The sequence below is a fragment of the Cellulomonas wangleii genome (assembly GCF_018388445.1).
GTDB classification, from domain to species: Bacteria; Actinomycetota; Actinomycetes; order Actinomycetales; family Cellulomonadaceae; genus Cellulomonas; species Cellulomonas wangleii.
The window spans coordinates 3,886,655-3,998,248 of sequence record NZ_CP074405.1 but is presented as its reverse complement, the minus strand read 5'-3'; the positions used below and the strand labels follow the sequence as shown (position 1 = coordinate 3,998,248).

The following is a 111,594-nucleotide window of genomic DNA, read 5'->3' as shown; positions in this document are numbered from 1 at the left end:
GAGGGCTCGAGGAGGGCATCGAGACGGTGCTGCGGGCGCGGGACCTCCTGCGCACGGAGCTCGACCGTCTGGGTCTCGACTCGTCGGGGACGTGGACGCTGGACGGGCCGGTGGCCTGGGCCCGCGGTGAGCTTCCCGGGGTGCTCCGCCGCCTGGCGCTCGCGCAGGCCCTCGAGGGGCAGGAGGCGTCCTGGCCGGCCGGGACCGTCATGCTCGACGAGGCGCTGGTCTCGACCACCGATCCCGAGCACGCGCAGAACGTGGCCCACCGGGTGGCTCATGCCCTGCGCGAGGTGGACGGGCCGCTCGACGAGGACCTCATCGACCTCCTGGAGTCGTACCGCGACGACCCGTACTTCGCCTCCGCGCTGGCCAGGAGCCTGACCGTGGGCGAGCTCGCCGAGGCCGTGAAGCAGCTGTCGTACGCACGCACCGGCACGTCCCAGGACGACGCCTGGTACGCGCGGACCGTGGTCGCGCTCGCGCGCACGATGGGCACCGCGACGCGCGCCACCGGCGACCTGGCGCTGCCGTCGGGCTACGCGCAGCAGTGGGTACGGCAGATCACCTCCGAGGTGAACCGAGCCGTGTACCCCGACGCGGTGGCGGCGCCGGACCACGCGAACGCCCTGGCGCTGCTGGTCACGTCCGGCCGGTGGGACTCCGACTTCCTCGTGGAGGTCACCGGTGCGGTGATCGACGACGAGCGGACACGGCCGGACGTGGAGGACATGTGGTTGTCACGCGGCAACCCGCTGTCGAACCCGACCGACGGCCCCGGGGTGTACGACGCTGTCGGGCGCAAGGTGCGTGACCCGCTGTCCACGCTGCTGGCGGGCCTGGCGAAGGATCCCGGTGCGGCGCAGCGGGTGTTCGTGACCGGCGAGCAGGAGATGGTGCAGCTGGGCGACGGGAAGCTCCGTGTCTCCTCGCGGCTGAAGCACCTCGTCGAGAACCGCACCTGGGAGTTCGACCGTGTCCCCGGGCGCGCGTTCTCCCAGGTGCTGGAGGCAGCGACCATGACGCTGCGCGACCGGGAGAGCACCGGCCGCACGTCCGCCCATCTGACGACGCAGACGATCGCGCTCATCGGCGCGCACACCGGGCACGACGCCCGCGGCGAGGTCTTCCTCTGGCCGGCTGAACCGGGATGGCAGCTGCCGGAGAGCCTGCGCCCGACGGTCGCCACGATGCTGGCGACCTACGGCATGGACCTGTACGAGGCCGTCGCCGTGGAGGGCAGCGACCTGTCCGACGGTGCCGTCCTGGACCGCCGCGCGATGAACGACGGGACGTCCGACCTGCTCTACGGTCCGGGCCAGGCGTACGGGGCGGTGTTCGACCAGGACCTGCTGGCGCCTGTGCTGAAGACGCTCGGCGAGGACCGGGCACACGTCGACGTGGTGATGGCGGGGCTGGCCGTCGCGTCGAACCTGCGCCTGACGACCGCCCTGGACCAGACGTTGGCGATCCACCCCGAAGCCCCCGTCGACCTGATCACCGGCCGACGGGACATCCCCCGGATCTCCAACACCCTGCTGAGGTCGTCCGAAGCGCTGTCGTGGACGGTCCAGCAGGGCTACGCGGGCGCGCAGGACGACAAGGAGCTGCGCGAGGCGCGCCAGGCGGCGTTCGCCGACGCCCTCGGCCTCGCCTCAAGCCTTCCGATGATCCCGGACGTCAGCGACAACAAGAACGTGCAGTGGCTGTTCGACAAGGCGGTGGGCGAGGCGATCAGCGGAGCCGGGACGATCGACGCCTCCGAGCAGGTGAAGACGTACCAGGTGCTCGACAAGGAGGTTCCGCGAACCGCCGTCGAGAGCGTCCTGAACGCGTTGCTGCAGTCGGGCTACCTTGAGGAGCCAGCGTTCGCCGCGGCCAACGTGGATGCGAAAGCCCCGCTCTACACGGAACCACCGGACACCGCCAAGGTTGTCGGCGCAGACCCACCCCGCTTCGACACGTCGTCGGAGGACTACGGGGCGTGGGTCGCGAACCTTTCCAATGGGGCGTTGCTGCAGAACACGGTGATCGACCCCTACGGGTCGGCGTGGGGGAACATCACGTGACCAGTCACCAGCGGGCCGTCGTGGTCGCTGTCGCAGGGGCGCTCGCCCTGGCCGGGTGCACCGGGGGGCCGAGCCCCACGGACACCGCCTCACCCGGGCCCGTCTCGTCGGCCGCTGCCGCTGATGAGCCGGTGGTGTGCGGGGTCGCCGTCGGCGACGTCGAGCTCGCCACAGGCCTCTCGGTGGGACGGTCCGACGACCAGATCGTCGTCCGTGACGGCGCAGGCACCGGAAGGTGCGAGGCGTTCAGCGACGACGCTGACGGCGAGCTCGTGGTCGTGGAGATGTACGAGCTGGACGACGTCGAGGCGCAGCAGGTACGTGCAGCGATCGACGGCGACGAGCCGTCCGCGGTGCGGGTGCCGGACATACGGTTCGACCCCGACGTGGCCGACGGCGCCGCCTGGGGCGTCACCGCGACCCCCAACCAGAACCTCAAGCAGGCGCCCCACTCACGCGTCTTCTGGGGCGACACGATGATCTACGTCTACCTCACCCAGACCGCGTCATGGCGTGCAGGGGCGGACGACCTGCTGGCCATGACGTTCCAGGTGGCGCAGTCGTACGGGCTGGAGCGACCCGACCCGCTGGACTGACGCGGTGGCCCGGGGGCGGACCTACAACCGTCGTCGACGCCAGCGCGCCCTGGGCAGGCTCACCCCGGCCGAGTTCGAGCTCGTCTTCACCGCCCAGAACGCCTCTTGCGGCATGATCACCACTCACCTGGTGTCAACCGATCCTGCAGCAGACCCCTCCGGGGTTGGACCCTCCGGTCCTCGACACGACGTCCGAGTCGTACACGGCGTGGATCACCGTCCTTGCGACGGGGGCGCTGGTCGCGACCGGTACGGGTGGAACGACGTCTGCTCTGAGCGCGTGACTGCTCGCCTACCCCCCTCTGACGTGAAGGACGCGCGCTGTGAGCATCGATGATGAAAAGATCGTGGCGGACGAGACCGGCATCGACGGCCTGCTCGTGATCCGGATGAAGCAGGCAGGGGATGCGCGCGGGACGGTTCGCGAGTTCTTCCGGACCTCCATCTGGCAACAGGACGAGCTCCGGTCCCTGGTCGACGGTCCCTGGCTTCAGATCAACGTGACGGAGACCCGCCGAGGGGCGGTCCGCGGTCTGCACGCCGAGGCGATGAACAAGCTCGTCGGGGTCGTCTCGGGGCAGGCGATGGGGATCTACCTCGATACCCGTGAGGGGTCGCCGACGTACGGCGCGGTGCACACGTGCACCTTGGAGAAGGGCACACAGGTCTTCGTGCCGCGCGGTGTCGGCAACGGCTTCCAGTCGTTGTCCGACGAGACCCAGTACCTCTACTGCTTCGACGACGAGTGGCGGCCCGGGATGCCGGGCACGGCCTACACCCCGCTGAGCCCCGACCTGCGCATCGAGTGGACGATCCCCGTGGATCCGGACGACCCGGCGCAGATCTCGACGAAGGACCGCGACGCCCCGGTGTGGACCGCGCCGGAGCGCTGAGGACCGGCGCTCGTGTGGCGTGGCCCGGCGTGACCCGCCCCCGGCCACTCGATGCCGGCCGAGCATCGTGCGTCGGCGAACCGTGCACGCGGGTTCGGACGCGGGGCGCGTCAGTCCTGTACCGGCATCGTGACGCACGGGGTGACCGGTCCGGTCGTGACTCCCACGTCGACCCGCACGCGAAACCCGCTCGTCGCGCTGCTGCCGTCGTCGTGGTGGGCGCTGCTGTCGTGCCCGATCCGGGCGCACACGCCCGAGAGGTCGGGCGCCGCGTTCAGCCCGAGGAGGGCGAGGAACTCGTCGTCACGATGCCGACCTCCACGAGCGCCGCTCGAAGTCGAGGGACGTCCACGAAGCGGTGCGTGACGATCCCGAGGTCGGCCGCTGCGGTGAGGTTCCTGGGCGTGTCGTCGATGAAGAACACCTCGTTGGCGTCGACCCCCAGGGCCCCGAGAACGTGGTGGAAGACGGCAGGATCTGGCTTGGCACGGCCGATCTCGGCGGAGTTGAAGACCGTGCCGAAGGCGGGAGGGAGATCGAGCGCACGCAGCTCGGCGGGGATCGTGTTGGTGCCGTTGGTCAGGATCGCCGTCGTCAGGCCGAGCGACCGGAGCTCGGTCGCCAGCTGCACCACCTCGTCGTCGATGTGCGACGGGGCGGTGGCCCACGCGCCAGCTGCGACGTGGTTCTCGACGTGGTCGCCGATGCGTCTCACCCACTGTGCTCGGGTGATGCGGCCGGTGGTGACGTCGGTGAGGTGGGGTTCCGAGAACGCGAACGCGGCGATGGATCCCGGCGCGAGGAAGTGGGATGCCTCGATCTCGGCCACGGCATGCTCGTCGAAGTGCCGGATGACCCCGTCCAGATCGAACAGGACGACCTTGATCATGTGACAACCGTGTGGCCCATGCGAACAGTCTCCCCGGGGCCTCGCAGATGAGTCGTCGTTCCGGCGACGAGGTCCTGGCCGGGCGGCCTGCCGTGACGTCCAGGGTTCTGCGGACCGGGGGCCGACTCGTCCGATCACCCGTCCCGGCTCGCCTGCTGCTCGAGCAGTCGCGCCGCGTCGCGCCGGTACATCGCGGCGTGGTCGTGCAGGTCGGGCCGGTCGGCGGCGCGCGCGTGCTCGTCGGTCCAGTCCGCCAGGTCGTGCAGCCGGGTGACCATGGTCGTCAGGACGTCCTCGACCCGAGGAGCGGCGTCCTGCCCGTAGCTCGACAGCAGGTGCGCGAGGCGGTCCAGCGGGGTGGCGTCGTCCGGTGCCCGCATGTCCTCGCACCAGCCGCACAGCCGGTACGCGAGGTACGCGAGGTCCCACGCCCGAGGGCCGGGCGAGGCCATGTCGACGTCGATCAGCCCGATCAGGTCCGTCCCGTCGAAGACCATGTTGTACGGCGCGACGTCGTTCAGGCACACCACCTCGACGGGGTGGTGCGTCGGGGAACGCCAGACGCGGTCGCTGAGGTCGAACCCGACGGTCGCGTCGTGGACGGTGCGCAGCATCGCTCCGGCCTGCGCGCGGGTCTGCGCTGACCACAGCCAGTCCGGGACGGGCCATCCGACGACCTCGCCGGGCATCCAGCTGAGGATCTCCCGACCGTCGTCGTCGAGGCCGAGCGGCGCCGGTACGCACGTGACGCCACGCTCCCGCACCCACGCGAGCAGTGCGTGCACGGCCGGCGTCCACGGGCCGGCCGTCCGCCGGACGGTGTCACCGACACGCACCACGGTGTTGACGTTGCCGCCGTCCAGCTCCTGCGCTGCGACGTCGCGCTGCTCCTCGAGGCCCATGACGCGATCGTCCCATTGCCGGGCGGGGACGTGCGAGTGAGACGGTTCGGGGATGGCGCCACGACCTGTGCACGATGAGCTGCTGCTCGGCGGTCGTTGGCTGCCCCTGACCAGGTCGATCATCTTCGTCGATCAGGAGGCCGAGGAGTTCGTCGAGACCTGGATGGCGTGGCGCGGGGCCGTCATCATGCGGGACACGGGATGCGTCCCGGTCGTGTCGCGGATCGGCGGGACGCTCGAGGACGCGCTGGCGGCGATGCTGCCGCTCGCGACGGCGGTGCCGAGCAAGTGCCTCGTCATGCCGACGGCCAACGGGTGGTCCGCGTTCGTCGAGAACGACTGGATGGGCACTGAGGTGCAGCTGACGCCCTGGGCGCTGGCTGCGAACGGCCTGCGCACCGTCGCCGTGAGCGAGGCCCCTCACACCTACAGCGCTCGGACCGACCGCGGGTGGTGGGGTGAGCGGAAGGTGACCGCCTACGTCCCCTCGCTCGAGCACCCGGACGAGCCCGACGGGGGGACCGTCGGCGTCCGGACGACCGAGTCCGGGCGGTGGGAGGTCGCGGTGCCCCCCACCCCGCTGCCGTTCCCCGACCCCACGGACCACACCGCGCGGCGCATCCGTGACCGGTTCACTCATGGGCACCTCCTCGAGGTCGCCGAGTGGTTCGGCCTGCGCCCGACGGACCCGGGCTTCTACACGCCGGGCGGCGAGGCATTCCTCATCGAGCGGACCGACCCGCGTGACCCGTCCTGGCACGAGCTCACGCTCGAGCAGGCGTACGGGATCGACCGCCCGGTCTTCCCGTGAGACGACGCCCGGGCGCGGCGTGCCTCACGCAGCGCCTCAGACCTCGTCGCGCCACGTGTGCTGCGGGTTGTACGCCAGCAGGCGACGGGCCTTGTCGATGGACAGGAGCGTCTCGCGGCCCTCGATCGGGCGGCTGACGGGGACGTCCGGGAAGTACTCGGCGACCAGCTCGGCCGACGGCCGCTCCAGCACCGTGTCGGGCGACGCGATGATGAACGCCTCGAATCCACGCAGGTCGCTCTCGAGCGCGAGCCGGACCGCGAGGGCGCCGTCGCGGGCGTCGATGTAGCCCCACAGGTTCCAGATCCGGCTGCGCGGATCGGCCGCGAAGCCCGGGAACGCGGCGTAGTCGCCCGGCTCCATCACGTTGGAGAACCGCAGGCCGATCAGCTTGAGGTCCGGGTCCCACCGCGTGAAGTGCCGGGCCATCTCCTCCTCGACCGCCTTGCCGAGCGAGTAGGTGCTCTCCGGGCGGACGGCGTACTCCTCGTCGACCGGGACGTACGGCGGGGGAGTGTCGAAGGGCAGGCCGAGGACGGTCTCGCTGGAGGCCCAGACGACGTTCTTGATGCCTGCGCGGCGGGCGGCGCTGAAGACGTGGTGGGTGGCGACGACGTTGTTCTCGAACGTCGCACCGCTCGGGCGCAGGCCCGGCGCGGGGATGGCCGCGAGGTGGACCACCGCGTCCACACCGTCGTACCGGTCGTCGATGCCGGTGAACGCCTCGGTCACCTGGCCGAGATCGGTGAGGTCGACCCGGCTGAAGAGCGCACTCTGGCCCTCCGGCGGGAGAGCGGTGTCGACGTTCACCACGTCGTACCCGTGTGTCGCCAGGTGCTCGACGACAGCACGCCCGAGCTTCCCGCTCCCGCCGGTCACGACGACGCGGCTCATGCGTCGGGCCGGGCGTGCGACGGCGGCAGCGACGGCTCCGGGGCCGGCGACAGAGTGGGGGCGTGCGGCGTCATGCCGACATCTGATCACGGCCGGGCAGGGGACGTCCGGTCCCACGCGGACCGGTCGGGGCTGGCGAGATGTGCCGTATGGCGCTAATTTGGTATCTCACGAAATACGGAGGAAGCCATGGCGGACGGCGTGTTCGCTGCGTTGTCGCACCCCACGCGGCGCGCGGTGCTGCGTGAGCTGGCCCGACGGGACTGGATGCTCGCCGGCGAGCTCGCCGACGTGCTCGACGTCCCCGGACCGACGCTGTCCGGGCACCTGCGCATCCTGCGCGAGGCGGACCTCGTGCTCGCCGAGCGCCGCGGGACCACGATCCGGTACAGCGCGAACGCGTCCGTCGTCGAGTCCGCGTTCGCCGCCTTCCTCCAGTCGCTCGGCGTCGGCCGCGCGGCACCACCCACCGAGTGAGCAGGGGGACCACATGCATCACGAGACGACCACGGCCGGCGCCCCGGACCGCACCTTCCCGACCCGAGGAGTCACCGTCGCGGCGGTGGGCCTGGTGGCCATGGCGGGCCTGTCGGCGTACGTCTGGGGCCGGCTGCCCTGGGTCCTGACGCTCGAGGGTGGCGGGCAGGACGGTGCCGACGCCCACGTCCCGAAGCTCGTGCTGGTCGCGCTGCTGCCGCTGGTGCTGCTCGGCATCGGCGGAGTCCTGCTGCTCGCCCAGCGTGCCCGCGCGCGCGTCGCCAAGGCGGCCTCCATCCCGCTGTGGCGCACCGCAGAGACGGACCGTCGCTCGGTCGACACCGCACTGTCCATCCTCACGCCCGTCGTCGTCGCCCTGCACGTGTTCTTCCTGAGCCTCGCGAGCGGCGACGAGCGCACGGGTCGTGTGGTCGTGGCGGCGGTCCTCGCGCTGGTCGCGATCGTGATCGGCAACGCCCTGCCCAAGGTGCCCGTGCCGGACGCCGCGGCGTCGCGCGCGATGCTCCTCGACGAGCGCCCGACGCTCGACCGTCTGCTCATGGCCGCGCGTCGCGGGCAGCGCCGCGCCGGGGCCGTCGTCGTCGTGCTCGGCCTGCTCGCGCTCGTGCTCGCGTTCGTCGACCCGACGGTGTCCCTGGGCGTCTCGGTGCTCGCCGTCGTGGCCATGGGGGTCGTCACCGGCGTCGTCGTGCTGCGCACCGCGATCCGCTCGACCCGCGCCTGACACAGCGGCCAGGCACGAGGCTCGTGGCGGACCCCGGCACCCCTCACCGCGTGAGCACCGCGCGCACCCGCTCCGTGTCCGTGACCGTCCACCCGTCGGGCGGCACCACGCCCACCCACCCGTCGAGGACCAGCCCGTCGTAGTTGTGCCCGTACCCGTCGGGCACCGACTTCGCGTTGAGCAGGTCGAACGTCAGCTGCCAGAACGTCACCACCGGGAACCACCGCATCGCCGGGCGGTCGGTGCCGGCGGGTTGCTCACGCAGTCGGTCGGGGGCCGACAGCAGCACGTCGGGGCTCCACCACACGACCGGGTCGTCGGCGTGCTGCAGGTACAGCGCCCGCGGCGGCTCCCACCGCGTCGTCGGCGTGGTGATCTGCGCGGCGTCGCCGGCGAAGCGGACGAACAGGCCGCTCGCGTAGACGGGCGCCACGGCGGGCGTCCCGGGATCCCGCCGCTCGACCAGGGCGTGCCAGACGGGGTTCGCGTCCGGGGGGCCCGCCCACAGCACCCCGTCGGTGCGCTCGCGGATGTCCGCCAGGGAGGCGTACGCCGTCTCGCTGCCGTACGAGCCGAGGCTCTCGCCGTAGGCGAGCAGCAGCGGGCGCTCGTCCGCGGGCATCCCGGCGAGGTGCTCCTCGACGGCCGCGGTCAGGGCACGCGACTCCTGGCCGGCCCGGGAGCGGTCGACGAGGAAGGACAGCCAGCTCGGCAGGTACGAGTACTGGGTGGCGACCGCCGCGGTGTCCCCGGCGTACATCAGCTCGAGCGGCGCGACCGCGGCCTCGTTGACCCACCCGCTCCCGGTCGTCGTCACCAGCAGCAGGACCTGCCGCTCGAACGCGCCGGTGCGCTCGAGCTCCTCGACCGCCAGCGCGGCGCGCTCACCAGCGGTGCCGGCGTTCTCGATGCCGACGTAGACGCGGACGGGCGTCGCCGGTGCGGCGTCCGGCACGGCAGTCTGCAGGTCGTCGGTGCTCGGGCCACCGGCGACGAAGCGGCGCCCCTCGCGGCCGAGGGACTCCCAGGCCACGAGCGATCCCGCCGCGCCGGAGCGCTCGGCCGCCGACGGGCGTTCCACACCCGGGTGGTCATCGGCGTTGCGTGCGGCGAACGCGGCGTCCGCCGCGCCGAGCACGCGGTGCAGCAGCACGTCGTTGACGAGCACGACCCCGCCGAGGACGAGCACGGTCGCCACCACGGACGCCACCGCGTGGGGCCAGTGCAGCCGCCGCTCCAGGAGTGCGTCGACGCGGCGGCTCACCCACCACACCCCGCGCGCCGCCAGGACGAGCACGACGGCGATGAGCACGAGGAGCGGCCCGGCCCGCAGCCAGTCGAGGGTCGAGGGCGGCGGCATGCCGACGGCCGCCGTCATCGCCCTCTGCCAACCGGCACCCACGACGAGCATGGCGACCACGGCGGCGGCGCAGAGCGCGACGACGGCCGGCAGCTGCCGGGACGCGAGTGCCGTCGGGACCCGTCCGCGCGTCGTGGCCACGAGCCGGCGCCATGCGGGCACGAGCCGCAGGACCCGGGCGAGCGCTACGCCGACCCCGTACCCCAGCGCGCCGGAGATCCCCGACACGAGCCCCTGGTAGAGCCAGTCGCGCGGCAGCAGGGACGGCGTCATCGCGACCACGGCGAAGAGCGTCCCCATCGCGAGCCCCGCCGGGTGCGGCGGTCGGGGACGTCGCCGGGGGCGCCGCGACGGGTCCGTGCCGGCCTGGTGCGGGCCGCCTGTCGGGGAGGCCCGTGGCGCCGCCGGGACGGACCGGGACGGGGGAGTGGTCACGCCCGGACGCTGCGCCATGCGCGCCTCCCCCGGGGCGGTGACGTCACGTCCCGGACGGGGCCGCGCACGCCGTCACCCGAGCATCGCACCGGCCCGGACGGCCCGCCAGCAGCGCGTCGGCCGCCGTCGGCCGTGCGGGGCTCCCGTCAGCCGTGCTCGGCGGTGTACAGGCGCGCGTTCGTCAACGCCTCGTCGAGTGCTGCGCGCATCGCGGTGAGCTCCCCCGTGGCCACCGGACGCAGGGCGCTCGAGGGCGGACGAGTCCGACGCTGCGCACCACTTCACCGTGCGCCGCGCGTGGCACGCGTCCTGCGGCCCACGAGCCCGAGCGCACCGAGCGCGAGCAGCACGCCGAGCATTCCGAGCGCGAGCGCTCGCAGCGTCAGCGCCCACGGCCAGGACGGGCCCTCGAGCGACAGTCCGTCGACGGGGTACTCGAGGACCTTCGCCGTCCACCGTGCGGTGGCCACGTCGGTCGTCCGTGCCAGGTCCTGCAGCACGGCGTCGTACGCGAAGCCGGGCCGCTCGTGGGGGTGCACGGCGTCGATCCCCGGGACGGTGCGGTGCTCGGTCGTGCCCGGGACGACGAGCCGGTCGAGCCCGGCCACCGACGCGGTGCGCGGCACGAACGTCAGCCCGTGACGCGACGTCACCCGCCCGTCGCCCACGGCGACCGTGTCCGCGGCCAGCGACTGCGCGTACGTGTCGAACACCGAGGCGACCTCGACCTCGCCGACCCCGTCGGCGAGCTGGACGCCGATGCGCGGACGGTCCCAGCCGAAGCCGGTGCGGAACGCGACGACGGCGTCGGACGGTGCGAGCCGCGCCCGCGCCATCCGCGGCGGGCCGCTCGACGCCTCGTACGGCCAGCCGATCGCCCGTGCGGCCCGCACCGCGGCGTCCGCTCCCACCAGCCGCTGCACGACGTGCAGGGTGCCGTCGATCCCCGACAGGACGCCGGCCGTGCTGATGACCGCACCGTCGTCCACGTACCGGGTCCCGGCGACCCAGTCGACGCCGGGGTAGGTGCCGGCCCACTCGTCGAGGCGCAGCCAGTGCGCCGTGGCGCGGTGGCCGTCGAGCAGTCCGGCCGAGGCGACCACGGCGGCTCCGTTGCAGACGCTGAGGATGACCGAGCCCCCGTCCGCCTGGGTGGTGAGCCATGCCGTGACGGGCTTCGTCGTAGGGCGGCCGACGTCGGGCATCGCGGGCACGACCACGAGGTCCGCCGGACCACCCAGGAGGTTCTCGAGCCCGGCGAACGTGAGGTCCGGGACGAGGTCGAGCCCGCCGGTGAGGGGCACCGGGTGGCTCGCGGGCGCCACGGTGTAGACGTTGAACGCACCCGTGCCGGCGAGGATCTCGTACGGGGCCAGGACGTCGGACGCGACGGCGCCCGCGTCCCCGACCACGACGGCCACGGTCGGTCTGGTCGGGTCGTACGCGACCGGCGCCGGGGTCGGGGACACGGCGTCGGTCCGCGGGGCGTTGAGGCCGGTGACGGCGTGGACGACCGTCGGGGCGCCGAGCGCCACCGGGAGCGCCAGCGCGGCGAGCACGAGCAGGACGACCTTGAGGAACGCGCGCACCGGGCTCACCACCCGTACTCGTGACGGCGCCGCAGCATCACGGCGAGCATCGCGGCCAGCATCAGCACGTGCCCGGCCGTCATCAGCTGCATGGCGGTCACGGCCCCGGCCAGGCTGAACGGCAGCAGCAGCAGGAGAGGCAGGTACATCGCGGCGGCCATCTCGGCGACGGAGGCCGCCCCGTGCCCCCGGACCCGCATCCACACCGCCATGCCGATCGACATGTTCGTCGCCATCACCAGCGTCTGCGCGGTGGTGCTCTCGCGCAGGCCCGGCCAGGCGAACGACCAGACGGGTTCCAGCAGGACCATGCCCGCCACCATCGCGGCCACCATCTCCACCGCGTGCCGCGTGAACCGCCGCGCCGGGTGGCGGGCGATGCCGTGCTCTTCGTGGTTCATCTCGACTCCTCGTGGATCCGACGTGCGGACACACGACAGCCTCGGCCGACCGCACGGCCGCGTCAGGTGCCGATCGTCATGCCGCGGGTCACCCTCCGGGAGTGACCCCGGCGACCGGCGACGGTCAGAGGATGCCGAGGTCCCGGGCCCGCAGGGCCGCCTGCGTGCGGTCGCGCACCTCGAGCTTGGACAGCACGCTGCTGACGAGGTTCTTCACGGTCCCCTCGGCGAGGTACAGCGCGCCGGCGATCTCACGGTTGCTGCGCCCGTCGGCCAGCAGCCGCACCAGCGCGACCTCCCGCTCGGAGAGCGGGTGCGTCGACGGCTCCGCGTCCGCGGGGATCCGCACCACCCGCGCGACGACCTGCGCCACCACCGACGGCTGCAGCACGGTCTCCCCGCGAGCGGCTGCGACGAGCGCCTCGACGAGACGTGCCGCGCTCACGTCCTTGAGGAGGTAGCCGACCGCACCGGCCCGCAGCGCGGCGAGGACGTCCTCGTCGTCGTCGAACGTCGTCAGCGCGATCACCCGCACGTCGGGCTGCTCGGTGCGCAGCCGGGCCGTAGCGGCGATGCCGTCGAGCACCGGCATCCGCAGGTCCATGAGGACCACGTCGGGTCGCGCCGCGGCGCTCGCGCGGACGGCCTCCTCGCCGTCCGCCGCCTCACCGACGACCTGGATCCCCGGCTGCACCTCCAGCAGGGTCGTGAGCGCCTCACGGAAGAGGGCCTGGTCGTCGGCCAGCAGCACGCGGATCGTCACCCGGGCACCTCGACGACGAGGGTCGTGACGCCGTCGGTCGGGGTCGAGCCCAGGGACAGGCGCCCCCCGACGTTGGCCATGCGCTCGCGGAGCCCAGCGAGCCCGAAACCGTCGGCCGGCTCCTCCGCGAGGCCCCGTCCGTCGTCGCGCACCTCGAGCCGGACGTGGTCGTCGTCGCGGAAGTCGAGCACGACCGCGGTGCGCGTGGCGGCCGCGTGCTTCCTGACGTTCGTCAGACCCTCCTGGGCCGCGCGGAAGAGGGACTCGTCCACGTCGGCGCGCAGCGGACGGGCCGTGCCCCGGACGTCCAGCTCGGTCAGGACGCCGGCCTCCGTCGCCTCGGCGGCGAGCGTCCGCAAGGCGTCCGCGAGGACGGGACGGTGCTCGCGCAGCGCCGCCACCGACCGCCGGACCTCGGCGAGGGCACGCCCCGACTGGTCCTGCGCCTGCGCCAGCATGGCGTCGAGGCGGTCGGGGTCTGCGGTGGGGATGACGGCGCGCGCCGCTTCGAGCAGCATGCGCACGACCGTCAGGTGGTGGCCGACACCGTCGTGGATGTCGCGCGCCAGGCGGTTGCGTTCCTGGGTGGTGGCCAGCTGCTCGGCCTGCGCGGCGTACCCGCGCAACCGCTCGTGCGCGGCCGCCAGCTCGACCCTGGCCCGCTGCTCCCGCACCAGCAGCTCGGTCACGACCACCGTGAACGTGCTGACCGCCAGGGTGCTCAGGGCCTCGCCGAGCACGCGCGGCCACTGCATGCCGAGGTGGACGAGCGGGACGACGACGGCCACGCCGATCGCCGCCGGCAGCGGCAGCAGCAGGACCGACTGCGCGACCAGGACCACCAGGAGCAGCACGGCGCCCACCGCGGCACCGGACAGGGAGAAGACCGCGAAGCCGAGCACCAGCTGCACGCCGACGTACCCGGCCGCCCACCCGACAGGACGCCCCTCGACGAAGCGGAATCCCACGATCGCGAGCGCGGAGTACGCGAGACCCACCAGCAGCGTGGGCGCGAGCTCCGCGGAGCTCGCGGACCCGAGCGGCAGCGTCAGGTAGGCGACCACGGTGAGAACGGCGAGCGCCCGGTTCACCCGATTCACTGTGCAGGAGGAGGTGTCGCCGGTCAATGACGCGACGCTGGGTGTCAGGCGGGTCCGGTCAGACGGCGACCCGCGCCACCAGCGCCGTGAGCGTGGCCTCGGCCTCGGGCGTGAGCCTGCTGACCGCGAACGACGTCGGCCAGGCACCGGCGTCGTCGTCGAGGTCCGCCTCGGTGGTGAACCCGAACGTCGAGTACCGCTCCTTGTCGACGTCGCCGCTGCGGAAGAAGCACACGACCTTGCCGTTGCGCGCGTAGGCCGGCTGCCCGTACCAGAGCTTGGGTGCCAGGTCGGGGGCCGTCGTCGTGACGATCGCGTGGATGCGCTCGGCGACGGGGCGGTCCGCGTCGCTCATGTCCTGGATCTTGGCGAGGACGTCGAGCTCGTCGGCGGCCTTCTTGTTGCCGCGCCCGCGGGTCTTCTCCTTCCTCAGCTCCGCCGCCCGCTCCTTGATGGCGGCGCGCTCCTGCGCGGTGAAGCCCTCGGCCGTGCCGTCGGTGGTGGTCATGTCGTCCCGCTCCCGTCCTCGTCCGGTTCGTGGTGCTTCCACCGTAGGGACGACGGGGTGCGGGCACTTCTCGATTACTGACCGGATCGCGTGGTGGCGTTGTGATCCGGGGGCGCGACCAGGTGCTCCGCGGAGGACTGCACGTGGTCCGCTGCGTCGTCCTCGGTCGGCAGCGCCCAGGGGTCCCCGGCGAACGGGCGTCCGGCAGCCCGTCGAACCGGCCGTGTCGTCGTCGATCTCCGGGGAGCTGACCGCGTCAGGACGGTTCCGGCGGCCTGCTGACCCGGACCTCGTCGAGGCTCACCGTGGTGCCGGTACGCAGCGTGCCGTGCACCTCGGCGATCGCGTCGACGTGGGCGACGAGCTCGCGCACCTGCTCCTCGGGGGCCGGCGAGACGACCGAGACGCGGTACGACACGTCCCGCGCACGCGCACCGGGAGCGTCGAACCACCCGACAACCTCGACGTCCACCGCGACCACGGGCAGGGACCGGGCGGCGGCCTCGCGGTAGACGTCGTTGGTGGCGCACGTCGCGAGGGCCAGGAAGAGCAGCTCGCCGCCGCTGACGGCCGAGCCCGGCGCGCTGCTGCGCGCGGGGAGGTCGAGCGCCCGGCCCTGTCCACCGGCGGTGACGGTGACCTGGTGGGTGCCGGGCGTGCTGCGGATCGAGGCGGTGTACTCCACGTCGTCCGCCCTCCTGCGTCGTGGACCGGTCCGGTCCGTCGAGTCTCGTGCGTGCGCTGCCGCCCGTCCAGAGCCGCCCGCCGACCCGTACGGACAAACCCGTGGACGTGCGTCGTCGACCGGTGCCACGGTCGACGCGTGGCAGACGAGCAGCAGATCTGGGACGCCGACACCGCACAGCGCTACGACACCCCCGGCACCGGCATGTTCGCGCCCGACGTGCTCGGGCCGACGGTCGACAGGCTCGTCGCGCTCGCGGACGGCGGTGCCGCGCTCGAGCTGGCGATCGGCACCGGCCGGGTCGCCGTGCCGCTGGCCGGGCGAGGGGTGCCCGTGACGGGCATCGAGCTGTCGCAGCCGATGGTCGACGTGCTCCGCACGAAGGTCGACGAGGCGACGATCCCGGTGGTGATGGGCGACATGACGACGGTCCGGGCGCCGGGCCGGTTCTCGCTCGTCTACCTCGTGTTCAACACCATCTCCAACCTGCTCACGCAGGCCGAGCAGGTCGAGTGCTTCCGCAACGCCGCACGCCACCTGGCACCCGGTGGGCGGTTCGTCATCGAGCTGTGGGTGCCGCAGCTGCGGGTGCTCCCGCCCGGCGTGGGGGCGACGGTGTGGCACGAGGAGCCCGGGTACCTGGGTATCGACACGTACGACGTGCTCGAGCAGCGTCTGGTGTCCCACCACGTCCGGTTCGGTGAGGGCAGCGACGCGCAGCTGTTCCGCAGCCCTCACCGGTACGTGTGGCCCGCGGAGCTCGACCTCATGGGTCAGCTCGCCGGGTTCGGGCTGGAGAGCCGGCACGCGGACTGGAGCGGAGCCGCGTTCACCGCCGGGTCCACGTCGCACGTGTCGGTGTACCGGCTCCTCGACGAGGAGCGCACGCCGTCGCGCACCGGTCCGCTGCCCTGACGGGCACGTCGGGGTGCGGGCGTGACGCGCAGATCCGTGCGACGGCGCGGGGGAGGGCCCGTGGCACGCTCGGGGCGGTCGCCCGCCCGGTACCGTCGGCCGGTGGTCCACGACGAGGTCCCGCTGCCGCCCGTGCCCGAGCCGCCACCGTTCGAGCGCGGCGCACCCGTCGTGCTGCGCAGCGTGCGGGACATGGGCCGTCCGCACGGGGTCGCCGTCGGCTTCGCCGTCGCCGGCACGGTCGTGCTCGACGACGACGACGTCGTGGTCGTGTCGACCCGACCCGGCTCGGGGGTGCGCGTGCGCGCGGGCGTCGGTGCCGGGCCGAACAGCCGGACCGTGCTGCCTGCGGCGTGGGACGGCACGTACGACGAGCGCGTCTGGCAGGGGCACACGGTCGTGCGCGTGCACCGGCGCGGTGACCGGTGGTCCGTGTGGCGGTGGCACGACGGCGAACGCTGGACGCCCCACTGGTACGGCAACCTCGAGTCGCCGTGGCGCCGCTCCCCGGTCGGCTTCGACACGCAGGACTGGGCTCTGGACGTGGTCGCCGCAGGCAGCCCGCTCCGCGGCCCGTGGGCAGTGGGCCTCAAGGACGAGGACGAGCTCGCGTGGATGGTCGACCAGGGGTACGTCACCGACCTGCAGGCCCGGCACGTCCGCGGGGTCGGCGCCCGGCTGCTGCAGCACGCGCGGGACGCGGCTGGCCGTTCGACGCCGACTGGGACGCGTGGCTGCCCGACCCGCGGTGGGCGGCCGTTGCCGTGCCGGAGGGGTGGGAGCGTCTGGTCCGCGACGACTAGATCACCGGTGCCGCACGCTCCCACCTCCAGGGGGTCAGACGGTCGCCAGCGACGACCAGACCTCGTTGGGGCTGTTGGTGCAGGCACCCCAGGTGAGCGTGGTGGTGCGGAAGTCCTCGATGCAGCCGATCCCCCAGTCGAGCTGGTGGATGCGGCCGTCGCTCGTCTGTCCCCAGCGCACCAGCAGGCCGCTGTCGCAGGCGGTGACGAAGATCCCGGAGGTGCTGCCGGTGGCCAGGCACCTGCCGTCCGGGGTGCGGATCGTCTGGTCTGACGCCGAGTAGACCCAGCGCTGGGTGGCGGAGCCGTTGCACCTCGTGGTGAACGCCGCCACCGGACGCTCGGGGTGCTCCCGGCGGTCGACGCACAGTCCGGTGTCCTTGTTGCGCAGCTCACCGCCGGGAGCCGCGGCCTGCGCCGGCTGTGCCGCGCCGAGCAGGCTCAGGGCCAGCAGGGCGGATGCCGCCAGGGTCGAGATGATCTTCCGCGCCATCGTCGGGCTCCTTCTCGCGAGCTGAGTTCGGACGGTCGCGCCGGCGCCTGACGACGTCGGCGGTGACGTCGATCTCTGGAGGTAGTGGAACTTTGCACTACCCAGTGTGCTCGTCGAGACTCAGGGCCCTTTGAGAATCGGCCCCGGCCCCGCCGGTCAGTCAGGCGATCTCCCGCCGATCCGGCGGCGGCTGCGCAGGAGCATGCTCGGGGCCTCACGCCCCCGTCTCGACGTCGAGGACGTCACCCGGAACCCCTCAGAGCCAGCCGTTGCGGCGGAACAACCGGTGGAGCCCGACGCACACCGCAGCGATGACCCCCAGCACGAGGAAGTACCCGTACCGCCACCGCAGCTCGGGGATGAACTCGAAGTTCATGCCGTACACACCGGCGATCGCCGTGGGGACCAGGGCGATGGCCGCCCACGCGGAGATCTTGCGCATGTCGCCGTTCTGGCGCAGCGCGACCTCGCTCTGCGCCACCGTCACGCGGGCGGTGTTGGCCTGCAGCACGTCGCCGAGCTGGCGCTCGACCGCCTCCACCGCGTCCGCGGCCCGCAGCAGGTGGTCCTGCACGTCGCGGAAGTAGGGGGCGGACGTCGGCGGCACGTGGGGGACGTCGCCGTCGACGAGCCGCTGCAGCGGACGGCCGAGCGGCAGCACCGCCCGGCGCACCTCCGCCGCCTCCTGCTTGAGCTTGTAGATGCGCTCCGCGTGGTTGACCTGCCCCGGCCCGAACACGCGCGCCTCGATGTCGTCCACGTCCACGTCGATCTCGCCCAGCGCCGACTCGTAGCCGTCGACGACGAGGTCCGCCGCCCGGTAGAGCACGCCGGCCGGCCCGAATCCGGCCGCGGGGCCCTCGCCGCGGTCCAGCTCCTCGCGCACGCGCCGCAGCACGTCACCCTGCCCGTGCCGCACGGTGACGACGAAGTGCTGACCGAGGAACAGCGCGATCTCCCCGACGTCCACGACCTCGTCATGATCGACGTAGCGCACGGGCTTGAGCACGACGAACACCACGTCGCCGTACACCTCGAGCTTCGGGCGCTGGTGGGCCTTGACCGCGTCCTCGACCGCGAGCGCCGGCAGCCCGAACTCGCCCGCCACCGCCGCGACGTCCGCGACCGTCGGCCCCTCGAGCCCCAGCCAGACGAAGCCGCCGCTCTCGCGCGCCACGTCGCCGGCGCGCCCCAGCGGCAGGCGGCCCGGTGCGCGCCGGCCGTCGACGTAGAGCCCGCAGTCGACGACGACGCGGTCCGCGTCCACCATGCCTTCGGCGTTGTCCGCACCACCGTCCACGTCCACGTGCGGCTCCTCTCGTCGCCGTGACCGTACCTGCAGGGCAGGGTCTGCGGGCGGACGTCGCGCCGTCGAGCACGTCGTCAGGTACGGACCTCGTGCCGCACCGGCCGTAGGGCGCCGGGCGCGTCGACCGCGTCGGGGAACTCGCACGTGAACGTGCCGCGGTAGCCGAACAGGAACCCCAGCAGCCGGTTGCGGACCTCGAGGTCGACGTGGAACTGCTGCTCGTCGTCGTCGAACCACTCGTGGAGGCGGGCCTCACCGCTGAGCAGCATCGGGAAGCGGAAGCCGACCGGCCCTTCGTAGAACCGTTGCCCGTGGGTCGTCAGGTGCAGCGACCCGTCGTCGAGGACACGCAGGTCGAGGTCGACGGCGAGGTGCTGGTGCGTCCCGAGGTAGTCGATGACCCGGCCCTCGTGCAGGACCATCGTGGCGTCGAACCGCCGGGTGCGGCCGCGCACGCGGTACTCCCGCACGAACGTGACGGTCTCCCTGCCGAAGGGGTCGCGGTACGGGAAGTTGGAGATGGTGAACGGCACGTCGTGCCCGACGTCGGGGACCAGGATGTTGCGCACGGCCCCGAGCTGCAGGAACGGCAGCGTCCACCACGGCCCGCGCCGGATCTCCTGCATGACGCCGCGGCCCACGCACGCGTACCCCGCGTCGAGGCCGACGCCGAACCGCCGCTGCAGCATCGGGTGCAGGCGCGCGAAGTCCGCGCCGAGGGCCTGGGCGAACACGGACGTCACGGTGCCTCCAGCTGGTCGAGCGTCGTGGGGGCGTCGTCCATGACGGACGGGCCCGGAGGGGTGGGGGCGCCGGTCGGCGCCGTCCTGCTCGGCGCAACCCGGTCGGTGGGCCCCCGGCGGGGCGCTCGCAGGCAGCGACCCGCGCGCGGACGGTCCGGGCGCCACACCGCCAGCACGGACCACAGCGGCCAGCGCTCGGGCTCGACGCCGTCCTCGGCCCACAGGCGCAGCCGGTCGAAGCTCCAGGCGGTCAGCCACCCGACGAGCGGTCGCACGACGAGGCGGTCCAGCGCCCTGCCCCACCCGGGCTCGTAGTCGTAACCGGTCACGAAGGTCACGCCGTCGGCGGTCGGGACGTAGCGCCAGTAGCCCCGCCCGTCGCCCAGCGGCGAGAGACGGTCCGGGGTGGTGAACCGCAGCGCGGACGTGCGCGTGCCGTCGGGGCGGTGCCGCTCGCCCAGGCTCGTACCCGTCCCCGCGAGCGTGTGGAAGGGCACGCGCAGCTCGTAGCGGAACCGGTAGCCGCCGGTCGCCAGGGCCTCGACCGGGGTGATGCGGCTGAACCGCCCGTCCCACCGCGGGTGCTGCTGCGTGTCCTGCGTGAGCTCCCACACCCGGTCGAGGCTCGCGCGGATGTGCGTCTCGACGTAGATCGGGGTGGGCACGCTCCCACTATGTCCCGACACGTCCGGCGGGACAATCCCGACGTCCGAGGCGTGGCGGCGGGGCGAACCCGGCGGCCTGCGGCCCACAGCCTCACGCCCGGGGGAAGGTCACCCCCGTGAGCTCCTCCGACACCGTCCACAGGCGCTCCTGGACCGCCTCGTCGTGGGACTCCGGGCTGGAGGCGACGAACGTCGGGTGGCCGCTGATCTGCCGCCGCCCGTCCGGGCCGTAGTACTGGCCGCCTTCGACGTGCGGGTCGGTGGCGGCGCGCAGGGTGGGCAGCGCGCCCGTCGCGGCGTCCTGGAGGAAGGGACCGGCGATGCGGTCGACGAGCAGCCGCATCGCCACGGGGGCGCTGCGCAGCAGCTCGGTCCGGGACACCCCGGGGTGGGCCGCGACCGCCACGGTGGTGCCGTGCGGCGCGAGCCGGCGCTGCAGGGCGTACGTGAACATGAGGTTGGCGAGCTTCGACTGCCCGTAGGCGCCGACGCGGCTGTACGACCGCTCCCACTGCAGGTCGTCGAAGTGGATGGCGGCGCGCAGGCGGTGGGCGGTGCTGGCGACCGTCACGACGCGCGAGCCGGGGGTGGGCAGCAGCCGGTCGAGCAGCAGGCCGGTGAGCGCGAAGTGCCCGAGGTGGTTGGTGCCCAGCTGCAGCTCGAAGCCGTCGGCGGTGGTCTGCCGCGGGGTGTACATGACGCCGGCGTTGTTGATCAGCAGGTCGAGGCGCGGGTGCGCGGCGCGCAGGTCGGCCGCGGCCGAGCGGACCGAGGCGAGTGACGTGAGGTCGAGCGCCTGGACGCTGACGTCGCCCGTCATGCGGGCGGCCGCCTGCTTGCCCTTCTCGACGTCCCGGACGGCCAGGACGACCGTCGCCCCGCGCTGCGCGAGCACGCGGGCCGTCTCGTAGCCCAGGCCGGAGGTGGCGCCGGTCACGACGGCCACGCGGCCGCTCTGGTCGGGGACGTGCTCGTCGGTCCAGCGCTCGTTCATGGGAGGCTCCTCAATGTACCGCCGGTCTCTTACGGTGAACGTAAGGGACCGTTGGTCTGCTAGTCAAGAGACCGGTGGTCCGCAAGCTAGGCTCGGACCGTGACGTTCCAGCGTGCGCGAAGCGAGGAGCAGCGGCAGGTCCGGCGCCGCGCGATCCTCGAGACCGCCGCGGCGATGCTCGACGAGATGCCCGTGGCGGACGTGAGCCTGAACGAGCTCAGCCGGCGCGTGGGCCTGGCCAAGTCCAACGTCCTGCGGTACTTCGACTCCCGCGAGGCGGTCCTGCTCGAGCTCCTGGACGACTTCCTGGCGGACTGGCTGCGCGACCTGGAGCAGGAGCTCGCCGCGGGCATCGACGCCGACGCGGCACCGCAGGACCGCGCGCGACGGCTCGCCGAGGTCATCAGCGCGTCGCTGGCGGCACGGCCCGTGCTGTGCGACCTCTTCGGCGCCCAGGGCGGCGTACTCGAGCACAACGTCTCGGTGGAGGTGGTGACACGGCACAAGCGCACGTCGCTCGCGCTGCTCGACACCATGGCCGGGATCGTCCGGCGCCACCTGCCCGAGATCGGTGACGCCCGCCTGTTCAGCCTCACGTGCCTCGTCATGGCGGGCGCCGTGTCGTCGTACGTCCCGCCGCCGGCGAGCGTCCTCGCCGCCTACGCCGCCGACCCGGCCCTCGCCGTGCTCCACCTCGACCTGCGCGAGGCGCTCGAGGTGGCCCTCACCTCCGCGCTCCTGGGCGTGCTGCCGCGCGACTGACCCGGCCGGTAGTCTCCGCGAGCCGCCCGGTGCGGCGGCACGACGTCGTGGCGGAGGAGACCGTGGAGTTCACCGAGTACGACACGCGCCTGGCGGCCTACGCGGTCGTCAGCGACGGCGAGCACATCCTGCTCACCTGGTTCAACGGGTCCACGCCGAGCTGGACCCTGCCCGGCGGCGGAGTCGAGTTCCACGAGTCCGTCGAGGAGGCGGTGGTGCGCGAGGAGACGGGCTACGAGGTCGAGCTCGACGCACCGTTGACGACCCACTCGTTCACCCGACCGGCCGACGACGGCCGACGTCCGTTCAAGTCCGTGCGCGTGCTGTTCGGCGCCCGGGTGGTGGGCGGCGAGCTCGGGACGACCGAGGTCGGGGGGACGACCGACTTCGCCGCGTGGGTGCCGCTCGACGAGGTCCCGCTGGACGCTCCCACGCCCGAGATCGTGCGCCTCGCCGTCGAGCACGTGCGGTCCGAGCGAGGGGCCTGAGCGACGGGCTGACGGGCTCAGCCGGCCGGTCGCGACGGGCTCGGGACGACCCGGAGGTCGGCATCGGTCCTGCGGGGCGGTGTCGTGCCGCCCGGCGTGGCCTTCCAGACGAGGGCGGCGGCCACCGCCAGCGGTACCGCCAGGGCCGCGTCCGACCACGGGCTCGTGTCGTGCGAGCTGTACCCGACGGTGATCGGCCCCAGGGAGAGCTGCGGCAGCGGTGTGGACGCGACGAGGGCGGCTGTGAGGGCGCCCCTCCATCGCGTGTGACGCTCGCCGGGCCAAGGTTCGTCCACGAGATCGATCAGGGACCACACGCCGAGTCCGCCGGGCAGGACGAGTGCCCACACGAACGTCGCCGCGTTCACAGCGTCCCCCGGCTGCGCCCGCCCGGCCTCGCCGGAGGTCCAGGCGTAGGCGCCGATGACCGCGAACACCGCCGCGCCGAGCACCGCCGCCGGGACCTGGAGCCAGAGCGGGCGCCGGACCAGGAGGAACGGCAGCACGGCGGCGGCCCCCGCCAGGAGCAGGAACGCGACCCCCGCGTACTGGGCGGCCTGGCCGACCGGGGTCCACGGCTCGTAGGCGACGAGGTAGTCGAACACGTGGTCCTGGAGTCGCAGGCAGGTGTCCGAGTCGAACAGCCCGGGCCCGCAGGCCGGCCACCACCGCTGTGCCGCGGCGGCGACGAACATCGCAGCGGCGGACAGCAGCAGGACCGAGGCCAGCGCCCTCCGGATCACAAGGGGCATATGGGAAGTGAACCGCACTCGGCCGACGTCGACCAGAGGGGACGTCAGCCGGCACATCCCGCGACGGAGGCCGCCGGTCACGTGGACCGACGGCCGCCATTCTCACTCGGCGACTGGTTCTCCGGGTCGTGCGGTTCTCGGTACCGGGTCGGGTCCAGGACGGCCGTGGGACGCTCGGCCCTCATCGCCGCAACGACCAACGCCAACGCCATCACCAGCAGGACGGTGTTCTGGGCGTAGCCCCCTGACGGCCGTGGGTCGGTCGACGCGACCGACTGGAAACCGACCAGCGCCCGCGCCACGACCGCCGCCCCCGCGACGGCCGCAGCATGCCGCGGACCCCACGACGCGGACCGCGACCACCGCGTCACGACGAGTCCGGCGACGAGCACGATCGCGGCCCCGAGCGCCACGCCGAGCCACGTCGACGGGATGGCCTGGTAGCCGGCAGCCGCGACGAGGACGAGGCCGAGCACCGCTGCCGGCCGCGGCACTCGTCCCTCGGTGGGAGCCGGCAGGCGGCGACGACCGAACGTGAACGCGACGGCCACGAGCGTGGCCGCGAGAGCGAGCGCGGCGGCGATCTGTGCAGCCGAGGCCTGGTCGCTGCCCGCGCCGCGGATGTCGGACCAGACGAGCACCGACGCGAGCGCCCACAGCACTCCGAGGACGACCAGCCCGACGCGGCCCAGCCAGGGCTGCCGTCCGGGCCGACGGTCGAGCGCCTCGACGAGCGCGACCGGCGCGCTGATGCTCCAGATGACGTGCCCGAGCAGGAAGTTCAGGGCGAACGCACCACTGACCCCGAGCGGTGGGATCAACGTCCGCGCCGCCACCTCCCCCCACCACGCGTAGCCGGGGTAGTGCTGCGCGAACAGCGACTGATCGACCACGCCCGCCTGCACGACGCCGAACGCCCCGGCCATCGCGAGGATGCCCGTCCAGTGCATCCCGGTGCGTGCCGCGAGCTCGCGGATCAGGACGGCGGGCGCGCCGTACAACGGTCCGATGATGACCAGTCCACCGATGAGCGCGGCAGGCTGACCCGTCACCTCCGGGTCGTAGGCCGTCAGGTACTCCGCGCAGACGGGCGCGACGAGGAAGAGCAGCAGCGCGAGCAGGCGGAGCCGCGTGCGCGACGGCCGGAGGGCCCCCGTCCCGGTGGACACCACTGCATGCTCGCAGGCCCACCGACGCCTGTACACGACCCGGGTGCAGCCCTCCCGCCCGACGGTTCGAGGTCTTCCGGGGCCGCTACGTCCGCGACGTCAGGACGTGGCCAGGTCCGCCTGGATCATGCGGATGACGGTCGCGAGGACGCCGGACGCCAGCAGCCCTGACCCGAGCGGTCCCGCCGTGTCCTCACCGAGCAGGGGAAGACGCCGCAGCGCCGCCCGGGTGTCCGCGCTCATGCGGTGCACCTGTTCGCGGACCTCCTCGTCGAGCGCGTCCGGGTGATCCGGGAGCGCGAGGCCGGCAGCCTTCGCGGCGTAGGCCGCGGCCCCCAGGGCATGCGCACCCATGTGGGCCACCCCCGAGGCCTGCGCCGCCGCCCGGGCCGCGGCGACGGCCGCGGGCGAGCTGACGGCGTTCGCGGCGCGGCCGGCGACGAAGCGCCGGCGGATCTCGTCGGCGGCGCGCAGCTCGCCGCGGCTGAACGCCCGGGCGCGTGCGATCGCGTCGCGCGGGCGGTCGTCGTCCGGCGCCTCCGCCTCGAAGAGCGGCAGGACGCGCTCCGCGCAGTCCGCCGCCCACCCGGCGACCGTGCGCCGGTCCGCCTCGCTCAGTGCCTGGGGAGAGACCACGTCCCGACACTAGACACCCTCGACGCGGCACGGCGACGGCCGCCGGTCACGTGGACCGACGGCCGCCGTCGACTCCGGGGAGCGCCCCGGGCCGTCCACTCAGGAGCAGGCTGCCCCGTTGACGGTGAACCCGGTGGGTGCGGCGTTGGTGCCGCTGTACGAGCCGTTGAACCCGATGCTCGTCGACCCGCCCGCGGCGAGCGACCCGTTCCAGGCGGCGTTGGTCGCGGTGACCGTCACCCCCGTCTGGCTCCACGTCGCGCTCCAGCCCTGGGTGACCTTCTGGTCGCCCGGGAACGTGAAGCCGAGCTGCCACGACGACCACGCGGTCGAGCCCGTGTTGGTCACCGTGACCGCGGCCGTGAAGCCCGAGCCCCACGAGCTGGCCGTGTAGGTGACCGTGCAGGCTGCAGTGGTCGGCGGCGGCGTCGGCGTCGGGCTGATGCGGGGCGACGTGTCGACCGTGACCGGTGCGGAGACACCGGAGAGCTGACCGGCGGAGTCCCGGGCGCGCACGACGAACGTGTACACGCCGTCCGCCGCGAGCCCGTCGATGGTGACGGACGGGGTGGTCGACGTGGCGACGACCGTCTGTGCGGCACCCTCGACCTGGAGCACGTCGTACCCGGCGACGCGGACGTCGTCGGTCGACGCGGCCCACACGAGCGTCATCCCGGTCGCCGTCACGTTGAACGCGGCGGGCGTGCCCGGCGTCGACGGCGGGGCGTCCACGGGGGTCCCGCCGCCCGTGGTGCGGACGGTCAGGGGTGCCGACGTCGACGCCAGACCGGCGCCGTTGCGGGCGCGGACCGTGAACGTGTACGCCGTGTCGGCCGTCAGCCCGGAGACCGTCGCGCTCGTGGTGGTCGACGTCGCGACGACCGCCCCGGCGGCGTCGAGCACGTCGTAGCCCGCGACCCCGCTCTCCGCGTCGGTCGACGCGGCCCACGTCAGCGTCACCGACGTGTCCGCGACGGCGCTCGCGACCGGGGTGCCGGGGGTGCTGGGTGCGGTGGTGTCGGCGGGCGTCACCTCACCCGCCTGCTCGGCCGCCCACGCGGTGAGCCACGCGAGCGCCGAGTTCCAGTTGATCGCCACCTCGTTGACCGAATACGCCTCGATGTCGTCGACGAAGCACTCCTGCGCGGCGCAGCCGGCGAGCTCGGCAGCGGCGACCGGGTCCTGCAGCTCGCTGTTGGGGCCGCCGGAGAACGACCCGGGCGGGGCGATCGGCAGGGACGCGTCGTTCTGGTTCGCCCAGAACCGGTGGTGCACGTTGCGCACGGCCTTCTCGCCGTAGCCCGCGACGTACGACTGGTTGAGCGGGTTGCGGCCCTGGAAGTAGTCGAGCGCGCCGTACACGGCGGTCCGGTACTTCGCCTGGCCCGTGAAGTCGTACGCCAGCGCGAGCGCGTTCGCGTTGTTCGCGACCTGACCGTTCGAGCCCCAGTAGTAGACGCTCCCGGCGTTGTTCGGGGCCGGGTACGCCTGGTTCGCCAGGCGCGAGAGCGCGGCGTCCGCGAACGACACGATCGCGGAGCGCGTCGCGGCGACGTCCGCCGCGGGCAGGCCGGTCGGCACCAGGGCGAGCGTCGTGTCACCCAGGCCGCCCGTCCAGCCCCAGTCGTAGCCGCGCTGCGCGAAGCTCGCACCCTTGGAGAACGACGAGCCGGTGACGTCGGACCGGTAGCTCGACTCGCCCGTCGTCGCGTACAGCTCGGCGGCCGCCCAGTAGAACTCGTCGGTCACGGACGTGTCCCCGTAGGCGCCGCCGCCGGTGCCGTCGGTGGCCGACGCGATCCGGTTGGGGTTCGCCTTCGCCGCCGCGTACGCGGTGCGTGCGGCGCTGAGCGCCTTCGCGGCGAACGTCGCGTCGTACGGCTCCCACAGGCGCGCGGCCTGGGCGGCGACGGCCGCCATGTTGAGGGTCGCGGCCGTGCTGACCGGCGCGAGGATGCGCCGCTGGGCGTCCTGCGACGGGATCGTCGGGATCCCCGTCCAGTTCTCGTCGTGCATCTTGTGGTGCACCATGCCGGCGTCGGTGCGGCCGGTCGGCACCTGCATCCGCAGCAGGAAGTCGACCTCCCACCGCGCCTCGTCGAGGACGTCCGGCACGCCGTTGGAGCGCTCCGGGATCGCGAGGGTGCCGTCGCCGAGGGCCGCGCGGTCCGCACCCTCGACGTGCAGCGTCCGCTCGTACGCGTTCTGCAGCTGCCACGTCGCGATGCCGCCGTTGACGACGTACTTGCCCTGGTCACCCGCGTCGTACCACCCGCCGCGCACGTCCAGGCTGTACCCGCACGACTGCCGGCACGGCACGCTGGTGTCGCCCTGGTTGGGTGCGACACCCAGGTGGCCGGCCGCGCGCGCGTACGTGCTGCCGACGTACTGGGCCTCGATCGCGATGCCCGAGCGCTGGTGGTAGAAGAACGCGAGCGCGTCGTACCGCAGCTTCTTCAGGGGGTCGGCGGAGATGTCGAACGGCAGGCTGCTCGAGCCGCCCGCGGACAGGACGTACCCCGTGCCCGGGGTGTCGTACGACGAGAAGTCGATGAGGTGCGTGCGGTCGCCGGACAGGGCGTCGGCACCCTTGACCGTCGACGTCCCCTCGGCCACCGTGCGGCCTGCGGCGTCCCGCAGCGTCCAGGCGACCGGCGCCGTCGACGCGCTCACGAGCGTCGCGACCTTGGCGACGCCGGGCACGTACGCGACCTGGTTGACCTTGACCGGCGTGCCCGGGTCGGGGGCGGCCACGGCCGCGGGCGCGGTGCCGCCCACGACGGTCAGGGCGGCGACGACGGCGACGGTGCGCGCGGCGGTGGCCGCGAGACCGGAGAGCCGGCCACCGCGTCGGGCGCGCTCGCGGGTGATCGGTGGCATGGCAGTCCTCGGGGTGGGGGCCGGCGATGTGCGGGCGGCGCCCGGCCGCGCGGCCCCGACGCTGGGGCACGGTGCAGGAGCGCTTCCGTCACGGTAGGTCGGCCGGCCTGCGGGTCCGAGGGTCGCGTCGTCGCGGAATCGATTAGGTGCGGCCCGGTGGGCTCAGGAGGACGGGGTGCCGCTCGGGGTGATCGGGAGCTGGTGCCCGGCGTGGAGCATCTTGCCGGCCATGGCCTTGGCCTCGTAGGCGTCCACACCCCACAGTGCACCGAGGGTCACGCCGTCCTCGTGCGTGTAGCCCGCGTCCCAGTAGGCCATCGACTCCAGCATCGCGATGGTCGCGGGGTCCGTCATGTCGAGGGACGAGCCGGGCGCGATCGGGACAGGCTCCCCGTCGAGCAGCAGCTGCCCGGCCCGGCCCTTCGCCTCCATCAGGCTGACGTTCCACAGCTCGGCGAGGGCGCCCGCGTCCTCCATGTGGTACCCCGCGCCCCAGAACGCGTCGGACCGCTCCTGGGTGTACTCCTCGGCCCCCGGGAAGTAGTCCTCGAGGACAGGGGCCGCCGGGACCTTCACCTCCAGGTCTGCGTCGACCGCCGGCGCGAGCGGTGCGGCGTCATCGGCCGCCACGTCCGCGGCCGGTCGGGCGATGCTCGCGACCGCGTAGGCGACCCCGGCCGTCGCGACCGTGACGGTGAACGCGACGACCCCGATCGCAGCGGTGCGACGTGGGGAGCCCGTGGTGCTCGTGCGCGGCGTCATCGGTCCTCCGAGGGCTCGTGGTGGCGACGACTCCGACCCGTGACCGGACCGGGAGTGCCACGACGCTGTCCGGTGACGCCGACGCCGGTGCCGGGTGCGGCCGGACGAGCGCTCGCCACCCTAGACCGCGGGAGGCGCGCACGGGGAGGAATGGGGCGCGGAGGGATCACGCCGAGGGGTGCGGGGCGTCTGCCTGCACCCCCAGGCGCTCGACGATCTGCGGCCAGTCCCACAGCGACAGGCAGAACGGGTGCCCCGCCGGGTCGGCGTAGACCAGGCAGTGGTCGGCGTTGGGCTGGGTGTCGAAGCGGGTCGCGCCGGCCGCGAGCACCCGGGCCTCGGTGGCGGCGAGGTCCTCGACGTGGAAGTCCAGGTGGATGTGCATCGGGGTGTCGCCCTCGGGCCAGGTGGGTGGGCGCAGGTCCGCGACCTGCTGGAACTCGATGTCCCCGCCGGGGCCCGAGACCCGGGCCCACTCGGCCCGGCCCTGGACCCGGCCTCCGGTGATCTCCGCGTAGAAGCGGGCCAGCGCGAGGGCGTCGGGGGCGTTCAGCGTGACGGCGCTCAGGCGGATCGCGTCGGACGTCATGACACGCCCATGGCCTGGTACGTCGGCGCCAGCTCCGCCCACCGGCGTTCCCACCGGGGCGCGGGCCGGGTGGCGGACCACCCCTCGGGGTGGGCTGACGCGTCGAGGGCGAGTGCGCGTCCGAGGTCCTCGAGGTGGGTCTGCCAGCCGGCGCCGTGGGCGTGCAGGTTCCCCAGCGGCAGCCCGCGCTCCTCGACGACGAGGCGCGTGCGGTCGCCCTCGGCGGTCAGCCACGCCTCGAGCCGGCCGTCGGCGCCGCCGTCGGGGGAGGAGGTGCTCAGGAGCAGGTGGTGGGGCGCGTCGCAGAGCTCGACGCGTGCCATGCCGGCCCAGGAGCTGGTGAACGTCACCCGGAGGACGCCGCCGGGCTGCAGGTTGCCGGAGACCTGCGCCATCCACCGGGCGAGCCGCTCGGGCACCGTGCACGCCTGCCACAGGTCGTCGATGTCGGTGTCGTAGACGTCCTCGACGCGGATCGCCCCGGTCGTGGCGTCGATCGCGCGCATGATCGCGGTCCTGGTCATGTCCTGGCCTTCCCTCGGCGGATCTCGGTGTGCAGCGCGTCGAGCCGGTTGGTCCACAGCGCGCGGTAGTCGTCGAGCCAGTCGTCGACCTCGATCAACGCCTCCGGCCGCAGCCGGTAGATCCGGCGCTGCGCCTCCTGCCGTGCCTCGACCAGCCCGGCGTCCCGCAGCACCCGCAGGTGACGTGACACGCCGGGCCGGGCGATGGGCAGCGCCTCGGCGAGCTCGCCCGCGGTGGCGTCGTGGTCGCGCAGGATCTCGAGCACGGTGCGTCGGCTCGGGTCGGCGAGTGCGTGCAGGACGGCATCCACAGGACGAGCGTACCCGTATGGGTACGTAACACAATAGGTACGGACGAGACGGACCGGCGGCACTCGGGAACCCGGCCCACCCGGGGCGGGCCGGCTACGCGTGACGGGGACGGGTCATGAGCGGCGAGCGCAGGTGCAGCGCCAGGTCCGGTGTCGTCAGGGGTGGGGTGCTCCACGTCGCGACGGCGGTGCCGGAGCCCGCGTCGACGACCAGGCGGACCCGGTGCGGGGTGGTGACGACGACCAGGTCGGCGACGAAGGTGTCGCCCTGCCAGGCTCCCGACGCGACGACGGGCCGGCCGAGCGGCGTGCTCTCCCGCCACGCGGCGTGCCCGACCGCGACCTCGATCGAGGGTCCGAGCCGCACGACCCAGCCGTCGCCGGTCGGGTGGACGACCACGGAGGTCCCGTCGGCCAGCGGGGAGTCGGCGTCCGGCGCGACGACGCGGGCCGTCACCGCGCGCCCCGCGGGCGCCGACCCCGGCACCGTCGGCAGCGACAGCCGCCGCATCCGGTCGGCGAGCGCCTCGTCGTCGCGCGCGCTCGTCGGACCGTCCAGGCCGGGCAGCAGGTGCTCCCAGATCGCGTCCAGCACGTCCTGCGGCTCGGTGGCCCCGGTCACGGCCACGACGAGGTCGTGCGACGGGACGACGACGCACCGCTGGCCGTACGCCCCGTGCGCCCGGTACCCGTGACGGGACATCCAGAACTGGTAGCCGTACCCGCACCAGGCGTCGGCGCCCTCCACCGACCCCTCGACGTGCGCGGTCGGGACGTGCTGCCGCGTGGCCAGCTCCACCCACTCCCGGGGGACGAGCTGCTGGTCACCCCACCGGCCGCCGCGCAGCAGCAGCTCGCCGAACGCGGCGAGCGCCTCGGTGGTCAGGTGCAGACCGTGGAACCCGAAGGCGGCCCCGCTGCCGACGCGGTCCCACTCGGCGTGCTCGATGCCCATCGGGCGGAACAGGCGCTCGTCGAGCAGCTCGGGCAGGCCGCGCCCGGTCACGCGCTCGACCATCCGCGCGAGGACGAACGTCGTGGCGTTGTCGTAGACGTGGCGCGTCCCCTCGGGCGCGGCGAACGGCACGCGCAGGAACCCCTTCACCAGGTCGCCGGGCTCCAGGCCCCACGCGTCCTCGAGGGTGTCCGTGGCGTGCCCGGTCGTCATCGAGAGCAGGTGGTGCACCGTCAGGCGGCGGCCCTGGTCGGGGACGTCGTGCGGCACGTGGTCGGGCAGGACGTCCACCACCCGGTCGTCCAGCGCAAGCAGGCCGTCGGCGACCGCGAGCCCGACCGCGACCGACGTGAAGGACTTGGTGGCCGAGTAGAGCAGGTGCGGCCGGTCCGCGGAGTAGGGCGCCCACCACCCCTCGGCGACGACGTGGCCGTGGCGCACCACCATGAGGGAGTGGCACTCGACGTCGCGCGCCTCGAGGTCGTCGAACATCGCCGCGACGGCGCGGGAGTCGACCCCGGTCGCGGCGGGCGTCGACCGGGGCAGGAGTGCGCGTCGGGACGGCATCGGGGCACAGTAGCGAGGCGTCCTGCCGCGCCTCGACCAGGCCGGGCTCGCGCAGGGTGTCGGCGCCGCCGCGCGTCGCGGCGCCCCCGGTGCCACCCTGGACCGACAACCAGGTCCACCAGGGGGATCCCGTGCCTGACGTGCTGCTCGGCCTGCTCGTCGGCCTGCCCGTGCTGGGGATCTCCTGGTACCTCCGCGGTGCCACGACCCGGGACCTGCTGCTGCGCAGCGGGCAGCGGGAGGACGGGTCCTGGGAGCCCGGCCGCGCACCGTCGGACATGACGCCCCTCGGGAAGGTGGCCCTCGGGGCCGGCATGGCCGGGGTCGTCGCCTGCGTCGTGCTGCGGGTGACGGGGTCCGACGACGGCCGGCTGTGGGTCGCGGCCCTGGCGGTCGTGCTCGTCTCCGTCGTGACGGTCACCGTGAGCGAGCGGCGCCGGGTCCGGCGCCAAGCGCTTGACGTGGAGGGGGGTCCGGGGCGGGCCGAGCGACCGGGGGCCGACTGACCGACGCCCCTCCGGCGCCCGTGGGTCCGCCGCCGGACGTGGCGGTCGCCGCGGGCTCGCGTATCCTGGGACCAGATCAGGGGCAGTCTTCCGTGTGTGGGGTGGGGCGCGCGGGTACTCGACGCACCCTGGAGCACCCACCTTGACGTCCCAGCTCGCGCCCACGCGCGCGGAGTCCCTCACGCGCGCGCCCGCCGCCCGCACCTCGCTGCCCGCCGCCGGCGGCCTGCCCTTCCTCGTGACCGCCCTCGTCGGGCGGATCCCCTCGTCGATGATCCAGCTGGGTCTGCTGATGTTCGTGGCCTCCTCCGGTCTCGGCGTCGGGCTCGGCGGTGCGACGGTCGCGGCCCTCGGCATCGGCACGGCCGTCGGTGCCCCGCTCGTCGGGCGCAGCGTCGACCGGTGGGGGCCGCTCCCTGTCGTCGCGGTCGCGACGGCGGTGCAGGTGGCCGGCCTGCTGGCGGTGCTCGCCGTCACCTCGCGGGACGTCGGCACGTGGGCGCTGCTGCTGTGCGCGGCGGTGGTCGGTGCTGCGAACCCGCAGGTCGGGTCCATCGCGCGCTCGCGGTGGTCGCACCTGGCGCGGCGCGACGGACGCCTCGACCTCGTCCGCCGCGCGCTGGGGTACGAGGTGGCCGCCGACGAGCTCGGGTTCGTCATCGGGCCCGTGGCCGCCGGCCTGCTCGTGGCGCTGCTGGGGCCGGTGCCCGCGCTGTGGGTCCTGGTCGGGTTCGCCGTCGTGGGGCAGGGTGCCTTCGCGGCGTACCTGTGGACCGACCGGGCCATCTGGCCCCGCCGCACCGCACCGGTCGCGGGTACCGAGCACGACGGCGCGCGGCTCGACCTGCGTCCGCTCGTCGCGCCGATGCTCGCCGCCCTGGCGGTCGGCGCCGCGTTCGGCTCGACGCAGACCGGGCTCACGGCCGTGAACGCCGCGCGCGGCACCGAGGAGCTGACCGGTGTGGTCTACGCCTGCGCCGGGATCGGCAGCGCGATCGCGAGCCTGTTCCTCTCGCGGCTGGTCGGTCGCGGGAGCCTCGCGGCGCGGGTGGCCGTCGGTGGTGTCGCGGTGCTGGTCGGTGCCGTGGGCCTGGCCACGCTCCCTGGCGCGTGGGGTGCGGCGGCGTGCGCGCTCGTCCTCGGCGTCGGCGCGGGGACGTTGCTGGTCAGCGGCTACGCGCGTGCCGAGCGCGTCGCGCCGCCGCGGCTGGTCGCGTCGACGATGTCGCTGCTGGCCACGGCGCTCGTGCTGGGACTCTCCGCGGGGGCGGCGGCGAGCGGTGCGCTCGCGGGGTCCCTGGCGCACGCCTTCTGGCCGGCGGCCGTGGCGGGCCTGCTCGGCATCTGCGCCGCGGCAGGGCTGCGCACGGGCGGTCGGTGACCGTTCCCGACGCGCACTGACCACGACCGCGCCGTCACGCGACCCTTGACAGCCCCCGCGTCACGGCGGCTAGGTTCGGGCACGTTCTCGATGGAGAACGTTTGCCACACCGAGCCCCGGCGCAACGACGCGCCGCGGGAGTGCCTGGAGGGGATCCCATGTCGGATGCGCGACCGGACGGCGGCACGATCGGAGGGGTGGCCGCGTCACGGGCCTCCCGCGCCGCGAGGGGCCCGGCCCGGCCCGTCCTCGCCGGCGCCCTCGCGGGACTGCTCGCGCTCGCGGCGCTGGGCCCGGCCCAGCCGGCGGTCGCGGCCGCCGAGCCGACCCTGCCCCCGGCGGGCCGGACCTTCGAGCACTACCCGCCGATGAAGGACGTCTACGCGGACCACTTCTCGTTCGGCATCTTCGGCGCCGGTGAGATCGAGGGCCTGCTGTACAACTACGCCTCCTACACCCCGGGCAACGAGATGAAGCCCGAGAGCACGCAGCGCGACAAGGGCGTGTTCACGTACGACGCGGCCGAGGCGGCGTTCGCCCGCTACACGTCGCGCAACCCCGACCTCGACCTCTACGGCCACACCCTGGCGTGGCACTCCCAGACGCCCACGTGGATGTGGGACGCGCCGCCGGCCCGGTTCGACCAGCCGGGCACGTTCGACCGCACGGTGGCGCTGGACAACCTGAACACCCACATCGAGAACGTCCTCGGGCACTTCGGCAGCCGGCTGGTCGCGATCGACGTGGTCAACGAGGCCGTCGGCACCGCGGACCCCGCCGACTGGCGCGCCTCGCTGGCCAAGGGCGAGGGCTGGTACCAGGCGCTGGGCGCCGACTGGGTGGAGCTCGCGTTCGTCAAGGCGGCCGAGGTCGTCGACGCCCACGGCTGGGACGTGAAGCTCACGTACAACGACTTCGGCCTGGACTCCCCGGCGAAGGCGCGCGTGGTCTTCGAGATGGTCAAGGAGATCAACGAGCGCCACGCGGGGACCCGTCCGGGCGGCAAGCCGCTCATCGAGGTCATCGGCATGCAGGGGCACTACAACCTGGCGACCGACGTGGCGGCCGTCGAGCAGAACATCGAGCTGTTCGCGACGCTGGGGAACGTCGAGGTCCACGTCACGGAGATGGACATCGCCCTGCCGCCGGGCGAGCTGACGCCCGAGAACGAGAACAACCAGGGCATGAAGTACGCCGAGCTGTTCCAGGTGTACCGGGACCACGCCGCCGGCCCGGGCAACACGACGGACAACCCGAAGGTCGTCGCCGCCGTGAAGCTGGCGGGCGTCCGTGACGTGCGCACCGGCTGGAAGGGCGGCGAGTTCGCCATGCCCTACGACTACGACGGCAACGCCAAGCTCGCGCTGCTCGGCATCCTGTACCCGGACGAGTTCCTGGCGACCCACGACTACATCGACACGTCCGGCGGCGAGGAGCCGGCACCCGTGCCCGGCGTGCACGTGTTCGACACGTCGGCCGGCGACTCGTGGAGCGGCGCGAACATCGTTCTGGGCGACGACGCCTCTGCGTGGCCCTGGTCCACCACCGACGACGGCGAGGTGGCCTTCCGTCCCGAGCCCGGCGCCACGTACCGCATCGCCGTGAACTACACGGCCAAGGGCACCACGGCGATCCGCGTGCGGTGGCTGAAGGACAACAGCAACGGCGGCTACACGACGGCCGACGGCGCGCTGGTCAACGCCCACCCGTACGCGGCCGACCAGGTCGCCACGCAGCTGCCCGCGTACTTCAACAGCGGCATGGTCAACATGGGCAGCTACACGCTGGTCAGCGAGATCACCCTCGACGGGTCGCAGCCGGCCGACGGCCTGATCGGCAACATCGGCGTCCGTGGCGGCGGGGGCGGGAACGCCTTCTCGATCAACACGATCACCGTCGAGGAGGTCACCGACGCCGGCGACGAGCTGCTGGTGAGCTGGCCGCAGGGGATCGCCGAGCCCGAGCCCGAGCCGTCCGTGCCGCCCGCGACGACGCTGTCCTACCAGGGCACCAACTGGGTCACCGTGACGCTCGACGCCCAGGTCACGGCACCCGCCACCCTCGCCCGCACCGAGTACCGGGTCGACGGCGGTGCGTGGACCGCCTACGACGGTCCGTTCCGGCTCAAGCGCGCCGACCGGCAGACGCTCGGCTACCGCAGCGTGGACTCGACGGGCGCGGTCGAGGAGGAGCGGTGCGTGACCTTCGGACCCGGTGGTGGGCGGGTCGACGTCGTCGTCGCGCCGGACGAGGTCTGCGGCACCTGATCCGCGACGGGTGCGGGCGGTGCGGCCGGGTCAGCGACCCAGCCGCTCCGCCTGCCACTCGTGGATGCCCGTGACCCACTCCCATCCCTCCGGCGCGGACGGCCCGGTGCGGGGGTGTCGGGGTCCCCGCCGTCCCGCAGGGCGTGCACGTCGGCCCGGTCGAGGGCACCGCCACCGCCCGCCCACCGGCGTACGGCGCGCCCGCCGCGCTCACGACGGGGTGCCGACCACCGACGTCCCGGTCCTCGTGACCGTGTAGGTGACCTGGGCGCCGCTCCAGAAGTGGAACGTCAGCGTCACGGTGCCGTCGTGGACCTCGGCGAAGAACTCCGGGGTCAGCAGGATCGTCCCGGTCGCGGGGTCGGGCCGGAAGGAGCTCCAGAACTCCTTGTACGACGTCCACGACGGCGGCCCGGCGTTGGAGCCGTCGGCGTAGCGGGCCTCCATGGTGGCCAGCCGGTCCCCGCGGAGCTCCGCCGGGATCGCGAACGACGCGGTCGTGCCCGTCGCGGCGGCCAGGACCGGGGTGTCGGCGGTGACGACGTGGATCTCCCACGGCACGCCCTGGGAGAAGCGCACCTCGAGCGTCGCCGCGACGCCGTACCGCCGCTCGCCGGCCAGGCGGGTCAGCGCGGGGGCCGACAGGGTGAGGCGCTCGCCGTCGAGCGTGTAGTCGGTGCCGCGCACCAGCTCGGTGCCGTCGTGCCAGAGCCCCTGGAACGTCGTCCCGTTCGGGTTGAGGGTGAGCGACCTCGCGGTGACCGGGCCGCCGCCCGGCAGGTACAGCTCGTCCGACGACGCCGTCCCGGACCGCTGCGTCCAGCTCGCGCGCATCATGGCGTGCACGCCCTCGTCACGCCAGGTCAGCGCGTTGCGGTCGAGGAACTGCCCGGCGTCCCACACCATCGTCGTCAGCCCGCGGGTCCGGGCGTGGTGCCCGACGGCCTCCAGGTACTTGAGGAACTCGCCGCGCTCGATGATCCCGGGGCGTGTGTGGTCCCACGCCAGCAGGGCCCACTCGCCGATCACGACCGGGACCCCGCGCTCGACGAACGTGTCGGTCACCCGGTCGAACGAGCTGACCAGGTCCTGCTCGACCTCGGTGCTGTAGCGGGTGCCGCCGGCGATGTTCACGCTGAACGGCCACCACCCGTAGAAGTGCACGGTCGCGGCGAGGTTCGGGTCGTCGAGCCGGTCGATCGTGGCGGCCAGCGCGTCGAGCCGGGGCTGCTCGCTGCTCGTGTGGAGGGTCGGCAGCACCAGCAGCCGGGTGGCGTTGCCGCCACCGGTCGCCCGCACCCGCTCGACGAAGTCGGTGTTGAGCTCCTGGACGAGGACGTCGCCCTGCTCGTCCGTGACGCCGGCGAACTGGGGCTCGTTGAGGCTCTCGAGGGCGAGCCGCGAGGAGCGGTCGCGGAACGTCACGGCGATCTGGTCCCACAGCGCGCGGTACCGGGTGAGGACGGCCTCGCGGTCCGTCGGGTAGTCGTCGGCCCACTGCCAGGAGTCGTGGTGCAGGTTGAGCATCACGTAGAAGCCCTCGTCGAGGGACCAGTCCACGATCTGCTCGACCCGTGCGAGCCACGCCGGGTCGATCGTGTGGTCGGGCGCCGGGCCGACGTGGTCGGTCCACGTCACGGGGATGCGGATGCTGTTGTACCCCTCCGAGCGGACGTGGTGCAGCAGCTCGCGCGTCGTCAGCGGGTTGCCCCAGGCGGTCTCGTCCGGGATCGCGTCGAGGGTGTTGCCGAGGTTCCAGCCGGGCTGCATGGCGGCGACGGTCGCCATCGCGTCGGCGGGCTGCGCCGACGGGCTCGGACGCGGCGACGTCGTCGGCGTGGGTGACGGCGTGGTGGGCGTCGGTGCGACGGTGGGCGACGGCGAGGGGTCGAGGGTCGGCGTGGGCGACGTGCCGACCTGACCCGTGCAGGGGACGCCGTTCAGCGTGAACGCCGTGGGCGCCGGGTTGCTGCCGGCCCAGGAGCCGAGGAACCCGAACGACACGGACCGGCCGGTCGCGAGGGCGGCGTTGTACGGCGCGTTCGTCGCGACGACCTGGTCCCCGGTCGCCGTGGTGGTCGCGTTCCAGGCCTGGGTCACGCGCTGGCCCGACGGGAACGTCCATGCCAGGCGCCAGCCGTCCAGGGCGTCGCCGAGGTTGGCCACGGTGACGTCGGCGGTGAACCCGCCCGGCCACTGCGACGTCACGGTCCAGTCGACGCGGCACCCGGCAGCGCCCTGCGCTGTGCCCGCCGTCGCCGTCCCGCCGGCCAGCAGCGCGACCAGGGCGACGGCGACCGGGGTGACGCGGCGACGCAGGCGTGCGTGCCAGGGAGCAGTGGTCACGGGTCTCTCCTCGGTGCCGTCGCCCGCCGGCGCCCCGGTCGCCTGCCTGGGAACGATCACACCGGCCACGACCGACCGTCGCAGACAGCGCTTGCCGGCGCACTGCCCGAAACGCTTCGTCGGTCCGGGACGCCGACGAGGCCGCCCGGGTGCGGGGACGCCGCAGACCCACCGGGGGATGCCGGGGCCGCGACGTCGAGGGGCGCGCGGCGTCAGGCCTCCGGCTGCGCGTCGCCGGTCTCGGCCGTCAGCGGCAGCTCCCGCACGGCGCGGAACTCCCGCCGCTGCCCGTCCACCGGGTCGGTGAACCGGACCTCGGCGGCCAGCAGCTGCAAGGGCTCGCGGAAGTCGTCGAGGTCGATCTCGCGCTCCACCGGGTAGAGCGGGTCGCCGACGATCGGGATCCCCAGGCCCGAGAGATGCAGGCGGAGCTGGTGGGTGCGGCCCGTGAGCGGTGTCAGCCGGTAGACCCCGAGCCCGTCGACCTCGCGCTCCAGCTCGACGTGCGTCAGCGCGTTGACCGGGGCGTCGGGGACCACCTCGGCGTGCGTGGTCCCGCGCACCTTGCGCAGGTGGTTCCGCACCACCGTCGGCAGCTCGAGGTCGGCACGCAGCGGCGCGAGGGCGCGGTACGTCTTGTCGATGGCGCGGCGCTCGAACGCCGTCTGGTACGCCCCGCGCCAGCGACGCTCGGTGGCGAGCATGAGCAGCCCGGAGGTGTTGCGGTCGAGGCGGTGCAGCGGCGAGAGCTCCGGCAGGTCCAGCTCCGCGCGCAGCCGCACGACCACGCTCTGCACGATGTGCCGCCCGCGGGGGATGGTCGACAGGAACGGTGGCTTGTCGACGACCACGAGCCGCTCGTCGCGGTGCACCACGTGGATCGTCCCGGGGACCACGGGCTCCTCGCGCAGGACGCGGTGGAACCACACGTGCCGCGCGGGGACGAACGGGTCGTCGTCCCGCAGCGCGCGCCCGTCCTCGTCGACGAACTCGCCCGCGGCGAGCATCCCGGCGACGTCGACGTGCGTGGGCAGCCGGTGACGCAGCCAGGCGCCCATCGTGGGCCACGCCGCGGGGACGCCGCGGGCGGGGGGCGGGGTGCACAGGCGGGCCGCGTCGAGGCCGTGGCGTGCCGGGAGGGGGGAACGGGGTGGCACGCGTCGATGGTACGAGGCCGTCGTCGTGCGGCGGACGGGCGCCGGCCGGCGGCTCGTGCTCAGGCGCCCAGGGGCGGGATGTTCTGGTTGTGGTGGAAGACGTTGTGCGGGTCCCAGGCCGTCTTGACCTCCTGCAGCCGCGCGAACGTCGCCGCGTCGTACGCCCGTCGCACGCCGCCGGCACCCTCGGCGCCGAGCGCGTTCACGTACGCGCCGACGCTCCACGGCTCGATCGTCGCGGCGAGCCGCCGGCAGGTCGCGACGCGGTGCTGGTCGTCGGCCGGGTCCTGCCACTGGGCGCCCGCGCCGTACTCGAACCACGCGTCGCGGTGCGCGAAGGCCGTCGCGCCCGGGTCGATCTCCGCGATCGCACCGCCGTAGGCGACGAGGTCCGCCGCGCCCACCTCCGCCTCGGCATGGGCCAGGAACGCCTCGAGCCCGGCGTCCGGCAGGTCGCGCACGTAGTGGCTCTTCATGTACCGGCGCCGGCCGAACGACGTGTGGACGTCGGAGCGCCGTTGCAGGTCCACGTAGCTCGACGGCGTCACCCGCCGAGCCAAGCTGGGCCCGAGCCCGTCGAGCCGGGCCAGCCACGGCTCGGCGTCGGCGGGTGGGCCCACCCGCACGAACCCGAGGGTGAGCAGGCCACCGGCGCGCACCGTGGCGGTGTGGGTGACGGACCGGGGCGCGACCTGCGCGAGCGCCAGCCACGTCCCCAGCGCGTCGAGCGCTGCCGCCGGGTCGAGGTCGACCTCCGCGGCGAGCGCCTGCGTGCCGACGTCGTGCAGCGTCAGGTCGAAGCGTGTGACGACGCCGAAGTTGCCGCCGCCCCCGCGCAGCGCCCAGAACAGCTCCGGGTGCTCCTCGGCGGTGGCGCGAACGAGGTCGCCGTCGGCGGTCACCACCTCGTACCCCAGGGCGTTGTCGCAGGTCAGGCCGTGCATGCGGGCGAGCCAGCCGACACCCCCGCCCAGCGCCAGGCCGCCGATCCCCGTGTGGGAGACGATGCCGGCGGTCGTCGCCAGGCCGTACGGCTGCGCCGCCGCGTCCAGCGCCCCGAGGAGGGCCCCGCCCTGCACCTGCGCGGTGCGGGCCCCCGGGTCCACGACGACGCCCCGCATCCCCGCCAGGTCGATCATCAGCCCGCCGTCGGGCACCGCGTGGCCGGCGGCGCTGTGGCCGCCGCCCCGCACGCCCAGCGGCAGCCCGAGGTCGCGCGCCACGCGGACGGCCGTGCGGACGTCGTCCGGGTCGGCGCACCGTACGACGTACGCGGGCCGGCGGTCGACGGCACCGTTCCACACCGTGCGCGCGGCGTCGTACCCGGCAGAACCGGGGACGAGCACCTCTCCGGTGAACCGGGCGGGAAGCGGCGCGACGGACATCTCACCACTGTCGCGCCGTCGGGCATCTCTGCCAAGGCCCTTCGACAACGCGACACGGCCGCACGCGCGACAGCGGCGCCGCACCCGAAGGTGCGGCGCCGCCGTCATGTCCCGGCCACCGGCCGGGGTTCAGCTCAGGAGCAGGTGAGGGAGGTCGGCGACGGGGCGTTGCCGTTCCCGATGAACCCGAAGGTCGTCGACTGCCCGGCCCCGACGGAGCCGTTGTAGGGCGCGTTGCTCACGACGTTGCCGGAGACCACGCCGTTCCACACGTTGTTCGTGGAGACGCCACCCGGCAGGGTCACCCGCCACCCGTTGAGGGACGACGAGCCGGCCGTCACCGTGACCGTGCCCTGGTAGCCACCGGGCCACGCGTTGGCGATGGTCAGTGCGGCGGAGCAGCTGCCCGTCACCGGCGGCGGGGTCGTCGGCGGCGGGGTCGTCGGCGGCGGCGTGGTGGGCGGCGGGGTCGTGGGCGGGGGCGTCACCGGCGGCGGGGTCGTCGGCGGCGGCGTGGTGGGCGGCGGCGTGGTCGGGCTCGCCGCGTTCAGCGTGTTGAGCACCGAGGTGTACGCCTGCTTCTTGTTGCCGTTGCCGTCGAACAGCAGCGGGGTGCCCGAGGCGCGCCACGAGTCCGTGTCACGCACGCCCCACACCGTGATGCCGGTGCAGCGGGCGACGTTGAGGCAGGCCTGGGTCACCTTGCGGAAGTTCTCGGCCTGCGCCGAGCCGGAGCCCTCGATGTCGAGCTCGGTGATCTGCACGTCGACGCCGAGGGCGGCGAAGCTCTCGATCGTCGTCTGGTAGTTGGCCGGGACCGGGCTCTGCGGGTTGAAGTGCGACTGCAGGCCGACGCAGTCGATCGGGACGCCGCGCTGCTTGAAGTCACGGACCATCCGGTAGACGCCCTGGGTCTTGGCGTGCGACCAGTCGTCGATGTTGTAGTCGTTGTAGCAGAGGATCGCGGCCGGGTCGGCGGCGCGCGCGGCGCGGAAGGCCACCTCGATCCAGTCGCTGCCGGTGCGCTCCAGGTTGGAGTCGCGGCGTCCGCCGGAGCTGCCGTCGGCGAACGCCTCGTTCACGACGTCCCAGGCGTAGATCTGACCCTTGTAGTGCGTCGCCACCTGGGTGACGTGGTTGACCATCGCGCTGCGCAGCGCGGAGCCCTCCATGCGCTTCATCCACTCCGGCTGCTGGGAGTACCACGCGAGCGCGTGCCCGCGGACCTGCTTGCCGTTCTGCTTGGCCCAGTTGAGGATCCGGTCGCCCTGGCTGTAGTTGAACTGGTTCTGGTTCGGCTCCGTCGCGTCCATCTTCATCTCGTTCTCGGCCGTGATCATGTTGAACTCACGGTTCGCGATGGTCACGTAGGTCGAGTCGCTGAGCTTGTTCGCGGCGATCGCGGTGCCGAAGTAGCGGCCGCTCTGGGCGGCGGCCTCCTGGAGCGTCGAGCCGGCGGCCTGCGCCGGGATGGCCGCGGCGGCCGTCACCGCGAGCGCGACGATCGCGATGGCGGAGGCGCCGCGTGCGACCAGGGGGCGCCCGCGTCGGAGCTGGGGTGGGGGGGTCATCGTTCCTCCTTGATGAGCCGATGGCCGGGTCGTCAGCGAGCCGGTCGGCGGACGCCCCACTCTTCGACCACCCGATGGGCCCGTCAACGCACGTAAACGCTTCACGTTTCGGTGGGCGCTCCGATAGTGCGCGGCGTGGCCACTGCGGCCGGCGGGCGGCCCGGGTGTCGGTCCCCGGTGGCATCGTCGGTGCCATGGACACCGACCCGAAGGCCACGCTGCACCGCGTGCTGCGCCGCCAGCGCGACGGCCTCGTCGGCAAGCTCGACGGGCTCGACGAGTACGACGTCCGGCGGCCCCTGACGGGCACCGGCACCAACCTGCTGGGCCTGGTCAAGCACGTCGCGAGCGTGCAGGTCGAGTACCTCGGCCTGGTCTTCGGTCGCCCGAGCCCGCTCGAGCTGCCCTGGTCCGCCGAGACCGCCGAGCGCGACGCGGACCTCTGGGCCACGGCGGACGAGAGCCGCGAGGCGATCCTCGACGTGTGGCGGCACTCCGCGGAGCACGCGGACGCGACCGTCGAGGCGCTGCCGCTCGACGCCGTCGGCGAGGTGCCGTGGTGGTCCGAGCCCCGGGCGACGCTCCACGAGGTCCTGGTGCACCTGGTCGGCGAGGTCGCCCGGCACGCGGGGCACGCCGACGTGCTGCGCGAGCAGCTCGACGGCGCCACGGGCCTGGTCGCGGGGGACCCGAACGTCCCGGACCGCACGGCGGACGAGTGGGCGGCGTTCCGCGGGCGCATCGAGCAGGCGGCGCGGGAGGCGGCGGGACGCTGACGGGCTCAGCCGCTGTGGTCGCCCTCGGCCGCGTCGTCCCGGACCGCGCCCCCGACCCCGGCGTCCCCGACCCCGGCGTCCCCGACCCCGGCGTCCCCGATCCCGTCGCCCCCGACCCCGGCGTCCCCGGTCAGGGCGTCGAGGCCCGCAGCGCGTCGGCCACCGCCTCGAACGCGGGCTTCACCGCGAGGTCCTCGTCCAGGACGGTGGCGGCACCCTCGCCCGGCGACCAGCTGGGGACCCACGAGTAGCGGTCCGTGACGCCCCACAGCGTCAGGGACGTGCAGCGCTCGACGGCGACGCACGCGGCGACCGCACGCCCGTAGTAGTCGACCTGCGTGGCGACGTCGTCCGGCTCGGCGCGACCGTCCGCGTCCACGGGGACGCGGACGTCGAGCTCGGTGATCGCGACCTCCAGACCGAGGTCGGTGAACCGGCGCAGGTTCGTCTCGAGGTCGTCGGGGAACGGGTACTGCGTGGACAGGTGCCCCTGCACGCCGAACCCGTGCAGCGGGGCACCGGCCGCCAGCAGCTCCTGCGCGAGCGCGAGGTACGCGTCGGACTTGGGTCCGACCGCCTCGACGTTGAAGTCGTTGAGGTACAGCACGGCGTCGGGGTCGGCCTCGTGCGCCCAGCGCAGCGCGTCCGCGACGATCGCGGTGCCGAACCGCGCGAGGAACGGGTTCTGCTCGGTGCGCAGCACGCCGTCGTCGTCGAAGATCTCGTTGGCGACGTCCCAGTGCACGATCCGGCCCGCGTACCGGCCGACGACCGTGGTGATGTGCTCCTGCAGGAGGGCGCGCAGCTCGTCGTCCGTGAACGTGCCGGTGGTCAGCCAGCGCGGGTTCTGCGAGTGCCACAGCAGGGTGTGGCCGCGCACCTGCTGCCCGTTCTCCTCGGCGAAGTCGATCACCGCGTCGGCGCCCTCGAACCGGAACTCGTCGCGCGTGGGGCGCAGGAACTCCCACTTGAGCTGGTTCTCGTGCGTCAGGGACGAGAACTGCTCGGCGATCACCGCGCGGTAGGCGTCGTCGCTGCCGAACGGGTCGGGGTAGCCCGACGCGGCGAGGTGGCCGCCGCCGGCGACGGCCACACCGATCGCCAGGCCGTCGCGGGGCAGGTCGCGCAGCGCGACGTCCGGCGCGGCGGCCTCCGGCGTGGTGGAGCTGGGCGACGGCGTGGGGCCCGGGTCGGCGGTGGCCGTGCAGCCGCCGAGGGCGAGCGCGGCGACGGCGCCGAGCGCGGCCCCGGGCAGGACGAGCCTCGTTGCTCTCATGGAGCGGGATCGTACGGGCTGCCCGCGTGCCGACGTGCGTCCTGCTCGCGGGCGCGCGAGGCTCGGACGCACCGCCGTCCCCGTCCCGAGGAGCACCGTTGCTGCGAGCAGAGCAGGTCACCGACGCCGTCGCCTACCACGGGGAGGGGCCGTGCTGGTCGCCCACCTGGGGCGGGCTGCGCTGGGTGGACATGCTGGCGGGCGACCTGCTGACCCTGCGGGACGACGGGTCCGTGGATCGTCTGCACGTGGGCGACGTCGCCGCGTTCGTGCGGCCGCGCAGCCGCGGCGGGTACGTGGTGGGGCTGGAGCGCGGCATCGCCCTGGCGGACGCACCCGACGGTCTGCCGGTGCCGCAGCCGGAGCTGTGGTCGGACACCGGCGTGCGGATGAACGAGGCCGGCTGCGACCCGTGGGGCGTGCTGTACGCGGGGTCGATGGCGTACGACGCGCGGCCCGGCGGCGCGACGCTCTACCGGATCACGCCGGACGGGCAGGTGGAGGTCGTGCTGGACGACGTGACGATCTCCAACGGGATCGACTTCTCGCCCGACGGCACCCTGGCCTACTACGACGACACCGCGACGGGCCGGACCGACGTGTTCGACGTCGTCGACGGGCGCCTGACGAACCGCCGCCCGTTCGTCACCGGGACCGACGAGAGCCCCGACGGGCTGGTCGTCGACTCCGCGGGCAACGTGTGGGTCGCGCTCAACGGGGACGGTCGTGTGCGCTGCGTCTCCCCGGACGGGCGCACGCTCGCCGAGGTGGAGCTGCCGGTGCGGCTGGTCACGGCGTGCACCCTGGGCGGACCCGACCTGCGCGACCTGTACGTGACGACGTCGCGGGAGAACCTGGACGACCCGGAGCCGGCGGCCGGTGCGCTGTTCCGGGTCCGGGTCGACGTGCCCGGGCGCCCCGTGCTGCCGTTCGGCGGCTGACCGCCCGGGTGCGGCCGGACCGCGCAGGGCCCGGTGAACTTCACCCGCCACGCGCGCGACCTGCGACGACGCGCACTCCCCGGCGTCCGACCCGGCTTGTAGGGTGCCCGGCGTGACCTCCCCGGCCCCGCTGACGAGCGCCGTGCGGCAGGCCGCCCTGCGGCTGGCCACCTGGTTCGTGACCGCCGCGTACCGCCTGTACCGGCTGCACCCCGCGCTGTGGCGGTTCACCGCCCGCAACTACCACCCGGCCATGGAGCGGTTCGCGCGGCTCAACGCGTGGATGATCTGCCAGCACGCGTACCTGGACGTCCCGGCGTACCGGCACCACGTCGAGGAGGGCGGGTTCCGGTTCCGGTGGTGGGACCTGACCGCCTACCGTCCGACGTCCAAGCACGGGTACGTCGACCGGTACCCCGAGGACCTGCGGTGCTGGGACGGCCTGATCGAGACCGTCGGCACGGTGGTCGACGAGTCCAGCGGGTCGTCGGGCACGCCGTACAACTGGATGCGGTCACGCCGCGAGCTGGCGACCGTGCACAAGAACGTCGCGGGGTACGTGACGTCGCTGTTCGGCACACGCCGGCTGTTCGCGATCAACGCGTTCTCGATGGGCGCCTGGGCCACGGGCACCAACACGGGCATCGCGATGTCGCGCATCGCGATGGTGAAGAACACCGGCCCCGACATCGACAAGATCGTCGACACCCTGCGGCACTTCGGCCCCGGGTACACGTACCTGGTCTGCGCGTACCCGCCGTTCCTCAAGCACCTGCGCGACCGGCTGGACGCCGACGGGTTCGACTGGGACGCGTACGACCTCAACGGGTTCGTCGGCGGGGAGGCGCTCACCGAGGGGCTGCGCGACTACCTCGAGGACCGCTTCGGCCGCGTGTACTCCGGGTACGGCGCGTCCGACCTGACCATCGGCATGGCGGGGGAGAGCGACCTGGCGGTGTGGGTGCGTCGCACGCTGGCCGCGGGCGGGCCGCTGCGCGACGCCGTGCTGGGCCCGGACGAGACCCGCACGCCCATGGTCTTCCAGTACAACCCGCTCGAGACGTACATGGAGACCACCCCGGACGGCCGGCTGCTCGTCACGCTGAACTCGGCCGACATCATGAGCCCCAAGCTGCGGTACGACATCGGCGACGAGGCGCGGATCGTCACCTTCGACCGGCTCAAGGCCGCCATCGCGGAGCTGCCCGAGCCGGCGCGTGACCGCCTGGCGTTCGGGTTCGAGCGCGCCCACGCGATCCAGCGGATGCGGCTGCCGTTCCTGCTGCTCTACGGGCGCAAGGACTCGACGGTGTCCTACATGGGCGCCCACCTCTACCCGCTGGACGTCGAGAACGGCCTGTACCTCCACAACCCGCACGCCGCCGCGATCGAGTCGTTCAAGCTCGCGCTGGTCGACGTCGGGGAGCACGAGCAGCGCCCCGCGATCCACCTGCAGCTGCGGGCGGACGCCGACCTGGACGACGCGGCCCGTGCGGACCTCGCGACACGGGCGGCCGCGGGGGTCCTCGACCACCTCGCCTCGGTGTCCCGGGACGTGGCGCAGTCCCTCGAGGAGGACCCGACGGCCGCCGACCTGCGCGTCCACGTGCACGACCACGGCACCGGCCCGTTCGTCGGCGGGCAGACGAAGATCAAGAACGTCTACCTGGTCGACGCGGGCGACCGGGACGCCACGACGGCGCACCCGACGGCGGCGCACCCGACACCCCCGGCCCGCGCCTGATGCGCTCGCGCGACTTCTCCCGGGCGCCGGTGCAGGCCCGCGCGCAGGCGCTGGCCGTCGTCGAGCGCCCCGGCGGGGACCTGCGCTGGGTCGGTCGTGCACGACGCGCGGCCCGCTCGGCGGCCGGTCACGTGTGGACCGCCGGCGTGCGGGCGCGCGACGCCGACGGCCGGCGCGTGCGCGGGCTCGTCGTCTGCTTCGCCACGCCCGCGCACGCCGACGCGTTCGCGGCCGGAGCGGACCCGGTGCAGGACCGCGCGCGCGTGTTCCGCGCCGAGCCCGAGGGCTACACCAACGGCGTGTGGCGGGCCGAGGGCGACACCATGGCGCACATCGAGCGGTTCACGGCGCTGAGCAGCGAGGCGTCGCGCGGGCGCACCCCGCCGGCCGTGGCACCGGCGCCGCCGCGACGGGCCGCGCGCACCGCCGACGACCCCCCGGACCGACGGGGCGAGCACCGGGGGGACGGGGACGCCCGGGCGGCCTGCACCCCGGCGCGCGGCGGGGCGATGTTCCTCGGCGCCACCCGCTACCGCGGTCCGCACTCGTGGGCGGTGCTGTCGCGCGAGTGGTACCCCATGGTCGCGGCGATGCGCCGCATGCGCGGGCACGTGTGGCACCGGGTCTACTGGGAGCCGCCGTTCACGCTGGGGACGATCGCGTTCTTCACCGACCGCGACGCGCTCCTGCTGTTCGCCCGGCTGCCCGCGCACCGGCGGCTCATGACGTGGATCACCCGGGACCGCCGGCACGGCACCGGCGGGTACATCCGCGTGCACGTCGCCGCCGACGCCTCCGGGGGTGCCGCGTGAGCGGCCTGCGCGTGGAGCCGGTCACCTCGCGCGCCGACCTGCGCGACTTCGTCGACCTGCCGCTGCGGTTGCACCCGCGCGAGCTGGCGGTGCCGCTGCTCGCCTCGACGGTGCGGGCGTGGTGGCGCGGCACGTCCCCGCACCCCGAGCCGGTCGAGCTGCTGCTGGTGCGCGACGGCGCAGGACGGGCGGTCGGACGCACGACCGTCCACACCGACGCGCGCCTCGACGCCCGCCTGGGCGCGCCGTCGCTGCTGTTCGGCGCCACCGAGTTCGCCGACGCGCCCGCGGCGGCCGCGCTCGTGCGCGCGCTCGAGGACCGTGCGACCGGCCGCACCCAGCTCTTCGGGCCCGTCTCGCTGCTGCCCAACCAGTCGGGCGGGGTCATCACCTCGGGGTTCGCTGCCCGCGGGTTCGTGGACTCCCCGTGGAACCCCGCGCACGTGCCGGCGACGTACGAGGCGCTGGGTTTCGAGCGCTGGGGCGAGGCGGACACGTGGGCGGTCGACGTGGCCGCGGCGGCGCGCGACGGGATGCCGTCGGAGGCGGAGTGGGTGGCGGCCGGGCTGCGCCTCGAGCGCGGCCGGCGCTCGCAGGTGGGACGGCTGGTGCCCGAGGTTCTCGCGGTGCTCAACCGGTCCTTCGCAGCGCTGCCGTACTACACGCCCATCACGGACGCGGAGATGGCGTTCGCGACCGACGGGCTGGGCCACCTGGTCGACGAGGACCTGCTGCTGCTGGCCCGTGATGCCACGACGGGTGAGCTGGTCGCGTTCGTGCTGGTGGTGCCCGACATCACGGCGTTCCTGCAGCGCGTGGGCGGGCGGCTGGGCCCGCTGCAGCAGCTGCGGCTGCTGGCGACCCGGCACCGGTACCGGCGCGACGCGGTCCTGGTCATCCAGGGCACCGAGCCCGACCGTCAGGGCCAGGGGGTGCTGACGCTGCTGTCCCGCACGCTGCAGGCGCACCTCGCGCGGGGCGGGTACGGGCGCCTGCGCTCGACGTTCGTCGGCCGCGACAACCCCGCCTCGGCCCGCCAGTTCCAGCGGTTCGGCGGCCGGCCGCTGCACGGCGTGACGTTCTACCGCAGGCCGGTCGCCACCGGCACGACGACCGCCGGTCCGGCGCCGAAGGAGACCCGATGACCTCGACCTCGCGCGCCGGCACCCCCGCCGGCGCCACCCCCGCCGGCGCCACCCCCGACGGCACGACCCCCGCCGGCGCCACCCCCGCGCCGCCGGTCACGGACGACGACCTGCACCGCTGGGTGCGCGTCGCCGGACGTGCGCCGTCCGCGCACAACACGCAGCCGTGGTCGCCGCGCGTCGTGGCCGGCACCGTCGAGGTCGCGGTGGTCCCCGACCGGGTGCTGGCCGCGGGCGACCCGTCGTTCCGCGACCTGCTGCTCTCGCTCGGCGCGTGGGTCGAGTCGTTCGCGATCGCGGCGGCCGCCGACGGCCGGGGGGTGCACGTGGAGCCGACCGACCGGCTCGACCGCCTCGCGGACCTGCCCGTGCGCGGCCCGGCCGACCCGGGGGCGCCCGTCCTGGTGCTGCACCCGCAGGCGGCGCCGTACCCGACGCCCTTCACCCCGGCCGACGTCCGCGGCCGGCGCACGCACCGCGGTCACCTGGACCCGGCCCCCGACCTGCGCACCGACGTCCCCCCGCTGCCCGCGGGGCTCGCGCTGCTCCAGGTGGACGACGCGGCGATGCGGCACCTGGTGCGGCTCGGCGGAGCGTGGACGGCCTCGCGGCGTGCGGTCGCGGCCGAGCTCGTGCGCTGGCTGCGCCTGAGCCCCGCCCACCCGCGCTACGCCCGCGACGGCATGACGGACCGCATGCTGCTGCTGCCGTCACCCCTGGCGCGGCTCGCCGCGCCGCTGACGCGCCGCCCGGCGCTGCACGACGCCGCGCTCACCGCGGCGGGCATCGCCGGCCGCGCGGTCGAGGCCGTCGGTCGCACCCGCCCGCTGCCCGCGCCGCCGGCGCCCGACGAGCCCCTGACCGGTCCGCAGCACCTCGTGCTGGTGGCCCGCACGCCCGGCGTGCGCAGCGGCACCGAGGAGCTCGACGCACGGCTCGGTCTGCCGCCCGCCGACGTCGTCGAGGCCGGGCGCGCGCTGCAGCGCACGTGGCTGCACGCGCACCGCGCGGGCCTGGCCGTGGCACCGCACTCGGAGGTCGTCGACTCCCCGCACGCCGTGGCGGGCCTGCGCCGGCGCCTCGGCCTGCGCCGCACGCAGGTCGCGCTCGCGGTCTTCAGCGTGGGCCGGCCGACCGCGCCCGCACCGGCCTCGCCGCGGCTGACGGACGAACCTGTCTGACGGAGAGCCGGTCAGCGACCCGGGCTGACGGCGAGCCGGGCTGACGGCACCCCGGCCTGACGCCGGGCGGGCACCGGTGGGCACCGTCAGAGCACCGGCGTCCGCGGCCGTCGTCCCCACACCGGCACCCGCTCGGGTCGCGGCCCGAGACCCACGAGGCGTGCCGTCAGCGCGCTGAGCGCGGGGACCCGGCGGAAGAGCCGTGGCCCGCGGTCGGGTGCGACGCCGTCGTGCCCGGCGATCGCCGGTCCGATCGCGCGCGCGTGCATCGCACGCTGCACCCCCTGGACGACCGCGGTGGGCATCCGCCGGCGGGCCTGGACCCGCCCGACCAGGCGCGTGGGGAACGGACCGCGGAACTCCCCCGACCGCAGCGGGCCCGCGAGCAGCCGGGCCGCGGCGATCGCGTCCTGCACCGCGAGGTTGACGCCGACCCCGCCGATGGGCGACATGGCGTGCGCGGCGTCGCCGAGGCACAGCACCCCCGGCGCCGACCAGCGCCGCAGCCGCTCGAGGCGCACGTCGAGGTGCTTGACGTCGTCCATCGAGGCGAGCCGTTCGACGTCGTCGGAGAGCTCCGGCACGAGCTCGGCGACCTCGGCGCGGAACGCCTCGATCCCACGGGCCCGCAGCGCGGCGTCCGTCCCCTTGGGCCCGAGGTACGCCATCTGCAGGTAGCCCTCGCGCGGGATGGTCACGAGCGCGCGGCCGGGGTGGATCCGCGGCACGAGCGCACCGCCCACGGGTCGGCTCGTCGGGACCTTGAACCACCAGACGTCGAACGGGACGGGGAACGCCCGCACGGGCAGACCGACCGCCCGGCGGACCACCGACCAGCGGCCGTCGCACGCCACGACGAGGTCGGCGTGCAGCGTCCCCTCGCCCTGCGGGGTGCGGTAGCGCACGCCGGTGACGCGCCCGCCGGTGCGCACGACGTCCGTCACCTCGTGCTCGCGCAGCAGCGTGAACGTCGGCTCGGCGGCGCCGGCGTCCGCGACGAGGTCGAGCAGGTCCCACTGCGGGACCATCGCGATGTACGGGTACGGCACGCGCAGGCGCGTGAAGTCGACGACGCGCACGGGGTCCCCGCCCGCGGGGTCGGGCAGCGTGATGCCCTCGACACGGGAGTGCGGCAGCGCGAGGAACCGGTCGATGAGCCCGAGGTCGTCCAGCGCCTGCATGGTCGAGGGGTGCACGGTGTCGCCACGGAAGTCACGCAGGAAGTCGGCGTGCTTCTCCAGGACCGTCACCTCGACCCCGGCGCGTGCCAGCAGCAGACCGAGCACGAGCCCGGCGGGCCCGCCGCCGACGACCGCGCACGTCGTGCGTCCCGTGGTGGTGCCGTCCGACGTCATGGGGACCCCCTGTCCTCGCAGGACATCCTGCCCGATCTGCGCGTGCTGTCCAGGTTGGTCCCGGTGGCGCTACCGCCTCGCCGTGGCGCCGGCGCGCTGCCGTCTCACGGGTCCGACGCCCGTGCCGTCGACCGGTCGCGTCCGCCAGGATGTCCGGGTTGTCCGTCCCGTCCCGCCCTGTCGCCCCGACCCGAGGAGAGCCATGCGCACGACCCCGACCGCCGCCGCAGCCGTGCTCTGCGTCGCGATGCTGCTCGGTGCCTGTGGCACGTCGGAGCGGGACGCGGCGGAGCCGACGCCCGCCGCCGCCACCGCGTCGGCGTCACCGACGCCCGCGGAGCCGACCGCCGAGCCCGAGCCGGTCGTCGCGCCGCTGGGGAGCCCGGACAACCCGGCGACGCCCGGCGTCGACACGGTGCCGCTCGGCGCGCAGGGGGCTCCCGTCTACCAGGTGGCGCTCTCGCCGGCCGACTTCGCCGCGGGCGACGTCGTCACCGGCTACTTCGAGGGGAACGAGCCCGCCCCGGCGGGGTCCTCGTACGTCCTCCTGCCGGTCAGTGCCACGTACGTCGGGACGGGCGCCGAGCCGGCGCACGCGTGGCTCGACCTCGGCATCACGTTCGTCGCGGCGGACGGTCGCACGTTCGAGCCCAGCATGGCGCTGGTGCCGGGCGACCTGTCGGTGACGCCCGAGCTGGCGACGGGGGAGTCCGCCCAGGGGAGCGTGCCGTTCGTCGTCCCGGACGACGCGCTGACCGGCGGGACGTGGCGGGTCGAGAACCAGTACGTCGGCAGCGGTGGCGAGACGGTGCACTTCACCGCGGTCTGACGGTGCCGCCGCACGGGTGCGCCGGTCGAGCGGTGCACCTGTGCCCCGGCGAGCCTCACGAGGGGTACGCGACCCCTCGGGGCGGTGCCGGGTCCGTCGGCGTGGCGTCGTCCGTGGGCGCACGGTGCCGCACGACCGTCAGCGGCAGCGCGGCCGCGGCGTGCGCCGGGACGGCGGGGCGCACGGGTGCGACGCGAGCCACCCGCCGGTACGGCTCGCCGAGGGCGGGCCGCGGGTCCGGCTCCCCGGCGTTCGGCCACGTCGCGCACGCCCGCTCGGCCTGCGCGGTGATCGTCAGCGACGGGTTGACCCCGAGGTTCGCGGAGACCGCCGACCCGTCCACGACGTGCAGGCCCGGGTACCCGAACACCCGGTGGTACGCGTCGACGACACCCGTGGAGGCGTCCGAGCCGATCGCGCAGCCGCCGAGGAAGTGCGCCGTCATGGGGACGTCGGCGACCTCCCCGAGCGTGCTCATGGGGATGCCGTCGAGGTGCCGGGCCATCGCCCGGTAGGCGGCGTTGGCCTGCGGCAGCCACGTCGGGTTCGGCTCCCCGTCGCCGCGGGTCGACGTCAGCCGCCACCGGCCCGTCCACGTGCGGCGCGGGCGCACGGTGAGCGAGGCGCCGCCGGTCTGCATGACGAGGCCGATGACCGAGCGGTCCGACCACGTCCGCAGGCCGCTGAGCACGGACACCGCGTGCCCCGGGTGCCGCACGACCTGCCCGATCCAGCGCACCCAGCGCGGTACGCGCCCGCCGCCGTCGGTGAGGACCGTGCCGAGCAGGCCCATGAGGTTGGACCCGCGCCCGTACCGGACCGGCTCGATGTGCGTGCGCTCGTCGAGCCACACCGAGGACGTGATGGCCACGCCGCTGTTGACGCGCGGCCCGCGGGCACCGGGCCGGCGGGCGGCGCCGCCGAGCGCCTCGGAGTTGGTGCGCGTCAGGTGCCCGAGCCGGTCGGACAGGTGCGGCAGCGTCCCGTCGGCCTTGAGGCGGTGCAGCAGCTCCTGGGTGCCCCAGGCCCCGGCGGCGAGGACGACCTGGTCCGCGGCCAGGGTGGTGCGGGGGCGCCGCCGCCCGGTGGGGACGGTGACGACGTCCCAGCGGCCGTCGTCGTGCGGGACGAGGGAGACGACGGTCGTGTCCGGGACGATGCGCGCGCCCGCGCGCTCGGCGAGCCACAGGTAGTTCGTCTCGAGGGTGTTCTTGGCCCCGTGCCGGCAGCCCGTCATGCACTGCCCGCACTCCAGGCAGCCGCGACGCCCGGGGCCGGCGCCTCCGAAGAACGGGTCCGGCACCGGTGCGCCGGGCTCGCCGAACACGACGCCGACCGGCGCGAGCCGGAACGTCCCGGCGACGCCGAGCTCGCGCGCGGCCGCGCGGACCACCTCGTCGGCGGGCGTGAGCGTGGGGTTCTGCACCACCCCGAGCATCCGCTGCGCCTGGTCGTAGTGGGGGGCCAGCTCGTCGCGCCAGTCCGTGAGGGCCGCCCACTGCGGGTCGCGGTAGAAGTCGTCGGACTCCGGGCGGTAGAGCGTGTTGGCGTAGACCAGGGACCCGCCGCCCACCCCGGCCCCGGCCAGCAGCACGACGTCCGGCAGCACGTGGATGCGCTGGATGCCGCGGCACCCCAGCCGCGGTGCCCACAGGAACCGGCGGACGTCCCACGAGGTGCGCGGCAGGGTGTCGGGGGTGAACCGACGGCCGGCCTCCAGCACGGTGACCCGGTAGCCCTTCTCCGACAGGCGCAGCGCCGCGACCGAGCCGCCGAACCCGGAGCCCACGACGACGACGTGCGGGGCGTCGGGGCTCGTCATCGAGCGCACCTCCGGTGGTGTCGCAGCAGGTCGGAGGCCCGACGATAGCCGCGCCGGGCGTCATGGCCGTGGCGCGACGCACTGCTGCACCCGCGGGGCGCGGGTCAGGTGGGTCCGGCCGTGCCCGGGTCGTCGAGCAGCTCGTGGACGACGACGCCCGCCCACCACCGCTCGACCTCGTCCGGCGTCCAGCCGCGGTGGGCGGTGAGGTCCGTCCACGCCTCGAGCGTGCACACGGCGGCGTAGCGGTCCACGGCCCGCTGCGGGTCGAGGCCCTCGCGCAGCGTGCCCGCGGGCCACGACGTGAACGCCGTGAGCCGCGCGTGGTCCCCGCGGCGGGCTCCCTCGCGGGCGAGCTCGGCCAGCTCGGGCTCGGGGGCCTCGCGCAGCGCACGCAGCAGGTCACCCGAGCGCTCGTACAGCCGACGGTCGAACGCCACCGAGATCTCGAGCTGGCGGGCGTGGTCGCCGTCGGCGGCACCGAGGTCGGCCGCGACCTGCGCCGGGTCCGCGGCCAGGTCCGCGGCGTCCATGAGCGCCGTCGCGAGGCCCTTCTTGTTCCCGTACACGGCGTACACCGTCGGCACCGACACCCCGGCCGCCGCGGCGACGTCCCGCACCGTCGTCCCTGCCCAGCCGCGTGCGACGAACGCCTGCCGGGCGGCCTGCGCGATGCGCGTGCGTGTCTCGTCGGCCTGCGCGGTGCGCAGCAGCGACTCGTAGCGACGCGGGCTGCGGTCGTCGGACATCTTGTCCTCCCGGGTTGAACGTGCTTATATCGAATATATCAACGTTCGGGAGGCGTCATGACAGCCACCGGTCGGGCGAGCGGCGCGGCGGGCCTCGGCTTCGTCCTCCTCCTCGTCGTCGCGAACCTCGTCCTCACCTCGGCCGGCCTGCCGCTGCCGACCGACACCTCGACGCTGCCTGAGCTCGGCCGCGCCCACGCCGACGGCGTCGACGCGCTGCGGCTCGCCTCCGCGCTCATGCCCGCAGCCTGGCTGCTCGCGACCGTCTTCGCCGCCGGGCTCGCCGTCGAGTCGTGGCACTCGCCGGCGCGGCGCACGTGGGCGCTCGTCGGGCTCGGCGGGGTGCTCGCCCAGTGCGCGACCTTCGCCGTCGCCGAGGCGGCCCGGCTCGCCGTCGCGGCCGCCGCGCTCGACGGGACGGGCGGCGAGCCGGGCGCGCTCGCGGGCCTGTGGGGGCTGCACCGCGCGGTGTTCGGCTTCAACCAGGTCTTCCTCGCGACGGCGCTGCTCGGGTTCTCCCTCGCCCGGCCCTCGCCACGGGCGCACGCCGCGCTCGGGCTCACGGGTGCCGCCCTCCTGCTCGCGTCCGCCACGGCCGCGCCCTACGGCGTCGGGGGAGCGCAGCCCCTCGCGCTCGCGGGTCTCGCCGGCTGGGTGCTCTGGCTCGGGTGGATCGCGGTGGCCGGGGTACGGCTGCTGCGCACCGGCGCCCACCGTGCCGCCGACCGGTCCGCCGCCGGACGCGTCTGAGCCGGACCTCGCACCACGACCCCGCGCATCCTCCCCGCAGCACCACCGCCGGCCGACCGGCCGGCGGTCCGCACCGCACCGAGAGGACACGCCATGCTCACCACCCAGCTCCTCGGCTACGAGGTCGGCACCGGCCGTCTCGTACCCACCGTCGCGGCCGTGCTCGGCCTCGCCGCCGTCGCCGCGGCCACGCTCGCCGTCTCGCGGTGGCGACGGGCGGCACCCGGCGCGGGAGCCCGTGCGTCCGCCGCCGTCGCCACGGGGGTCCTCGCGGTCGCCGTCGGCGGCGCCCACGCCTCCCAGGCCGCCGGCGGCGTCGGCACCGGCAACGGTCTGGCCGGGGCTGTCGTCGCCGTCGTGCTGGGTGCCGTCGGCGTCCTCGCCGGCGGCGTCGTGCTCGCGGCGCGCGGCGGGCGCACGAGGGCCAGGGGGTGACGACCGGGGCGGCTGCTCGGAGGTGTCGCCGGCTCGGCGTCGCCGCGGCCGCGTGCGGACGACGCGGGCGCCGGCGGGGGGCCCGGTCGGGCCTGATCGGCTGGTCAGCGGGGAGCTGGGACCCGCCGCTCACCCCGGCCCCGGGTCAGAGGTAGCCGCCCGTCGTGGCCTGCGGGGTGGCCTCCTCCTCCACGTGGGCGAGCACCCCACGCAGCACGAGCGTCTCGTACCCGGGCCGACGTACCGCGAGCCACGGGGTCCGCGACATCGGGCACTGGTGGACGCTGACCGTCGCGCCCGGGATCTGCGGGGCGAGGGCGGCGACGTCCTTGGCCGCACCCGTGAGGTGCCGGGTGAGGTAGACGTCCGCACCGCGGCCGCGGATGCCGACGGTGCGCAGGCACGTGCACCGGCTGCACTCCTCCTCGACCGCCGCGCGCTGCCGCTCGACGAGCTGCTGCGTCGCGGTCGCCAGCGGGCGGCGCAGCAGCCGCTGCGCCCCGACGCCGCCGAGGAAGGCCGCGAGCAGCACGAGCGCCCAGGCGACGGCGTCCACCTCGCGGGCGTGCGTGGCGTACAGGTCGGCCAGCAGCCCTTCGGTGACGACCCCCATGACCAGGGCGCCGGCGACGAACCCGACCGCGGCGCCGGTGATCGCCAGCCCGACGCGACGCCGGCCTGCGCCGATGTCCTCCGCCGCGTCCGGGAGCCACCCGCGGATGTAGGCCAGGACCCGCGCGTCCGTCGCCGACAGGCCCGGGGTGTGCGGCAGGCGCCAGCGCTTCCACACGACCAGGCTGACGACGGCCGCGAGCGCCGGCACCCACACCGGCCAGGACGCGAGGATGCCCACCGTGACCAGCACGGCGGCGACGCCGGTAGCGACCAGCCCCGGGAGCCGCTCGCGCCACCACTGCTCGGGCGTCGCCCGGGCGTCACGCAGGGCGACGACCTCCGTGGCGGTGGGGCGCATGGCGACGATCGCCTCGAGCACGAGACGGGCCCCCGCCGGGTCGCCGCGCTCCTCCAGGGCGCGGACCACCTCGACGACGTGCCGCGGCCCGTCCTCGGGTGCGGGAACCAGCTCGACGAGGGTGCGGGCGGTGGCCCCGACGCGTCGCGTCGCCGCGTCGGCGTCGGTGGTGGACCGCGCGAGGGTGTCGACGACCAGCACGCGCCGGGTCAGCAGCGTGGTCCCCGGGGCGATCTCCTTGAGCAGGTGCCAGGTGGCGTCCGCGACCTCGTGCTCGCCGGCGAGCTCGGCCACGCGGGCGAGGAGGTAGCCGTGCGCGACGGCGACGGACCCCTGGAGCCCCTGGCCGAGCCGGTGCAGGGCGCCCAGCGCGTCCGCATCGCCCTGGGCGGCCCGTGCCCCGACCGCGACGACGTCGGCCCAGCTGACGCTGGCGGTGTCCAGGTCGATCTCACCGACGTCACCGAGGATGTCGAGGGCGGCGACCGGGTCGCCGTCGAACAGCGCCGCCCGTGCCCGCGCCGCCCGGGTGTCGTCCTCGGGGCTGAGTCGCGCCTGGCTCTCGACGAGCCCACGGAGCACGTCGAACTCGTCCATCGTGTCGGCCGCGCCCCTCCAGGCACCGAGCAGTGCGTCCGTGTCGATCTGGGGCATGGCCACCGCCTGGTCCCGGGCGGGCGGGCGCCCGCGTGCAGGCACATCCCATCCCGCGCAGCAGGGGTGTGGGGCGACTTCCTGTGTGACGTGGCTCACATCAGGATCGGTTCGGCCTGCTGCCCGGCCCGAGCCCGTGTCCGCCGTCGGCGGGCGCCGGACAGGGCGTCCGGCGCCCGTGAGCAGCGAGGGCCGCGTCAGGCGGGGCCGACGTCCCAGTAGGTCGCCATGGTCGAGAAGTGCGTGGACCGCAGCCGTTCCGGCGCGAGGGTGACCAGCCGCCCGGCGACACGCTCCGTGAGGCGGTCCAGCGTCCGCGCGAGGTGCCGCGGGTCCACCGGCGAGGCGGCGGCCGGGCGGTAGTACGCGAGCGTGACGTGGGGTGTGAAGGGGCCGGACGGGACGATCTCGTCGAGCAGTGCGCGGGCCGCCAGCAGGCGCACGCAGTCCGCCTCGCTCGCGGGCAGCAGGCCGACGACGACGCTCGTGCCGAGCAGGTTGAAGACGGTGGTGAACCGCAGGTCGACCGGCGGCCGGCAGGACAGCTAGTCGCCCCGGTGCCCGGACCCCACGGGGGCCGGGACTGCCGGGCGGGTGGCCCGTCCCAGCACGTGCGGCGACGCGGGCTGCGTGCGACCGGGCGGGAACATGAACCGCTCGAGGTCGTGGATGACGAACCCGGCCGCCGTGATCGCGGCGACCGTGTCGCGGCCGGTGTGGCAGCCGCCGCTGAACAGCGGCCACAGCGTGGCGTCCACGACGCGCTGCACGCGCCGCAGCGTCGGGGTCTGCGCGGCCACGTGCTCGTAGAACCGCAGCTCGCCACCCGGTCGCAGCACCCGGAACGCCTCGCGCAGCGCTGCGGGCGGGTCCCCGACCGAGCAGAGCACGAGCGAGGCGACCACCACGTCCGCCGACGCGTCCGCGAACGGCAGCAGCTCGGCGACCGCGTCGAGCACCCGCACCGGGACGGAGGCGTCCGTGACCCGTCGCTCGGCCCGCCCCCGCAGGTACGGCTCGGGCTCCACGGCGACGACCGAGGTGACGGTGTCGGGGTAGTGCGGGAAGCTCGCGCCGTCGCCCGCCCCCACCTCGACGACCTGCCCGTGCAGCCCCGCCAGGATCCGGCGCCGGTGCGCGGCGACCCCCTGGGCGTCGAGCGTCGGCGACGCGCGGGCGTAGACGCGCGCGAACACCGGGTGGCGGCAGGCGGTCACCCACCCAACGTCGGACCGCGGCCGACCGGTGTCAAGGTCACGGCGGTGCCCGTCCCGGCCGTGCCCGACCGCGCGCGACGTAGGCTCGTGCCGTGGCCACCTTCTCCTCCCTTGCGCGTCAGCACGTCCTCCAGGCGATCGAGGAGTACGACCGCCGGGGGGCCGAGGACTTCCTCGCGGTCTACGGGTTCGCCCCGAACCCCGCGTGGACGATCCAGCACGAGGGCCGCGTGTACGACCTGCCGGCCGTGGTCGGCGTCGCCCACCGCTACGCGACGGGCCGTCTGGCCACGTCGGACGACCTGGCCGGCAGCCTGCCGGTGGCCGGTGCGATCCTGCGCAAGCGGGGCTTCGAGGTGACCGAGCCCGCCGGTGCGTCGACCGCGCGTGCGGTCCGGGCGGCCGCCGCACCCCGCGCCCGCCGGACGACCACGGCCCCCGCCCCCGCCAAGCCGCGCCGGGCGTCGGAGCCGGAGCGCGTCGCCCCGGTCTGCCCGACGTGCTCGATGACGCTGCCCTCGACCGGCGTCTGCGACTACTGCGCCTGACCGCGGGGCGACCGTCGTCGCTCAGGCGGGGGTGATCGGCAGCACGCCGTCCACCAGTGCGCGCAGGTCCTCGCCGCCCTCGCTGGTGGCGACGATCCCGTAGGCCATCCGCACTGCCAGCAGGACGTCCGCGGTGGTGGTGGTCGCGGGGACGAGCCCGGCCCGCTGCGCGCGCGACAGGGTCGCCTCGACCAGCAGGCGCAGCTGGTGGCCGCCGTCGTAGTCGGGCATCGAGCGCCGAGCGTCGACGACCATCTCGACGAACGCCGACTCCTCGACCACCAGGTCGAGCAGGCGTGACCACAGGCGGACGAACGCGTCGGGCGCCTCGTCCTGGGCGATGGCCGTCAGCTCCTCGAAGTGCGTCTCGAAGACCGCGCGGGCGAGGTCGAGGCGGGTGGGGAAGTGCCGGTAGAGCACGCCCTGGCCCGTGCCGGCCTCCTGCGCGATCGCGCTGAGCGGCACGTGGTAGCCGCGTTCGGCGAAGAGGCGGCGGGCGGCGGCGAGGATCGCGCGCCGGTTGCCCGCGGCGGCCGCGGGGCCTCGATTGACGCGCCCCGTGGTTCTGGGCATAGTGGCATTCAACCATCCGGACAACGTTGTCCGGTTTACAGGAGCGAGGGCACGTGTCCGACCGCGAACAGACCTATGACCACACCTACGACGTCGTCGTGGTGGGCACCGGCGCCGCCGGCTTCGCCACCGCGATGGGCGCGATCGACGAGGGACTGAGCGTCCTGCTGGTCGAGAGCACCGACAAGTGGGGCGGCAGCACGGCGATGTCGGGCGGCGGGATGTGGATGCCCGACAACCCGCTGATGCGCCGCGACCGCGTCGGCGACTCCCGCGAGGAGGCGCTGACCTACCTCGAGGCCACCGTCGGCGACGCCGGCCCGGCCACCGACCGCGCCCGCAAGGAGGCGTTCGTCGACGGCGTCGAGGACTTCGTCGTCACCGCCGAGAAGCACGGCATGGTGTTCGCCCGCGCGGCCGACTACCCCGACTACTACCCCGAGCGGCCGGGCGGCAAGATCGGGCGCGCCATCGAGATCGAGCCGCACGACTCCCGCAAGCTCGGGCCGTGGTGGGGCTCGCTGCGCTCGGCGGTGCCGCTGCCCGCCAAGACCGACGACGTGTGGCTGCTCGGTCGCGCCTGGTCCACCCCCAGCGGGTTCGTCCGCGGCGCGCAGCTCGTGTTCCGTGCCCTCGGCGGCGTCGTCACCGGCAAGCGGCTCGTCGGCATCGGCAACGCGCTCGCGACCGCCTTCTGCAAGGCCGTCGTGATCGACGGGCGGGCGCCGATGTGGCTCGAGACGCCCATGGACGACCTGATCGTCGACGACGGCCGGGTCACCGGGATCACCGTGACCCGCGACGGCCGCACGGAGCGCATCCGCGCCACCCGCGGCGTCATGCTGGCCTCGGGCGGCTTCGAGGCCAACGTCGAGTGGCGGCGCAAGCACCACGGGATCGACGGTGCGCCGTCGGGCAACCCCGGCAACGTCGGGCACCCGATCGAGGTCGCGGCCCGTGCCGGCGCGGCGCTCGACCTCATGGACGACGCGTGGTGGGGGGCCTCCATCGCGACGGTCGACGGTGAGCCCGCCTCGTTCATCGTCGGCGAGCGGTCCATGCCGTTCTCGCTGATGGTCGACGCGAAGGGCGCGCGGTTCGCCAACGAGTCCGAGTCCTACGTCGACCTCGGGCACCACATGCTCGAGCACGACAAGGACGGCGCCTACTGGCTCGTCTTCGACGCCCGCCACGGCCGGCGCTACCTGCGCATGTTCGCGATGGACCCCCGCCAGAAGAAGGCGTGGGCGCAAGCCGGCATCACGGTCAAGGCGCCCACGCTCGCGGGCCTGGCCGACGCGATGGGCGTGGACCCCGAGACGTTCCGCGCGACGATCGAGCGGTTCAACGGGTTCGCGCGCACCGGCGTCGACGGCGAGTTCGGGCGCGGCAACTCCGCGTACGACCGGTACTACGGCGACCCGCTGGTGCACCCCAACCCGAACCTCGGCCCGATCGAGAAGGGCCCCTTCGTGGCGTACCGCGTCGTGGTCGGCGACCTGGGCACCAAGGGTGGCGTGCTGACCGACGCCCACGCCCGCGCCCTGCGCGCGGACGGCAGCATCATCGAGGGCCTGTACGCCGCGGGCAACTGCTCGGCCTCGGTCATGGGCCGCACGTACCCCGGGCCCGGGTCGACGATCGGACCGGCGGTCGTGTTCGGCCTGCGCGGCGCCCGCCACATGGCCGCCGCCCGCGCCTGACAGGTCGGTCCGCGCAGAGCCCGGCCGGGGCAGGCAGCACCGGCCGGGCTCAGCGCGTGGTGCCGCGCACCACGAGCCGCACCGGCATGACCAGGTGCTCGACCTGGACGTCGTCACCGGACAGGCGCCGGTCGAGCAGGCGCAGCGACTCCTCGACCACCAGGTCCGTGCGGGGGTCCACCGTCGTGAGGCCCGGCGTGAGGTGCGCACTGACGGCGAGGTTGTCGAAGCCGACCACCTGCACGTCGTCGGGGATGCGCAGGCCGCAGTCGTGCAGCCCGGCCATGACGCCGATCGCCACCTGGTCGGTGACGGCGAAGACGCCGTCGATCGGCAGGCCCTCGGCCACGGCGGTGCGGATCTGCTCGCGGCTCTCGGACATCTCGAAGTGCAGGGGCGGCAGGACGAGGCGCTCGTCGGGGACGAGCCCGGCCTCGACGTGCGCGGCGCGCCACCCGGCCGTGCGCATGCCGACCATGCCGGTCTCGGCCGGGTCGCGCGTGCCGCCGGCGATGGCGATGTGCCGCGCACCGCGGGCGATGAGGTGCGCCGTGGCCAGGTGGGCGCCGTCGAAGTTGCCGAGCATCACCTGGTCGAGGTGGTCGGGCATCCGCTTCTCGCCGAGCAGCACGAGGGGCATGTCGCTCTGCAGGCGGGCCACCTCGTCGTCGTGCATGCCGACGACGGACAGCAGGACCCCGTCGTACATCTGCAGCCGCGCCTGTGAGAGCGCGCTCAGCTCCCCCTCGCGGCTGGCTCCGGTCTGCTCGATCACCAGGTGCCGGCCGGCGGGCCGCAGGGCGTCGGTCACGGCGGCCGCGAGCTCGGCGAAGTAGGGGTGGTCGGCGCGGGGGATGGACAGCGCGATGGTGCCGCTGCGGCCGGCCCGCAGGCTGCGGGCCGTCAGGTTCACCTGGTAGCCCAGCTCGTCGACCGCCGCCAGGACGCGGCGGCGGGTGGCCTCGCTGACGCGCGGGCGGCCGTTCACCACGTTCGACACCGTCATCACGGAGACACCGGACGCCTTGGCGACGTCCTTCAGTGTGGGCATGTCGCCACCCTACGGAGTGTGGGCCGTCGCGCGGGACCCGATGCGCTTGACTTTTGTGATCGTGTACCCGAAGGTCGGGTTGCGCCGCGTGTAACGATAAACCCGAGGACTCGACGACGAGGCTCCCTCCGCCCCGGCAGCCGGACCCCGTCGCCCGTCCGGAGGTCTGTGCGCACGCCGGCCACGCGACTCCCGGTGCGTCAGAGCCGACGCCCGGCACCGACCTCGAAGGGACCTTCGTGTCTTCCCTGACTGCCGTCATCGACCTCGACCTACCCGGGCCGACGATCAGCCGCCACGTCTACGGGCACTTCGCCGAGCACCTGGGACGCTGCATCTACGGCGGCTTCTGGGTCGGTGAGGACTCCGACATCCCGAACGTCCGAGGCATCCGCACCGACGTCGTCGAGGCGCTGCGCGCGCTGCGCATCCCCAACCTGCGCTGGCCCGGCGGCTGCTTCGCCGACGACTACCACTGGCGCGACGGCATCGGCCCGCGCGACGAGCGACCCCGCATGGTCAACTCCCACTGGGGCGACGTCGTCGAGGACAACTCCTTCGGCACCCACGAGTTCATGGACCTGTGCGAGATGCTCGGCGCCGAGCCCTACGTCAACGGCAACGTCGGCTCCGGCACGGTCCGCGAGATGAGCGAGTGGGTCGAGTACCTCACGCGGGCCGACGACTCCCCGATGGCGGCCCTGCGCCGGGCCAACGGCCGCGACGAGCCGTGGGCGCTGCCGTTCTTCGGCATCGGCAACGAGCCGTGGGGCTGCGGCGGCAACATGACCGCGCAGCACTACGCCGACCTGGCCCGCCAGTACGCCACCTACGTGCGCAACCACGGCGGCAACAGCGTCTACAAGATCGCCGCCGGCGCCAACGCCGACGACTACGCGTGGACCGAGACCCTCATGAAGGTCTCGCAGAAGCTGGGCTGCGGCTGCGACCCGCGCGGGTTCTTCCAGGGCGTCTCGATGCACTACTACACGATGTCCGGCGACTGGAGCGACAAGGGCCACGCGACGGCCTTCGACACCGACGACTGGTACGTCACCATGCGCCGCGCCCACAAGATCGAGGAGCTCGTCCGCGGGCACTCCAACGTCATGGACGCGTACGACCCGGAGCACCGCATCGGCCTCGTCGTGGACGAGTGGGGCACGTGGTGGAACGTCGAGGAGGGCACCAACCCGGGGTTCCTGTACCAGCAGAACACCCTGCGCGACGCGTTGGTCGCGAGCCTGCACTTCGACACGTTCCACCGCTACGCGCACCGCATCTCCATGGCGAACATCGCGCAGACGGTCAACGTGCTGCAGGCGATGATCCTCACGGACCCGACGACCGGTGCGCTGGTCCTCACGCCCAGCTACCACGTGTTCGAGATGAACACCGGCCACCACGACGCGTCCGCGCTCGCGGTGAACGTCAAGGGCGAGGTGCCCACGCGGGACGTCGAGGGCAAGGCGCTGCCGCTGCTGTCGATGTCCGCGTCCACCACGGACGACACGGCGCTGATCTCCCTGTCGAACCTCGACGCCGACACCCCGACGACTCTCGTGCTGGACCTGCGCGGCCGTGAGGTCGTGGAGTTCTCGGCCCGCGTGCTGACCGCGCCGTCGATCCAGGCGCACAACACGCCCGAGCAGCCGGACGCCGTCGCGCCCGTCGCGCACGACGGTGTCCGGCGCCACCCCCGCGGGCTCGAGGTCGACCTGCCGGCGCGCTCGTACACCACCGTCCGGCTGGAGCTGGGCGCGTGAGCGGGCAGGGGCTGGGCGTGAACGGGACGACGTGGACGAGCTGGGCGCCGCCCGGGACACCGGGCGCGATCACCGAGCTGCCGGCCGAGGCCGTGCCGACCGACGGGCTGACGGACCACCGCTCCGGTGACCCCGACGCCCCGACGGTCGTGCTGCTGCACGGCGTCACCGACTCGGGCACCACGTGGCCGGACCTGCTGACGCACTGGGGCGACCGGTACGACGTCCACGCACCCGACCTGCGCGGGCACGGCACGTCGCCGCGGTTCACGCCCGCGCAGATGGCGTACGCGCCGGAGGTGCTGGTCGTGGACGTCGTCGCGTTGCTCGACGCGCTGCCCGGGCCGGTCGCGCTCGTCGGGCACTCGCTCGGCGGCGTGACGGCCCTGCGGGCGGCGCTCGTGCGCCCCGAGAAGGTCCGCGCGCTCGTCGTCGAGGACCCGGCCCGCCCGACGGGCGCGCGGGCACCGGAGCCGCAGTTCTCGGCGATGCTGCTCGGCCAGACGCAGGTCGTCATCGACGACCGCGGTGCCGAGATCGCCCGCATGCGCCGCGAGACGCCGTGGAGCGACACCGAGATCGAGGCCTGGGCGGCCACCCGCGCGGACGTCGACCAGGAGTACCTGCGTGCCGGGCTGTTCCTGGGCGACGCGGCGTGGGAGGAGGCGTTCGGCGCCCTGCGTGTGCCGACGCTGCTCGTCCTGCCGGAGGAGGCCACGATGGCGCCGCGGCCCGACGGATTCGACAACCCGCTCGTGCGGACCGTCGTCGTCCCCGGCGCCGGCCACTGTGTGCGCCGCGACCAGCCGGACGCGTACCACGCGCTGGTCGACGCGTTCCTCGCGGAGCACCTGCGCTGACGGGGCGGTCGGCCGAACCACGACGTGCCCGGATCGTCCGAGGGAGCTCGGACCGGTCGCGAGTGGGTTCAGCGTCCTCGGTGAGCGCGGTCCGACACGGATGGGGATCCGTATCGCCACGTCGCTGAGCGTTCGTCAGCGTGAACTGCGCGCGGCACGCGTCAGGCAGCCGGGTCGTGGTGCTCTGTGGCTCGTCTGGCTCGCCCACGGGCTCGTGGTAGCCGCGACCACGCCCAGATCGAGGCTGCTGCAAACGGGTGCACCTCACGCTCCCGGGCTGTGCAGCATGAGCGGGATGGGGAAGTGTCCACCGAGTTCCGACGTGTGGATGCTGGGGGCGACCGTGCAGAGCGACCGACCGACGACATGGCTGTCGCGCAGGACCTCTGGGGCGACGGCGATCGCTGCGCTGCTCGCCATGGGGTGGAGCGTCGCACCCCCGGCGGCTGCCCTTCCGGCCGAGCAACCTGCAGAGTTCCACGCAGATGTCCCTGCGCCGTCCCTCGGGTTGAGCGAGGAGGCGTTCACCGACAGCGGTGTGCGGGTCGCCGCCCGGACGGATCCGTCCTTCGAGGTGTACGCGTGCCTCGAGGAGCCGACCGAGCCTCCGGAGGGGTGGCCGTACGACTTCGCCGAGAAGGGAATGATATCGGCGGAGTTGTCTGTCACTTCTTCATGAGAGGCACCACCGGGCAGATGGGGCTTTCCCACGAGGTGCTCGAGGCGCTGAATCGCCACAACATCCCCTTCGATATTCACATGACCGCATGACGGAGGAGATCTCTTGTACGTGGACCTGACCAGGGAACAGGCGTGGGACGTCGTGCGGCACATCGAGGCGCGCGCGCCTTACCGGCTGTGCCTGCTGGCCGAGCTGATGCGGGACACCGACGGCCCTGTGGACCAGATGGACGCGAGTCTGGAGAGCCTGGTCCCGATGTGGGAGTGGTTCACCACGATCGCGGTGGCCGGATACCCCGGCGTGCCGAGCGACGTGCCGTCGACGTACGAGCCGCTCATCGTCGCGCACGCGGCGCCGGGCACCGCTGATCTGCAGCGTCGCGCCGCCCTGTTGAGCGAAGGGCTGATGCACTATGTCGAGCTGGTGGTGAGGCGGATCGACCCTGAGTCGCGGTGGGACCTGTGGCTGCAGAAGGGCCGCATCCGAATGGCGCAGCACCAGGAGCCGGTCATCCGACTCGCCAACGGCACACCGATTCACGCGACGTACCTTGTGACGGACATGGCGCGGGTCGCCGTGAATGACAAGGGTGGCACCGCCCGGGATCCGCGGGCGCTGCGCGATGAGCTTGCGTCTCACCTCCCCTCGTCCTGGCGGCGTCGCCACCAGGACCCGCAGCCGTCGGTGCTCGTGCCCTACCTGGCCTACGCCGGCCGGACGCCGCCGGCGATCGTGACGTCGAGCCCGCTGGCGGTGTTGTTCGACGCACCCGCCCCGGCGCCCGCGGAGCCGTTCGACGACGTCGGGGTCGAGCTGCTGCTGGCCGTGGGACCGGCTGCGGGCCTGGACGACCCGCGGCACTTCGCGCCCCTGTCCGTCGACACGGTCGCTGCGGTCCTGACCGCGCTCGACGTCACGCACGAGGACGGCCGGCCCGTGAAGGCCCGGGAGCTCCTGGAGGACGGGACCCAGTTGTTCGCGGCCGACGGGACCGCCATGGTCGAGACCATCGCGACCGGCGGTGCGTTGCGTGCACTGTCGGTCGAACCGGCCGGTGGCGGCACCGCCGCGACCTGGTCCCGCATCGAGGACGGTCTGCGCCGGCTCGCGGAGTCCCTGGGTGGTCACCTGGCCTCGGACTCCGAAGGCTGGCCCGAACCGTAGGGCCGAGCTCCGGTCGCGATGGTCGCCCACCGGCGTACATTGCGACTGATGCTGTTCCATCTGCCGATCTCAGGGCGAAGCCAGGTGGGTGCAGCGCCCTGGGAATTGCGTCGGGGACGAGACCACGACGGTTTCCTGGTGTCTCGCATTCAGGCGTATGCGGCCGTGGCGGGCAGAAGTACCGGCGACATCAGGGGGGCGGCACGTCGTACGTGTTCACGTCAATGCGAAGGTGTGGGGGAAGTTCTTGTACGTGGACCTGACCAGGGAACAGGCCTGGGACGTCGTGCGGCACATCGAGGCGCGCGCGCCCTACCGGCTGTGCCTGCTGGCCGAGCTGATGCGGGACACCGACGGCCCTGTGGACCAGATGGATGCGAGTCTGGAGAGCCTGGTCCCGATGTGGGAGTGGTTCACCACGCTCGCCATGGCTGGCTACCCCGACGTCCCTACCGACGTGCCGCCCACGGACGAGCCGCGAATCGTTGCGCACGCACTCCCCGAGTACGTCGATCTCGCGCGCCGTCGCGCCCTCATGTGCGAAGGGCTGACGCACTACATCGAACTGGTGGTCAGGCGGATCGACCCTCAGTCGCGGTGGGACCTGTGGCTGCAGAAGGGCCGCATCCGCATGGCGCAGCACCAGGAGCCGGTCCTCCGGCTCAGCGACGGCACACCGATCCACGTGGTCTACCTTCCGGGCGGCATGGCCCGTCGGTACGAGAAGGGCGAGCTCCATGCCGGTCGGGACCCGCTGGCGCTACGCAAGAACATCACCGAGGACCTTCCCTTGTCGTGGCGACGCGACCAGGACCCGCAGCCGTCGGTGCTCGTGCCCTACCTGGCCTACGCCGGCCGGACGCCGCCGGCGATCGTGACGTCGAGCCCGCTGGCGGTGTTGTTCGACGCACCCGCCCCGGCGCCCGCGGAGCCGTTCGACGACGTCGGGGTCGAGCTGCTGCTGGCCGTGGGACCGGCTGCGGGCCTGGACGACCCGCGGCACTTCGCGCCCCTGTCCGTCGACACGGTCGCTGCGGTCCTGACCGAGCTCGACCTCACGCACGAGGACGGCCGGCCCGTGACACCCCAGGAGCTCCTGGAGGACGGGACCCAGCTGTTCGCCGTCGACGGGACCGCCATGGTCGAGACCATCGCGACCGACGGTGCGTTGCGCGCCCTGTCCGTCGAACCGGCCGGTGGCGGCACCGCCGCCACCTGGTCCCGCATCGAGGACGGTCTGCGCCGGCTCGCGGAGTCCCTGGGTGGTCACCTGGCCTCGGACTCCGAAGGCTGGCCCGAACCGTAGGGGCGAGCTCCGCTCGCGATGGCCGCCCACCGGCGCACATGGCGACTGATGCTGTTCCCGGTGCGGCCGTGGCGGGCAGAAGTATCAAGCGCCCCGGCCGGTCGCGTCGCTCGTGCGCACGCGGGGCCGGCCCCACGCACTACCGTCGGGTGCCGTGGACGTCCACCCCCAGCAGGCCACCGCCGCCGACGCGACGGCGATCCACGCGCTGCGGCGCTCCCTCGAGGACTGGATGGCCACCCGCGGCATCGACCAGTGGCCCGTCGGGTCCGTGCCGGCCGAGCGCATCGCGGCGCAGGTGGCCGACGGGCAGTGGTGGGTGGTCCGCGACGACGACGGGCTGCGGGGCGTCGTGCGCGTCGTCGCCACGGACCCCGAGTACTGGGGCGACGACGACGCGCCCGCCCTCTACGTCCACGGGCTCATGGTCGCCCGGCGGGCGGCGGGGACCGGGCTCGGGCGGGCGCTCGTCGAGTGGGTGGGCGAGCGTGCGCGCGCTGCCGGCGCGACGTGGCTGCGGCTCGACCACCGCGCGTCGAACCCGCACCTGGACGACGTGTACCGGTCCTGGGGGTTCGAGCCGGTCGGCGTCACCGACCGCCCGGGGTTCGCGGTGGTGCTGATGCAGCGCCCCGTGCACGGGGGGACGGCCCCGGGCGACGTACCGTCGTCCCCGTGAGGGCACGTCGCGGCCCGGCGAGGAAGGACAGGACGATGCAGCAGCGGACCAGGACGTGGGTCGGGATCGGTGCCGGCGTGGTGGTGCTGGGGATCGTGGCCGCCGTCGTCGGGCCCGGGCTGTACGCCGACTGGGCCAACGACCGCGCCGACGCCGCCCCGACCCTCGAGGCGCAGGTGCAGGGCGCACCCGTCACGGCGACGGACGGCACGTGGACCGTCACGGACGGCTCCTTCGCCGGGTACCGCCTCGAGGAGGTGCTGCGCGGCCAGGACGTCACCGTGACCGGGCGCACCGACCAGGTGACCGGCACGCTCACCGTCGCGGACGGCGCGCTCACCGCTGCCGAGGTCGTGGTCGACATGGCGAGCATCGCCACGGACCAGCCCCCGCGTGACGGCTACTTCCGGGACCAGGCGATCCAGGTGGTGCGCTATCCCACGGCGACCTTCACGCTGACCGAGCCGGTCGAGCTGCCGCAGGACGCGACGAGTGCGCAGCTCACGGGTGACCTGACGATCCGCGACGTCACGCGCGAGGTCACGGTGGACGCCGACCTCGCGGCGTCGGGCGACGTCGTGCAGGTCGTGGGGTCGGTGCCGATCACGTTCGCGGACTACGGCGTGCAGGCGCCGAGCCTCGGCTTCGTGACGGTCGAGGACGACGGGTTCGTCGAGTTCGACCTGCGTCTCGCGGCGGACTGACGCGGCGCCGGCAGGGGTCGGAGGGCCGGCGCGGCGGGTGACGCGTCGTCGGCGGTTGCCACCTCGTCCGTCCCGGTGACGCCTGGCTCCCGGTACGGCGTGCCGCCGGGCCGAGCGCGTCAGGCCCCGAGCACCCGGGTGGGCAGCGGCTCCTCGGTGACACCCCGCGCCGTGCGCCGGACGCCGACCGCCTGTGCTCCCGCGCGCTCGGTGACGGCCTCCACGAGGACGCCGTCGCGCCACACCAGCGCGACGCCGTCGTCGGCGGCGTACCCGTCCGGCAGGCGACCCGAGGCGACCCAGTCGAGGTACGACTCCCGCCGCCCCGGCTCCCCGCGGTAGTGCGGGCACGCGGACCCCGGCAGCAGGCCGAGGCCGTCGCGCAGCGGTGCGTAGGGTCCGAACGAGTCCGTGCTCGACGCCTCGAACCAGCAGTTCATGCCGGCCGAGATGCCTGCCAGGACGGTGCCGCGGCTCGCGGCCTGCGCGAGCAGGTCCGGCAGGCCGTGCAGCCGCCACACCGCCAGCAGGTTGGCGGTGGACCCGCCGCCGACGTACACGACGTCCTGGTCGAGCACGTCGTCGAGGCGGTTCAGCGGGATCGACCCCTCGGGGCCGTTGCCGAACAGCGCCAGCACCGAGGTGCGGGCGCGGCCCTCGAAGGCGGCGAGGAACCGCTCGACGTACGCGGCCGCGTCGCCGCCGGCGGTGCCGACGAAGCACACGCGGGGGGTGTCGCCGCGGGCGAGGGCGAGGAGGTGCTCGTCGAGCGAGCCGGCGTCGGCGACGTCGGGCATCGAGAAGCCCCCGCCGCCCATCGTCACGATCGTGCCCTGCCGCAGCGTCATGGGCCGACGGTAGGCCAGGACGAACCGTGCGGTCGCGCGCATTCCCGGCCAGGTCCCACGGCCCACCGGGTACCGTGTTCCGGTTGCGGGGTCACCGGGCCCCGCCGATCCCGGCCGCCCACGCGTCATCCCGCGGTGGCCGCCCGCGCAGGCCCACGTCGGTGGGCGACGCCCGCACACGGAGGACCGATGACCTACGAGCTCGCGCTCTTCGACCTGGACGACACCCTCGCGCCGTCGAAGAGCAAGGTGCACCCGCAGATCGTCGACATGATCGTCGCGCTCACGCGCGTCGCGCAGGTCGGCATCATCTCCGGCGGCCGGTTCGAGCAGTTCGACGCCCAGCTGCTGTCGTCGATCGACGACGCCGCGGCCCTCTCCCGGCTGCACGTGCTGCCGACCTGCGGCACGCGCTACCTCGTGCACGACGGCTCCGCGTGGACCGAGGTCTACAGCGAGCCGCTGACCGAGGACGAGTCCGCCCGCGCCGCCGCCGCCGTCGAGAAGTCGGCGCGCGAGCTGGGGCTGTGGGAGGAGAGCACCTGGGGTGACCGCATCGAGCTGCGCGGCAGCCAGGTGACGTTCTCGGCCCTCGGCCAGGAGGCCCCGGTCGACGCGAAGGCCGCCTGGGACCCGGACGGCGCGAAGAAGGAGAAGCTGCGTGCGGCCGTCGCCGAGCAGCTGCCCGACCTCGAGGTCCGCTCCGGCGGCTCGACGTCCGTCGACATCACCCGCAAGGGCATCGACAAGGCGTACGGCGTGAACCGGCTGCTCGCGCGCCTGGGCCTGGAGCCGACGCAGGCCGTGTTCTTCGGTGACCGCCTCGACGAGGGCGGCAACGACTACCCGGTCATCTCCACCGGCGTCCCGTGCATCGCGGTGGAGGGCTGGGAGGACACCCCGGCCAAGGTCCGCGCGGCGCTGCCGGAGGCGTTCGCCTGACGGACCCCGCGTCGGCCAGCTGGTCGTGAAGGGTTGTTGCCGGGACCCGGCAGCAACCCTTCACGTTTTCCAGGTGCCGCTCCTGCGCGAGGCACGACCGGTGGGTCGACGAAGCGCCTCGGACGCCCGCGTCCGAGCGCTACGTTGTGCACAGCCAGGCGCCTACCGCGTCGTGGCGGGAGTCGGACCAGCGTGGACGGGCACCTGATGGACGGCACCACATCGAACGAGGGCGGCCCGGACGCTGCCGTGACGTCCGCGGGTCTGCCGGAGGACGTCCGCAGGATCCTCGTGGCCGTTGCGGAGCGCTCGGGCGAGCACCGGGACGTGCTGGTGCGCCAGATCACCCGTGCGGTGGTCACCGAGAACGCGCGCACGTGGGTCTACTTCTCCGTCCCGGACCCGGTAGCGCGTGTCCCGTGGTCGGACGGGTTCATCCCACTCGCCTTGAACCCCAGCGTCGTCGATGCGTCGGGCGAGCCGACGGGGACCATCTACGTCTGGGTGGAGGACGGCCGGCTCTCCGGGGTCGAGCATCCGTGGTTCACCGACGAGGCTCCGACGCAGTGGCCGAGTGTCGACATGCTCGTCTGGGACCAGGTCTCGATCAGCTGACCGCACCAAGCGCTTGCGCCGGCGGGTTTCGGCAGGGGAGCAAGGGCATCCACGCCTCGAGACAGACGAGGTCCTATGGCTCGTCGAGCTCGACACAGCGCCGCGCCCCGGGCCACTGCGAACCGGCCGCACGGAGCGGCGCGCTCGTGGTCGGGGGGCAGGTGTCAGCCCGGGCCGTTGGTCGCCGGCTCGACCCACCGGGGGGTCCCGCAGCGGCGCACCGCGTAGCGGTCCACGACGTGCTCGAGCAGCGCCGTGCGCAGCCGGACGCCTGCGGTCGTGACCCGGTTCGCGACGTGGACGGGGACGTCGCGGTACTCGTAGTCGGCCCAGGCGCCCCCCGAGGCGGACGTGAAGCGGACCGTCAGCGTGCCGGACGCGGCGTCGTGGCGGGCGGTGCGGGGTCGCAGGTGGGGGGTCTGACGAAACATCCCACCACCGTGCGCCGTCCGACAGGTCCAGCGGTGGTCAGAAGGTCCCACCGCGGGTCCGGGACGTGTGCGCCGCGGGTCCGGGACGGCAAGGACGATCTCCCACCGGACGCTGAGGGCGCCACGACCGGGGCCCCTGGGCCGTGCGTGTGAACTTCATCCGTGCCGCCCCGACCCTGGTCCGCCATCCCTACGGTGCGAGCACGTCACGTGTTCTCGTCCGCGTGCGGCGTTCCGGGCGTCGCGAGCCCAGGGAGCGAGGACGGCGACGACGTGCAGCGGGGCAGTGACGACGAGCTCGACGGAGGTGCCGGGTGGACATGATCGACGGCGGGGCTGGCCGCGACACCGTGCGGGACGTCCCCTGGATGGGCCGCGGGGCGCGCGCGGTCGTCGTGCTGCTCGCCCTGGTGCTCGCGGGCGTCGGTGGGGTCGGTGGCGCGGTGGTGCACTGGTTCGTCGTGCAGCCGAGCGACGACGAGCTGCGCGCCGCAGCCGCCGACCTGCCGCTCCACGGCTTCCGGGACGTCGGCGGGCGCGGGATCTCCGGGCGCTGGGCCCCGTCGTTCGACCGCGGGTCCCTGCACTGGGACGCGGTGTCCGAGAGCGTCGTCACGACGTGGGACGTCGCGGACGCGCTGCGCGACGAGGGGTGGACCGTCGAGGACCCCGGTGACGGCGGCGTGGTGCACGGGCGCCGGGACCGTGTCGTCGTGGACGTCCGCCCGTGGGGGCTCGAGGACGGCGGCACGACCGCGAGCATCGCCGTCGGGCGGGGGGACGTCCCTCCGTCGCCGGGCCTGACGGCCGCGCTCGGCGCCGCCGTCGGGGCGCTGCTCGGGGTGCTCGGCGGGGTCCTCGGTGGCCGGGCGCTCGCGGCGCGCCACGGGCCCGGCTCCTCGACCTGGTGAGGGCAGCGGCGGCCCACGCGCACGACGCCGCGCCTTCAGCCCTGCGGCCGCACGACCCCCGCGCTGCCTCCCCCGCGCCGCACGGGCTCCGCGACCGACAGCAGCCTGCCCCCGTCGAGGACCTCGATCGCGGTGGCCGCCCCGATCTCCGGGGTGTCGGCGAAGGTGTGGCCCAGCGCCTCCAGGCCGGTGCGCGGGAACCCCGGCTCGGCCTGGATCGACGTCCCGTTGCGCGGTGTCGCACGCGGCGCGGCCACGGCCTGGTCGAGCGGCATGCCGAGGTCGATCCGGTTGACCAGCGTCTGCAGCACCGTGGTGATGATGGTCGCGCCGCCGGGGGAGCCGAGGGCGAGGAACGGCCGCCCGTCCCGCAGGACGATCGTCGGCGCCATGGACGACCGCGGGCGCTTGCCCGGGCCGGGCAGGTTCGGGTCGGACCCGCCCTGCGTGTCCGTGAAGCTGAAGTCCGTGAGCTCGTTGTTCAGCAGGAAGCCGCGCCCGGGCACGACGATCCCGTTGCCGCCGGTGGACTCGATGGTCAGCGTGTACGCCACGACGTTGCCCCAGCGGTCGGCCGTGGTGAGGTGCGTGGTCGAGGTGCCCTCGGGCGACTCGACGCCGGGGTCGGTGCCGGCCTCGCAGCCCTCGTAGGTCCCGTCCGGGACGCCGGGCGCGATCGGCTTGGGCAGGGCCGCCGTCGGGTCGATCAGGCAGGCGCGCTCGGCGGCGAAGCCGTCGGACAGCAGCTCCTCGAGCGGCACGTCGACGAACGCCGGGTCGCCCACGTACCGGTTGCGGTCGGCGAACGCGAGCGACGACGCCTCGATGTACCGGTGCAGCGCCTGGGTGTCGTCGAGGGCGCCGAGGTCCACGGTCTCGAGGATGTTCAGCGCCTCGCCGACGGTGGACCCGCCGGACGACGGCGGTGCCATGCCGTACACGTCGAGCCCGCGGTACGTGACGTGCGTGGGGTCGCGCGGCACGACGTCGTACGCGGCCAGGTCGGACGTCTCCAGCAGCCCCGGCCGCACGACGCGCGTGCTGCCCGGGGCGACCGGCGGCGCCTGCACCGTGTCGACGATCTCCTGCGCCAGCGGCCCGGTGTACAGCGCGTCGACGCCGTCGCGTGCGAGCAGCCGGTACGTGCGTGCCAGGTCGGGGTTGCGCAGCACCGACCCGACGCGCGGCGGGGCGCCACCGGGCAGGTAGAGCGCGGCGGTCGACGGGAAGGCGGCGAACCGGTCGGCGTTCGCCGCGGTCTGCTCGACGAACGTCCGGTCGACGACGAACCCCTTCTCCGCGACGCGCGTGGCACCGGCCAGCGCGTCGCGCAGGCTGAGCGTGCCCCACGTGTCCAGCGCGGCCTGCCACGTCGCCGGCGTCCCCGGGACCCCGACGGACAGGCCGGACGTCACCGCCTGGTCGAACGGGATCGCGGTGCCGTTCTCGACGAACGCGTCGGGGCCCATGGCGGCCGGGGCGGTCTCGCGGCCGTCGAGCGTCTGCACCGTGCCCGTCGCGGCGTCGTGGACGACGAGGAAGCCGCCGCCGCCGATGCCGGCCGAGTACGGCTCGGTCACGCCCAGCGTCGCGGCCGCGGCCACGGCGGCGTCGACCGCGTTGCCGCCCCGGCGCAGCACCTCGAGCCCGACCCGGGTCGCGTCGGGGTCGACCGTGGCGACCGCGCCGCCGCTGCCCACGGCGACCGGGACCTTGGCGGGAGGGCGGTGCGGACCGGGCTTGCCCGGCCCAGGCTTCCCGGGACGCCCCGGACGGCCTCGGCCGTCCACCTGGGCACCGTCCACCTGGTCGCCGTCGACCTCGTCGCCACCCACGTCCGCCACGGCGCCCTCGGACGTCGAGCCGGGATCCGGCGGCGCCGCGGCCGCGGGCAGCGCCCCCGCGGCCAGCGCCAGCGACGCGGCGGCGACGACGAGCGGACGAGCGAGCGTGGACGTGCGCATGGCGGCCCCCTGGTGGTGCGGACGTCAGGTGTCCTGCCTACCACCGCACGCCGCGGGCCACCCGCTCAGGGCCACCCGCTCAGGAGACCTTGCCCCGCAGCAGCCGGTGCCAGTACACCTGCGGCTCGACGTACCGGTCGAACAGGTACAGCGACCGGCGTGGCCGCACCAGGTCGGGGAACGGGATGGTCGGCTCGGCGTGGCCCTCACGGTCGTGCTCGGCCAGCAGCAGCTCGTGCCGCGACGTCGTCACGGGCGCCACCGTGTACCCGTCGTAGTGCCGCAGCGGGGCGCCGACCAGGTGCGCGGGGATGTTGTGCGCCACCACCGGCACCTGCTTGCGCAGCGCACCGCCGGACGGCGACGTGTCGACCGTGGCGACGTCCCCCAGCGCCCACACGCGCGGGTGGGTGCGGTGCTGCAGGGTCAGCGGGTCGACGTCGACGAACCCGTCCGTCCCCTCGGCGGCCAGGCCGCTCGTCGTGACCCATCCCGGTGCCCGGTGCGGCGGGGCGACGAACAGCGCGTCGTACCCGAGGGTGGTCCCGTCGGGAGCGGCCGTGCCGTCCGCCGACCGCAGGTGCACCGTGCGCGCCGCGGGGTCGACCCGCTCCGCGACGGTCCCGGTGCGCACCCGCACCCCGTAGTCGTCGGCGGCGGCGCGCAGCTCCTGGTCGGCGCGCGCGGTGCCGGCCAGCCGCGACCCCTCGACGACGAGGTCGATCGTGACGTCGCCCAGCACCCCGGTGCTGCGCCAGTGGTCCGCCGCCAGGAACAAGGGCTTGAGGCCCACCGGCGAGCACGGCACGTGGCGGTCGGAGACGACGAACACGGCACGCCCCGACGTCAGCCCCGACAGCATGTCCCACGCCTGCGGGGCGTGCTCCGGCAGGTAGCTGGTCGAGGCGTGCGGCGTCGCGCACGCCACGCGCAGACCGGGCACCGCGTCCCAGTCGACCCGCGACCCCGGGCACAGGACGAGGTCCCTGTACGCCAGCTCGCCGCCGCCGGCCAGGTGCACCACCGACGCGTCCGGGTCGACCGCGACGACGCTGTCCTGGTGCCAGTGCACACCGTCCGGTACGACGTCGGCCTGCGGGCGCCGCAGGTCGTCGAGGGTGGCGGCTCCGCCGGCGACGTACGACAGCAGCGGCCGGTAGTGGTGGGTGGGGCTCGGTTCGACGAGCCCCACGTCCGGGCAGCCGCCGCGCAGCAGCTTGGCCGCGAGCGAGACCCCGGCGTTGCCGCCCCCGACGACGAGGACACGATGACGGGGAGGGGTCATGGCGGCACGCTTCCCTCGGGACGACGGTGTGCGGCCACGCTAGGGCCGCCGTGGACGGACCGCGCGGCGAGGGTCCGTGCGGACGCTCGACACGGCGCAGGAGGAGGGGAGGGTGAGGCCCCTCCCCTCCCCGCGAGAGGTCGATCCAGCCCCGTCAGGTGCAGGTGAGCGTCAGGCCCTGGCCCGAGCCCGTGCCCTGGAAGCCGAACTCGGTGCTCTGGCCCGCGCCCACCGAGCCGTTCCACGGTGCGTTCGTGAACCGGACGGTGCCGCTCGTGCCGCTGCTCACCGAGCTCCACGCGTTGCTGACGGCGGCGCCACCGGGCAGGGCGACGGTGGTCGTCCAGCCGTTGAGGGACGACGACCCTGCCGTCACCCTCACCGTCGCGACGAACCCGCCGTTCCACTGGTTGAGCGAGACGGTCGCGGTGCAGCCGCCGGGCCCGGGCGTCGGCGGCGGTGACGACGTGGGCGTGGGCGACTGGGTGGGCGTGGGTGACGACGTGGGCGTGGGCGACTGGGTGGGCGTGGGTGACGACGTGGGCGTGGGCGACTGGGTGGGCGTGGGTGACGACGTGGGCGTCGGTGACGACGTGGGCGTGGGCGTCGGGGTCGACCCGGGGCCGTCCGTGAGCGTCGGCGTCGTCCAGTCGACCCACTGCGCGAGGCTGCCCTGGGCGCGTGACGAGATCCGCATCTGGCCCTGCGAGGAGCCCGTGCCGAGCAGGAACTTCTGGATGTTCTGCTGCAACGGCGTGCGCCACTCCGGCCGGTTGGCGCAGTGCGACCCGTCGGCGACGTCGGACCAGTACGTGATGTTGCCGCCCGCACCGAGGGCGCGGTAGATCTCCGCCGCACCGAGCGCGGCGACGCTCGCCGAGCGCGGTCCGAGGTTGGCGATGTGCGGGTTGTCCATGATGAACAGCCCGCGCGGCGCGACCAGGCCGAGGAGCTGGTGGGTGTCGACCGGCAGGTTGTTCGGGTTGCCGGTGTACGACCCGAACGCGTCGCCGAACCACGGCTGCTCGCCGTACGCGCTGCTCAGCGACTGCGCCCCCTCGCCCGGGATGCCGCGGAAGATCGGGACGCCCGCCGTCCCGGACTCGATCGGCATGGTCAGCGCGATGCGCTGGTCGAACGCCCCGGCCACGATGGCGCCCTTGCCGAAGCGCGAGCACCCGGTGACGCCCGTCGCGTCGGCCCGCAGGATCGTCCCGTCGGACGCCTCGATGACGTCGATGATGCGACTGACGCCCCACGCCCAGGCCATGAGCAGGCCCGTCTGGCTGCTCGAGCCGTAGATGTCGTAGAACGCACCCTGCTTGGTGGCGCGGCCCGTGCCCTCCTTGCCGACGGCGTACGGATCGAAGCTGATGACCGCCGCCCCGGAGCTGCGGATGGTCGCCGTGTCGGCGCCGAAGCCGCCGTAGACGACGACAGCCGGGTGCGGGCCGTTGCCGCTGGGCAGCGAGACGTTCGCGGAGAAGCTGGTCGAGCGGCCGCCGTGCGAGACGTTCACCGTGATCCGGGAGCTGGTGACGCTCCCGGAGACGGTGGCCGGCCTGCCCGGCTTCTCGCCGTACACGTACCGCTCCGCGAGGCGTCGCGTCTGCTCGCGCTGGCAGCGCCAGTCCGCCTTGCTGGTGATGCGGGTGCCGTCGGCCCGCTTGAACGGGTCGGGCAGCCGTGCGTTCGACTGCGCGGCCGGGAGCGAGGGGAACGTGCAGTCGGCGCCGGTGTTCTCGACCACCTCGACGTACGGCGCGGCCTGCGCGGGTGGGGCGTGGGGGACGACGACCGCAGCCGCAGCCAGCGCGAGCGACGCGGCGACGACGACGGCGGGGCGGGACTTCGAGCGGCCCGTGGATCTCACCGGGTCTCTCCCTCCGTGAGGGCGGAGAGGAGCCTGGCGTGCTCGACGGAGCCGAGGGACGACGGGCCGAGCGACGCTGCTCCCCAGGGACAGCGCCACAGTGCAAACGTTTTCCATGCCCGGTCAACGCGGCTAAACCCTTATGCCCGTGGCGCAAGCGGTTCGACGACGAGGGGCACCACGTGCGCGCCACGTGCGCACGGCGCGGCATGGGGCCCGCCCGACGCGGCCGGCGACGTCAGCGGTCGAGCCGGGCGCGCCGGTCAGCCGCGGGCCCGCCGTCCGGCAGGCCGACCCTCAGCCCTCCGGCTGTCCCGCCAGCAGCCACCTGATGGCCCGGGTCGCCACGTGACCGGAGGCCCGCGCCGCCGCACGGGCGACCCGGCCGCGGTCCGGCAGCCCCAACGCGGTGCGCGCCCAGTCCGGCAGGGACTCGACGGCCGCGGCGCCGAGCGCGGTGTAGCCCGGGCGCAGGGTCCGGGGCACCGGCGGCTCGCGCAGCAGGAACTGTGCGGCGTCCAGTGCTGCCGGGGTCGCGCGGAGCACCGGCCGGTAGCCCTCGATGGCGTCGCGCAGGCCGGCCGCCGTCTCCGGCACGTCGACGGCTCCCAGCGCGCGGCCGATCCGGGCCGCCTGCGCCGCGTACTCGTCCGCGCGCGCCGGGGTCAACGGGCGCGCCCCGTACCGGGTGTGCGCGACCAGGAAGCTCTCGATCTCCGCCACGTGGACCCAGCGCAGCAGGTCCGGGTCGGACGCCGCGTACGCGATGCCGTCGGGCGTCACGCCGCGCACCCGGTCGTGGATGGTGCGGATCGCGTCGACCGCCGCCTGCGCGTCGTCCGCGGTGCCGAAGACGGTGGTCGCCAGGAAGGTGCTGGTCCCGGCCAGCCGCCCCCACGGGTCCTGGCGGAAGTCGGAGTGGCTGGCGACCCCGGCCATCGCCGCGGGGTGCAGCGACTGCAGCAGCAGGGAGCGCAGCCCGCCGACGAACATCGAGGCGTCCCCGTGCACGTCGCGGATCGCGGCGTCGGGCTCGAACCAGCGCGGCCCGGGCCGGCGGTGGATCCGCTCCCGGCTGCGGTGCCCGTGGGGCCCGGCGACGCGCAGGAACAGCGCCTCGCCGGAGCGGGCGCGCCAGCGTCGGACAGGGTCGACGAGCGTCACGCCCCCACCGTACGGACCGGATGGTGGCGCGCCACCGGAACCCCGACCCGATGAGTTCGCGCGCCCACCCGGGTCGGTCCGTCCGACCGCGTCTGCACCGACCCCGCGGCTGTACCGACCACGAGGGCGACACGTCGCCGAGGAGGAACCATGAGCACGACCCCGACCGACAGGCCGACCGTCCGCATCGCCGCCGTGCGGGCCACGGTGCCCGCCGCAGAACTGGTCGCGTTCTTCGACCGCACCTACACGGCGGTGGCCGACACGGTGCGGCGCGAGGGCTGGACGTTCAGCGGCCCGGCGCTGGCCTGGTACCACGGCATGCCGACGGACAGCGTCGACGTGACCGGCGGCTTCCCGGTCGAGGGCGCGCCCCTGGGGCCCGTGTCCGACGGCGTCGAGGTCATGGAGCTGCCGGGCGGTGCAGCGCTGGAGGCGACGCACACCGGATCGTACGATCGGCTCCCCGACGCCTGGGACCGCCTCGAGCAGGAGCGGGCAGCCCTCGGCGTCGACGGGCGCGGCGACTTCTGGGAGGAGTACGTCACCGAGCCGTCCCCGGGTGGTGACCCCGACGCGAACGTCACGCGGCTGGTGCTGCCGCTGCGCGCGGAGGGGTGAGCGACCGCCGGCGCGGGGCGCTCAGTCGCCGTCGCCCGTCCGGCCCTCGAACAGGCCGATCTCGTTGCCGTCGGGGTCGCGGAACGACGCCCACCAGCTCGTCTCGTCGATGGGCGTGCGCGACCGCAGCACCTCGGCGCCCAGCTGCGTCGCCTGGGCGAGGGCGTCGTCGATCGAGTCGACCTCGACGTAGCTGCGGGGCGAGGTGAAGCCCTCGCCGCGCGGTGCCAGGCCGCCGCCGCTCACCTTGTTCGGGGTCGACCACATGGGGTAGCCCTCGAACCCGGGGATCTCGTGGATGTCCCAGCCGAACAGCGCGCCGTAGAACCGCGACGCCGCCTGCACGTCGTTCACGGGGATGTCGATGTGGGTGATGTCGCCGTGTGCCATGGCCGTCCCCTTCGCCGTGCCCGGTATGTCCGTCCCAGGCTAGGGGCGGACGCCCACATGCGCCGACGCTCAGGACGGCAGCGACTCGGCGAAGCGGACGACCCCCGCGGCGACGCCGGCCGCGAACGCCAGGACCAGCACCACGGCGGCCACCACGATCGTCGTCACGGCGCCCGCCGTGCGGCCCTGGGGCCGGGGCGTCACGTCGGTGGGCCGGGTGGGGTCCACCCAGACCGTGCCGTCGAACCCGTACTGCACGCCCGGTCCGCGCACACGGAACACCTGCATGCGGCTGCGCAGCAGCGAACCGTCGGGCCCGGGGTACTCGACCTCGAGGACCTCCCCGCCGGGGCTGGGCATGCTCGACAGCGGGCGGGCCGGCACCCGGACGCGCGGCACGGCCCGCGCCGCGCGCAGCGCGCGCGAGCCCCGTACCGCCAGCACGACGCCCAGCACGAGGGCGCCGACGCAGGCCAGCGCGAGGAGGGTGGAGGTCGCCACGCGCCCACGGTAGTGGGAGCGTCGGGCCGGGTGGGCGGGCGGCACACCGCCGCCGGGCACGTGCCTCAGGCCTGCGGCGGGTCCTCCCCGACCAGCCCGTCGACCGCCTCGCGGAACAGGTCGGCGTGCCCGAGGTGGCGGGCGTACTCGGCGTTCAGGTCGACGAGGAGCCGGCGGCGGTTCGGGCTGCCGTCGTCCCACTCGATCTGGGCGCGTTCGTCGAGCCCACCGTCGGCGGTGACGCGCGCCCAGACCTCCCGTGCGCGGTCGACCGCGTCCTGCCAGCAGGCGTAGAGCTCGGCGGGGGAGTCGTCGGCGGCCGAGCGCCAGTCGTAGCCCGGCCAGTCCTCGGGGGTCGTCGCCTGCCAGGCATTGCCGTAGCCGCCGGCGCCGAGCCGGCGGGCGCACACGTCGTCCTCGACGAGGGCCATGTGCTTGACCAGGCCGCCGAGCGTCATCTGGGACGGCGGGAACGAGCGGTGCAGCGCGTCGGCGTCGAGCCCGCCGACCTTCCACGCGAAGGTCGCGCGCGAGCGCTCCAGCATGAAGAGCAGGAGCTCGACCTCGCCGGCGTCGAGGCCGGGCTCCTGGATGGTGGTGTCGAGAGCCGGGACGTCCGGCGGGGTGGTGGGGGTCATGACGCGAACCTAGGCTCGGTTCCGGACGATCTGCTGCCGGTTGTCCGGAACGTCTCTCGATCGACCCGGACGGCGGCGCCGGACCACGCCGCGGGGGCGCCATGCCGACCGACACCAGCCCCACCTCGCGGGCACTGCTCGCGCTCGCGGAGCTGCACGCGAACCCGGGCGTCACGGCCGCCGGCCTCGCGGCGACGCTCGGGGTCACCGAGCGCGCCGCCCGCCGCTACGTGGCGATCCTGCGTGAGGCGGGCATCCCGGTGATCTCGACGCGCGGCCCGTACGGCGGCTACCGCGTCGGGCGCGGCGTGCGGCTGCCGCCCCTCGTCTTCGGCGCCGACGAGGCGCTCGCCCTGGTCATGGCCGTGCTGGACGGGCACCACGACGTGCGGCGCGGCGCCGACCCCGTCGGCGCCGCCCTCGACACGCTGCTGCGCGCCCTGCCCCCGGCGGTCGCCGCGCAGGCTGCGGTCGTCCGTCGGTCCACCGCCGCCGCTCCCGACCGTGCGGCCGTGCGCCCCGACCCGGCCGTCACCGCCGCGCTCGTGCAGGCGTGCGCCGACCGCCGTCCCGTCCGGGTGGGCTACCGCGGGGAGCGCGGGCGGGAGTGGGGAGCCGACGTCGACGCGTGGGCGGTCGTCGTCCGGCACGGGCGCTGGTACCTGGTGTGCCGCCGGCACGACGACGCCGCCGTGCGGACGTACCGGGTCGACCGCGTACGCACCGTCGAGCCCCTGCCCGGCACGGCGCAGCCGCCCCCCGACGTGGACCCGGTGGCCCTGCTGGAGCAGCACCTGGCGCAGGGCTGGGAGCACGACGTGGACGTGCTGATCGAGGCGGCGGTCGAGGACGTCGGGCGCGAGCTGCCCAGCGGTCTGGGCAGCCTCGAGCGTGTCGACGCCACGACCACCCGCCTGGTCGGGACCACGAGCAGCCCGCGCTGGTACGCGCAGCAGCTGGTGGGGGTCCCCGTGCCGTTCCGGGTGGTCGGAGGGCCGGAGCTGCGGGCGTGCGTGGCGGACGTCGGCACCCGGATGTCTGCGGCGATCGACGGTCGCTGAGCGCGCCGGCGGCACCGCCCGGCCGGCGGGAACCACCCGATCGGGTGTATCACCGACCCCTGCGTCGTGCTCCTGCCGCCGTGATCCTCGTGCGCCCGGTGCCGAGGACGTGACGGCCGAGGAGGAGCTCGCATGGACCTGCCCCCGCGCGCCGACGCACGGACGGACGCGGCCGTCGCGGCGCTGGGCGCGGCCCTGGCCGGTCGGGTCCCCGCCCACGTGCCGGGCACGCCGGAGCACACCGCGCTCTCGGCGACCACCAACCTGACGGTCCCGCAGCGCCCGGCGCTGGTCGCTGCGCCCCGCAGCCCGCAGGAGGTCGCGGACGTCGTGCGCCTGGCGGGCGAGCACGGTGTCCCCGTCGCGGTGCAGGGCACGGGCCACGGCGCCTCGGCGCCGCTCGACGGCGCCCTGCTCGTGTCGACCGTCGAGCTGGACCACCTCGCCGTGCTGCCGGCGCGGGGCACGGCGCACGTGGGCGCCGGGCTGCGGTGGTCGCGGGTGGTGGAGGCCGCCGCGCCCTACGGCCTGATGCCGGTGTGCGGCTCGGCGCCGTCGGTCGGGGCCGTCGGGTACCTGACCGGGGGCGGTCACGGCCCGCTCGCCCGCACGCTCGGGGTGTCGTCCGACCGGGTGCGCGCGTTCGACGTCGTGACGGGTGACGGCGTGCTGCGCCGCGCGACGCCCACCGACGACCCCGACCTGTTCTGGGGGCTGCGGGGCGGGCGTGGGGCCCTGGGTGTCGTGGTCGCGGTCGATCTCGCCCTGGTGGACCAGCCCACGCTCTACGGCGGGTCCCTGTGGTCGGCCGACGTCGAGGGCACGGTGCAGGCGTGGGCGCGGTGGGCGCCCACCGTGCCCCCGCAGGCGAGCACGTCGCTCGGTGTCATGCGCCTGCCCGCGCTGCCGGGTGTGCCGGAGCCGCTCGCCGGCCGCACGACCGTCACGGTCCGCTTCGGGTGGACGGGCGACGCGGACGAGGGCGCGGCGGTCCTCGCGCCCCTGCGGCGGGTCGCCGCACCGCTCGTCGACACGGTGGGCGTCATCCCGTGCACCGCGATCGGGTCGATCCACGCCGACCCCGACGGTGCGCTGCCCGTGCACGACTCCCACCTGCTGCTGGAGGACCTGGGGCCGGAGGCGGTCGAGCGCCTGCTGGAGCTCGTGGGTCCCGCGTCGTCGTGCGTGCAGAACGTCGTGGAGGTGCGGCACCTGGGCGGGGCGGCGTCCCGGCAGCCCGCCGTCCCGGACGCGATGCCGTCGCGGGCGGCGACGTGGTCGGTCTTCACGGTCGGCGTCGCGACCCCCGCCACCGCGGCGGCCGTCGTCGACGACGCCGGGCGCATCGCCGCCGGGCTCGCCCCGTGGACGCGCCCGGGCGGGCTGCCGAACTTCACGGCCGGCCACGGCACCGCCTGGGCCGAGCGCGTGTACCCCGCGGTCACCCGTGCCCGGCTGGCCGAGGTGTCGCGCCGCTACGACCCGGACGGGGTGCTGCTGGGGGGTCGCGCGTTCCGCACCCGCTGAGCGGGGCCGCCGGCGACGGGCGGACGGCGGCTGCGTCGACGCGGGTCAGGCCGGCGGCAGGAGCGTGGCCGCCGCGGCCGCGCGCAGGGCGTGCGCGACGGCGTCCAGCGCGTCGGTCCGCAGCGACCACTGCTGCCAGAGCAGCGGCACGTCGACCACGTCGTCGGCCAGCCGCACCAGGCGCCCCGCGCGGACGTCGTCGTCGGCCTGCTGGTCGGGCAGCATCCCCCAGCCGAACCCGAGGCGCACCGCGACGGCGAAGTCCGCCGACGCGGGCACGAGGTGCCGCGGCGGACGGGCCGGGTCCACCCGCCGGCGGCGCAGCCAGCGGTCCTGCAGGCGGTCGTCGGCGTCGAACACGACGACCGGCGCGGCGGCGAGCGCAGCGGGTCGCACCGCGTCGGCCGCACCCGGGTCCCACGGCCCGCCGAACCACCGCGCGGCGAACGCGGGTGCCGCGACGGGGCGATAGCGCATGACGCCCAGCGGTTCGACGGTGCACCCCTGCACGGCGGCGCCCTGGGACGTCACCGCGCCCATGACCGTGCCGTCGCGCAGCAGGTCGGCGGTGCGGTCCTGGTCCGCGCGCTCGATGCGCAGCGCGACCCGGTCCGCGAGCGGTGCGAGCGCCGGCAGCACCCAGGTCGTCAGCGAGTCGCCGTTGACCGCGAGCGTGACGCGGGGCGCGGTCGCGTCCTGCGTGAGGTGGCGGGTGGCCTCGGCGGTGAGGGCGTCGAGCTGGCGGGCCAGCCGGACGAGGGGCTCGCCCGCGGCGGTCGGGCGCACGGGCCGCTCGCGGCGCAGCAGGACGGCGCCGGCCGTCTGCTCGAGCGCCTTGATGCGCTGGCTCACGGCGGAGGGCGTGACGTGCAGGGCGCGTGCGGCGGCGTCGAACGTGCCGAGGTCGGCGGCCGCGGCCAGCGCCCGCAGCTGGCCCAGGTCCCAGTCGGTCATGCAGCCACGCTAATGGTACGTGCAGAACATTCGCTGGTCTGATGGCCGGTGCCGCTCGTAGCGTCGTCCTCATGTGGACGTCCGCCCTCGCCGGGCTCGGGTTCGGGCTCGCGCTCATCGTCGCCATCGGCGCGCAGAACGCGCACGTGCTGCGCACCGGGCTGCGCCGCGAGCACGTGGGGCTGGTGGTGGCGATCTGCGCCGTCTCCGACCTGCTGCTCATCGCGGTCGGGGCGGCGGGCGTCGGCACCGTCGTCGCCGCCAGCCGTCCGGTCACCGTGGTGACCACCGTCCTCGGGGCGGCGGTGCTCCTCGGCTACGGGGCGCTGGCCGCGCGCCGGGCCGTGCGCGGCGACGACGCGCTGGTCGTGGACGGCGCGCCGGTCGTGGACGGCACTCCGGGCGTGGACGGCGCGGTCGGCCGCGCCGCCGGGACCGCGGCCGCCGTGGCGCTGACGACCCTGGCCCTGACCTGGCTGAACCCCCACGTGTACCTCGACACGGTGGTGCTGCTGGGCTCGGTGGCCGCCGGTCACGGCGACGCGCGCTGGTGGTTCGCCGCGGGCGCCGGCGTCGGCAGCGTGCTGTGGTTCACGGCGCTGGGGTACGGGGCGCGGCTGCTGCGCCCGGTGTTCGCCCGCCCGGCGGCGTGGCGGGTCCTGGACGCCGTGATCGCCGCGGTGATGGTCGGCATCGCGACGGGGCTGGTGGTGGACCTCCTGGCCCCCTGACGCCCCGCAGTGGCCCATCTCTCACCCGGCGGGCGCCTCATTTCGACAGCGCGTCGATAAGATGTCGACAGTGCGTCAACAAGACGTGTGTCCCCGGCGAGAGGTCTGACCCCGTGTTCCTCGCTCTGCGCGAGCTCGCGTTCGCGCGCACCCGATTCGGGCTGATGGGCGCCGTCGTCGGCCTCATCAGCGTCCTCATGGTCCTGCTGTCCGGCCTGTCGTCCGGCCTCGTGGTCGACGGCGTCTCCGGGCTCATGCGCAGCCCCGTGGACGCGGTCGCGTTCGAGGACGGCACCAAGACCGACTCCGCGTTCACCCGCAGCGTCGTGACGTCGGCCGAGCGCGACGCCTGGGCCGCGCGCGACGACGTCGACGGGGCCGAGCTGCTCGGCACCGCGATCGTCAACGCGAAGAACGAGGACGGCACGCCCGTCGACCTCACCCTCTTCGGCGTCGAGCCCGGCGGGTTCGTCGAGCCCGAGACGGGCGACGGGCGCGCTCTGGCCGCCGAGGGGGAGGTCGTGCTGTCGGCCTCCGCGCAGGACGAGGGCGTCGCGCTCGGTGACGTCCTGACCATCGACCGCATCGGCACGGAGCTCGAGGTCGTGGGCTTCACCACCGACCAGCGCACCTTCGGCCACATGGACATCGGCTTCCTGCACCTGCGCACCTGGCAGGAGATCCACTCGGCGACCGTGCCCGGCCAGCAGGCCACCGCGGAGGCGTACGACGCGGCGAGCGTCGTCGCGCTGCGCGGCGTCGACGGCGCCCTGCCCGACCTGGCCGCGGGGGACGCGGACGCGGGCACCTCGGCACGGACGATCAAGGACGCCTTCGACTCGTCGCCGGGCTACACCGCCGAGATCATGACCATGCAGCTCATCCAGGGCTTCCTGTACGCCATCTCGGCTCTCGTCGTCGGCGCGTTCTTCACGCTGTGGACCGTGCAGCGCACCCGCGAGCTCGCCGTCATGCGCGCCATGGGCGCCTCGACGCGCTTCCTGCTGGGCGACGGTCTGGCGCAGGCCGCGATCCTGCTCGTCGTGTCCGTCGGCGCCGGTCTGGCCGTCGGCCTCGGGCTCGGCTCGCTGCTCGTCGGTACCGGCATGCCGTTCGAGCTGGAGAGCGGGCCCATCGCGACCGGTGCGCTCCTGCTGCTCGGACTGGGTCTGCTCGGCGCCGCCGTCGCGACCGTCCGCATCGCCCGAGTCGACCCGCTGACCGCGCTGGGAGAGAACCGATGACCACGACCACCACCCGCACGGGCCTCGCGCTGAGCGACGTCGTCCTGACCTTCGGCGACGGTGACACCCAGGTCGACGCCCTCGACCACGTGGACCTGACGGTCACCCCCGGGGAGATCGTGGCCGTCGTCGGCCCGTCCGGCGCCGGCAAGTCGAGCCTGCTGGCCGTCGCCGGCGGTCTGACGACGCCGACGTCCGGCTCGGTCGTCGTCGGCGGCGCCGACCTGGCGAGCATGTCGAAGGCCGCCCTGGCCCGGTACCGCCGTGACCACGTCGGGTTCGTCTTCCAGTCCGGCAACCTGGTGCCCGCGCTGACCGCGATCGACCAGCTCCGCCTGGTCGAGAAGATCACCGGTCGCCGCGCGGTGAAGCCGCCCGAGCAGCTGCTCGCCGCCGTCGGCATGGCCGACCACGCGAAGCGCCGGCCCGGGAAGCTGTCCGGCGGTGAGCGTCAGCGCGTCGGGATCGCCCGCGCGCTGGTGGCCTCCCCGTCGGTCCTGCTGGTCGACGAGCCGACGGCCGCGCTCGACCGGCGCCGCAGCCACGAGATCGTCGAGCTGCTCGCGCGTCAGACGCACGAGTTCGGGGTCGCTACGGTGATGGTCACGCACGACCACGACGTGCTGGAGCACTGCGACCGCGTGCTCGAGATGGTCGACGGACGCCTGCGCGCCGTCTGACGAACAGGAGGACGCGTGCCACGCATCACGGCGCGCACGGTGCCCGAGCACCGCGAGGCCCAGCGCCGCGCGATCCTCGACGCCACCCGCGAGCTGCTCGCGGACGCACCCGACGTCGAGCCCACCTTCGCGGCGGTCGCCGCGAAGGCGGGGCTCGCACGGTCGAGCATCTACCACTACTTCCCGTCCCGGGAGGACCTGTTCCGGGCGGTCGTCGTGGAGGCGCTGCCGCGCTGGAGCGAGGCCATCGCCCAGGCGATGGGTGCGCAGGACGACCCGGTCGCCCGGGTCGTCGCGTACGCCGACGCCAACCTCAGGCTCGTCGCGGAGGGTGAGCACGCCGTCATCAGCGCGCTCGCGGCGTTCAGCCCTCGTGCGTTCTCCGACCCCTGGGTGCAGGAGATGCACGGTCAGCACGTCGAGCCCCTGGTCGCGGCCCTGCGGGGCGCGGGGGTCGCCGAGCCCGAGGTCGTGGCGGAGCTCGTCAACGCCATGGTGCAGCGGGCCGGTGCGCTCATCGAGGGCGGTGCGGACGTGGACACCGTCCGGGCGGCGGTGCGCGCGGTGCTCACGCGCTGACGGCCGCGGGACCACGGCGGGGCGGAACAGACCCGCACCCCTGGGCGGTTGCGGTCGGTATGCGAGCCATCACCTACGACCACTTCGGCGGCAGCGACGTCCTGCAGCTCACCGACCAGCCGGAGCCCAAGGTCGGCTCCGACAGCGTCCTGGTGCGGGTACGTGCCGCGTCCGTGAACCCGGTGGACTGGAAGATCCGCGCCGGGTACCTCGACCAGATCATCGACACCGAGTTCCCCGCGATCCCGGGGTGGGACGTGGCGGGCGTCGTCGAGCGGCCGGGCCTGGACACCCCGGAGCTGGCGGCCGGCGACGACGTCTACGGGTACGTCCGCAAGGACTGGCTGCACGGTGGGACGTTCGCCGAGCTGGTCTCCGCGCCCGTGCGGACGCTGGCCCGCAAGCCCGCGTCGCTGAGCTTCGAGGAGGCCGCGGCGGTGCCGCTCGCGGGGCTCACGGCGTACCAGACCATCGAGCGCGTCGGGGTGCGCGACGGGCGGACGGTGCTCGTGCACGCCGCGGCCGGGGGCGTCGGGCAGTTCGCCGTGCAGATCCTGCGGGCCCGCGGGGCGCGCGTCATCGGGACCGCGTCGGCGCGCAACCACGAGCACCTGCGCGGCCTGGGTGCCGAGCCCGTCGAGTACGGCGACGGCCTGGTCGAGCGCGTGCGCGCGCTGGCACCGCAGGGCGTCGACGTCGTCCTGGACTACGGCTCGGACGACCTGGTGCCGACGACGCGCGCGGTCCTGGCCGACGGCGGCACGGTCGCGTCGATCGTCGACACCGCTGCGCGCGACGAGCTCGGCGGGCACTACGTGTGGGTGCGGCCCAGCACGGGGGACCTCGACGCGCTCACGCGGCTGATCGACGACGGCGCCGTGAAGGTCGACGTGGCGCAGGTCTTCGACCTCGCGGACGCGGCCGCGGCGCACGACCTCGTCGCCGAGGGGCACGTGCGGGGCAAGGTCGTCGTGCGCGTCTGAGGGCGTGCCGAGCGCGCTGCGACCGGCTCCCCGATCGACTATCTTGAGGAATCGATCGTTTCTCGATAGATTCGTCGCGTCTGACACCGGACGTTCGATCGAGGAGCCCGTCATGCGCAACCTGACCGTCGGAGCGCTGCGCGTCGTCATCGCGCTCGCGCTCGCGGGGACCCTGTTCGTCCAGTGCGTCATGGCGCCGCTGCTGTGGACCGACCTGGTGGAGGCCGGCGCCCCGCTGTCCGTGCGGGTGCCGTTCGTCGCGATCTTCGTGCTGGGGCTCCTCACGCTGCAGGTCTGCGGCGTGTGCGTCTGGCGTCTGCTGACGATGGTCCGCCGCGAGGAGGTGTTCACCCCCGCCGCGTTCCGCTGGGTCGACGTCATCATCGGCGCCATCACCGCGGCGGCGGTCCTGGCGTTCGCGCTGGCGGTCGTGCTCGCGCCGGGGGAGGCGGTCGCCCCGGGCATCGTGCTGCTGGTCTGCGGCGCGGCGCTCGTCGTCGGCGGCGTCGCCCTGATCGTCCTGCTGCTGCGGATGCTGCTCGCACAGGCCGTCGACCGCGACCGCGAGGCCCGGCGCCTGCGCGACGAGCTCGACGAGGTGATCTGATGCCGATCGTCGTGGACGTCGACGTCATGCTCGCGCGCCGCAAGATGTCCGTCGGGACGCTCGCGGAGCGCGTCGGCATCACGCCCGCCAACCTCGCGGTGCTGAAGAACGGGCGCGCCAAGGCCGTGCGCTTCACCACGCTCGCCGCGCTGTGCGAGGTGCTGGAGTGCCAGCCGGGCGACCTGCTGCGCTGGGAGCCGGACGGGGAACACGAGGCGCCCAGCCCGGTGTGACCGGCCCGGACCCTCGGGCCGGCCGGGCGCCCGTGGTCCCCGGCGAGGTCAGGCGGCCGGCGCCGTCGGGACGAACGGGTGCAGCTCCTCGTCCGCGCCGTCGACGACGAGGCACGTGCCCTCGGGTACCTCGAGCCACGCGCCGCGCAGCTCGCCCAGCGGCTCGGACACGATGACGCGGGTGTCGTCCGACAGGCCCTGCAGCGCGGCGTGGTCCGGGTAGTGCTGCCGCAGGACCGACACGTCGGCGTTGCGGAACAGCGTGCGCGAGCGGCCCTCGGAGGAGTAGCGGACGGCCCACATGCGGTGCCCGTCGGTCACGGCGAGCGTGCCCTGGAACGGGAAGTCGACGCCGTGGCGCCGGCCCGTCGCCTCGACGAGGCCGACCGCGGTCGCCATCGCGGCCGGCGGGTCGTCCGTCAGGCCGAACGTGAGCGCCAGGTGGAACAGGGTCTCGGAGTCGGTCGTGCCCTCGATCGTCGGGAACAGCGCGGGGTCGACCGCGAGCTGCAGGTCCCGCTTGAGGAGCGGGAACCGGTCGACCGCCCCGTTGTGCATGAACAGCCAGTCACCCTGGCGGAAGGGGTGGCAGTTGGTCAGCTGGATCGCCGTGCCGCTGGTGGCGCGCACGTGCGCGAACACCGTGCCCGAGCGGACGTGACGCGCCAGCTCGCGCAGGTTGGGGTCGCTCCACGCGGGCTCGGTGCTGCGGAAGATGCCCGGCTCCGGCGCGTGCCCGTCGTACCAGCCGATGCCGAAGCCGTCACCGTTGGTGGGCTCCGCACCCATCCGGCTGTGCAGGCTCTGCAGCACGAGCGAGTTCGCCGGCTTGTAGAGCAGGTCGTTCAGCGTGACCGGAGCCCCGGAGTACGCCAGCCATCGGCACATGTCGGCCCCCTCGCGGCGGCCCGCGCGTCGCGGGACCCTCGGCCCACCTTGCGCCGACCGGGCGCCACGCGCCAGGCGGGCGGGTCAGTCGCCCAGCCCGGTGCCCACCTGGCGCGCCGCCCGCACCCACGCGTGGTCCGGCGGGACGAGCTTGACCTTGCCGGCCACGTCGGACAGCGGCACCGGGACGGCGTCGTCACCGCGCGCGGCGACCATCACACCGAACTCGCCGCGGTCCACGAGGTCCGCCGCCGCCGCACCCAGGCGCGTCGCGAGCAGACGGTCCGCCGCGCACGGCGTCCCGCCGCGCTGCACGTACCCCAGGATCGTCACGCGCGTCTCCAGCCCTGTGGCGGCCTCGAGCTCGCGCGCCAGCTTGAACGTGTGCTCCCGCTGCGCGTCCTCGACGTGGGCCAGGTGCTTCTTGGCCGCACGCCGCGACTCGGGCGTCTTCGCGGACTTCACGAGCAGCTGTGCCGCCTCGTAGTCCGCGGTGTCCTCGACGTCCCGGGCGCCCTCGGCGACGGCCACCACGGAGAACGACGAGCCGTGGGCGGTACGACGCCGGATCGTCTCGGCGACCGACTCGATCGTGTACGGGATCTCGGGGATCAGGATGATGTCCGCGCCGCCCGCGACCCCGGCGGCCAGCGTCAGCCAGCCCGCTCGGTGCCCCATGATCTCCGTGAGGATGATGCGGTGGTGGCTGTGCGCCGTGGAGTGCACCCGGTCCACCGCGTCGGTCGCGATCTCCGTGGCCGTGGCGAACCCGAAGCTCGTGTCGGTCTCGGCGATGTCGTTGTCGATGGTCTTGGGCAGGTGGATGACGTTGAGCCCGGCCTCGACCAGGCGCATCGCGTTCTTCGCGGTCCCGCCGCCGCCCAGCATGATGAGGGCGTCCAGGCCCAGCTCGCGGTAGTTCTCCGCGACCACCGGCACCATGTCCTGCGGCTCGCCGTCCACGACGTACCGGTGGACCTTGTCGCGGCTCGTCCCGAGGATCGTCCCGCCGATGGTGAGGATGCCGGACAGGGCCTTGCCGTCGAGCTCCACGTACCGGTTCTCCACCAGCCCCGTCACACCGTCACGGAACCCGAACAGCTCCATGCCGTAGTGCGCGATCGCGGTCTTGCCGAACCCGCGGATCGCGGCGTTCAGGCCGGGGCTGTCGCCGCCCGCCGTGAGGATCCCGACCCGCTTCGCCTTCGTCCGCGTCATGCCGCCTCCGCCGTACCGTGACCGGCGGGGGCCGGCCGTGTGCCGACAGTGTCGTGGGCGAGGCGCCGCGGCACAACGCGGGGCGTGCGTGACACCGCAGGTCATGCGGCCGGTGCGTCAGGCCGGACGCGGCGCGTACATGATCAGCCCGACGCCGACGAGGCACACCAGGGCGCCGATGACGTCCCACCGGTCCGGTCGGAACCCGTCGACGACCGTGCCCCACAGCAGCGACCCGGCGACGAACACCCCGCCGTACGCGGCCAGGATCCGCCCGAAGCTCGCGTCCGGCTGCAGCGTCGCCACCGCGCCGTACAGCCCCAGCGCGATCACACCGAGCCCGACCCAGACCCAGCCACGGTGCTCGCGGATGCCCTGCCAGACGAGCCACGCGCCACCGATCTCCAGGCCCGCGGCCGCGACGAACAGCAGGACCGAGCGCAGGACGGTCATGGTGGAGGCCTCTCGTCGGGGGTGGGACGAGTATCGCGGGCGGGTGGCCGGTGGCCGCCCTCCGGCCGCTACCGTGACCGCATGGCGGTCCTGCACCCTCTGACGCGCGACGACCTCGAGGTGCTCCTGGAGGTCCAGCGCGAGGGCGCCGTCGCCGGGCTGGGGCACCTCTTCCCCCAGGACGAGCACCCGTTCCCGACCGCGCGGGTCCGCGCGCGGTGGGAGGCGGAGCTCGACGACCCGGGCGTGGACTGCTTCGCGGTCGTGCGGGACGGTCAGGTCGCCGGGTTCGCCGCCACGCGGGGGGACGAGCTCCTGCACTTCGGCACGGCGGTGGCCACCTGGGGGACCGGCCTGGCGGGCCTCGCGCACGACGAGGTGCTCGACCACCTGCGCGCCCAGGGGCACCGGACGGCCTGGCTGCGCGTGTTCGACGACAACCTCCGGGCCGTGCGGTTCTACGAGCGCCGCGGCTGGCGGGCCACCGACGTGGTCACGCGGACGACCTTCCCGCCGTACCCGGTGCTGCGCCGGTACGAGCGGACGCTCGGGGCCGACGCGTGAGGCGGCCCGCGTCGCGCCCGTCCGCCCGGCGACGTCAGCTGCGCCCGGTGCGTTCCGTGCGCGCGAGGTACGCCTCCCCGCGCGGGCTGAGCGCGTAGCCGACGTCGAAGCTCTGCGTCAGGCCCAGGCCCTTGAGCTTGCGGACGTCGATCTTGAACGGGTCGCGCTCGCGGCCCAGCTCGGCGGCGAGGTCCGGCGCGCGCACGTGGGGGCGGCGGCGGATGACGTCGAGCGTGGCGGCGGTCCACGGGCCGTGGCTGCCGGCACGGTCCAGCCGGTCGAGGCGCGCGTCGATCGCGGCGACGTCGGCGTCGGTGAGCGCGGCGTCGTCGCGCAGGGCGACGCGGGGGTCGGGGCCGGCCCACGTCAGGCCGATGCGGTACACCGGCCACGTGGCCGCGTCGGCGGGTGCGGTGTCGTCCGCCGGGGTGCGGCCGTAGCGCGCGGTGCGCCGGCGCCGGGCGACCTCCGCGGGGTCGAGCACGCGCAGCAGCGCGGCGGCGCCCGCGAACCCGGCCGCGCGGGCGTCGTCGTCGGTCAGGGACGCCGGGTCGACGGTGTCCACGGACGTCACCTCGACCACGCCCGCACCGGTGCGGAAGCGCGCGCCGGCGCGCACGTCGGGGCGTTGCCAGCGGCGGAAGGCCAGGGTGACGGAGCCGTCGGCGACCCCGGCGGCGACCGTGGGTGGCAGGAGCACCTGGCCAGCGTGCCGGGTCATGCCGGGCGCGTCGAGGGGTCGGGTGGCCCGGGGCGCACGGCTGGGACGCGGGAGTGCCGGACGTGCGCCGAGGGGTGGACGCCGTCGGACCGCCGGGCGTAGCGTATAAGTCACGACTTATTCACAAGGTCTCTGGAGGAGCCATGACCGGCATCGACGCACTGCAGCAGGCCGGCCTCGTCACGCGTGAGCTGCGCCGCGGCGAGCGGGGCGGCGCGCCGACGAAGGTCGCGGTCGCGCGCCGCACGTACCGCGCCGCGGTCGACGACGTCTGGGACGCGCTCACGGATCCCGAGCGGCTGCCGCGCTGGTTCGCGCCCGTCACCGGCGACCTGCGCGAGGGCGGCCGCTACCAGGTGGTGGGCAACGCCGGCGGCGTCGTCGAGGAGTGCCGGGCGCCCGAGCGGTTCGCCCTGACCTGGGAGATGGGCGAGCAGGTCAGCTGGGTCGAGGTGCTGCTGGCCCCGGCCGACGGCGGCACCGAGCTCACGCTGCTGCACGAGGCCCACGTCGACCCGGCGTTCTGGGAGCAGTTCGGGCCCGGGGCCGTCGGCGTCGGGTGGGACCTGGCGCTGTGGGGGCTCGCGGTGCACCTCGCCACCGGGGCGGCGGTCGCACAGGAGGGCGGCGAGCAGTGGCCCATGACGCCCGAGGGGCAGGGGTTCATCGAGCGGGCGGCGACCGGCTGGGCCCGGGCGGACACCGCGGACGGGCGCGAGGCGGCGTCGGCGGAGGCCGCCGGGCAGCGGACGTTCGCGTTCTACACGGGCACGGCGGCGCCCGAGGCATGAGCGTCGCGGACGTGGGGAGGGGCGCGGGCATGAGGGAGGCATGAGCGAGGTGGCCGCGAGCGCCACGGCCGCCGACGGTACGCCCGCGCGGGCCGAGCGGGCGGGTGCCGTGCCGGTCGACGTCGTCCTCGCCGCGCTCGCGGAACCCGTGCGACGGCGCCTGCTGGAGCACCTCGGGCGTGGCGAGCGCGCGGCCGGGGAGCTGGTCGCGGCGGCCGCCGACGAGTTCGGCATCTCGCAGCCCGCGACGTCCCAGCACCTGCGGGTGCTGCGGGAGGCCGGTGTCGTCACGGTCCGTGCGGACGGACCGCGGCGGCTCTACCGCGTCGAGCCGGGGGCGCTGAGCGTCGTCGAGGACTGGCTGGCCGGGTTCCTCGACCCGTTCGCGCAGCCGCTCGACGCGCTGGGGACGGAGCTGGCGCGCGGCCGACGGCAGCGGCGCGACGCCGGTGGCCGGGCTCCGGGCGACGCGCGGGCGACCCCGGCCTCCTGACACGCCCCTCGGTCGCCCGCCGGGTGTGAGGGGTGGCAGGCGCGTCTCCTGCGGGACGGCTCAGTCCGCCAGCGCCTCGCGCAGGGCGCGCGCGACCGGCCACTGCCGGGTCGCCCCGGCTGACGGAGGCGTACGCGGCCCTCGGCGCCGAGGTCGCCCTCCTGCTGCTGCACGCCCGTGCCCGCTACGACGTCCCGGCGCTGGTCGACGAGCACACCGCCTACCTCGCCGACGTGCAGACGCGCGGCCCGGCCGCCGTCCGCGAGCACCTCACGCACCTGGCCGACCTGCTGCACCCGCCCGCCTCACGCCGGGTCGAGCGTCACTCCGGCGGCGTCGTCCCCCCTGCACCGAGCGCACGCTGCACCCGCGTGACGTCCCGCCACGCGCCGTGCTTGAACCCGATGTCGCGGAACGTGCCGACGGGCTCGAACCCGAGGGCCGCGTGCAGGGCGGCGCTGGCGGGGTTCGGCTCCGCGTACCCGGCGACCGCCTGCCGGTACCCCAGGGAGGCCAGCCGCTCGAGCAGCGCGGAGTACAGGGCCCGCCCCGCGCCCGTGCGCCGCCGGCCCGGCTCCAGGTACACGCTCGTCTCGCACGCCCACCGGTACGCCGGACGCGCCGCGAACGGCACCGCGTACGCGTACCCCACGACCCGTCCCGCGTCCGGGGTGCCGGGTGGCAGCACGGCGACCAGCCACGCGTGCGACGCCAGCGCGGCAGCGATGCGACCGGCCATCTCGTCGGGCGTCGGCGGGAGGTCCTCGAACGACACGGCGGTGTCGTGCACGTACGGCGCGTAGACCGCCGCGCACGCGGCACCGTCGGCGGGCGTCGCGTCGCGGACGACCACGGGCGGGTCAGGGGCCGGGACGCCGCTGGGCATGTTCGGACCCTAGCGGCCGCGTCCCGCCCTAGGGTGGGGCCCGCACGCGCGGCGCCGGCACCGTCGGCACCTCGTCCGGCACCCAGCAGCAGGTCAGCAGCCCGCCCGTCACCCCCGACGTCATGCTCCGCGGAGGACCACCCGTGACCACCGACACCACGCCTGCGTCGCCGTACTCCCCGGGCAGCGACGCCCCGGCCCCCGACGCGCCACCCGCGACCGGTGCGCCCCTGTTCGGGGCACCCGACTCCCCGGGCGACGAGGGCACGCGCCCGCTGCAGCACGACGCCCGCCGCCCGCCCCGCTGGTGGGGCAAGGGCCTGGCGATGGCGGTCGTCGCGGTCTTCGTCGGGATCTTCGCGTGGGACGCGATCGGGGCCCTGCAGAGCCTGCTGGTCAACCTGCTGATCGCGTTCTTCGTCGCGCTCGCGCTCGAGCCGATCGTCGTGTGGCTGGTGCGGCACGGGTGGAAGCGGGGTGGTGCGGCAGCGTTCGCGCTGCTCGGCGGGCTCGCCGTCGTGCTGGTGGTCACGGCGCTGTTCGGCAACCTGTTCGTGCAGCAGCTCGTCCAGCTCGTCGGCAACGTCCCGGACCTGTACACGTCCGCGCAGGAGATGGTGCAGGAGCGGTTCGACGTCGAGGTGCCGGACGTCGCCGAGCTGCTGCGCCAGGGCGCCGAGGAGTGGGGCACCGAGGTCGCCTCCGGGGCCCTGCTGGTCGGCTCCACGATCGTCGGCGGCGTCTTCGCCGCCCTGACCATCCTGCTCGTCACCTACTACCTGCTGGCTGCCGGCCCGCGGTTCCGCGCGTCGATCTGCCGGTGGCTCACCCCGAACCGGCAGCAGGAGGTGCTGCGGCTCTGGGAGGTCACCCAGGTCAAGGTCTCGGACTTCCTCAACACCCGCATCGTCCTGGCGGCGATCGCCACGGTCGCGACGTTCGCGTTCCTCGCCATCCTGGGCACGCCGTACTCGCTCCCGCTGGCCCTGTTCACCGGGGTCGTCTCGCAGTTCGTGCCCACCATCGGCACGTACATCGGCGGTGCGCTGCCGGTCGCGGTCGCGCTGACGTCGCAGGGCGTGCCCCAGGCGCTGGGCGTGCTGGCGTTCATCCTCGCGTACCAGCAGGTCGAGAACCTGTGGCTGGCGCCCAAGGTGTCGGCGCGTGCCCTGGAGATGAACCCGGCGGTGTCGTTCGTCGTCGTGCTGGCGTTCGGCGCCGTGTTCGGGGCGCTCGGCGCGTTCCTCGCGCTGCCGATCGCGGCGACGATCCAGGCGGTGGCCAACACGTACGTGCAGCGCCACGAGCTGGTGCACTCGCACATGCTGCACGACCCGGGCGAGGCGTCCGGCGAGGACCCGGGCGGGGACGACGACCCGAGCCGGGGCCGCGGCGACGCGGACAAGGCACGGGCCGCGGCACGCGAGGTCGACGAGCGGCGCGCGAACGGCGCCTGACCCTCCCGGTGCCGGCCGCCGGTGCCCGCCGGTCCGGTGCCGGGGCGGGCCGTCCCGGGCAGGCCTACGACGCGTCGTGCAGCAGGGTCAGCACGTCGCGCAGCCGCGCGGCGTCCACCTGGCCCGGCGCGCTCGCGGTCCCCACGGCACCGAACGTCATCGCCGACCCGAACACCCCGCCGGCCAGGCGCGTCACCAGCCCGAGCGCACCCATCGCGACGGTCACGACGGGCCGGTCGGCGTCGCGCGCGAACTCCCGCGTGGCCGTGAGCAGGGCGAGGACGTCGTCGGGGTCGTGCGGCAGGACGGCGACCTTGCAGACGTCGGCACCGACGTCCCGCTGCCGGCGCAGCAGGGCGACGAGGTCGGCCGCGGGAGGCGTGCGCACGAAGTCGTGGTGGGAGACGACCACCGCGAGCCCGGCGGCCCGCGCCCGCGCCACGGTGTCCGCGACGTCCGGGGTGGCGAGCTCCACGTCCACGGCGTCGGCCCCGTCCGGCCCGGCGCCGGCGACCACGGCGGCGACGACGGCGGCGTACGCCGCGTCGTCCGCGGGCTGGGCACCGCCCTCCCGGGCGGAGCGGAAGGTGGCGAGCAGCGGCACCTCCCCGGGCAGCGCGGCCCGCACCGCCGCGACGGCAGCGCCCACGAGGGCCGGGTCGGCCGCGGCACCCGTGAGGTGGTCCAGGCGCAGCTCGACGACGTCGGCGACGCCGGTCGGCAGGGCGTGCGCGGCGTCGACGGCGTCGCCGACGGTCGTCGCCACCAGGGGCACGCACACGCTCGGGGACCCCGCGCCCAGGGTCGTCCCCCGCAGGCGGAGCAGCGCGTCGTTCGTCGTCATGCGCTGATTGTCGCCGGTGGGCGGCGCGAGCACCGCGCCCGTCCCGCGGCCGGGACGCCCACGGGTGTCGTCAGGTCGTCGGCTCGGCCGGGAACGTGGCCCAGACGTGCTTGCCGCCCGGGTCGGACCACCAGCCCACGCTGCTCGAGAGCCGGCGCGCGATCTGCAGGCCGAACCCGCCCTCGCCGGGCTCGCGGCCCTGGGCGAGGAACGGGGCGTGCGTCGTGTCGCAGTCGGACACGACGATGAGCACCGCGTGCCCGTCGACCGCCAGACTCACCTGCGCGGGGGGACGCCCGTGCGCGAGCGCGTTGGTCGCGAGCTCGGACGCCACGAGGACGACGTTGTCCGGCCCGGCGGCGTCGCCACCGTCCGGGGGCGGCGCGGACGCGGCGAGCTGCTCACGCAGGTCCCCGCGCATGGCCCGCAGCTCCGAGGCGCTGCGCAGCACCCAGCGGCGCAGCGGGACGAACTCCTCCGGCGGGCGCGTGGCGGGCAGCGTGCGCCCGTGGGTGGGGTCGGTGAGGACGTCGTCGGGCGGCAGGGCGGCCGGGGGCGTGTGCTCCGCCTCGAACTGGCTGCCGGCGGGGGGCGGCGGGATCCTCGGCGACGTCAGCTGCTCGTCGTCGGTCATCTCCCGCACCCCCTCTCCTCGGTCCCTCGGGCGGCCGCGTGTCCGTCTGTGCGCGTCGTCCGCCGTCGGGTTCCCGGCCACGGTAGGCGCCCACGCCGGATCCCACCACTGAGGACCGCGGTGCGCCGGGGACGAGATGAACCGCCGTCCAGCCGTGCCCGCGAGGGCCATTGGGGCGCCGCCCGGGACCGGAGGGGCCGGGTCGGACGCGTCAGACGGTACCGCGAGGTACCGGAACCGCGGGCACGCAGGTGCGCGGGGCGGTGTGGGTGGGCCCCGGTAGCGTCGGCAGAGTCGGGCGGGGACGCCCGGCGGTGCCCGCCGACGAGGCGCGCACGGCGACCGGGGACGCAGCCCCGGGGCGCCCCGGCGGCGGGGGTCGGGCGTGGCGTCCCGGACGAGAGGAGGGGTGCCGTGCGGTTCGGTTTCGTGGGCAGCTTCGGGACGGTCCAACAGGTCGTCGACCTGGCGGTGGACGTCGAGGAGCACGGCTGGGACGGCTTCTTCACGTGGGACGGCGTCGACATCGACGGGATGGACGCGTGGGACCCCTGGGCGGTCCTCGCGGCGGCCGCGGTGCGCACGCACCGGGTGACCCTCGGCGCCCTGGTGCTCGCGCTGCCGCGGCGGCGGCCCTGGGTGGTCGCCAAGCAGGCGGTGACCGTCGACCACCTGTCCGGGGGGCGGCTGGTGCTGCCTGTCGGCCTCGGGGTGCCCACCGACGGCGCCGTCGCGTGCGTCAGCGGTGAGGCGGCGACGGTGCGCGAGCGCGCCGAACGGCTCGACGACGCGCTCGACGTGCTGGACCGGGCGTTCACCGGCGAGCGGTTCGACCTGGACGGGCGGCACCTCACGGTGCACGGGCTGCAGCTGCGACCCGTGCCGGTGGCCCGGCCCGACGGGCGCACGCGGATCCCGGTGTGGGTCGTCGCCGCCCACCCGTCCGACCGGTCGATGGCCCGTGCCGCGCGGTGGGACGGGGTGGTGCCCCAGCACCGCGGGGAGCGGGCCATGGCCGACCTCGAGCCGCAGGACGTCGCGGAGGTGGTCGCGTGGCTGCGGGCCCACCGCCCGTCGGACGCCGGCCCGTTCGAGGTGGTCCTGCACGGTGCGCTGCCCGCCGACCGCGGTGCGGCGCGCGAGCGCGTGGCGGCGCTCGCCGAGGCCGGGGCGACCTGGTTCGTCGACGCGCTGTGGGACCCCGCCACGGCGACGCCCGAGGCGCTGCGGACGCGGGCCCGGCTCGGGCCTCCGGGGACGTGACGCGGCATGAGGGCACCGTGGCCGTCAGCGGCCGGGGTCGACCGCCGGTCGGCTCATGCGGTAGATCTGCGGGCCGCGGGGCGCGAGCGGCACCGGCTCGTGCGACTCGGTGTAGCCGCGGTCGGTGTAGTAGCCGACGTTCTCCTCGTTCGTCGTCTCCAGGTAGGAGCGCGCGCCGTGCGCGTCGACCTCGGTGAGGAACCGGCGCAGCAGGACGCTGCCGCGCCCGGCCCGCTGCAGGTCGGGCCGCACACCGAAGGCCTCGACGTACCAGCTGTCCGCGGGGACGCCGCGGGACGTGAGGTCCCCGAAGCGGATGATGCCCGGGCTGTGCTCGCGCGTGCGGGACGCGATGCGCACGATCCGCCCCGCCTGCCGCGCCCAGCGTCCGACGGTCATGGGGTAGGTCCCCGGCGGGTAGAGCGCGAGCACGCCCGTGACCTCGCCGTCGAGCGTCGTGGCCAGCACCTGGCCGTGGCGCAGCCCGTCCGCCAGGGTCATGCGGTACACCTCACGCAGCTCACGCTCGCGGCGTGCCGTGACGGGGAAGAGGTGCCGGTAGCCGGGGTCGTCCGCCAGGGCGGCCGCGAGGACGGCGGCGGCCTGCCGTCGGTCGCCCGGGGCCAGAGGCCCGACGGCGTCGGGCGGGTCGGCGCGCTGTGTCCCGGGCGGGCGTCCCCCTGCGTCCATGAGGGCATCGTGTCTCGGACGTGCGTCCAGGTGCAACCGGAACGTGGTGGCGCGTCCGCTTCGTCGCCGCGGTCGCAACTGGAGGTGGGGAGGACGGGTGAAGATGCCCCCCGAACCCGCACGCGGTACGGCCCCGGGATGACAGGCTCGGAGAGTCCCCGTCCGGCCCGCCACGACGTCGTGCGCGGGGAGGGTGCCGCACCCGTCGGCGCCCGCGCGGGGACCACGAGGAGGACGACGGTGCGAGCCGTACGAACGACCGACCGGGGCGCCGCCCGGCGCCGGGCCACCGCGGTGCTGGTCGCCGCCCTGACGGCGGCCGGGCTCGCCGCCTGCAGCCCGAGCGTCCCGGACGCCCGACCCGCGGCCGAGGCCCTGGCGGACGCGCTCGGATCGGGCGACTTCGGTGCGGTCCCCCTGACCGGCGACTCCCCGGCGCCCGACGAGATCGCCGCGACCCGTACGGCCGTGGTCGAGGGGCTGGGGGACTCGACCGCGACCGCCACGGTGCGGGAGGTCACCGTCGCGGAGGACGAGCAGAGCGCCACCGCGCGGCTCGCCGTGGCCTGGGACCTCCCGTGGACCGACCAGGACTGGTCGTACGAGGCGACGGCCCGGCTCGAGCGCGTCGAGGACGACGCGGAGCGGCCGTGGCGCGCCCGGTGGCAGCTTCCCCTGCTGGGCCCCGACCTGACGGCGGGGGAGCGGCTGACCGTGTCCCGGCAGTCGGCCGCGCGCGGCCCGGTGCTCGGTCAGGGCGACGCCCCGATCGTCGTCGACCGCCCGGTCCGACGCATCGGCATCGACCGCACGCGTGTCGCCGAGGGCGACGTCGACGCGGCCGCGCGCGGTCTGGCCGCGGCGCTCGGGACGGACGCGGACGCGTACGCCGCGCGCGCCGTGGCGGCGGGGCCCAAGGCGTTCGTCGAGGCGATCGTCGTGCGCGAGGAGGACCCGTCGTACGACCTGGCCGCCCTGGGCGCGCTGCCGGGCGTCACGCTGGTCGCCGACGAGATCCCGCTGGCGCCGACCCGGACCTTCGCGCGGCCGGTCCTGGGCACGGTCGGCGAGGCGACCGCCGAGATCATCGAGGCGTCCGAGGGGGCCGTCGCGGCGGGTGACCAGGCCGGGCTCTCCGGGCTGCAGCGCCAGTACGACGCCCGCCTGCGCGGCACCCCCGGGCTGACCCTGCGGGCCGTCTCGCAGGACGGCGGCGCGGAGCGGCTGCTGCTGGACGTGCCGCCCGTGGCCGGCGAGCCCCTGCGCACGACCCTGGACCTCGACCTCCAGGCGCGCGCCGAGGGACTGCTCGCCGGGATCGAGCCCGCGGCGGCGATCGTCGCCCTGCGGCCGTCCACCGGTGAGGTGCTGGCCGCCGCGAGCGGGCCGGGCGGCGAAGGGCTGTCGACGGCGACCGTGGGGCAGTACGCACCGGGCTCGACCTTCAAGGTGGTCAGTGCGCTGGCGTACCTGCGGGGCGGGCTCACGCCGGACTCCACGGTCACCTGCCCGCCGACCGTCACGGTCGACGGTCGCACGTTCCAGAACTTCCCCGGCTACCCGGCGTCGGCGCTCGGCGACGTGCCGCTGCGCACGGCCTTCGCCAACTCCTGCAACACCGCGATGATCGGGCTGCGGGACATGGCGGACCAGGGCGAGCTGCTGGCCGCCGCCCGCTCGCTGGGTCTCGAGCCGGCCGCCGAGCTCGGGTTCCCGGCGTTCCTGGGGACCGTGCCGGACGAGGCGTCGGCCACGGCCCACGCCGCGTCGGTCATCGGCCAGGGGCAGGTGCTGACCTCCCCGCTGGGCATGGCGACCGTGGCCGCCTCGGTGGGGGCCGGTCGCACGGTCGTGCCGCTCCTCGTGCTCCCGGACGCGGACGGCGCGCAGGCCGGCGACGCCGAGGGCGGGCCGGGGGACGACGCCGCGGACGACGGCGACGCCTCCGGCGAGCCGCAGGACGACCTGCCCGCCGCCGCGCCCCTGACCGGCGACGAGGCGTCCGCGCTCCAGGCGATGATGCGGGCCGTCGTCACCGAGGGCGGGGCCGGGCTGCTGGCCGACGTGCCGGGCGACCCGGTGCTGGCCAAGACCGGCACCGCGCAGTTCGGGCAGGACGCGGACCTGCGCAACCACGCCTGGATCATCGCGGTGCACGGCGACCTGGCCGTCGCGGTGTTCGTGTCCGAGGGGGACTACGGTTCGACGACGGCCGGTCCGCTGCTGCGCGCGTTCCTGGCCGGATGACGGCCGGGGTCCGCCCCCCGGGGGCGCCGACGTCAGGAGGGACGATGACCGCACGCCACGTGCCGGGCGGGCCGGGCTGGTTGCGCCCGCTGCCGGGGACCGCGCTGACCGTGAGCGCGCTCGCCCTCGGCGGGGGACCGCTGGGCAGCATGCCGCAGCTCTTCGGGCAGGAGGTCTCCCCGGAGCGCGGGATCGACACGGTCCGCGCCGCGCTGCACAGCGACGTCCGGTTCATCGACACGTCCAACGGCTACTCGGACGGTGAGAGCGAGCGTCGCATCGGTGCCGCGCTGACCGCGGCCGGCGGCCTCCCGGCCGGCTACGCGGTCGCCACCAAGGTCGACCCCGACGGCGCCGACTACTCCGGCGAGCGGGTGCGCCGGTCGGTCGAGGAGTCGCGGTCCCGCCTGGGCCTGGACCACCTGCCGCTCGTGCACCTGCACGACCCGGAGTTCCACGAGTTCGACGACCTGACGGGTCCCGACGGTGCTGTCGAGGCGCTCGTCGAGCTGCGCGAGTCCGGGGAGGTCGGGGCGATCGGCCTGGCGGGCGGACGGGTGCAGGAGATGGCGCGCTACCTGGCGCTCGGGGTGTTCGACGTGCTGCTCGTGCACAACCGCTGGACCCTGGTGGACCGGTCCGCCGGCGCGGTCGTCGCCGAGGCCCGTGCGCAGGGCATGGGGGTGCTGAACGCGGCCGTGTACGGCGGCGGGATCCTCGCCCACCAGCAGGGCGGGCCCACGACCTACGGCTACCGCCCCGCTCCGCCGCAGGTGCTCGACGCGGTGGACGCGATGCGGCGCACGTGCGCGCGGCACGGCACCGACCTGGGCACCGCCGCCCTGCAGTTCTCCCTGCGCGACGAGCGCTTCGCCTCGACCATCGTGGGCATGTCGCGCCCGGAGCGGGTCGCCCAGACCCTGGCCGCGGCGGCCGTCCCCCTGCCGGACGACCTGTTCGAGGAGCTGGAGACGCTCGTGCCGCCTGCGGCGACGTGGCTGGACGCCCCCTTCGACAGCTGACGCCCGGCATCCATTACCGTTTCAGGGCGGGCTCGGGGCGGGTGCCCCGGCCGCGGGGACGGAGCGAGGATGACCGACCAGGGCACTGGGCCAGGACCTCTGCCGTCCGCGGGGGAGGCACTCGCGGACCTCGACGCCTGCGCCGAGGAGCCGATCCGGATCCCCGGCTCGGTGCAGCCGCACGGGGTGCTGCTCGCGGTCTCGGAGCCGGACCTGGTGGTCCGGCACGTGTCCGCCAACGTCGCGGACCTCACGGGGCGCTCGGTCGACGAGGTCGTCGGTGCGCCGCTGCGCGACGTGCTGGGCGTGGCCGCCGAGCAGGCGGTGCGGGTGCACGTGCGCACGTTCGGCGACCTGCGGGCGCGCAACCCGGTGTCCGTCGACGTGGCCGGACCGCACGGCCTGGTGACGGCCGACGCGATCCTGCACCGCATCGCCATCGGTGGGCGCACGCTGCTCGTGGTCGAGCTGGAGACGGCCACCGGGCCGCGTCCCTTCTCGTTCCCCAACACGTACCAGGCCGTGCGCGCCGCTCTCGAGAAGCTCCACGGTGCCGGCACCCTGGAGGAGCTGTACGACGTCGCCGCGCAGGAGGTCCGCGCGCTGACCGGGTTCGACCGGGTGATGGTGTACCGGTTCGACGAGGACCACAACGGTGAGGTCGTCGCCGAGGCGCGCCGGGCGGACCTCAACGCGTTCCTCGGCCTGCACTACCCGGCGTCCGACATCCCACAGCAGGCCCGCGCGCTGTACGAGACCAACTGGATCCGGCTCATCGCCGACGTCGGGTACCGACCGGCGCCGATCGTGCCCGCGTGGGACCCCGCGTCGGGCGAGCCGCTGGACCTGACGCACGCGGTGCTGCGCAGCGTCTCGCCCGTGCACGTCGAGTACCTGACGAACATGGGCGTGCGGGCCTCGATGTCGATCTCGCTGCTGCGCGAGGGCCGCCTGTGGGGCCTGGTCGCCTGCCACCACTACGCCGGTCCGCACGTGGTGCCGTTCGGCGTGCGGGCGGCGGCGGAGTTCCTCGGGTCGGCCCTGTCGTTGCGGTTGGTCGCCCGCGCGGAGGACCGCGAGCTGGAGCGGGAGCTCGCCGCCCAGGGGGCGATGACCCGCGTCCTGGGCCTCGCGCGCGACCCGGACCACGGGCTGGCGGAGGCCCTGGCCGGTGACCACGGCCTGCTGGCGGCCGTGCCCGCCCACGGCCTGGTCGTCGTCGCGGACGGGACCACCGTCACGGCCGGTGACGTCCCCGTGGACGTGGCGGCCCTGCGCGCGTGGGTGCTCGCGCAGCCGGAGCCGGTGACGGTGCGCACGCAGCTCGGCGTCACCGACCCGGAGCTGGCGGGTGCGCTGCCGGACGTCGCCGGCGTGCTGGCGGTCCGGCTGCCCGACGACCAGGTGATCGCCTGGCTGCGGTACGAGCAGGTGCGTGACATCTACTGGGGCGGCGACCCGCACAACAAGGCGATCGCGCACCGCGAGGGTGACGAGGTGCGGCTGAGCCCGCGCAAGTCCTTCGACCAGTGGCGCGAGGTGGTGCGCGGCCGCAGCGAGCCGTGGGCGCCGGAGCACGTGCGGGCGGTGGCGGACCTGCGCAGCGGGCTGCTCGAGGTGATCATCACGCGCAACCGGTGGCAGATGGCGGCGGCGCACGCCGTCCAGCTCTCCCTGCTGCCGCGACGGCTGCCCGAGCTGCCCGGCTGGAGCCTGCAGGCACGCTACGTCCCGGCGGCCGGCGGGCGCGTCGGCGGCGACTGGTACGACGCGCTGGAGCTGCCGGACGGCCGCTTCGTCGTCGTCGTCGGTGACGTGGCAGGCCACGGGCTGGGCGCGGCCGCCGCGATGGGCCAGCTGCGCAACGCCCTGCGGGCCTACGTCATGCGGGGGGCGGAGATCCGCGAGGCGCTCGTCGACCTCGACGAGCTGGCGCGTCGCACCATGCCGGACGACATGGCGACGGTCGTGGTCGTCGTGGTCGACCCGGCAACGGGGGAGGCGCAGGTGGGTGCCGCCGGGCACCCGCGGCCGCTGGTCCTGAGCGCCGACGGGGACGCGGCGCTGCTGCCGCTGCGGGTGGACCGGCCCATCGGTGTGGGCTCCGGGGAGCCGCCCGTGCAGCGTCTGCACATCGAGCCGGGTGGTGGGCTGGTCCTGTACAGCGACGGTCTGGTCGACTCGCGGTCGACCGCCCTGGCCGACGGCATCGACCGGCTGATCCGCCGCTTCGACCGCCCCGACCCGACGGTCCCGGTCGACATCGACGAGGTCGTGGCCGTGTGCTCCGACCCTGACTCCAAGGACGACATGACACTGCTGCTGCTGTGCCGGGACGCCGACCTGCCGCCGGGGGCCCGGCCGTGAGCGCCCGTCGGGCCGTCGCCCGCGCCTACTGGCGGGTGAGCCGCTGGACGCTGCGCACCGAGCGCGTGCCGCAGGACGGGTCCGGCATCATCCTGGGCGCCCCGCACACGTCCAACTGGGACTTCGTCCTGATGCTCGCGATCGCGTGGGAGGCGGGGCTGCCGTTCCGGTGGCTCGGCAAGCACACGCTGTTCCGGGGGCCTGCCGGCCCGCTGATGCGCGGGCTCGGTGGCATCCCGGTCGACCGGCGCGACCCCGCCGGTCTGGTGGACGACCTGGTCGCGCGCATGGGTGCCGGCGAGCACTTCTACCTCGTGGTGACGCCGGAGGGCTCCCGGTCCGGGTCCGGGTGGAAGTCGGGCTTCTACCGGATCGCGCGTGCGACGGACCTGCCGGTCACGCTCGGGTACGTGGACCGCACGACCATGACGGCCGGCCTGGGCCCGACGCTCACGCTCACCGGCGACGTCCGCGCGGACATGGACCGGGTGCGCGCGTTCTACGCGGACAAGGCCGGCGTGGTGCCCGCCCGCCGCACGGAGCCGCGGCTGCGCGACGAGGGGACCGCCGGCGGTGGACCCGCCGGCGAGGGCCCTGCGGATGCGGGAGCGCCGGACCGGCCCTAACCTCGGGGGTCCCGACGAAGGGAGCTCATCATGGGTCTCGACGACAAGATCAAGAACTCCGCGCAGCAGGCCGAGGGCAAGGCCAAGGAGGCGGTCGGCAAGGCGACCGGCGACGAGGAGCGCGAGGCCGAGGGCCGCGCGGACCAGTCCTCCGCCAACCTCAAGCAGGCCGGCGAGAACGTCAAGGACGCCTTCCGCTGATCTTTCGCCAGCGTGAGCGGGTGCTCCGCACCCTTTCGACGCCCCCGGGACCGACGTCGGTCCCGGGGGCGTCGTGCTGCCGGGGTGCCCGCATCACCCGGACGGGCGCAGGTCAGCGCCGCGTCGCGCCGACACGCCCGCCGCGGGGCGCGCGATGCTCCGCCGAGCGGGTGAATTGGGCTCCTGTCCAGGACGAGTGACTCGAACCACTACCGCTGCACGTGAGAGCCGTCTAATGTCGGACTTGTCAGCGAAACGGCAAACCCTCTGCAAGGAGGGGACGCAAAGCCACGGGACCCACGAGGTCAGCCGGGCTACCGAACGAAGGGTTCCGTCATGGACCAGCGCAACTCCGCCGCAGAGCCGCACGAGGTTCGCCCCCAGGTCCTGCCCGTCGCCCGGTGGGCGGCCATCGCCGCGCGCCTGGAGGCCACGGTGAGCGTCCCCGCTCAGCGCGACGCGCTGGCGGCCTGACGACGTCACACCCCTCGACGCACCACCCCGCGGCCCCGTCGTCCTCCCCCCGGACGGCGGGGCCTCGGTCTGCCGTCAGAGCTCGCCGACGCGCGTGAGGTACCGCATCGCCATCCAGCCGAACGGGATCCGCAGCCAGAACGTCAGCAGGCGGAACAGCAGGGCGACCGTGGTGGCGACACCGGCGTTGATGCCGGTGATGGTGTAGAGGCCGAGGCCCAGCGCGGACTCGACGGTGCCGATGCCGCCGGGCGTGGGGATGACCGCGCCGGCGGTGTTGCCGGTGAGGTACACGAGCGCGACCTGCACCAGCGAGGCGTGCTGCCCCAGCGCGGCCAGCGCGGCGTCGAACGCGAGCACGTACCCCATCGTCATGAGGACGTTGCCGCCCAGCGCGAGGGCGAGCCGCCACGGCTGCCCGAGCACCTCGATGAGGCGCGGCAGGGTCTGGCGCATGGTCGGCCCCACCCGTCGCTGCACCCACGCGCGCACCTGGGGGAACAGCAGGGCGATGCCGACCAGGGCCGCGAGGACGGCGAGCGCCACCAGCATGGTCGGTGACACGGAGAACGAGGACGGCGAGTGCACGCCCGACGTCACGGTGAGGACCAGGAGCAGCAGCAGCGTGGTGATGAACTGGCTCACCTGCACCAGGGCGACCGTGGCGCCGGCCAGGGTCGTGCTGACGCCGCGGCGGGTGAGCATCCGCAGGTTGAGCGCCGCCGGTCCGATGCCCGCGGGCGCCGCGAGGGCCACGAACGTGGCGGCCGTCTGCACCAGCGTGGCGCGCCACACCGGCAGCCTCACGGGGGAGAACGCGACGAACGCGAGACCGGCCCCGAGGAGGGTCACCATGCCGAGGGCCGCTGCGAGGGCCGAGTACCTCCAGTCGCTGGCGGCCAGCACGGGGCCGATCTCCGCGACGTTGACGGCCGTGAGCACGGCGAACACCGCGACGATCGTCAGCACGATGGTGAACAGCGTGCGGGCGCCGAACCGGACGAGCTGCTCGGGGTGGACGTCGGCCTCGGGCAGGCGTGCGACGAGCGCGGAGCGCAGCTCGGCCAGCACCTCCTTGTGGGCGCGCATCTCGTCGCGGGTGCGTCGCGGCAGGGCCACGGTCTGCAGCAGCGGGCCGATGGCCTCGATGTCGCCGTCGGGCAGCACCTCGGCGGCCGAGCCGACGGCACGCTCCGCGCCGACGCGCAGGGCCAGGAGGGCGATCATCTGGGTGGTGTCCATGCGGCGCGCGAGCTCGGAGGAGGCGACGTCGCCCTGCTCCCACGCCGTCAGCCACACGCGCGGTCCCGTGGGTCCCCGCTCGACGAGGATGGCGTCGGACGTGAGCGCACGGTGGGCGATGCCCGCGGCGTGGCCGAGCTGCAGCTGGGCCCAGATGGCGTGCAGCACGTCGTCGTCGACGTCGTCGGCGTCGAGGTCGGACAGGGGCACCGCGGACCCGGTGCTCTCCTGCAGCAGGAGCATCGAGTCCTCCGCCTCGGCGATGCTCAGCAGCTGCGGGGTCCGCACGCCGGCGGCGCTCGCGGCGTAGGAGAGCAGTGCCGCGCGCTCGGTGGCCTGCCGCAGCGACAGGGCGGACCGGCCCTCCAGGCCGCGCAGGCGCAGCGAGCGCCACAGCCGGGTGATCATGCCGACCACCTGACGGTCGCCGTCGAACACCAGCAGGTCCAGGTGGCGCCCGTCGTCGGTGGTCACGTCGTAGAGCCGGTCGCCGGCGGCGCGCACGAGCGCCCGCTGGGCGGGCGTGCCCTGCGGCAGGCGGGCGAGCCCCTCGACGGTCGCGGTGGTGCGGTCGCCCAGCAGGGCAGGGTCGGGCACGCGGGTGACGGTGGCGGGCTCGACGCCGGCGCGGCGGATGCCGGCGAGGAGGGTGCGGGCGTAGGCGCGCTCGGGGTCCACGCCGCCCACGTAGCGACCCAGCAGCCCGGCGGTGCGGCCCACGAGCAGCGCCAGGCCGATCCCGGCGAGGGACACGGCCGCCGTGATGAGCACGACGCCGGTGGTCACCCACAGCAGGTTCCACGACCAGGCGACGCTGCGTCGCCGGCTGCGGGGGCCGGCGACGGTGAGCAGGGCCGTCAGCATGGCGGCGTACTCGGGGATGGTCAGCTGCCACACCCCGCCCAGCCGCACGGACAGTCCGTGGCGCAGGCCCTCGGAGCCGAAGGTGTCGAACGTCCAGTACAGGGCGGCGACGAGCAGGAGCGCGCCGATCGCGGCCAGCACGGCCTGCAGCAGCTGGCGGCCGAGGCGTCGCAGGGCGAGCTCCGTCAGCACGGCGATCGGCACGACGACGGTGGTGAACCCGACGAGCACGTTGACGGGCACGAACAGGATGCGGCGCAGCAGGGTCGCGAACCCCTGGACGTCCTCGGCCACGCCCGTGGTGGTGTTCTGCGCGTACGTCGCCAGCACGACGACGATCACGGCGATCACCGTGGACAGCGTGGCGCCGAGCAGGTCGACCGGGCGGTGCACCCGCGGGGGGCGGACGTCCAGCACGTCGACCGGTGAGCGGACGGCGCGGACCTCGCCGTCGGGCGAGGGGTCGGGGGGTGCGGCACCGGGTGCCGTGGCCGACGGTGCTGCGGACACTGGTCGGGGGTCGTCGCCGGCACCGTCCGGTGCGCGCGGCGGCGAGGTCGACATGATGGCGAGTCTAGGCAGCGTGCCGCACGGCGCTCGTCCACCTTGCGGCGGGTCCTGTGCGGCCGTCTCTCCGCCCACGGGGTCAACAGGTGTTGACGTCGCACGCTGGGCGCGTCAACATATGTTGACGTCAGGACGTCGACGGAGGACCACGCATGACCGAGGAGGAGGCCGACATGACCGCTCTGGTCGCCCGCGCCGAGGACGACGACCCGCTCGGCGCGCTGCTGGCGCTGTCGCGGCTGCGCCGTGAGGTCGACCGCCGCGAGGCCGTCGCCGTGCGCCGCGCCCGCGCCGCCGGCGTCCCGTGGGCGGCGATCGCCGTGATGCTCGGGGTCAGCAAGCAGGCCGTCCACCGCCGCTACGGCGGGCGGCGCCGCGAGGACTGACCGCGTCGCACGGGGCGCCCGGCGCGCCCCGTGCGGCCGACCGCGCTACCTTCGGCCCGGGGGTGCCGCCGCGTGGTCACCGACCGCGCCACCCGTCCCCGGGCCGCAGGGCTCCGTGAGGAGGTCACGATGGTCGACGACGTCACCGCGCAGGTCGTGCGGACGGTGCGCA

Annotated in this window: 112 protein-coding genes, 1 pseudogene and 1 riboswitch (2 of these 114 only partly in view); of the genes and pseudogenes, 57 read left to right on the top strand and 56 right to left on the bottom strand. The window is 74.6% G+C overall.

From position 1 onward, the window contains the following. From KG103_RS18310 to KG103_RS18300, 3 genes are all read left to right on the top strand, one after another. On the top strand, positions 1-2,069 hold the 3' portion of the coding sequence (locus KG103_RS18310; protein ID WP_207339993.1) for a DUF6571 family protein. The gene continues 46 nt to the left of window position 1, outside the view; 2,069 of the gene's 2,115 nt are visible here — the last part of the coding sequence; the start codon falls outside the window, past its left edge; the stop codon is at positions 2,067-2,069. After that, a complete protein-coding gene (locus KG103_RS18305; RefSeq protein ID WP_207339992.1) occupies positions 2,066-2,665 on the top strand; it encodes a hypothetical protein in 600 nt (199 codons plus the stop codon). Before KG103_RS18310 ends, KG103_RS18305 begins: the two co-directional genes overlap by 4 nt. Before the next feature lie 323 nt (positions 2,666-2,988). Then, entirely contained in the window at positions 2,989-3,558 is a 570-nt protein-coding gene (locus KG103_RS18300; RefSeq protein WP_249670668.1) for a dTDP-4-dehydrorhamnose 3,5-epimerase family protein, read from the top strand. 274 nt (positions 3,559-3,832) lie between these two features. Here the strand turns inward: KG103_RS18300 and KG103_RS18295 are convergent, their stop codons facing one another. Together KG103_RS18295 and KG103_RS18290 are read right to left on the bottom strand one after the other, a co-directional pair. Next, positions 3,833-4,447: an HAD family hydrolase gene (locus KG103_RS18295; RefSeq protein WP_207339991.1), complete on the bottom strand. Its 615-nt coding sequence runs from the start codon at positions 4,445-4,447 to the stop codon at positions 3,833-3,835. A gap of 134 nt (positions 4,448-4,581) precedes the next feature. Then, on the bottom strand, positions 4,582-5,349 hold the full coding sequence (locus tag KG103_RS18290) for a phosphotransferase (protein ID WP_207339990.1): 768 nt from the start codon (positions 5,347-5,349) through the stop codon (positions 4,582-4,584). Positions 5,350-5,401: 52 nt separating this feature from the next. Here KG103_RS18290 and KG103_RS18285 point away from each other — a divergent pair, with 52 nt between their 5' ends. Then, positions 5,402-6,160: a hypothetical protein gene (locus KG103_RS18285; RefSeq protein WP_207339989.1), complete on the top strand. Its 759-nt coding sequence runs from the start codon at positions 5,402-5,404 to the stop codon at positions 6,158-6,160. A gap of 36 nt (positions 6,161-6,196) precedes the next feature. Here KG103_RS18285 and KG103_RS18280 read toward each other — a convergent pair whose 3' ends face one another. Beyond that, positions 6,197-7,054, bottom strand: coding sequence for an NAD-dependent epimerase/dehydratase family protein (locus tag KG103_RS18280; protein ID WP_207339988.1), 858 nt, complete (start codon positions 7,052-7,054; stop codon positions 6,197-6,199). A gap of 189 nt (positions 7,055-7,243) precedes the next feature. Between KG103_RS18280 and KG103_RS18275 the strand changes: the two genes are divergently transcribed. Together KG103_RS18275 and KG103_RS18270 are read left to right on the top strand one after the other, a co-directional pair. Further along, positions 7,244-7,531: a metalloregulator ArsR/SmtB family transcription factor gene (locus KG103_RS18275; protein ID WP_207339987.1), complete on the top strand. Its 288-nt coding sequence runs from the start codon at positions 7,244-7,246 to the stop codon at positions 7,529-7,531. A gap of 13 nt (positions 7,532-7,544) precedes the next feature. Further along, positions 7,545-8,276, top strand: a complete 732-nt coding sequence (locus KG103_RS18270; RefSeq protein WP_207339986.1) for a hypothetical protein — start codon at positions 7,545-7,547, stop codon at positions 8,274-8,276. Between the two features lie 43 nt (positions 8,277-8,319). Here the strand turns inward: KG103_RS18270 and KG103_RS18265 are convergent, their stop codons facing one another. The 7 genes from KG103_RS18265 to KG103_RS18235 form a co-directional block, all read right to left on the bottom strand. Then, positions 8,320-9,936: an alpha/beta hydrolase gene (locus tag KG103_RS18265; RefSeq protein WP_207339985.1), complete on the bottom strand. Its 1,617-nt coding sequence runs from the start codon at positions 9,934-9,936 to the stop codon at positions 8,320-8,322. Between the two features lie 416 nt (positions 9,937-10,352). After that, entirely contained in the window at positions 10,353-11,669 is a 1,317-nt protein-coding gene (locus KG103_RS18260) for a DJ-1/PfpI family protein (protein ID WP_207339984.1), read from the bottom strand. Continuing rightward, positions 11,666-12,061 carry a hypothetical protein gene (locus tag KG103_RS18255; RefSeq protein ID WP_207339983.1) on the bottom strand — a complete coding sequence of 132 codons (396 nt, stop codon included), beginning with the start codon at positions 12,059-12,061 and terminating at the stop codon, positions 11,666-11,668. The genes KG103_RS18260 and KG103_RS18255 overlap by 4 nt, the downstream gene beginning before the upstream one ends. Before the next feature lie 124 nt (positions 12,062-12,185). Then, on the bottom strand, positions 12,186-12,824 hold the full coding sequence (locus KG103_RS18250; protein ID WP_207339982.1) for a response regulator: 639 nt from the start codon (positions 12,822-12,824) through the stop codon (positions 12,186-12,188). Continuing rightward, entirely contained in the window at positions 12,821-13,915 is a 1,095-nt protein-coding gene (locus KG103_RS18245) for a sensor histidine kinase (protein ID WP_249670667.1), read from the bottom strand. Before KG103_RS18245 ends, KG103_RS18250 begins: the two co-directional genes overlap by 4 nt. A gap of 67 nt (positions 13,916-13,982) precedes the next feature. Further along, on the bottom strand, positions 13,983-14,432 hold the full coding sequence (locus KG103_RS18240; RefSeq protein WP_207339981.1) for a DUF1801 domain-containing protein: 450 nt from the start codon (positions 14,430-14,432) through the stop codon (positions 13,983-13,985). 256 nt (positions 14,433-14,688) lie between these two features. Next, positions 14,689-15,117, bottom strand: coding sequence for an OsmC family protein (locus KG103_RS18235; protein ID WP_207339980.1), 429 nt, complete (start codon positions 15,115-15,117; stop codon positions 14,689-14,691). 138 nt (positions 15,118-15,255) lie between these two features. On the opposite strand from KG103_RS18235, the gene KG103_RS18230 reads away from it, so the two are divergent. Further along, on the top strand, positions 15,256-16,032 hold the full coding sequence (locus tag KG103_RS18230; protein ID WP_207339979.1) for a class I SAM-dependent methyltransferase: 777 nt from the start codon (positions 15,256-15,258) through the stop codon (positions 16,030-16,032). 192 nt (positions 16,033-16,224) lie between these two features. Then, positions 16,225-16,629, top strand: a pseudogene (locus KG103_RS19200) (DUF402 domain-containing protein); the annotation flags it as partial. Positions 16,630-16,869: 240 nt separating this feature from the next. Here the strand turns inward: KG103_RS19200 and KG103_RS18985 are convergent. From KG103_RS18985 to KG103_RS18205, 5 genes are all read right to left on the bottom strand, one after another. Next, positions 16,870-17,328 (bottom strand): ricin-type beta-trefoil lectin domain protein, encoded by a 459-nt coding sequence (locus tag KG103_RS18985; protein WP_243656293.1) that lies wholly within the window; start codon positions 17,326-17,328, stop codon positions 16,870-16,872. A 256-nt stretch (positions 17,329-17,584) separates the two neighbouring features. Then, positions 17,585-18,634 (bottom strand): magnesium and cobalt transport protein CorA, encoded by a 1,050-nt coding sequence (locus KG103_RS18220; RefSeq protein ID WP_213319955.1) that lies wholly within the window; start codon positions 18,632-18,634, stop codon positions 17,585-17,587. A 77-nt stretch (positions 18,635-18,711) separates the two neighbouring features. After that, a complete protein-coding gene (locus tag KG103_RS18215) occupies positions 18,712-19,380 on the bottom strand; it encodes a DUF4166 domain-containing protein (RefSeq protein WP_249670666.1) in 669 nt (222 codons plus the stop codon). Next, positions 19,377-20,045: an SRPBCC family protein gene (locus KG103_RS18210; protein WP_249670665.1), complete on the bottom strand. Its 669-nt coding sequence runs from the start codon at positions 20,043-20,045 to the stop codon at positions 19,377-19,379. Before KG103_RS18210 ends, KG103_RS18215 begins: the two co-directional genes overlap by 4 nt. A gap of 91 nt (positions 20,046-20,136) precedes the next feature. Then, a complete protein-coding gene (locus KG103_RS18205; RefSeq protein ID WP_207339977.1) occupies positions 20,137-21,039 on the bottom strand; it encodes an SDR family NAD(P)-dependent oxidoreductase in 903 nt (300 codons plus the stop codon). A 99-nt stretch (positions 21,040-21,138) separates the two neighbouring features. On the opposite strand from KG103_RS18205, the gene KG103_RS18200 reads away from it, so the two are divergent. Then, entirely contained in the window at positions 21,139-21,801 is a 663-nt protein-coding gene (locus KG103_RS18200; protein WP_207339976.1) for a TetR family transcriptional regulator, read from the top strand. A 29-nt stretch (positions 21,802-21,830) separates the two neighbouring features. Next, the gene (locus tag KG103_RS18195; RefSeq protein ID WP_249670664.1) at positions 21,831-22,289 is read left to right on the top strand and encodes an NUDIX hydrolase; all 459 of its coding nucleotides are present in this window, start codon (positions 21,831-21,833) and stop codon (positions 22,287-22,289) included. 17 nt (positions 22,290-22,306) lie between these two features. Here KG103_RS18195 and KG103_RS18190 read toward each other — a convergent pair whose 3' ends face one another. The 9 genes from KG103_RS18190 to KG103_RS18150 all read right to left on the bottom strand — a co-directional run bounded on the left by KG103_RS18190 (position 22,307) and on the right by KG103_RS18150 (position 31,434). Continuing rightward, positions 22,307-23,041, bottom strand: a complete 735-nt coding sequence (locus KG103_RS18190; RefSeq protein ID WP_207339975.1) for a hypothetical protein — start codon at positions 23,039-23,041, stop codon at positions 22,307-22,309. A gap of 77 nt (positions 23,042-23,118) precedes the next feature. After that, positions 23,119-24,210 carry a hypothetical protein gene (locus KG103_RS18185; protein WP_207339974.1) on the bottom strand — a complete coding sequence of 364 codons (1,092 nt, stop codon included), beginning with the start codon at positions 24,208-24,210 and terminating at the stop codon, positions 23,119-23,121. A gap of 99 nt (positions 24,211-24,309) precedes the next feature. Then, complete coding sequence (locus tag KG103_RS18180; protein WP_207339973.1) at positions 24,310-24,846, bottom strand: putative immunity protein; 537 nt, start codon at positions 24,844-24,846, stop codon at positions 24,310-24,312. 99 nt (positions 24,847-24,945) lie between these two features. Beyond that, the gene (locus tag KG103_RS18175) at positions 24,946-27,726 is read right to left on the bottom strand and encodes a glycoside hydrolase family 9 protein (protein ID WP_207339972.1); all 2,781 of its coding nucleotides are present in this window, start codon (positions 27,724-27,726) and stop codon (positions 24,946-24,948) included. Between the two features lie 162 nt (positions 27,727-27,888). Beyond that, a complete protein-coding gene (locus tag KG103_RS18170) occupies positions 27,889-28,488 on the bottom strand; it encodes a hypothetical protein (RefSeq protein ID WP_207339971.1) in 600 nt (199 codons plus the stop codon). A 166-nt stretch (positions 28,489-28,654) separates the two neighbouring features. Continuing rightward, positions 28,655-29,077 carry a VOC family protein gene (locus KG103_RS18165; RefSeq protein WP_207339970.1) on the bottom strand — a complete coding sequence of 141 codons (423 nt, stop codon included), beginning with the start codon at positions 29,075-29,077 and terminating at the stop codon, positions 28,655-28,657. Then, positions 29,074-29,601, bottom strand: a complete 528-nt coding sequence (locus KG103_RS18160; protein WP_207339969.1) for an SRPBCC domain-containing protein — start codon at positions 29,599-29,601, stop codon at positions 29,074-29,076. The genes KG103_RS18165 and KG103_RS18160 overlap by 4 nt, the downstream gene beginning before the upstream one ends. Next, positions 29,598-29,912, bottom strand: coding sequence for an ArsR/SmtB family transcription factor (locus KG103_RS18155; protein WP_207339968.1), 315 nt, complete (start codon positions 29,910-29,912; stop codon positions 29,598-29,600). Before KG103_RS18155 ends, KG103_RS18160 begins: the two co-directional genes overlap by 4 nt. 94 nt (positions 29,913-30,006) lie before the next feature. Continuing rightward, positions 30,007-31,434 carry a serine hydrolase domain-containing protein gene (locus KG103_RS18150; RefSeq protein WP_207339967.1) on the bottom strand — a complete coding sequence of 476 codons (1,428 nt, stop codon included), beginning with the start codon at positions 31,432-31,434 and terminating at the stop codon, positions 30,007-30,009. 131 nt (positions 31,435-31,565) lie between these two features. On the opposite strand from KG103_RS18150, the gene KG103_RS18145 reads away from it, so the two are divergent. The 3 genes from KG103_RS18145 to KG103_RS18135 all read left to right on the top strand — a co-directional run bounded on the left by KG103_RS18145 (position 31,566) and on the right by KG103_RS18135 (position 35,588). Then, positions 31,566-31,940, top strand: coding sequence for a hypothetical protein (locus tag KG103_RS18145; RefSeq protein ID WP_207339966.1), 375 nt, complete (start codon positions 31,566-31,568; stop codon positions 31,938-31,940). A 142-nt stretch (positions 31,941-32,082) separates the two neighbouring features. After that, entirely contained in the window at positions 32,083-33,321 is a 1,239-nt protein-coding gene (locus tag KG103_RS18140; RefSeq protein WP_207339965.1) for an MFS transporter, read from the top strand. Positions 33,322-33,518: 197 nt separating this feature from the next. Next, on the top strand, positions 33,519-35,588 hold the full coding sequence (locus tag KG103_RS18135; protein WP_207339964.1) for an endo-1,4-beta-xylanase: 2,070 nt from the start codon (positions 33,519-33,521) through the stop codon (positions 35,586-35,588). Between the two features lie 210 nt (positions 35,589-35,798). Here the strand turns inward: KG103_RS18135 and KG103_RS18130 are convergent, their stop codons facing one another. The 4 genes from KG103_RS18130 to KG103_RS18115 form a co-directional block, all read right to left on the bottom strand. Beyond that, a complete protein-coding gene (locus KG103_RS18130) occupies positions 35,799-37,934 on the bottom strand; it encodes a cellulase family glycosylhydrolase (protein ID WP_207339963.1) in 2,136 nt (711 codons plus the stop codon). Between the two features lie 212 nt (positions 37,935-38,146). After that, a complete protein-coding gene (locus KG103_RS18125; RefSeq protein ID WP_207339962.1) occupies positions 38,147-39,091 on the bottom strand; it encodes a pseudouridine synthase in 945 nt (314 codons plus the stop codon). Positions 39,092-39,150: 59 nt separating this feature from the next. Continuing rightward, entirely contained in the window at positions 39,151-40,476 is a 1,326-nt protein-coding gene (locus KG103_RS18120; protein WP_207339961.1) for an FAD-binding oxidoreductase, read from the bottom strand. A 134-nt stretch (positions 40,477-40,610) separates the two neighbouring features. After that, positions 40,611-42,047 (bottom strand): endo-1,4-beta-xylanase, encoded by a 1,437-nt coding sequence (locus KG103_RS18115; RefSeq protein WP_207339960.1) that lies wholly within the window; start codon positions 42,045-42,047, stop codon positions 40,611-40,613. A gap of 194 nt (positions 42,048-42,241) precedes the next feature. Here KG103_RS18115 and KG103_RS18110 point away from each other — a divergent pair, with 194 nt between their 5' ends. Further along, positions 42,242-42,823: a DinB family protein gene (locus KG103_RS18110; protein WP_207339959.1), complete on the top strand. Its 582-nt coding sequence runs from the start codon at positions 42,242-42,244 to the stop codon at positions 42,821-42,823. 130 nt (positions 42,824-42,953) lie between these two features. On the opposite strand, the gene KG103_RS18105 is transcribed toward KG103_RS18110, so the two are convergent. After that, positions 42,954-44,099 (bottom strand): endo-1,4-beta-xylanase, encoded by a 1,146-nt coding sequence (locus tag KG103_RS18105; protein WP_207339958.1) that lies wholly within the window; start codon positions 44,097-44,099, stop codon positions 42,954-42,956. A gap of 98 nt (positions 44,100-44,197) precedes the next feature. Between KG103_RS18105 and KG103_RS18100 the strand changes: the two genes are divergently transcribed. From KG103_RS18100 to KG103_RS18080, 5 genes are all read left to right on the top strand, one after another. Continuing rightward, on the top strand, positions 44,198-45,040 hold the full coding sequence (locus tag KG103_RS18100; protein ID WP_243656292.1) for an SMP-30/gluconolactonase/LRE family protein: 843 nt from the start codon (positions 44,198-44,200) through the stop codon (positions 45,038-45,040). 112 nt (positions 45,041-45,152) lie between these two features. Beyond that, positions 45,153-46,784, top strand: a complete 1,632-nt coding sequence (locus KG103_RS18095) for a phenylacetate--CoA ligase family protein (protein ID WP_249670663.1) — start codon at positions 45,153-45,155, stop codon at positions 46,782-46,784. Further along, entirely contained in the window at positions 46,784-47,596 is an 813-nt protein-coding gene (locus KG103_RS18090; protein WP_207339956.1) for a hypothetical protein, read from the top strand. Before KG103_RS18095 ends, KG103_RS18090 begins: the two co-directional genes overlap by 1 nt. Continuing rightward, a complete protein-coding gene (locus KG103_RS18085; protein WP_207339955.1) occupies positions 47,593-48,741 on the top strand; it encodes a hypothetical protein in 1,149 nt (382 codons plus the stop codon). Before KG103_RS18090 ends, KG103_RS18085 begins: the two co-directional genes overlap by 4 nt. Further along, positions 48,738-49,922 (top strand): nitroreductase family protein, encoded by a 1,185-nt coding sequence (locus tag KG103_RS18080; protein ID WP_207339954.1) that lies wholly within the window; start codon positions 48,738-48,740, stop codon positions 49,920-49,922. The genes KG103_RS18085 and KG103_RS18080 overlap by 4 nt, the downstream gene beginning before the upstream one ends. An 86-nt stretch (positions 49,923-50,008) precedes the next feature. On the opposite strand, the gene KG103_RS18075 is transcribed toward KG103_RS18080, so the two are convergent. Beyond that, the gene (locus tag KG103_RS18075; protein ID WP_207339953.1) at positions 50,009-51,277 is read right to left on the bottom strand and encodes an FAD-dependent oxidoreductase; all 1,269 of its coding nucleotides are present in this window, start codon (positions 51,275-51,277) and stop codon (positions 50,009-50,011) included. A gap of 202 nt (positions 51,278-51,479) precedes the next feature. Here KG103_RS18075 and KG103_RS18070 point away from each other — a divergent pair, with 202 nt between their 5' ends. After that, positions 51,480-52,106: a hypothetical protein gene (locus KG103_RS18070; RefSeq protein WP_207339952.1), complete on the top strand. Its 627-nt coding sequence runs from the start codon at positions 51,480-51,482 to the stop codon at positions 52,104-52,106. 55 nt (positions 52,107-52,161) lie between these two features. Here the strand turns inward: KG103_RS18070 and KG103_RS18065 are convergent, their stop codons facing one another. Further along, positions 52,162-53,928: an FAD-dependent oxidoreductase gene (locus KG103_RS18065; RefSeq protein ID WP_207339951.1), complete on the bottom strand. Its 1,767-nt coding sequence runs from the start codon at positions 53,926-53,928 to the stop codon at positions 52,162-52,164. Positions 53,929-54,032: 104 nt separating this feature from the next. Then, a complete protein-coding gene (locus tag KG103_RS18060; RefSeq protein ID WP_207339950.1) occupies positions 54,033-54,677 on the bottom strand; it encodes a TetR/AcrR family transcriptional regulator in 645 nt (214 codons plus the stop codon). 57 nt (positions 54,678-54,734) lie between these two features. Between KG103_RS18060 and KG103_RS18055 the strand changes: the two genes are divergently transcribed. Both KG103_RS18055 and KG103_RS18050 read left to right on the top strand, forming a co-directional pair. Next, positions 54,735-55,427: a hypothetical protein gene (locus tag KG103_RS18055; RefSeq protein ID WP_207339949.1), complete on the top strand. Its 693-nt coding sequence runs from the start codon at positions 54,735-54,737 to the stop codon at positions 55,425-55,427. Between the two features lie 93 nt (positions 55,428-55,520). Further along, positions 55,521-55,862 (top strand): DUF6223 family protein, encoded by a 342-nt coding sequence (locus KG103_RS18050; protein ID WP_207339948.1) that lies wholly within the window; start codon positions 55,521-55,523, stop codon positions 55,860-55,862. A gap of 145 nt (positions 55,863-56,007) precedes the next feature. Here the strand turns inward: KG103_RS18050 and KG103_RS18045 are convergent, their stop codons facing one another. From KG103_RS18045 to KG103_RS18035, 3 genes are all read right to left on the bottom strand, one after another. After that, positions 56,008-57,489 (bottom strand): hypothetical protein, encoded by a 1,482-nt coding sequence (locus tag KG103_RS18045; protein WP_207339947.1) that lies wholly within the window; start codon positions 57,487-57,489, stop codon positions 56,008-56,010. Between the two features lie 197 nt (positions 57,490-57,686). Continuing rightward, on the bottom strand, positions 57,687-57,932 hold the full coding sequence (locus KG103_RS18040; protein ID WP_207339946.1) for a hypothetical protein: 246 nt from the start codon (positions 57,930-57,932) through the stop codon (positions 57,687-57,689). Between the two features lie 102 nt (positions 57,933-58,034). Continuing rightward, a complete protein-coding gene (locus tag KG103_RS18035) occupies positions 58,035-58,706 on the bottom strand; it encodes a class I SAM-dependent methyltransferase (RefSeq protein ID WP_207339945.1) in 672 nt (223 codons plus the stop codon). 92 nt (positions 58,707-58,798) lie between these two features. Between KG103_RS18035 and KG103_RS18030 the strand changes: the two genes are divergently transcribed. Further along, positions 58,799-59,254, top strand: coding sequence for a hypothetical protein (locus tag KG103_RS18030; RefSeq protein ID WP_207339944.1), 456 nt, complete (start codon positions 58,799-58,801; stop codon positions 59,252-59,254). A gap of 21 nt (positions 59,255-59,275) precedes the next feature. On the opposite strand, the gene KG103_RS18025 is transcribed toward KG103_RS18030, so the two are convergent. Continuing rightward, a complete protein-coding gene (locus KG103_RS18025) occupies positions 59,276-59,827 on the bottom strand; it encodes a TetR/AcrR family transcriptional regulator (RefSeq protein WP_207339943.1) in 552 nt (183 codons plus the stop codon). 53 nt (positions 59,828-59,880) lie between these two features. Between KG103_RS18025 and KG103_RS18020 the strand changes: the two genes are divergently transcribed. Continuing rightward, positions 59,881-61,530: an FAD-binding protein gene (locus KG103_RS18020; RefSeq protein ID WP_207339942.1), complete on the top strand. Its 1,650-nt coding sequence runs from the start codon at positions 59,881-59,883 to the stop codon at positions 61,528-61,530. Positions 61,531-61,579: 49 nt separating this feature from the next. Here the strand turns inward: KG103_RS18020 and KG103_RS18015 are convergent, their stop codons facing one another. Continuing rightward, positions 61,580-62,581 (bottom strand): LacI family DNA-binding transcriptional regulator, encoded by a 1,002-nt coding sequence (locus KG103_RS18015; protein WP_207339941.1) that lies wholly within the window; start codon positions 62,579-62,581, stop codon positions 61,580-61,582. 239 nt (positions 62,582-62,820) lie between these two features. On the opposite strand from KG103_RS18015, the gene KG103_RS18010 reads away from it, so the two are divergent. The 7 genes from KG103_RS18010 (at position 62,821) to KG103_RS17980 (ending at position 69,742) form a co-directional block, all read left to right on the top strand. Then, complete coding sequence (locus tag KG103_RS18010) at positions 62,821-64,347, top strand: alpha-N-arabinofuranosidase (protein ID WP_207339940.1); 1,527 nt, start codon at positions 62,821-62,823, stop codon at positions 64,345-64,347. Further along, a complete protein-coding gene (locus KG103_RS18005) occupies positions 64,344-65,207 on the top strand; it encodes an alpha/beta fold hydrolase (protein WP_207339939.1) in 864 nt (287 codons plus the stop codon). The genes KG103_RS18010 and KG103_RS18005 overlap by 4 nt, the downstream gene beginning before the upstream one ends. Positions 65,208-65,493: 286 nt before the next feature. Then, on the top strand, positions 65,494-65,886 hold the full coding sequence (locus KG103_RS18000; protein ID WP_207339938.1) for a hypothetical protein: 393 nt from the start codon (positions 65,494-65,496) through the stop codon (positions 65,884-65,886). 105 nt (positions 65,887-65,991) lie between these two features. Beyond that, positions 65,992-67,053: a hypothetical protein gene (locus tag KG103_RS17995; protein WP_207339937.1), complete on the top strand. Its 1,062-nt coding sequence runs from the start codon at positions 65,992-65,994 to the stop codon at positions 67,051-67,053. A gap of 253 nt (positions 67,054-67,306) precedes the next feature. Continuing rightward, positions 67,307-68,359, top strand: a complete 1,053-nt coding sequence (locus KG103_RS17990) for a hypothetical protein (RefSeq protein WP_213319952.1) — start codon at positions 67,307-67,309, stop codon at positions 68,357-68,359. 154 nt (positions 68,360-68,513) lie between these two features. Continuing rightward, positions 68,514-69,038 carry a GNAT family N-acetyltransferase gene (locus KG103_RS17985; RefSeq protein WP_207339833.1) on the top strand — a complete coding sequence of 175 codons (525 nt, stop codon included), beginning with the start codon at positions 68,514-68,516 and terminating at the stop codon, positions 69,036-69,038. Between the two features lie 35 nt (positions 69,039-69,073). Further along, the gene (locus KG103_RS17980) at positions 69,074-69,742 is read left to right on the top strand and encodes a YceI family protein (RefSeq protein WP_207339832.1); all 669 of its coding nucleotides are present in this window, start codon (positions 69,074-69,076) and stop codon (positions 69,740-69,742) included. A 119-nt stretch (positions 69,743-69,861) separates the two neighbouring features. Here the strand turns inward: KG103_RS17980 and KG103_RS17975 are convergent, their stop codons facing one another. Further along, positions 69,862-70,590 carry a Type 1 glutamine amidotransferase-like domain-containing protein gene (locus KG103_RS17975; RefSeq protein WP_207339831.1) on the bottom strand — a complete coding sequence of 243 codons (729 nt, stop codon included), beginning with the start codon at positions 70,588-70,590 and terminating at the stop codon, positions 69,862-69,864. A gap of 189 nt (positions 70,591-70,779) precedes the next feature. Here KG103_RS17975 and KG103_RS17970 point away from each other — a divergent pair, with 189 nt between their 5' ends. Together KG103_RS17970 and KG103_RS17965 are read left to right on the top strand one after the other, a co-directional pair. Next, positions 70,780-71,532 (top strand): HAD-IIB family hydrolase, encoded by a 753-nt coding sequence (locus tag KG103_RS17970; RefSeq protein WP_089797468.1) that lies wholly within the window; start codon positions 70,780-70,782, stop codon positions 71,530-71,532. Between the two features lie 207 nt (positions 71,533-71,739). After that, positions 71,740-72,147: a hypothetical protein gene (locus KG103_RS17965; RefSeq protein WP_207339830.1), complete on the top strand. Its 408-nt coding sequence runs from the start codon at positions 71,740-71,742 to the stop codon at positions 72,145-72,147. A gap of 164 nt (positions 72,148-72,311) precedes the next feature. On the opposite strand, the gene KG103_RS17960 is transcribed toward KG103_RS17965, so the two are convergent. Next, positions 72,312-72,578 carry a hypothetical protein gene (locus KG103_RS17960; protein WP_207339829.1) on the bottom strand — a complete coding sequence of 89 codons (267 nt, stop codon included), beginning with the start codon at positions 72,576-72,578 and terminating at the stop codon, positions 72,312-72,314. Between the two features lie 314 nt (positions 72,579-72,892). Here KG103_RS17960 and KG103_RS17955 point away from each other — a divergent pair, with 314 nt between their 5' ends. Continuing rightward, complete coding sequence (locus tag KG103_RS17955; protein ID WP_207339828.1) at positions 72,893-73,489, top strand: hypothetical protein; 597 nt, start codon at positions 72,893-72,895, stop codon at positions 73,487-73,489. A gap of 35 nt (positions 73,490-73,524) precedes the next feature. Here KG103_RS17955 and ggt read toward each other — a convergent pair whose 3' ends face one another. The 4 genes from ggt to KG103_RS17935 all read right to left on the bottom strand — a co-directional run bounded on the left by ggt (position 73,525) and on the right by KG103_RS17935 (position 79,775). Then, positions 73,525-75,453 (bottom strand): gamma-glutamyltransferase, encoded by a 1,929-nt coding sequence (gene ggt / locus KG103_RS17950; protein ID WP_207339827.1) that lies wholly within the window; start codon positions 75,451-75,453, stop codon positions 73,525-73,527. A gap of 79 nt (positions 75,454-75,532) precedes the next feature. Then, a complete protein-coding gene (locus KG103_RS17945; RefSeq protein ID WP_207339826.1) occupies positions 75,533-76,738 on the bottom strand; it encodes an NAD(P)/FAD-dependent oxidoreductase in 1,206 nt (401 codons plus the stop codon). 154 nt (positions 76,739-76,892) lie between these two features. Continuing rightward, positions 76,893-78,611, bottom strand: coding sequence for a glucuronyl esterase domain-containing protein (locus KG103_RS18975; protein ID WP_249670662.1), 1,719 nt, complete (start codon positions 78,609-78,611; stop codon positions 76,893-76,895). 297 nt (positions 78,612-78,908) lie between these two features. Then, positions 78,909-79,775 carry an oxygenase MpaB family protein gene (locus KG103_RS17935; RefSeq protein WP_207339825.1) on the bottom strand — a complete coding sequence of 289 codons (867 nt, stop codon included), beginning with the start codon at positions 79,773-79,775 and terminating at the stop codon, positions 78,909-78,911. A 150-nt stretch (positions 79,776-79,925) separates the two neighbouring features. On the opposite strand from KG103_RS17935, the gene KG103_RS17930 reads away from it, so the two are divergent. Continuing rightward, positions 79,926-80,396 (top strand): GyrI-like domain-containing protein, encoded by a 471-nt coding sequence (locus KG103_RS17930; RefSeq protein WP_207339824.1) that lies wholly within the window; start codon positions 79,926-79,928, stop codon positions 80,394-80,396. Positions 80,397-80,417: 21 nt separating this feature from the next. Here KG103_RS17930 and KG103_RS17925 read toward each other — a convergent pair whose 3' ends face one another. From KG103_RS17925 to KG103_RS17915, 3 genes are all read right to left on the bottom strand, one after another. After that, positions 80,418-80,786, bottom strand: a complete 369-nt coding sequence (locus KG103_RS17925) for a VOC family protein (RefSeq protein WP_207339823.1) — start codon at positions 80,784-80,786, stop codon at positions 80,418-80,420. A 69-nt stretch (positions 80,787-80,855) separates the two neighbouring features. After that, positions 80,856-81,287: a hypothetical protein gene (locus KG103_RS17920; RefSeq protein WP_207339822.1), complete on the bottom strand. Its 432-nt coding sequence runs from the start codon at positions 81,285-81,287 to the stop codon at positions 80,856-80,858. A gap of 65 nt (positions 81,288-81,352) precedes the next feature. Beyond that, positions 81,353-81,925: a mycothiol transferase gene (locus tag KG103_RS17915; RefSeq protein WP_207339821.1), complete on the bottom strand. Its 573-nt coding sequence runs from the start codon at positions 81,923-81,925 to the stop codon at positions 81,353-81,355. A gap of 101 nt (positions 81,926-82,026) precedes the next feature. On the opposite strand from KG103_RS17915, the gene KG103_RS17910 reads away from it, so the two are divergent. Both KG103_RS17910 and KG103_RS17905 read left to right on the top strand, forming a co-directional pair. Beyond that, the gene (locus KG103_RS17910) at positions 82,027-82,986 is read left to right on the top strand and encodes a helix-turn-helix transcriptional regulator (RefSeq protein ID WP_207339820.1); all 960 of its coding nucleotides are present in this window, start codon (positions 82,027-82,029) and stop codon (positions 82,984-82,986) included. Positions 82,987-83,118: 132 nt separating this feature from the next. Further along, complete coding sequence (locus KG103_RS17905; RefSeq protein ID WP_207339819.1) at positions 83,119-84,513, top strand: FAD-binding oxidoreductase; 1,395 nt, start codon at positions 83,119-83,121, stop codon at positions 84,511-84,513. Positions 84,514-84,558: 45 nt separating this feature from the next. Here KG103_RS17905 and KG103_RS17900 read toward each other — a convergent pair whose 3' ends face one another. Further along, positions 84,559-85,467 carry an ArgP/LysG family DNA-binding transcriptional regulator gene (locus KG103_RS17900; RefSeq protein ID WP_207339818.1) on the bottom strand — a complete coding sequence of 303 codons (909 nt, stop codon included), beginning with the start codon at positions 85,465-85,467 and terminating at the stop codon, positions 84,559-84,561. Between the two features lie 71 nt (positions 85,468-85,538). Here KG103_RS17900 and KG103_RS17895 point away from each other — a divergent pair, with 71 nt between their 5' ends. The 7 genes from KG103_RS17895 to KG103_RS17865 all read left to right on the top strand — a co-directional run bounded on the left by KG103_RS17895 (position 85,539) and on the right by KG103_RS17865 (position 90,524). Further along, the gene (locus tag KG103_RS17895; RefSeq protein WP_207339817.1) at positions 85,539-86,198 is read left to right on the top strand and encodes a LysE/ArgO family amino acid transporter; all 660 of its coding nucleotides are present in this window, start codon (positions 85,539-85,541) and stop codon (positions 86,196-86,198) included. Between the two features lie 113 nt (positions 86,199-86,311). Beyond that, positions 86,312-87,442: an ABC transporter permease gene (locus tag KG103_RS17890; RefSeq protein WP_207339816.1), complete on the top strand. Its 1,131-nt coding sequence runs from the start codon at positions 86,312-86,314 to the stop codon at positions 87,440-87,442. Then, a complete protein-coding gene (locus KG103_RS17885) occupies positions 87,439-88,122 on the top strand; it encodes an ABC transporter ATP-binding protein (protein ID WP_207339815.1) in 684 nt (227 codons plus the stop codon). Before KG103_RS17890 ends, KG103_RS17885 begins: the two co-directional genes overlap by 4 nt. A 15-nt stretch (positions 88,123-88,137) precedes the next feature. After that, the gene (locus KG103_RS17880) at positions 88,138-88,701 is read left to right on the top strand and encodes a TetR/AcrR family transcriptional regulator (RefSeq protein ID WP_207339814.1); all 564 of its coding nucleotides are present in this window, start codon (positions 88,138-88,140) and stop codon (positions 88,699-88,701) included. Positions 88,702-88,760: 59 nt separating this feature from the next. Next, on the top strand, positions 88,761-89,684 hold the full coding sequence (locus KG103_RS17875) for an NADP-dependent oxidoreductase (RefSeq protein ID WP_207339813.1): 924 nt from the start codon (positions 88,761-88,763) through the stop codon (positions 89,682-89,684). Positions 89,685-89,796: 112 nt separating this feature from the next. Then, on the top strand, positions 89,797-90,291 hold the full coding sequence (locus KG103_RS17870) for a DUF2975 domain-containing protein (protein ID WP_207339812.1): 495 nt from the start codon (positions 89,797-89,799) through the stop codon (positions 90,289-90,291). Continuing rightward, positions 90,291-90,524, top strand: a complete 234-nt coding sequence (locus KG103_RS17865; protein ID WP_207339811.1) for a helix-turn-helix domain-containing protein — start codon at positions 90,291-90,293, stop codon at positions 90,522-90,524. Before KG103_RS17870 ends, KG103_RS17865 begins: the two co-directional genes overlap by 1 nt. Positions 90,525-90,572: 48 nt before the next feature. On the opposite strand, the gene KG103_RS17860 is transcribed toward KG103_RS17865, so the two are convergent. The 3 genes from KG103_RS17860 to KG103_RS17850 all read right to left on the bottom strand — a co-directional run bounded on the left by KG103_RS17860 (position 90,573) and on the right by KG103_RS17850 (position 93,083). Then, entirely contained in the window at positions 90,573-91,412 is an 840-nt protein-coding gene (locus KG103_RS17860; RefSeq protein ID WP_207339810.1) for a class II glutamine amidotransferase, read from the bottom strand. A gap of 84 nt (positions 91,413-91,496) precedes the next feature. After that, positions 91,497-92,630, bottom strand: a complete 1,134-nt coding sequence (locus KG103_RS17855) for an ATP-dependent 6-phosphofructokinase (protein ID WP_207339809.1) — start codon at positions 92,628-92,630, stop codon at positions 91,497-91,499. A gap of 117 nt (positions 92,631-92,747) precedes the next feature. Then, on the bottom strand, positions 92,748-93,083 hold the full coding sequence (locus tag KG103_RS17850) for a YnfA family protein (protein WP_207339808.1): 336 nt from the start codon (positions 93,081-93,083) through the stop codon (positions 92,748-92,750). 81 nt (positions 93,084-93,164) lie between these two features. Here KG103_RS17850 and KG103_RS17845 point away from each other — a divergent pair, with 81 nt between their 5' ends. Further along, positions 93,165-93,647: a GNAT family N-acetyltransferase gene (locus KG103_RS17845; RefSeq protein WP_207339807.1), complete on the top strand. Its 483-nt coding sequence runs from the start codon at positions 93,165-93,167 to the stop codon at positions 93,645-93,647. A gap of 34 nt (positions 93,648-93,681) precedes the next feature. Here the strand turns inward: KG103_RS17845 and KG103_RS17840 are convergent, their stop codons facing one another. Then, entirely contained in the window at positions 93,682-94,347 is a 666-nt protein-coding gene (locus KG103_RS17840) for a hypothetical protein (RefSeq protein ID WP_249670661.1), read from the bottom strand. Positions 94,348-94,511: 164 nt separating this feature from the next. On the opposite strand from KG103_RS17840, the gene KG103_RS17835 reads away from it, so the two are divergent. After that, positions 94,512-95,159, top strand: a complete 648-nt coding sequence (locus tag KG103_RS17835) for an SRPBCC family protein (protein WP_207339805.1) — start codon at positions 94,512-94,514, stop codon at positions 95,157-95,159. 40 nt (positions 95,160-95,199) lie between these two features. Then, on the top strand, positions 95,200-95,652 hold the full coding sequence (locus KG103_RS17830) for an ArsR/SmtB family transcription factor (protein ID WP_207339804.1): 453 nt from the start codon (positions 95,200-95,202) through the stop codon (positions 95,650-95,652). A gap of 322 nt (positions 95,653-95,974) precedes the next feature. Here KG103_RS17830 and KG103_RS17825 read toward each other — a convergent pair whose 3' ends face one another. Continuing rightward, positions 95,975-96,538, bottom strand: coding sequence for a GNAT family N-acetyltransferase (locus KG103_RS17825; RefSeq protein WP_207339803.1), 564 nt, complete (start codon positions 96,536-96,538; stop codon positions 95,975-95,977). Positions 96,539-96,681: 143 nt separating this feature from the next. Between KG103_RS17825 and KG103_RS17820 the strand changes: the two genes are divergently transcribed. Next, complete coding sequence (locus KG103_RS17820; protein WP_249670660.1) at positions 96,682-97,995, top strand: AI-2E family transporter; 1,314 nt, start codon at positions 96,682-96,684, stop codon at positions 97,993-97,995. Between the two features lie 64 nt (positions 97,996-98,059). Here the strand turns inward: KG103_RS17820 and aroD are convergent, their stop codons facing one another. Then, positions 98,060-98,839 (bottom strand): type I 3-dehydroquinate dehydratase, encoded by a 780-nt coding sequence (aroD, locus tag KG103_RS17815; RefSeq protein WP_207339802.1) that lies wholly within the window; start codon positions 98,837-98,839, stop codon positions 98,060-98,062. 70 nt (positions 98,840-98,909) lie between these two features. Next, a complete protein-coding gene (locus tag KG103_RS17810) occupies positions 98,910-99,473 on the bottom strand; it encodes an ATP-binding protein (protein WP_207339801.1) in 564 nt (187 codons plus the stop codon). A gap of 414 nt (positions 99,474-99,887) precedes the next feature. Between KG103_RS17810 and KG103_RS17805 the strand changes: the two genes are divergently transcribed. Continuing rightward, positions 99,888-100,736: an LLM class flavin-dependent oxidoreductase gene (locus tag KG103_RS17805; RefSeq protein WP_207339800.1), complete on the top strand. Its 849-nt coding sequence runs from the start codon at positions 99,888-99,890 to the stop codon at positions 100,734-100,736. A gap of 24 nt (positions 100,737-100,760) precedes the next feature. On the opposite strand, the gene KG103_RS17800 is transcribed toward KG103_RS17805, so the two are convergent. Continuing rightward, a complete protein-coding gene (locus KG103_RS17800; RefSeq protein WP_207339799.1) occupies positions 100,761-101,426 on the bottom strand; it encodes a GNAT family N-acetyltransferase in 666 nt (221 codons plus the stop codon). 240 nt (positions 101,427-101,666) lie between these two features. Between KG103_RS17800 and KG103_RS17795 the strand changes: the two genes are divergently transcribed. From KG103_RS17795 to KG103_RS17770, 6 genes are all read left to right on the top strand, one after another. Beyond that, complete coding sequence (locus KG103_RS17795; RefSeq protein ID WP_249670658.1) at positions 101,667-103,673, top strand: penicillin-binding transpeptidase domain-containing protein; 2,007 nt, start codon at positions 101,667-101,669, stop codon at positions 103,671-103,673. A 44-nt stretch (positions 103,674-103,717) separates the two neighbouring features. Then, the gene (locus KG103_RS17790) at positions 103,718-104,695 is read left to right on the top strand and encodes an aldo/keto reductase (protein WP_207339797.1); all 978 of its coding nucleotides are present in this window, start codon (positions 103,718-103,720) and stop codon (positions 104,693-104,695) included. Positions 104,696-104,764: 69 nt separating this feature from the next. Further along, positions 104,765-107,062, top strand: a complete 2,298-nt coding sequence (locus tag KG103_RS17785) for a SpoIIE family protein phosphatase (protein ID WP_207339796.1) — start codon at positions 104,765-104,767, stop codon at positions 107,060-107,062. Beyond that, positions 107,059-107,688, top strand: a complete 630-nt coding sequence (locus tag KG103_RS17780) for a 1-acyl-sn-glycerol-3-phosphate acyltransferase (protein WP_207339795.1) — start codon at positions 107,059-107,061, stop codon at positions 107,686-107,688. Before KG103_RS17785 ends, KG103_RS17780 begins: the two co-directional genes overlap by 4 nt. A gap of 30 nt (positions 107,689-107,718) precedes the next feature. Further along, complete coding sequence (locus tag KG103_RS17775; RefSeq protein ID WP_089797534.1) at positions 107,719-107,889, top strand: CsbD family protein; 171 nt, start codon at positions 107,719-107,721, stop codon at positions 107,887-107,889. Positions 107,890-108,136: 247 nt separating this feature from the next. After that, positions 108,137-108,211, top strand: a riboswitch (cyclic di-GMP riboswitch). A gap of 14 nt (positions 108,212-108,225) precedes the next feature. Then, complete coding sequence (locus tag KG103_RS17770) at positions 108,226-108,363, top strand: hypothetical protein (RefSeq protein ID WP_177199542.1); 138 nt, start codon at positions 108,226-108,228, stop codon at positions 108,361-108,363. 75 nt (positions 108,364-108,438) lie between these two features. On the opposite strand, the gene KG103_RS17765 is transcribed toward KG103_RS17770, so the two are convergent. After that, positions 108,439-111,033, bottom strand: a complete 2,595-nt coding sequence (locus KG103_RS17765) for a lysylphosphatidylglycerol synthase transmembrane domain-containing protein (protein WP_207339794.1) — start codon at positions 111,031-111,033, stop codon at positions 108,439-108,441. A 155-nt stretch (positions 111,034-111,188) separates the two neighbouring features. On the opposite strand from KG103_RS17765, the gene KG103_RS17760 reads away from it, so the two are divergent. Both KG103_RS17760 and KG103_RS17755 read left to right on the top strand, forming a co-directional pair. Beyond that, positions 111,189-111,422 carry a hypothetical protein gene (locus tag KG103_RS17760; RefSeq protein ID WP_242635187.1) on the top strand — a complete coding sequence of 78 codons (234 nt, stop codon included), beginning with the start codon at positions 111,189-111,191 and terminating at the stop codon, positions 111,420-111,422. Positions 111,423-111,494: 72 nt separating this feature from the next. Beyond that, positions 111,495-111,594 carry the 5' end (the start) of an HdeD family acid-resistance protein gene (locus KG103_RS17755; protein ID WP_249670656.1) on the top strand. 542 nt of this gene lie beyond the right edge of the window, so 100 of the gene's 642 nt are visible here — the first part of the coding sequence; its start codon is at positions 111,495-111,497; its stop codon lies beyond the right edge, outside the window.

Bases quoted from the DNA above. Each gene is read 5' to 3' on its own strand.
- KG103_RS17965 (WP_207339830.1), top strand. From the start codon at position 71,740: ATGGACGGCACCACATCGAACGAGGGCGGCCCGGACGCTGCCGTGACG.
- aroD (WP_207339802.1), bottom strand. From the start codon at position 98,839: ATGACGACGAACGACGCGCTGCTCCGCCTGCGGGGGACGACCCTGGGC.
- KG103_RS17760 (WP_242635187.1), top strand. From the start codon at position 111,189: ATGACCGAGGAGGAGGCCGACATGACCGCTCTGGTCGCCCGCGCCGAG.
- KG103_RS17910 (WP_207339820.1), top strand. From the start codon at position 82,027: ATGCCGACCGACACCAGCCCCACCTCGCGGGCACTGCTCGCGCTCGCG.
- KG103_RS17790 (WP_207339797.1), top strand. From the start codon at position 103,718: ATGACCGCACGCCACGTGCCGGGCGGGCCGGGCTGGTTGCGCCCGCTG.
- KG103_RS18270 (WP_207339986.1), top strand. From the start codon at position 7,545: ATGCATCACGAGACGACCACGGCCGGCGCCCCGGACCGCACCTTCCCG.
- ggt (WP_207339827.1), bottom strand. From the start codon at position 75,453: ATGCGCACGTCCACGCTCGCTCGTCCGCTCGTCGTCGCCGCCGCGTCG.
- KG103_RS17860 (WP_207339810.1), bottom strand. From the start codon at position 91,412: ATGTGCCGATGGCTGGCGTACTCCGGGGCTCCGGTCACGCTGAACGAC.
- KG103_RS18120 (WP_207339961.1), bottom strand. From the start codon at position 40,476: ATGTCCGTCGCGCCGCTTCCCGCCCGGTTCACCGGAGAGGTGCTCGTC.
- KG103_RS18265 (WP_207339985.1), bottom strand. From the start codon at position 9,936: ATGGGGACGCTCTTCGCCGTGGTCGCGATGACGCCGTCCCTGCTGCCG.
- KG103_RS18025 (WP_207339943.1), bottom strand. From the start codon at position 59,827: ATGCCCAGAACCACGGGGCGCGTCAATCGAGGCCCCGCGGCCGCCGCG.
- KG103_RS17970 (WP_089797468.1), top strand. From the start codon at position 70,780: ATGACCTACGAGCTCGCGCTCTTCGACCTGGACGACACCCTCGCGCCG.
- KG103_RS17905 (WP_207339819.1), top strand. From the start codon at position 83,119: ATGGACCTGCCCCCGCGCGCCGACGCACGGACGGACGCGGCCGTCGCG.
- KG103_RS18150 (WP_207339967.1), bottom strand. From the start codon at position 31,434: ATGCCGTCCCGACGCGCACTCCTGCCCCGGTCGACGCCCGCCGCGACC.
- KG103_RS17875 (WP_207339813.1), top strand. From the start codon at position 88,761: ATGCGAGCCATCACCTACGACCACTTCGGCGGCAGCGACGTCCTGCAG.
- KG103_RS18000 (WP_207339938.1), top strand. From the start codon at position 65,494: ATGAGCGGGATGGGGAAGTGTCCACCGAGTTCCGACGTGTGGATGCTG.
- KG103_RS17765 (WP_207339794.1), bottom strand. From the start codon at position 111,033: ATGTCGACCTCGCCGCCGCGCGCACCGGACGGTGCCGGCGACGACCCC.
- KG103_RS17775 (WP_089797534.1), top strand. From the start codon at position 107,719: ATGGGTCTCGACGACAAGATCAAGAACTCCGCGCAGCAGGCCGAGGGC.
- KG103_RS18045 (WP_207339947.1), bottom strand. From the start codon at position 57,489: ATGCCCCAGATCGACACGGACGCACTGCTCGGTGCCTGGAGGGGCGCG.
- KG103_RS17895 (WP_207339817.1), top strand. From the start codon at position 85,539: ATGTGGACGTCCGCCCTCGCCGGGCTCGGGTTCGGGCTCGCGCTCATC.
- KG103_RS18295 (WP_207339991.1), bottom strand. From the start codon at position 4,447: ATGATCAAGGTCGTCCTGTTCGATCTGGACGGGGTCATCCGGCACTTC.
- KG103_RS18290 (WP_207339990.1), bottom strand. From the start codon at position 5,349: ATGGGCCTCGAGGAGCAGCGCGACGTCGCAGCGCAGGAGCTGGACGGC.
- KG103_RS18060 (WP_207339950.1), bottom strand. From the start codon at position 54,677: ATGTCCGACGACCGCAGCCCGCGTCGCTACGAGTCGCTGCTGCGCACC.
- KG103_RS17845 (WP_207339807.1), top strand. From the start codon at position 93,165: ATGGCGGTCCTGCACCCTCTGACGCGCGACGACCTCGAGGTGCTCCTG.
- KG103_RS17925 (WP_207339823.1), bottom strand. From the start codon at position 80,786: ATGGCACACGGCGACATCACCCACATCGACATCCCCGTGAACGACGTG.
- KG103_RS18015 (WP_207339941.1), bottom strand. From the start codon at position 62,581: ATGCCCACACTGAAGGACGTCGCCAAGGCGTCCGGTGTCTCCGTGATG.
- KG103_RS17810 (WP_207339801.1), bottom strand. From the start codon at position 99,473: ATGACCGACGACGAGCAGCTGACGTCGCCGAGGATCCCGCCGCCCCCC.
- KG103_RS18240 (WP_207339981.1), bottom strand. From the start codon at position 14,432: ATGACCACCACCGACGGCACGGCCGAGGGCTTCACCGCGCAGGAGCGC.
- KG103_RS17865 (WP_207339811.1), top strand. From the start codon at position 90,291: ATGCCGATCGTCGTGGACGTCGACGTCATGCTCGCGCGCCGCAAGATG.
- KG103_RS17900 (WP_207339818.1), bottom strand. From the start codon at position 85,467: ATGACCGACTGGGACCTGGGCCAGCTGCGGGCGCTGGCCGCGGCCGCC.
- KG103_RS18115 (WP_207339960.1), bottom strand. From the start codon at position 42,047: ATGACCCCCCCACCCCAGCTCCGACGCGGGCGCCCCCTGGTCGCACGC.
- KG103_RS18075 (WP_207339953.1), bottom strand. From the start codon at position 51,277: ATGACGTCGGACGGCACCACCACGGGACGCACGACGTGCGCGGTCGTC.
- KG103_RS17885 (WP_207339815.1), top strand. From the start codon at position 87,439: ATGACCACGACCACCACCCGCACGGGCCTCGCGCTGAGCGACGTCGTC.
- KG103_RS17825 (WP_207339803.1), bottom strand. From the start codon at position 96,538: ATGCCCAGCGGCGTCCCGGCCCCTGACCCGCCCGTGGTCGTCCGCGAC.
- KG103_RS17975 (WP_207339831.1), bottom strand. From the start codon at position 70,590: ATGACGCTGCGGCAGGGCACGATCGTGACGATGGGCGGCGGGGGCTTC.
- KG103_RS17915 (WP_207339821.1), bottom strand. From the start codon at position 81,925: ATGACCCCCACCACCCCGCCGGACGTCCCGGCTCTCGACACCACCATC.
- KG103_RS18160 (WP_207339969.1), bottom strand. From the start codon at position 29,601: ATGACCAGGACCGCGATCATGCGCGCGATCGACGCCACGACCGGGGCG.
- KG103_RS18090 (WP_207339956.1), top strand. From the start codon at position 46,784: ATGCGCTCGCGCGACTTCTCCCGGGCGCCGGTGCAGGCCCGCGCGCAG.
- KG103_RS17800 (WP_207339799.1), bottom strand. From the start codon at position 101,426: ATGGACGCAGGGGGACGCCCGCCCGGGACACAGCGCGCCGACCCGCCC.
- KG103_RS17830 (WP_207339804.1), top strand. From the start codon at position 95,200: ATGAGCGAGGTGGCCGCGAGCGCCACGGCCGCCGACGGTACGCCCGCG.
- KG103_RS18070 (WP_207339952.1), top strand. From the start codon at position 51,480: ATGCGCACGACCCCGACCGCCGCCGCAGCCGTGCTCTGCGTCGCGATG.
- KG103_RS18105 (WP_207339958.1), bottom strand. From the start codon at position 44,099: ATGAGAGCAACGAGGCTCGTCCTGCCCGGGGCCGCGCTCGGCGCCGTC.
- KG103_RS17835 (WP_207339805.1), top strand. From the start codon at position 94,512: ATGACCGGCATCGACGCACTGCAGCAGGCCGGCCTCGTCACGCGTGAG.
- KG103_RS17930 (WP_207339824.1), top strand. From the start codon at position 79,926: ATGAGCACGACCCCGACCGACAGGCCGACCGTCCGCATCGCCGCCGTG.
- KG103_RS18175 (WP_207339972.1), bottom strand. From the start codon at position 27,726: ATGCCACCGATCACCCGCGAGCGCGCCCGACGCGGTGGCCGGCTCTCC.
- KG103_RS18080 (WP_207339954.1), top strand. From the start codon at position 48,738: ATGACCTCGACCTCGCGCGCCGGCACCCCCGCCGGCGCCACCCCCGCC.
- KG103_RS18050 (WP_207339948.1), top strand. From the start codon at position 55,521: ATGCTCACCACCCAGCTCCTCGGCTACGAGGTCGGCACCGGCCGTCTC.
- KG103_RS18055 (WP_207339949.1), top strand. From the start codon at position 54,735: ATGACAGCCACCGGTCGGGCGAGCGGCGCGGCGGGCCTCGGCTTCGTC.
- KG103_RS18170 (WP_207339971.1), bottom strand. From the start codon at position 28,488: ATGACGCCGCGCACGAGCACCACGGGCTCCCCACGTCGCACCGCTGCG.
- KG103_RS18190 (WP_207339975.1), bottom strand. From the start codon at position 23,041: ATGCCCCTTGTGATCCGGAGGGCGCTGGCCTCGGTCCTGCTGCTGTCC.
- KG103_RS17980 (WP_207339832.1), top strand. From the start codon at position 69,074: ATGCAGCAGCGGACCAGGACGTGGGTCGGGATCGGTGCCGGCGTGGTG.
- KG103_RS18985 (WP_243656293.1), bottom strand. From the start codon at position 17,328: ATGGCGCGGAAGATCATCTCGACCCTGGCGGCATCCGCCCTGCTGGCC.
- KG103_RS17945 (WP_207339826.1), bottom strand. From the start codon at position 76,738: ATGACCCCTCCCCGTCATCGTGTCCTCGTCGTCGGGGGCGGCAACGCC.
- KG103_RS18285 (WP_207339989.1), top strand. From the start codon at position 5,402: ATGGCGCCACGACCTGTGCACGATGAGCTGCTGCTCGGCGGTCGTTGG.
- KG103_RS17785 (WP_207339796.1), top strand. From the start codon at position 104,765: ATGACCGACCAGGGCACTGGGCCAGGACCTCTGCCGTCCGCGGGGGAG.
- KG103_RS18205 (WP_207339977.1), bottom strand. From the start codon at position 21,039: ATGAACGAGCGCTGGACCGACGAGCACGTCCCCGACCAGAGCGGCCGC.
- KG103_RS18110 (WP_207339959.1), top strand. From the start codon at position 42,242: ATGGACACCGACCCGAAGGCCACGCTGCACCGCGTGCTGCGCCGCCAG.
- KG103_RS18165 (WP_207339970.1), bottom strand. From the start codon at position 29,077: ATGACGTCCGACGCGATCCGCCTGAGCGCCGTCACGCTGAACGCCCCC.
- KG103_RS18065 (WP_207339951.1), bottom strand. From the start codon at position 53,928: ATGACGAGCCCCGACGCCCCGCACGTCGTCGTCGTGGGCTCCGGGTTC.
- KG103_RS17870 (WP_207339812.1), top strand. From the start codon at position 89,797: ATGCGCAACCTGACCGTCGGAGCGCTGCGCGTCGTCATCGCGCTCGCG.
- KG103_RS18255 (WP_207339983.1), bottom strand. From the start codon at position 12,061: ATGAACCACGAAGAGCACGGCATCGCCCGCCACCCGGCGCGGCGGTTC.
- KG103_RS17850 (WP_207339808.1), bottom strand. From the start codon at position 93,083: ATGACCGTCCTGCGCTCGGTCCTGCTGTTCGTCGCGGCCGCGGGCCTG.
- KG103_RS17855 (WP_207339809.1), bottom strand. From the start codon at position 92,630: ATGACGCGGACGAAGGCGAAGCGGGTCGGGATCCTCACGGCGGGCGGC.
- KG103_RS17960 (WP_207339829.1), bottom strand. From the start codon at position 72,578: ATGTTTCGTCAGACCCCCCACCTGCGACCCCGCACCGCCCGCCACGAC.
- KG103_RS17770 (WP_177199542.1), top strand. From the start codon at position 108,226: ATGGACCAGCGCAACTCCGCCGCAGAGCCGCACGAGGTTCGCCCCCAG.
- KG103_RS18275 (WP_207339987.1), top strand. From the start codon at position 7,244: ATGGCGGACGGCGTGTTCGCTGCGTTGTCGCACCCCACGCGGCGCGCG.
- KG103_RS18280 (WP_207339988.1), bottom strand. From the start codon at position 7,054: ATGAGCCGCGTCGTCGTGACCGGCGGGAGCGGGAAGCTCGGGCGTGCT.